The organism is Inquilinus limosus DSM 16000 (genome assembly GCF_000423185.1).
Taxonomy (GTDB): domain Bacteria; phylum Pseudomonadota; class Alphaproteobacteria; order DSM-16000; family Inquilinaceae; genus Inquilinus; species Inquilinus limosus.
Genome location: NZ_AUHM01000001.1, coordinates 1 through 109283 on the forward strand (window position 1 = coordinate 1; position 109283 = coordinate 109283).

The 109283-nt window shown below is 71.4% G+C and carries 118 protein-coding genes and 2 riboswitches (1 of these 120 running past the window's edge); of the genes, 50 read left to right on the plus strand and 68 right to left on the minus strand.

The window, feature by feature from the left end; translation table 11 throughout:
- The first annotated feature begins 174 nt into the window (after positions 1-174).
- Together G537_RS45330 and ubiA are read left to right on the plus strand one after the other, a co-directional pair.
- Positions 175-309, plus strand: coding sequence for a hypothetical protein (locus tag G537_RS45330; RefSeq protein WP_281171416.1), 135 nt, complete (start codon positions 175-177; stop codon positions 307-309).
- A gap of 65 nt (positions 310-374) precedes the next feature.
- Positions 375-1298: a 4-hydroxybenzoate octaprenyltransferase gene (gene ubiA, locus G537_RS0100010; RefSeq protein ID WP_026868365.1), complete on the plus strand. Its 924-nt coding sequence runs from the start codon at positions 375-377 to the stop codon at positions 1296-1298.
- Here the strand turns inward: ubiA and G537_RS0100015 are convergent.
- Entirely contained in the window at positions 1295-1636 is a 342-nt protein-coding gene (locus G537_RS0100015; RefSeq protein WP_026868366.1) for a DUF488 domain-containing protein, read from the minus strand. The genes ubiA and G537_RS0100015 overlap by 4 nt on opposite strands.
- Positions 1633-1812, minus strand: a complete 180-nt coding sequence (locus tag G537_RS0100020; RefSeq protein WP_026868367.1) for a hypothetical protein — start codon at positions 1810-1812, stop codon at positions 1633-1635. The genes G537_RS0100015 and G537_RS0100020 overlap by 4 nt, the downstream gene beginning before the upstream one ends.
- A gap of 125 nt (positions 1813-1937) precedes the next feature.
- On the opposite strand from G537_RS0100020, the gene G537_RS0100025 reads away from it, so the two are divergent.
- Positions 1938-2588, plus strand: a complete 651-nt coding sequence (locus G537_RS0100025; RefSeq protein WP_026868368.1) for a class I SAM-dependent methyltransferase — start codon at positions 1938-1940, stop codon at positions 2586-2588.
- A 20-nt stretch (positions 2589-2608) separates the two neighbouring features.
- On the opposite strand, the gene G537_RS41755 is transcribed toward G537_RS0100025, so the two are convergent.
- The 6 genes from G537_RS41755 to G537_RS0100055 all read right to left on the minus strand — a co-directional run bounded on the left by G537_RS41755 (position 2609) and on the right by G537_RS0100055 (position 8983).
- Complete coding sequence (locus G537_RS41755; RefSeq protein WP_026868369.1) at positions 2609-3799, minus strand: L,D-transpeptidase family protein; 1191 nt, start codon at positions 3797-3799, stop codon at positions 2609-2611.
- A 200-nt stretch (positions 3800-3999) separates the two neighbouring features.
- The gene (gene groL / locus G537_RS0100035) at positions 4000-5646 is read right to left on the minus strand and encodes a chaperonin GroEL (protein WP_026868370.1); all 1647 of its coding nucleotides are present in this window, start codon (positions 5644-5646) and stop codon (positions 4000-4002) included.
- Between the two features lie 44 nt (positions 5647-5690).
- Complete coding sequence (gene groES, locus G537_RS0100040) at positions 5691-6002, minus strand: co-chaperone GroES (protein ID WP_026868371.1); 312 nt, start codon at positions 6000-6002, stop codon at positions 5691-5693.
- A gap of 134 nt (positions 6003-6136) precedes the next feature.
- Positions 6137-7417 (minus strand): TRAP transporter large permease, encoded by a 1281-nt coding sequence (locus G537_RS0100045; protein ID WP_026868372.1) that lies wholly within the window; start codon positions 7415-7417, stop codon positions 6137-6139.
- On the minus strand, positions 7417-7941 hold the full coding sequence (locus tag G537_RS0100050) for a TRAP transporter small permease (protein ID WP_026868373.1): 525 nt from the start codon (positions 7939-7941) through the stop codon (positions 7417-7419). Before G537_RS0100050 ends, G537_RS0100045 begins: the two co-directional genes overlap by 1 nt.
- 67 nt (positions 7942-8008) lie before the next feature.
- Positions 8009-8983, minus strand: a complete 975-nt coding sequence (locus G537_RS0100055) for a TRAP transporter substrate-binding protein (RefSeq protein ID WP_026868374.1) — start codon at positions 8981-8983, stop codon at positions 8009-8011.
- 113 nt (positions 8984-9096) lie between these two features.
- Here G537_RS0100055 and G537_RS0100060 point away from each other — a divergent pair, with 113 nt between their 5' ends.
- The 5 genes from G537_RS0100060 (at position 9097) to G537_RS0100080 (ending at position 13170) form a co-directional block, all read left to right on the plus strand.
- Entirely contained in the window at positions 9097-9777 is a 681-nt protein-coding gene (locus tag G537_RS0100060; RefSeq protein ID WP_026868375.1) for a GntR family transcriptional regulator, read from the plus strand.
- Positions 9778-9922: 145 nt separating this feature from the next.
- Positions 9923-10186: an usg protein gene (locus G537_RS0100065; protein ID WP_026868376.1), complete on the plus strand. Its 264-nt coding sequence runs from the start codon at positions 9923-9925 to the stop codon at positions 10184-10186.
- 338 nt (positions 10187-10524) lie between these two features.
- Complete coding sequence (locus G537_RS0100070) at positions 10525-11703, plus strand: pyridoxal phosphate-dependent aminotransferase (RefSeq protein WP_245578821.1); 1179 nt, start codon at positions 10525-10527, stop codon at positions 11701-11703.
- Between the two features lie 13 nt (positions 11704-11716).
- Complete coding sequence (locus G537_RS0100075) at positions 11717-12475, plus strand: GNAT family N-acetyltransferase (RefSeq protein WP_026868378.1); 759 nt, start codon at positions 11717-11719, stop codon at positions 12473-12475.
- A 68-nt stretch (positions 12476-12543) separates the two neighbouring features.
- A complete protein-coding gene (locus G537_RS0100080) occupies positions 12544-13170 on the plus strand; it encodes a LysE family translocator (RefSeq protein ID WP_026868379.1) in 627 nt (208 codons plus the stop codon).
- Here the strand turns inward: G537_RS0100080 and G537_RS0100085 are convergent.
- Positions 13167-14270 carry an asparaginase gene (locus G537_RS0100085; RefSeq protein WP_245578825.1) on the minus strand — a complete coding sequence of 368 codons (1104 nt, stop codon included), beginning with the start codon at positions 14268-14270 and terminating at the stop codon, positions 13167-13169. The genes G537_RS0100080 and G537_RS0100085 overlap by 4 nt on opposite strands.
- A gap of 59 nt (positions 14271-14329) precedes the next feature.
- On the opposite strand from G537_RS0100085, the gene G537_RS35645 reads away from it, so the two are divergent.
- Positions 14330-14857: an RNA methyltransferase gene (locus tag G537_RS35645; protein ID WP_034850293.1), complete on the plus strand. Its 528-nt coding sequence runs from the start codon at positions 14330-14332 to the stop codon at positions 14855-14857.
- A gap of 9 nt (positions 14858-14866) precedes the next feature.
- Here the strand turns inward: G537_RS35645 and G537_RS0100095 are convergent, their stop codons facing one another.
- The 4 genes from G537_RS0100095 to G537_RS0100110 all read right to left on the minus strand — a co-directional run bounded on the left by G537_RS0100095 (position 14867) and on the right by G537_RS0100110 (position 16841).
- Positions 14867-15271 (minus strand): nuclear transport factor 2 family protein, encoded by a 405-nt coding sequence (locus tag G537_RS0100095; RefSeq protein WP_211230250.1) that lies wholly within the window; start codon positions 15269-15271, stop codon positions 14867-14869.
- 149 nt (positions 15272-15420) lie between these two features.
- Positions 15421-15777, minus strand: coding sequence for a response regulator (locus G537_RS0100100; RefSeq protein WP_026868382.1), 357 nt, complete (start codon positions 15775-15777; stop codon positions 15421-15423).
- A gap of 78 nt (positions 15778-15855) precedes the next feature.
- Positions 15856-16350 carry a hypothetical protein gene (locus G537_RS0100105; protein WP_026868383.1) on the minus strand — a complete coding sequence of 165 codons (495 nt, stop codon included), beginning with the start codon at positions 16348-16350 and terminating at the stop codon, positions 15856-15858.
- Positions 16347-16841, minus strand: coding sequence for a hypothetical protein (locus G537_RS0100110; protein WP_026868384.1), 495 nt, complete (start codon positions 16839-16841; stop codon positions 16347-16349). The genes G537_RS0100105 and G537_RS0100110 overlap by 4 nt, the downstream gene beginning before the upstream one ends.
- 145 nt (positions 16842-16986) lie before the next feature.
- On the opposite strand from G537_RS0100110, the gene G537_RS0100115 reads away from it, so the two are divergent.
- A complete protein-coding gene (locus G537_RS0100115; RefSeq protein ID WP_026868385.1) occupies positions 16987-17667 on the plus strand; it encodes a DUF1223 domain-containing protein in 681 nt (226 codons plus the stop codon).
- Between the two features lie 6 nt (positions 17668-17673).
- Here the strand turns inward: G537_RS0100115 and G537_RS0100120 are convergent, their stop codons facing one another.
- The 6 genes from G537_RS0100120 to G537_RS0100145 form a co-directional block, all read right to left on the minus strand.
- Positions 17674-18366, minus strand: a complete 693-nt coding sequence (locus G537_RS0100120; protein ID WP_026868386.1) for an NrsF family protein — start codon at positions 18364-18366, stop codon at positions 17674-17676.
- The gene (locus G537_RS35650) at positions 18363-18992 is read right to left on the minus strand and encodes a sigma-70 family RNA polymerase sigma factor (protein ID WP_081688493.1); all 630 of its coding nucleotides are present in this window, start codon (positions 18990-18992) and stop codon (positions 18363-18365) included. The genes G537_RS0100120 and G537_RS35650 overlap by 4 nt, the downstream gene beginning before the upstream one ends.
- Positions 18993-19047: 55 nt before the next feature.
- Positions 19048-20001, minus strand: coding sequence for an acetyltransferase domain-containing protein (locus G537_RS35655; protein ID WP_051247564.1), 954 nt, complete (start codon positions 19999-20001; stop codon positions 19048-19050).
- Between the two features lie 9 nt (positions 20002-20010).
- Entirely contained in the window at positions 20011-20688 is a 678-nt protein-coding gene (locus G537_RS35660) for an FkbM family methyltransferase (RefSeq protein WP_051247565.1), read from the minus strand.
- A 16-nt stretch (positions 20689-20704) separates the two neighbouring features.
- A complete protein-coding gene (locus tag G537_RS0100140) occupies positions 20705-21547 on the minus strand; it encodes a branched-chain amino acid aminotransferase (RefSeq protein ID WP_026868387.1) in 843 nt (280 codons plus the stop codon).
- A 128-nt stretch (positions 21548-21675) separates the two neighbouring features.
- Positions 21676-22305 carry a S24 family peptidase gene (locus tag G537_RS0100145; RefSeq protein WP_026868388.1) on the minus strand — a complete coding sequence of 210 codons (630 nt, stop codon included), beginning with the start codon at positions 22303-22305 and terminating at the stop codon, positions 21676-21678.
- Between the two features lie 362 nt (positions 22306-22667).
- Between G537_RS0100145 and G537_RS0100150 the strand changes: the two genes are divergently transcribed.
- From G537_RS0100150 to choX, 3 genes are all read left to right on the plus strand, one after another.
- Positions 22668-23810 (plus strand): D-alanyl-D-alanine carboxypeptidase family protein, encoded by a 1143-nt coding sequence (locus G537_RS0100150; RefSeq protein ID WP_026868389.1) that lies wholly within the window; start codon positions 22668-22670, stop codon positions 23808-23810.
- Positions 23811-23970: 160 nt separating this feature from the next.
- The gene (locus tag G537_RS0100155) at positions 23971-24462 is read left to right on the plus strand and encodes a thioesterase family protein (RefSeq protein WP_051247567.1); all 492 of its coding nucleotides are present in this window, start codon (positions 23971-23973) and stop codon (positions 24460-24462) included.
- A gap of 39 nt (positions 24463-24501) precedes the next feature.
- The gene (gene choX, locus G537_RS0100160) at positions 24502-25446 is read left to right on the plus strand and encodes a choline ABC transporter substrate-binding protein (protein WP_034850294.1); all 945 of its coding nucleotides are present in this window, start codon (positions 24502-24504) and stop codon (positions 25444-25446) included.
- Here choX and G537_RS0100165 read toward each other — a convergent pair.
- The 3 genes from G537_RS0100165 to G537_RS0100175 form a co-directional block, all read right to left on the minus strand.
- Positions 25443-26522 carry an NAD(P)H-dependent flavin oxidoreductase gene (locus tag G537_RS0100165; RefSeq protein WP_026868392.1) on the minus strand — a complete coding sequence of 360 codons (1080 nt, stop codon included), beginning with the start codon at positions 26520-26522 and terminating at the stop codon, positions 25443-25445. The genes choX and G537_RS0100165 overlap by 4 nt on opposite strands.
- On the minus strand, positions 26501-27715 hold the full coding sequence (locus G537_RS35665) for a YbfB/YjiJ family MFS transporter (RefSeq protein WP_064742048.1): 1215 nt from the start codon (positions 27713-27715) through the stop codon (positions 26501-26503). The genes G537_RS0100165 and G537_RS35665 overlap by 22 nt, the downstream gene beginning before the upstream one ends.
- 74 nt (positions 27716-27789) lie before the next feature.
- On the minus strand, positions 27790-28686 hold the full coding sequence (locus tag G537_RS0100175; protein WP_026868393.1) for a LysR family transcriptional regulator: 897 nt from the start codon (positions 28684-28686) through the stop codon (positions 27790-27792).
- Positions 28687-28921: 235 nt separating this feature from the next.
- Here G537_RS0100175 and G537_RS0100180 point away from each other — a divergent pair, with 235 nt between their 5' ends.
- From G537_RS0100180 to G537_RS0100190, 3 genes are all read left to right on the plus strand, one after another.
- Positions 28922-29611 carry a response regulator transcription factor gene (locus tag G537_RS0100180; RefSeq protein ID WP_026868394.1) on the plus strand — a complete coding sequence of 230 codons (690 nt, stop codon included), beginning with the start codon at positions 28922-28924 and terminating at the stop codon, positions 29609-29611.
- Positions 29598-31106 (plus strand): sensor histidine kinase, encoded by a 1509-nt coding sequence (locus G537_RS35670; RefSeq protein ID WP_051247568.1) that lies wholly within the window; start codon positions 29598-29600, stop codon positions 31104-31106. The genes G537_RS0100180 and G537_RS35670 overlap by 14 nt, the downstream gene beginning before the upstream one ends.
- Before the next feature lie 88 nt (positions 31107-31194).
- A complete protein-coding gene (locus G537_RS0100190) occupies positions 31195-33192 on the plus strand; it encodes an MHYT domain-containing protein (protein WP_026868395.1) in 1998 nt (665 codons plus the stop codon).
- On the opposite strand, the gene G537_RS0100195 is transcribed toward G537_RS0100190, so the two are convergent.
- Entirely contained in the window at positions 33176-33379 is a 204-nt protein-coding gene (locus G537_RS0100195) for a hypothetical protein (protein ID WP_155888434.1), read from the minus strand. The two genes, G537_RS0100190 and G537_RS0100195, sit on opposite strands and share 17 nt — an antisense overlap.
- Before the next feature lie 318 nt (positions 33380-33697).
- On the opposite strand from G537_RS0100195, the gene G537_RS0100200 reads away from it, so the two are divergent.
- The 3 genes from G537_RS0100200 to G537_RS0100210 all read left to right on the plus strand — a co-directional run bounded on the left by G537_RS0100200 (position 33698) and on the right by G537_RS0100210 (position 36440).
- On the plus strand, positions 33698-34054 hold the full coding sequence (locus G537_RS0100200; protein WP_034850295.1) for a DUF952 domain-containing protein: 357 nt from the start codon (positions 33698-33700) through the stop codon (positions 34052-34054).
- Positions 34051-35118, plus strand: a complete 1068-nt coding sequence (locus tag G537_RS0100205) for a quinone-dependent dihydroorotate dehydrogenase (protein WP_026868398.1) — start codon at positions 34051-34053, stop codon at positions 35116-35118. The genes G537_RS0100200 and G537_RS0100205 overlap by 4 nt, the downstream gene beginning before the upstream one ends.
- 134 nt (positions 35119-35252) lie before the next feature.
- Positions 35253-36440 carry a M20 metallopeptidase family protein gene (locus G537_RS0100210; RefSeq protein WP_026868399.1) on the plus strand — a complete coding sequence of 396 codons (1188 nt, stop codon included), beginning with the start codon at positions 35253-35255 and terminating at the stop codon, positions 36438-36440.
- Between the two features lie 249 nt (positions 36441-36689).
- Here G537_RS0100210 and G537_RS0100215 read toward each other — a convergent pair whose 3' ends face one another.
- Positions 36690-37544 (minus strand): nuclear transport factor 2 family protein, encoded by an 855-nt coding sequence (locus tag G537_RS0100215; RefSeq protein WP_211230251.1) that lies wholly within the window; start codon positions 37542-37544, stop codon positions 36690-36692.
- 102 nt (positions 37545-37646) lie between these two features.
- Here G537_RS0100215 and G537_RS0100220 point away from each other — a divergent pair, with 102 nt between their 5' ends.
- From G537_RS0100220 to G537_RS35680, 4 genes are all read left to right on the plus strand, one after another.
- Positions 37647-38237 (plus strand): TetR/AcrR family transcriptional regulator, encoded by a 591-nt coding sequence (locus G537_RS0100220; protein WP_026868401.1) that lies wholly within the window; start codon positions 37647-37649, stop codon positions 38235-38237.
- 106 nt (positions 38238-38343) lie between these two features.
- The gene (locus G537_RS35675; protein WP_051247570.1) at positions 38344-40224 is read left to right on the plus strand and encodes a potassium/proton antiporter; all 1881 of its coding nucleotides are present in this window, start codon (positions 38344-38346) and stop codon (positions 40222-40224) included.
- Positions 40225-40294: 70 nt separating this feature from the next.
- A complete protein-coding gene (locus G537_RS0100230) occupies positions 40295-41332 on the plus strand; it encodes a histone deacetylase family protein (RefSeq protein WP_026868402.1) in 1038 nt (345 codons plus the stop codon).
- An 86-nt stretch (positions 41333-41418) separates the two neighbouring features.
- Positions 41419-41958: a metallophosphoesterase family protein gene (locus G537_RS35680; protein ID WP_034850296.1), complete on the plus strand. Its 540-nt coding sequence runs from the start codon at positions 41419-41421 to the stop codon at positions 41956-41958.
- On the opposite strand, the gene G537_RS43360 is transcribed toward G537_RS35680, so the two are convergent.
- On the minus strand, positions 41959-42105 hold the full coding sequence (locus tag G537_RS43360; RefSeq protein ID WP_155888435.1) for a hypothetical protein: 147 nt from the start codon (positions 42103-42105) through the stop codon (positions 41959-41961). It abuts the gene before it with no gap.
- 85 nt (positions 42106-42190) lie between these two features.
- Positions 42191-43015, minus strand: a complete 825-nt coding sequence (locus tag G537_RS35685; protein ID WP_034850408.1) for a helix-turn-helix domain-containing protein — start codon at positions 43013-43015, stop codon at positions 42191-42193.
- A gap of 111 nt (positions 43016-43126) precedes the next feature.
- Here G537_RS35685 and G537_RS0100250 point away from each other — a divergent pair, with 111 nt between their 5' ends.
- Positions 43127-43495 carry a nuclear transport factor 2 family protein gene (locus tag G537_RS0100250; protein ID WP_026868403.1) on the plus strand — a complete coding sequence of 123 codons (369 nt, stop codon included), beginning with the start codon at positions 43127-43129 and terminating at the stop codon, positions 43493-43495.
- Between the two features lie 38 nt (positions 43496-43533).
- Here the strand turns inward: G537_RS0100250 and cml are convergent, their stop codons facing one another.
- Positions 43534-44718 carry a CmlA/FloR family chloramphenicol efflux MFS transporter gene (cml, locus tag G537_RS0100255; protein WP_026868404.1) on the minus strand — a complete coding sequence of 395 codons (1185 nt, stop codon included), beginning with the start codon at positions 44716-44718 and terminating at the stop codon, positions 43534-43536.
- A gap of 248 nt (positions 44719-44966) precedes the next feature.
- On the opposite strand from cml, the gene G537_RS0100260 reads away from it, so the two are divergent.
- On the plus strand, positions 44967-45266 hold the full coding sequence (locus G537_RS0100260) for an HlyU family transcriptional regulator (protein ID WP_026868405.1): 300 nt from the start codon (positions 44967-44969) through the stop codon (positions 45264-45266).
- Positions 45267-45361: 95 nt separating this feature from the next.
- Positions 45362-45718 carry a putative quinol monooxygenase gene (locus G537_RS35690; RefSeq protein WP_051247571.1) on the plus strand — a complete coding sequence of 119 codons (357 nt, stop codon included), beginning with the start codon at positions 45362-45364 and terminating at the stop codon, positions 45716-45718.
- Here the strand turns inward: G537_RS35690 and G537_RS0100270 are convergent, their stop codons facing one another.
- The 8 genes from G537_RS0100270 to G537_RS0100305 all read right to left on the minus strand — a co-directional run bounded on the left by G537_RS0100270 (position 45719) and on the right by G537_RS0100305 (position 52599).
- Positions 45719-46897: a BaiN/RdsA family NAD(P)/FAD-dependent oxidoreductase gene (locus tag G537_RS0100270; protein WP_026868406.1), complete on the minus strand. Its 1179-nt coding sequence runs from the start codon at positions 46895-46897 to the stop codon at positions 45719-45721.
- Positions 46898-46930: 33 nt separating this feature from the next.
- On the minus strand, positions 46931-47404 hold the full coding sequence (ybaK, locus tag G537_RS0100275) for a Cys-tRNA(Pro) deacylase (RefSeq protein WP_026868407.1): 474 nt from the start codon (positions 47402-47404) through the stop codon (positions 46931-46933).
- A 29-nt stretch (positions 47405-47433) separates the two neighbouring features.
- The gene (locus G537_RS0100280) at positions 47434-47817 is read right to left on the minus strand and encodes a DUF6481 family protein (protein ID WP_026868408.1); all 384 of its coding nucleotides are present in this window, start codon (positions 47815-47817) and stop codon (positions 47434-47436) included.
- A gap of 135 nt (positions 47818-47952) precedes the next feature.
- Positions 47953-49800, minus strand: coding sequence for a DNA mismatch repair endonuclease MutL (gene mutL / locus G537_RS0100285; RefSeq protein ID WP_026868409.1), 1848 nt, complete (start codon positions 49798-49800; stop codon positions 47953-47955).
- A gap of 64 nt (positions 49801-49864) precedes the next feature.
- Positions 49865-50572, minus strand: coding sequence for an anti-sigma factor (locus G537_RS0100290; RefSeq protein WP_026868410.1), 708 nt, complete (start codon positions 50570-50572; stop codon positions 49865-49867).
- Positions 50569-51129 carry a sigma-70 family RNA polymerase sigma factor gene (locus G537_RS0100295; protein ID WP_026868411.1) on the minus strand — a complete coding sequence of 187 codons (561 nt, stop codon included), beginning with the start codon at positions 51127-51129 and terminating at the stop codon, positions 50569-50571. Before G537_RS0100295 ends, G537_RS0100290 begins: the two co-directional genes overlap by 4 nt.
- An 80-nt stretch (positions 51130-51209) precedes the next feature.
- The gene (locus G537_RS0100300; RefSeq protein ID WP_034850299.1) at positions 51210-51782 is read right to left on the minus strand and encodes a fasciclin domain-containing protein; all 573 of its coding nucleotides are present in this window, start codon (positions 51780-51782) and stop codon (positions 51210-51212) included.
- 106 nt (positions 51783-51888) lie between these two features.
- The gene (locus G537_RS0100305) at positions 51889-52599 is read right to left on the minus strand and encodes an SDR family NAD(P)-dependent oxidoreductase (RefSeq protein WP_026868413.1); all 711 of its coding nucleotides are present in this window, start codon (positions 52597-52599) and stop codon (positions 51889-51891) included.
- 429 nt (positions 52600-53028) lie between these two features.
- Between G537_RS0100305 and G537_RS41760 the strand changes: the two genes are divergently transcribed.
- Positions 53029-54474 carry a peptidoglycan-binding protein gene (locus G537_RS41760; protein WP_051247573.1) on the plus strand — a complete coding sequence of 482 codons (1446 nt, stop codon included), beginning with the start codon at positions 53029-53031 and terminating at the stop codon, positions 54472-54474.
- 57 nt (positions 54475-54531) lie between these two features.
- On the opposite strand, the gene G537_RS35700 is transcribed toward G537_RS41760, so the two are convergent.
- The 11 genes from G537_RS35700 to G537_RS0100365 form a co-directional block, all read right to left on the minus strand.
- The gene (locus G537_RS35700) at positions 54532-56043 is read right to left on the minus strand and encodes a bifunctional metallophosphatase/5'-nucleotidase (protein ID WP_051247575.1); all 1512 of its coding nucleotides are present in this window, start codon (positions 56041-56043) and stop codon (positions 54532-54534) included.
- A 112-nt stretch (positions 56044-56155) separates the two neighbouring features.
- Positions 56156-56968: an MBL fold metallo-hydrolase gene (locus G537_RS0100320; RefSeq protein WP_026868414.1), complete on the minus strand. Its 813-nt coding sequence runs from the start codon at positions 56966-56968 to the stop codon at positions 56156-56158.
- Positions 56969-56999: 31 nt separating this feature from the next.
- The gene (locus tag G537_RS43365; RefSeq protein ID WP_155888436.1) at positions 57000-57161 is read right to left on the minus strand and encodes a hypothetical protein; all 162 of its coding nucleotides are present in this window, start codon (positions 57159-57161) and stop codon (positions 57000-57002) included.
- Positions 57162-57206: 45 nt separating this feature from the next.
- Entirely contained in the window at positions 57207-57998 is a 792-nt protein-coding gene (gene tam / locus G537_RS0100330) for a trans-aconitate 2-methyltransferase (RefSeq protein WP_026868415.1), read from the minus strand.
- A 116-nt stretch (positions 57999-58114) separates the two neighbouring features.
- Entirely contained in the window at positions 58115-59755 is a 1641-nt protein-coding gene (gene pgi / locus G537_RS0100335; RefSeq protein ID WP_026868416.1) for a glucose-6-phosphate isomerase, read from the minus strand.
- Between the two features lie 79 nt (positions 59756-59834).
- On the minus strand, positions 59835-60473 hold the full coding sequence (locus G537_RS0100340) for a DUF3035 domain-containing protein (protein ID WP_155888437.1): 639 nt from the start codon (positions 60471-60473) through the stop codon (positions 59835-59837).
- Positions 60470-61006, minus strand: a complete 537-nt coding sequence (lspA, locus tag G537_RS0100345; protein WP_026868418.1) for a signal peptidase II — start codon at positions 61004-61006, stop codon at positions 60470-60472. The genes G537_RS0100340 and lspA overlap by 4 nt, the downstream gene beginning before the upstream one ends.
- Before the next feature lie 2 nt (positions 61007-61008).
- Positions 61009-63894 carry an isoleucine--tRNA ligase gene (gene ileS, locus G537_RS0100350; protein WP_051247577.1) on the minus strand — a complete coding sequence of 962 codons (2886 nt, stop codon included), beginning with the start codon at positions 63892-63894 and terminating at the stop codon, positions 61009-61011.
- A gap of 226 nt (positions 63895-64120) precedes the next feature.
- Positions 64121-65059 (minus strand): bifunctional riboflavin kinase/FAD synthetase, encoded by a 939-nt coding sequence (locus G537_RS0100355; protein ID WP_026868420.1) that lies wholly within the window; start codon positions 65057-65059, stop codon positions 64121-64123.
- 111 nt (positions 65060-65170) lie between these two features.
- Complete coding sequence (locus G537_RS41765; protein WP_051247579.1) at positions 65171-65806, minus strand: hypothetical protein; 636 nt, start codon at positions 65804-65806, stop codon at positions 65171-65173.
- A complete protein-coding gene (locus G537_RS0100365; RefSeq protein ID WP_026868421.1) occupies positions 65803-66357 on the minus strand; it encodes a hypothetical protein in 555 nt (184 codons plus the stop codon). Before G537_RS0100365 ends, G537_RS41765 begins: the two co-directional genes overlap by 4 nt.
- Before the next feature lie 227 nt (positions 66358-66584).
- Here G537_RS0100365 and G537_RS44190 point away from each other — a divergent pair, with 227 nt between their 5' ends.
- From G537_RS44190 to hisC, 3 genes are all read left to right on the plus strand, one after another.
- Positions 66585-67670: an MGH1-like glycoside hydrolase domain-containing protein gene (locus tag G537_RS44190; RefSeq protein WP_162146069.1), complete on the plus strand. Its 1086-nt coding sequence runs from the start codon at positions 66585-66587 to the stop codon at positions 67668-67670.
- A 26-nt stretch (positions 67671-67696) separates the two neighbouring features.
- Positions 67697-68731: a LacI family DNA-binding transcriptional regulator gene (locus tag G537_RS44195; RefSeq protein ID WP_034850301.1), complete on the plus strand. Its 1035-nt coding sequence runs from the start codon at positions 67697-67699 to the stop codon at positions 68729-68731.
- A gap of 97 nt (positions 68732-68828) precedes the next feature.
- Positions 68829-69887, plus strand: coding sequence for a histidinol-phosphate transaminase (gene hisC, locus G537_RS0100380; RefSeq protein WP_026868424.1), 1059 nt, complete (start codon positions 68829-68831; stop codon positions 69885-69887).
- A 25-nt stretch (positions 69888-69912) separates the two neighbouring features.
- On the opposite strand, the gene folK is transcribed toward hisC, so the two are convergent.
- Positions 69913-70407, minus strand: a complete 495-nt coding sequence (gene folK, locus G537_RS0100385; RefSeq protein ID WP_026868425.1) for a 2-amino-4-hydroxy-6-hydroxymethyldihydropteridine diphosphokinase — start codon at positions 70405-70407, stop codon at positions 69913-69915.
- A 164-nt stretch (positions 70408-70571) separates the two neighbouring features.
- Here folK and G537_RS0100390 point away from each other — a divergent pair, with 164 nt between their 5' ends.
- The 4 genes from G537_RS0100390 (at position 70572) to G537_RS0100400 (ending at position 73520) form a co-directional block, all read left to right on the plus strand.
- Complete coding sequence (locus G537_RS0100390; RefSeq protein ID WP_026868426.1) at positions 70572-71429, plus strand: bifunctional 5,10-methylenetetrahydrofolate dehydrogenase/5,10-methenyltetrahydrofolate cyclohydrolase; 858 nt, start codon at positions 70572-70574, stop codon at positions 71427-71429.
- A complete protein-coding gene (locus G537_RS35710) occupies positions 71426-72064 on the plus strand; it encodes a cyclodeaminase/cyclohydrolase family protein (protein ID WP_051247581.1) in 639 nt (212 codons plus the stop codon). The genes G537_RS0100390 and G537_RS35710 overlap by 4 nt, the downstream gene beginning before the upstream one ends.
- 87 nt (positions 72065-72151) lie before the next feature.
- Complete coding sequence (locus tag G537_RS43375; RefSeq protein ID WP_155888439.1) at positions 72152-72460, plus strand: hypothetical protein; 309 nt, start codon at positions 72152-72154, stop codon at positions 72458-72460.
- 31 nt (positions 72461-72491) lie between these two features.
- Entirely contained in the window at positions 72492-73520 is a 1029-nt protein-coding gene (locus G537_RS0100400) for an OmpA family protein (protein ID WP_245578828.1), read from the plus strand.
- Positions 73521-73739: 219 nt separating this feature from the next.
- On the opposite strand, the gene cysQ is transcribed toward G537_RS0100400, so the two are convergent.
- From cysQ to G537_RS35715, 3 genes are read right to left on the minus strand one after another with little or no spacing between them, the layout of a single operon-like run.
- Entirely contained in the window at positions 73740-74516 is a 777-nt protein-coding gene (gene cysQ, locus G537_RS0100405) for a 3'(2'),5'-bisphosphate nucleotidase CysQ (protein WP_026868428.1), read from the minus strand.
- Positions 74516-75889: an aminotransferase gene (locus G537_RS0100410; RefSeq protein WP_026868429.1), complete on the minus strand. Its 1374-nt coding sequence runs from the start codon at positions 75887-75889 to the stop codon at positions 74516-74518. The genes cysQ and G537_RS0100410 overlap by 1 nt, the downstream gene beginning before the upstream one ends.
- Positions 75886-76719 carry an AraC family transcriptional regulator gene (locus G537_RS35715; RefSeq protein ID WP_051247583.1) on the minus strand — a complete coding sequence of 278 codons (834 nt, stop codon included), beginning with the start codon at positions 76717-76719 and terminating at the stop codon, positions 75886-75888. Before G537_RS35715 ends, G537_RS0100410 begins: the two co-directional genes overlap by 4 nt.
- A 112-nt stretch (positions 76720-76831) precedes the next feature.
- On the opposite strand from G537_RS35715, the gene G537_RS41770 reads away from it, so the two are divergent.
- Positions 76832-77563 carry a class I SAM-dependent methyltransferase gene (locus tag G537_RS41770; protein WP_051247585.1) on the plus strand — a complete coding sequence of 244 codons (732 nt, stop codon included), beginning with the start codon at positions 76832-76834 and terminating at the stop codon, positions 77561-77563.
- On the opposite strand, the gene G537_RS0100425 is transcribed toward G537_RS41770, so the two are convergent.
- A complete protein-coding gene (locus G537_RS0100425; protein WP_162146070.1) occupies positions 77560-78702 on the minus strand; it encodes an acyltransferase family protein in 1143 nt (380 codons plus the stop codon). The two genes, G537_RS41770 and G537_RS0100425, sit on opposite strands and share 4 nt — an antisense overlap.
- Positions 78703-78911: 209 nt before the next feature.
- The gene (locus tag G537_RS0100430; protein ID WP_245578831.1) at positions 78912-79766 is read right to left on the minus strand and encodes a MurR/RpiR family transcriptional regulator; all 855 of its coding nucleotides are present in this window, start codon (positions 79764-79766) and stop codon (positions 78912-78914) included.
- 183 nt (positions 79767-79949) lie between these two features.
- Here G537_RS0100430 and G537_RS0100435 point away from each other — a divergent pair, with 183 nt between their 5' ends.
- The 4 genes from G537_RS0100435 to G537_RS0100450 all read left to right on the plus strand — a co-directional run bounded on the left by G537_RS0100435 (position 79950) and on the right by G537_RS0100450 (position 84269).
- The gene (locus G537_RS0100435) at positions 79950-80843 is read left to right on the plus strand and encodes a glucosamine kinase nucleotide-binding domain-containing protein (RefSeq protein ID WP_026868432.1); all 894 of its coding nucleotides are present in this window, start codon (positions 79950-79952) and stop codon (positions 80841-80843) included.
- Positions 80840-81940: an N-acetylglucosamine-6-phosphate deacetylase gene (gene nagA, locus G537_RS0100440; RefSeq protein ID WP_026868433.1), complete on the plus strand. Its 1101-nt coding sequence runs from the start codon at positions 80840-80842 to the stop codon at positions 81938-81940. Before G537_RS0100435 ends, nagA begins: the two co-directional genes overlap by 4 nt.
- Positions 81921-82943, plus strand: coding sequence for an SIS domain-containing protein (locus G537_RS0100445; protein WP_026868434.1), 1023 nt, complete (start codon positions 81921-81923; stop codon positions 82941-82943). The genes nagA and G537_RS0100445 overlap by 20 nt, the downstream gene beginning before the upstream one ends.
- 213 nt (positions 82944-83156) lie before the next feature.
- Positions 83157-84269, plus strand: a complete 1113-nt coding sequence (locus G537_RS0100450; protein WP_155888440.1) for a branched-chain amino acid ABC transporter substrate-binding protein — start codon at positions 83157-83159, stop codon at positions 84267-84269.
- 52 nt (positions 84270-84321) lie between these two features.
- Here the strand turns inward: G537_RS0100450 and G537_RS0100455 are convergent, their stop codons facing one another.
- Entirely contained in the window at positions 84322-84810 is a 489-nt protein-coding gene (locus G537_RS0100455; protein ID WP_026868436.1) for a DUF3280 domain-containing protein, read from the minus strand.
- Between the two features lie 112 nt (positions 84811-84922).
- Between G537_RS0100455 and G537_RS0100460 the strand changes: the two genes are divergently transcribed.
- Positions 84923-85972 carry a serine hydrolase domain-containing protein gene (locus tag G537_RS0100460; RefSeq protein ID WP_026868437.1) on the plus strand — a complete coding sequence of 350 codons (1050 nt, stop codon included), beginning with the start codon at positions 84923-84925 and terminating at the stop codon, positions 85970-85972.
- Between the two features lie 66 nt (positions 85973-86038).
- On the opposite strand, the gene rplS is transcribed toward G537_RS0100460, so the two are convergent.
- The 7 genes from rplS to G537_RS0100495 all read right to left on the minus strand — a co-directional run bounded on the left by rplS (position 86039) and on the right by G537_RS0100495 (position 90805).
- Positions 86039-86419: a 50S ribosomal protein L19 gene (gene rplS, locus G537_RS0100465; RefSeq protein WP_026868438.1), complete on the minus strand. Its 381-nt coding sequence runs from the start codon at positions 86417-86419 to the stop codon at positions 86039-86041.
- Positions 86416-87228: a tRNA (guanosine(37)-N1)-methyltransferase TrmD gene (gene trmD / locus G537_RS0100470; RefSeq protein ID WP_034850304.1), complete on the minus strand. Its 813-nt coding sequence runs from the start codon at positions 87226-87228 to the stop codon at positions 86416-86418. The genes rplS and trmD overlap by 4 nt, the downstream gene beginning before the upstream one ends.
- Before the next feature lies 1 nt (position 87229).
- Positions 87230-87790: a ribosome maturation factor RimM gene (gene rimM, locus G537_RS0100475; RefSeq protein WP_026868440.1), complete on the minus strand. Its 561-nt coding sequence runs from the start codon at positions 87788-87790 to the stop codon at positions 87230-87232.
- 57 nt (positions 87791-87847) lie between these two features.
- A complete protein-coding gene (gene rpsP, locus G537_RS0100480) occupies positions 87848-88216 on the minus strand; it encodes a 30S ribosomal protein S16 (RefSeq protein WP_026868441.1) in 369 nt (122 codons plus the stop codon).
- Positions 88217-88257: 41 nt separating this feature from the next.
- Positions 88258-88653 (minus strand): VOC family protein, encoded by a 396-nt coding sequence (locus G537_RS0100485; RefSeq protein WP_245578834.1) that lies wholly within the window; start codon positions 88651-88653, stop codon positions 88258-88260.
- 14 nt (positions 88654-88667) lie between these two features.
- Positions 88668-90065, minus strand: coding sequence for a signal recognition particle protein (gene ffh, locus G537_RS0100490; protein WP_026868443.1), 1398 nt, complete (start codon positions 90063-90065; stop codon positions 88668-88670).
- 158 nt (positions 90066-90223) lie between these two features.
- A complete protein-coding gene (locus tag G537_RS0100495) occupies positions 90224-90805 on the minus strand; it encodes a GNAT family N-acetyltransferase (RefSeq protein WP_155888441.1) in 582 nt (193 codons plus the stop codon).
- 100 nt (positions 90806-90905) lie between these two features.
- A riboswitch (cobalamin riboswitch) is annotated at positions 90906-91099 on the minus strand.
- Between the two features lie 97 nt (positions 91100-91196).
- On the opposite strand from G537_RS0100495, the gene dapF reads away from it, so the two are divergent.
- The gene (gene dapF, locus G537_RS42740; RefSeq protein WP_081688498.1) at positions 91197-92036 is read left to right on the plus strand and encodes a diaminopimelate epimerase; all 840 of its coding nucleotides are present in this window, start codon (positions 91197-91199) and stop codon (positions 92034-92036) included.
- A gap of 1210 nt (positions 92037-93246) precedes the next feature.
- Here the strand turns inward: dapF and G537_RS0100510 are convergent.
- The 4 genes from G537_RS0100510 to thiO form a co-directional block, all read right to left on the minus strand.
- A complete protein-coding gene (locus G537_RS0100510) occupies positions 93247-93873 on the minus strand; it encodes a thiamine phosphate synthase (protein WP_026868447.1) in 627 nt (208 codons plus the stop codon).
- Positions 93870-94640, minus strand: a complete 771-nt coding sequence (gene thiG, locus G537_RS0100515) for a thiazole synthase (protein WP_026868448.1) — start codon at positions 94638-94640, stop codon at positions 93870-93872. Before thiG ends, G537_RS0100510 begins: the two co-directional genes overlap by 4 nt.
- Before the next feature lie 13 nt (positions 94641-94653).
- Positions 94654-94860: a sulfur carrier protein ThiS gene (gene thiS / locus G537_RS0100520; protein ID WP_026868449.1), complete on the minus strand. Its 207-nt coding sequence runs from the start codon at positions 94858-94860 to the stop codon at positions 94654-94656.
- Positions 94857-96059, minus strand: coding sequence for a glycine oxidase ThiO (thiO, locus tag G537_RS0100525; protein WP_081688500.1), 1203 nt, complete (start codon positions 96057-96059; stop codon positions 94857-94859). Before thiO ends, thiS begins: the two co-directional genes overlap by 4 nt.
- Positions 96050-96148: riboswitch (TPP riboswitch) on the minus strand. (Overlaps the previous gene by 10 nt.)
- A gap of 155 nt (positions 96149-96303) precedes the next feature.
- On the opposite strand from thiO, the gene G537_RS35725 reads away from it, so the two are divergent.
- The 9 genes from G537_RS35725 (at position 96304) to yddG (ending at position 106939) form a co-directional block, all read left to right on the plus strand.
- Positions 96304-96729 carry a GNAT family N-acetyltransferase gene (locus tag G537_RS35725; RefSeq protein ID WP_051247588.1) on the plus strand — a complete coding sequence of 142 codons (426 nt, stop codon included), beginning with the start codon at positions 96304-96306 and terminating at the stop codon, positions 96727-96729.
- Positions 96730-96840: 111 nt separating this feature from the next.
- On the plus strand, positions 96841-97788 hold the full coding sequence (ftsY, locus tag G537_RS0100535) for a signal recognition particle-docking protein FtsY (protein WP_026868451.1): 948 nt from the start codon (positions 96841-96843) through the stop codon (positions 97786-97788).
- Positions 97785-99254 carry an AMP nucleosidase gene (locus G537_RS0100540; RefSeq protein ID WP_026868452.1) on the plus strand — a complete coding sequence of 490 codons (1470 nt, stop codon included), beginning with the start codon at positions 97785-97787 and terminating at the stop codon, positions 99252-99254. The genes ftsY and G537_RS0100540 overlap by 4 nt, the downstream gene beginning before the upstream one ends.
- A gap of 14 nt (positions 99255-99268) precedes the next feature.
- Positions 99269-101113, plus strand: coding sequence for an NUDIX hydrolase (locus G537_RS44855; RefSeq protein ID WP_026868453.1), 1845 nt, complete (start codon positions 99269-99271; stop codon positions 101111-101113).
- Positions 101110-101841, plus strand: coding sequence for an SDR family oxidoreductase (locus tag G537_RS0100550; RefSeq protein WP_026868454.1), 732 nt, complete (start codon positions 101110-101112; stop codon positions 101839-101841). The genes G537_RS44855 and G537_RS0100550 overlap by 4 nt, the downstream gene beginning before the upstream one ends.
- Positions 101842-101928: 87 nt before the next feature.
- On the plus strand, positions 101929-104151 hold the full coding sequence (locus G537_RS0100555; RefSeq protein WP_026868455.1) for a tetratricopeptide repeat protein: 2223 nt from the start codon (positions 101929-101931) through the stop codon (positions 104149-104151).
- A gap of 2 nt (positions 104152-104153) precedes the next feature.
- A complete protein-coding gene (locus G537_RS0100560) occupies positions 104154-104876 on the plus strand; it encodes a DUF3142 domain-containing protein (RefSeq protein ID WP_026868456.1) in 723 nt (240 codons plus the stop codon).
- A gap of 82 nt (positions 104877-104958) precedes the next feature.
- Positions 104959-106020, plus strand: a complete 1062-nt coding sequence (locus tag G537_RS0100565) for an ElyC/SanA/YdcF family protein (RefSeq protein ID WP_026868457.1) — start codon at positions 104959-104961, stop codon at positions 106018-106020.
- A gap of 22 nt (positions 106021-106042) precedes the next feature.
- On the plus strand, positions 106043-106939 hold the full coding sequence (yddG, locus tag G537_RS0100570; protein WP_026868458.1) for an aromatic amino acid exporter YddG: 897 nt from the start codon (positions 106043-106045) through the stop codon (positions 106937-106939).
- On the opposite strand, the gene G537_RS35730 is transcribed toward yddG, so the two are convergent.
- The 4 genes from G537_RS35730 to gloB form a co-directional block, all read right to left on the minus strand.
- Positions 106936-107841, minus strand: a complete 906-nt coding sequence (locus tag G537_RS35730; protein ID WP_051247590.1) for a DMT family transporter — start codon at positions 107839-107841, stop codon at positions 106936-106938. The genes yddG and G537_RS35730 overlap by 4 nt on opposite strands.
- 90 nt (positions 107842-107931) lie before the next feature.
- Positions 107932-108366 carry a cupin domain-containing protein gene (locus G537_RS0100580; protein WP_081688501.1) on the minus strand — a complete coding sequence of 145 codons (435 nt, stop codon included), beginning with the start codon at positions 108364-108366 and terminating at the stop codon, positions 107932-107934.
- Entirely contained in the window at positions 108363-108962 is a 600-nt protein-coding gene (locus tag G537_RS0100585) for a glutathione S-transferase (protein ID WP_026868460.1), read from the minus strand. Before G537_RS0100585 ends, G537_RS0100580 begins: the two co-directional genes overlap by 4 nt.
- 24 nt (positions 108963-108986) lie before the next feature.
- Positions 108987-109283: the final stretch of a hydroxyacylglutathione hydrolase gene (gene gloB / locus G537_RS0100590; RefSeq protein ID WP_026868461.1), read on the minus strand. The gene runs 474 nt beyond the window's last position; only the last 297 of its 771 coding nucleotides appear in the window; its start codon lies beyond the right edge, outside the window; its stop codon occupies positions 108987-108989.

Sequence of the window (109283 nt, forward strand, 5' to 3'; positions counted from 1 at the left end):
GAGGCCGCCGGACCCAGCTCACCCTCGGGCGGCAATCCCTAGGGCTGTGTACGGTCTCGGCGGCCCAGGCTGGGGATCCGGATCCCCAGCCTGGGCTCAGCTTCTCACAAACCTCATCAGACAAGGCTGTTCGACATCGGCCTCGCCGTCGCGCAAGGCTACACCTACCATCTGGTGTATCCGGATCGCAGCAGCCGGGACCAGCGCATCGTCGCCTTCCGCAACTGGATCCTCGAGGAGGCGAGCCTGCCGTTCCCGCCGTCTGTGCCGGATCGAGGGCTGCTGTTCCACGGCCGCGGGGTCGAGTAGTCTCTCGAGGCCGTTCCATTCTGCAGAAGTGACGCCGACCGCTCGGTCGGCCCGAGTTCCCCACCATGACTGACACCGCCTCCGACATCCGGGCCGAGAGCTGGCTGATCCGCTGGGCGCCGCCCGGCGTGCGGCCCTATCTGACCCTCGCCCGGCTGGACCGGCCGATCGGCACCTGGCTGCTGCTCTATCCCTGCTGGTGGGGGCTGGCGATGCCCCCCCGGCCGGCGGGGTTTGGCTGGATCGACCTGTGGTACGGGGTGCTGTTCGGCGTCGGTGCCTTGGTGATGCGCGGCGCCGGCTGCACGGTGAACGACATCCTGGACCGCGACTTCGACGCCCGGGTGGCGCGCACGCGGACCCGCCCGATTCCGAGCGGCGCGGTCAGCCCGACCCAGGCGGTGCTGTTCCTGATCGCCCAGCTGCTGCTGGGCTTCCTGGTCCTGATCCAGTTCAACAGCACGACGGTCGGGCTCGGCATCGCCTCCCTGGTGCTGGTCTTCACCTATCCGCTGATGAAGCGGATCACCTGGTGGCCGCAGGCCTTCCTCGGCCTCGCCTTCAACTGGGGCGCGCTGGTCGGCTGGACCGCAGTGGCCGGCGAGTTGGCCCTGCCGTCGCTGCTCCTCTACGCCGCCGGCATCTGCTGGACCCTGGGCTACGACACCATCTACGCGCTGCAGGACATCGAGGACGACGCCCGCATCGGCATCAAGTCGACGGCGCGGCTGTTCGGCGGCGCCACGCGGCGCTGGGTGGCCGGCTTCTACGCCCTGACCGTGCTCGGGATCGGCGCCGCCGGCCTGTCGGCCGGGCTGGAGCCCCTGCCCTTCCTGCTGCTTCTGGCCGCCGGGGCGGCGCAGCTGGCCTGGCAGGTGGCGATGCTGGCCGCCGACCGGCCGGCCGATTGCCTCGTCAAGTTCAAGTCGAACCGCTGGTTCGGCCTGCTGGTATTGGCCGGGCTTCTGGCCGGCCGTGCCCTGGCCTAGCCGCCGAGATATTTGGCGAGCGCGACGGCGTTGTTCTGCCGCTCGTCGCGGCTGGCATAGAGCAGCGTCACCCAGCCGTCCTTGCTCTTCTGCCGCAGGAAGGCCACCGCGTTCGGATGGGTGTCCAGCTCGGCATAGTAGCGCCGGCAGAATTCCGGCCACTTCTCCGGCTCCTGATGCACCCAGTGGCGCAGCTCGTCGCTCGGCGCCACGGTCTTGAGCCAGAGGTCGAGCGCCGCCTGCTCCTTGGTCAGGCCGCGCGGCCACAGCCGGTCGACCAGGACGCGGAAGCCGTCGCCCTCCTCGGGCGGGTCGTAGACGCGCTTGACCCGGATCATGACCCGGCCTCGTCGCCCTTCCGGGCCTTCGGCGCGGGCTTCGCCTTCGGCCTCGGGTCCAGCCCGGCATAGGCCGGATCGATCTCGTGCAGGTAACAGGGCGGGGAGCTACACTCCCCGATCTCCGCTTCGGCCGGACCGTCCTTGGGCCGGGCCTGGGCATGGCGGCTCGCCATCTCGTGGTTTCCTCGTCTGCAGCGGCGGTCTGCGCCGACGCCGTGTTCCCGAGTCTCACGCATTCCGGCGCCCGACATCAAGACTCCATGGCTCATCGCCGCCCTGCAGGATAGGAAAGACGGCCATGGACGATATCGACGCCTTCATCCGCGCCAACACGGCGCCGACCCGACCGCCGCTGCTGCCCGAGCTGGTGCTGCATCTCGCCACCGAGGTGACGCCGCTGTGGCAGGCGACGGAGGAGACGCTGCGCCGCACCGGGCTGCCGCCACCCTACTGGGCCTTCGCCTGGGTCGGCGGCCAGGCGGTGGCGCGATATCTGCTGGACCACCCCGCGAGCGTGGCCGGGAAGCGGGTGTTCGACTTCGCCTCCGGCTCCGGCATCGTCGCCCTGGCCGCGGCGCGGGCCGGCGCCGCGGCGGTGACGGCGGCGGAGATCGACCCGATCGCGCTGGCGGCGATCCGGCTGAACGCGGCCGCCAATGGTTGTGCCGTCGCGGTCGACGGCGGCGACCGGATCGGCGATCCGCTGGACGGTATCGACATCGTCTGCGCCGGCGACGTCTGCTACGAGAAGCCGATGTCGGACCGGGTCATGCCCTGGCTCCGCACCCTGGCCGGCGCGGGCAGGACCGTGCTGCTGAGCGACCCCGGCCGCGCCTACCGGCCGCAGGACGGGCTGGCGGAGGTCGCCCGGCACCAGGTGCCGACCAGCGTCGAGATCGAGGATCGCGCGGTCCGCGAGGCCGTGGTCTGGCGCGTGCTGCCGGGGTAAGCCCCCGGGGCGGCGCCGGCTCAGTTGGTGGTCGGCGCCGCCGGTGTCGTTGTGCCCGGTGCCGCCGGGCTGGTCGCCGGAGGCGGCGTGACGGCCGGAGCTGCAGGCTCGGTCGCGGCCGGAGCCGGCGCCGCCGGAGCTGCCGGCTCGGTCACCGCAGGGGCCGCCGGAGCCGCAGGCGCTTCCACGGGTTCGGCCGGGGTCGCCGGCGTCTCGGCCGGTGCGGCCGGAGTCTCTGGCGCGGTGGGAGCGGTCGTGGCCGGGGCGGCGGGCTGGGTCGGAGTTCCGGTTGCGGGAGCCGTGCCGGCCCCGGCCGGAGCAGGCGTCGCCGGCGCGCCGGTCTCGCCCGGCGCGGTCTGGCCGGGCGCCGTCTGGGCCGGGGTCTCGGCCGCCGGCTGCGCCGCCCTCTTCGCCGCCGCCTGGCGGCGTGCCGCGGCACGGGCCAAATACGCCTGCCGCGCCTCGTCCTTGTTGGCGTAGACGTCCGGGTAGTTCACCGGCTGGCCGAACTCGTCCGGGAAGCGGGTGAAATAACCGATGAAGACCGGAATCTCCTCCGGCAGGCGCTCGGTGTACATGCGGCCGGTGCGGATCTTCCGGTCGATCTCGTCGACGCTGACGCCATCGGCCCAGGCCGCCAGCTCCCGGACCTGCTGGACCCGGACGCAGCCATGGCTCAGCGCCCGCTTCTCGCGGCCGAAATAGTTCTTCTGCGGCGTGTCGTGCAGATAGATGGACTGGTCGTTGTCGAGCTCGAGCTTCAGCCGGCCGAGCGGGCTGCGCGGCCCCGACGGGATGTAGACGCTGGCCTCGTTGCGGACGATCGACGGCGTCGGGGTCCAGTCCGGGTTGTACTTGATCGCGTACATGTTCGACATCAGCTCGGGCGTCGAGGTCGCCGGAGCCCCGACCACGACCTTGCTGCGGAGCACGGGCGCGCCGTCCTGAAAGGCGATCAGCTCATAGGACGGGATGTTGACCAGGATGAACTTGCCGCGCGCCGGGATCGCGACATTGACGCCGGCGTCACGCATCGCCTGGACGAAGGGGGACAAGGGCGGCGGCGCGGGCTGCTCCGGCGCCGGCAGGCTGGCGGTCTGCTGCGTCCCGGCCGGCACGCAGGCGGCGAGCGCCAGGATCGAGGCGACCGCCAGGGCGGCACGGGCGATCGGCCCGCGGTGGTTGGGCGCGCTCTTGGAACAGGCGGTCATCACGAATTCCCCTTCCGTCTCGGACGGCCGGGCAGTCGAACCCGGGGCCGTTGCATTCATTTAGTTGCCGGTACTCGGCCCGGCAATCGAAAGACTGCATAGGCCCCACGAGTTCTTGCATCGCCGGTCGATATGGCAAAAAAGGGGCGCTCCGAAGAGCGCCCCTCCACAATTCGACTTCAGGGTATCCGATCCGGGGATCAGAAGTCCATGTCGCCCATGCCGCCCATGCCGCCCGGGCCGGGGGCCGGGGCCGCGGCCTTCTTCTCGACATGCTCGGCGACCATCGCCTCGGTGGTGATCAGCAGGCTGGCCACCGACGCGGCGTTCTGGAGAGCCGCACGAACGACCTTGGTCGGATCGATGACGCCGGCCTTGATCAGGTCGCCGTACTCACCGGTCTGGGCGTTGTAGCCCCAGTTCTTGTCGTTCTTGTCCTGCAGCTTGCCGACCACGATCGAGGCGTCGCCGCCCGCGTTGGTGACGATCTGCCGGACCGGCGCCTGCAGGGCGCGGCGGATGATGTCGATGCCGACGCGCTCGTCGTCGTTGTCCGGCTTGACCTTGTCCAGCGCCTTCGAGGCGTACAGGAGGGCGGTGCCGCCGCCCGGGACCACGCCTTCCTCGACCGCGGCGCGGGTCGCGTGCATCGCGTCGTCAACGCGATCCTTGCGCTCCTTCACCTCGACCTCGGTGGCGCCGCCGACGCGGATCACCGCGACGCCGCCCGCCAGCTTGGCCAGACGCTCCTGCAGCTTCTCGCGGTCGTAGTCCGAGGTGGTCTCCTCGATCTGCGCCCGGATCTGGTTGCAGCGGCCCTCGATCTCCTTCTTGGCGCCGGCGCCGTCGACGATCGTGGTCTCCTCCTTGGCGATCACGACCTTCTTGGCACGGCCCAGCATGTCGAGCGTGACGCTCTCGAGCTTGATGCCGAGATCCTCGGAGATGACCTGGCCGCCGGTCAGGATGGCCATGTCCTCGAGCATCGCCTTGCGGCGGTCGCCGAAGCCCGGGGCCTTGACCGCCGCGACCTTCAGGCCGCCGCGCAGCTTGTTGACCACGAGAGTGGCCAGGGCCTCGCCCTCGACGTCCTCGGCGATGATCAGCAGCGGCTTGCCCGACTGCACCACCGCCTCGAGGACCGGCAGCATGGCCTGCAGGTTCGACAGCTTCTTCTCATGCAGGAGGATGTACGGGCTCTCGAGCTCCGCGATCATCTTCTCCGCATTGGTGATGAAGTACGGCGACAGGTAGCCGCGGTCGAACTGCATGCCCTCGACCACGTCGAGCTCGGTCTCGAGGCTCTTCGCCTCCTCGACCGTGATCACGCCCTCGTTGCCGACCTTCTCCATGGCCTTGGCGATCATCTCGCCGACATCGCGCTCGCCATTGGCGGAGATGGTGCCGACCTGGGCGACCTCGGCGTTGGTCTTGATGACCTTCGACCGGGTCTTGAGGTCCGCGACGACGACCTCGACGGCCTTGTCGATGCCGCGCTTCAGGTCCATCGGGTTCAGGCCCGCGGCGACGGCCTTGACGCCCTCGCGCACGATCGACTGGGCCAGGACGGTCGCGGTGGTGGTGCCGTCACCGGCCAGGTCGTTGGTCTTCGACGCGACCTCGCGCACCATCTGCGCGCCCATGTTCTCGAACTTGTCGGAAAGCTCGATCTCCTTGGCGACGGTGACGCCGTCCTTGGTGATCCGCGGCGCGCCGAACGACTTGTCGATCACGACGTTGCGGCCCTTCGGGCCCAGGGTGACCTTGACCGCGTCGGCCAGGATGTCGACGCCGCGCAGCATGCGCGAACGGGCGTCGAGCGAGAACTTCACGTCCTTCGCTGCCATCTCTCTATTCCTCTATCTTTCGGGATTCCGGTACGGGCGGGCGATCAGGCGGCCTTGGCCGACTTCTTCGCGGTGATGATGCCGAGGATGTCGCTCTCCTTCATGATCAGGAGATCCTGGCCGTCGAGCTTCACCTCGGTGCCCGACCACTTGCCGAACAGGATCCGGTCGCCGGCCTTGACGTCCAGCGGCTGCAGCTTGCCGGCCTCGTCGCGGACGCCCGCGCCGACGGCGATCACCTCGCCCTCCTGGGGCTTCTCCTTGGCGGTGTCCGGGATGATGATCCCGCCCGCGGTCTTCTCGTTCTGCTCGATACGGCGCACCAGCACACGGTCGTGCAGGGGACGGAATTGCATCGCTCGCTCTCCCACTTTCGTTTAGAGATCTGCGTTCAGGACCTGCCCCGGCCGTCGTTAGCACTCTCGGCCGGTGAGTGCTACGCATTTAAGGGGACGGCGGAAACGGGTCAAGGCCCGCGCGAAGATTCTCTTCAGCGGAAGAGGGCCGGCAGCCAGAGCGACAGCGCCGGGATGTAGGTCACGGCCAGAAGCACCACGACGGAAGCGCCGAAGAACGGCCAGATCGTGCGCATCGCCTCGCGGATCGTTATCCGGCCCACGGCACAGCTGACGAACAGCACCGAGCCGACCGGCGGCGTGTTCAGGCCGATGCCGGCGTTGAGGATCAGGATCACGCCGAAATGGACAGGGTCGATGCCGAAGGCCTTGACCACGGGCAACAGCACGGGGGTGCAGATGATGATCATCGGCGCCATGTCCATGAAGGTGCCGAGGATCAGAAGCGCGATGTTGATCAGCAGCAGCACGGCGATCGGATCGCTGGAGATCGCGTTGATCGCCGCGACCGTCGCGGTCTGCACCTGCAGCAGCGCCATCAGCCAGCCGAAGGCGCCGGCCGTGCCGATCACCAGCAGCACCATCGCCGTGGTGCGCACCGCCCCCTGCACCGCCTCGACGAAACCTTTCCAGTCGAGCTCGCGGTAGACCAGCAGCGCCACCAGGAAGGCGTAGATCACCGCGATGCAGGAGCTTTCGGTCGCGGTGAAGATGCCGGACCGAACGCCGCCGAAGATGATGCCGATCAGCAGGATTCCCGGCAGCGCCAGGACGAGATAGCAGCCGACGGCGCGCAGGCCGGGAAACGGGTCGGCCGGATAACCGCGACGGCGGGCGACGATATAGGCCGTCACCATCAGGGCGGCGGCCAGCAGCATGCCCGGGACGATCCCGGCGGTGAACAGGTCGGCGATCGAGACGTTGCCGCCCGCCGCGATCGAATAGAGAATCATGTTGTGCGACGGCGGGATCATCAGGGCGATGATCGCTGAGTTGGCGGTGACGTTGACCGCGTAGTCCCTGGCATAGCCGCGTGCCGCCATCTGCGGGATCATCAGCCCGCCGATCGCCGAGGCGTCGGCCACCGCCGAACCGGAGATGCCGCCGAACAGGGTCGAGGCCACCACATTGACCTGGCCCAGCCCACCGCGCATATGGCCGACCAGGCTGGCGGCGAAGCGGATCAGCCGCGCCGCGATGCCGCCCCGGATCATCAGGTCGCCGGCGAAGATGAAGAACGGGATCGCCATCATGGCGAAGGCGTTCATGCCGGAGTTGATCTGCTGGAACACCACCACCGGCGGCAGGCCCATATAGACCACCGTCGCCAGGGAGGAGATGCCGAGACAGAAGGCGATCGGCATGCCGATCAGCATCAGCAGCGTGAAGCTGCCGAACAGGATCCACAGCTCCATCACGCCAGCTCCCGCACGCCCTCGACCGCAGCCTCGTGCTCGAGGCCGGCCACCTGCTCGACCAGCCGTTCCGCCGCGAACAGCGCGATCAGGGCGCCGCCGACGACGAGCGGGATGAAGTCGAAGCCACCCGGCAGGTCGAGGACCGGGATCGTCGCGGTCCAGGTGCCGATCGCGAGCTGCACCGAATACCAGACCATGGCGCCGCCGAAGCCGAGGATCAGCAGCAGGTTCACCACCTCCAGCACCCGGGCGAGGGCCGGCGGCAGCGTGTGCTGCAGCAGGTCGAGGCCGAGATGGAAGCTCTCGCGCACGCCGACCGCGGCGCCGAGCAGGATGAACCAGCCCATCAGCTGCAGCGTCAGCGGCTCGGCCCAGCTCGGCGTGTCGTTCAGCACGTAGCGGGCGAAGACCTGCCACCCGACGGTGACGGTCATCGCCAGCATGCCGATGCCGGCCAGCCACAGGGCGCCGGTGGACAGGACGCCGAGAATCCGGCGCATCAGTGTCAGGGCCGATGCCATTCCGGCCGATCTCCCATCGCACGAAAGCCGGCCCCACGCGGGGCGGGGCCGGCCGGGTGACGTTGCTTCACTGGACCGCGCGGATGCGCTCCACCAGCGACTTCAGGCTCTCATTGGTGACGAACTTGTCGTAGACCGGCCCCATCGCGGCGCTGAACGAGGCCTTGTCGACGGTGATGACCTCGGCGCCGCCGGCCCGCACCTTCTCCTCCGACTGCTTCTCGCGCGCGGTCCACAGCTCGCGCATCTTGGCCACCGATTCCTTCGCCGCCTGGCGCAGCAGCGCCTGGTCGTCGGGCGACAGCCGGTCCCAGGAGATCTTGGAGATCACCAGCACCTCGGGCGTCAGCGAGTGCTCGGTCAGGGTGTAGTGCTTCGCCACCTCGAAATGGCGCGAGGATTCGTAGGACGGCCAGTTGTTCTCCGCCCCGTCGACGACGCCGGTCTCCAGCGACGAATAAACCTCGCCGAAGGGCATCGGCGTCGGGTTGGCGCCGAAGGCCTGCATCATCGCGATCCACAGGTCGGATTGCTGGACCCGGATCTTCAGCCCCTTCATGTCGTCGATCGAGCGGATCGCCTTCTTCGTCGTGTAGAACGAACGCGCGCCGGAATCGTAGAAGGCGAGGCCGATCAGCCCGTGCGGCTCGAACGCCTTCAGGATCTCGTCGCCGATCGGCCCGTCCACCACCTTGTGCATGTGGTCGACCGAACGGAACAGGAAGGGCAGGCCCAGCACCTGCGTCTCCGGCACCAGGTTGTTGAACGGCGCCGTGTTCACCCGGTTCATGTCGATCACACCGAAGCGGGTCTGCTCGATCGTGTCCTTCTCGGCGCCGAGCTGGGCGTTGTTGAAGACCTGGATCTTGATCCGGCCGCCGGTCCGCTGCTCCATCAGCTCGCCGATGTATTTCACCGCCTCCACCGTCGGATAGCCGTCCGGATGGATGTCGGCCGAGCGCAGCGTCACGCTCTGCGCCGAGGCCGGGAGGGCCGCCAGCGACAGCGCCGCCCCCAGGACCAATGCCGCGATGGATTTCACGAACGCCTCCCTCCCTCATGCGCCTGGTATGATCAGGCCGCGGTCTAGTATGGTAAGTACGAGCCTAGTATGGTACCTGGATTGACGCAATATCCCTCGTGGGCTCCCGTCGCATGGCACCGCTCGATCTTCTCGACCAGACCACCAGCATCGCCCGGCTGATCGAGCTCGAGATCCGCAAGGCCATCGTCACCTTGGCGTTGAAGCCGGGCGCGCCGCTGTCGGAGCAGGAGATCGCCATCCGCTACGGCGTGTCGCGCCAGCCCGTGCGTGAAGCCTTCATCGCGCTCGCCCGGTCCGGGCTGGTCGAGGTGCTGCCGCGGCGCGGCACCTTCGTGGTCAAGATCTCGATCGAGCGCATGCTGGAGGCGCGCTTCATCCGGGAATCGCTGGAGAGCGCGGTGGTGCGGCGGGCCTGCGAACGCTTCGACGCCCGCGTGCGGACCCGCATCGACTTCCATCTCGAGGCACAGGAGGCCGCGGCCGCCGCCGGCGAGCATTACGAGTTCCAGCGCGCCGACGAGGCCTTCCACGCGGCGATCGCCGAGGGGGCCGGCTGCCCGTCGGCCTGGACCGTGATCGAGGATCTGAAGGCGCATATGGACCGCGTCTGTCATCTGACGCTGCCTTCGGCCTCGTCCCTGCCGATGCTGATCGCCCAGCACCGCGCCATCCTGGCGGCGATCGACGGACGCGACGCCGACGGCGCCGAGGCGGCGCTGCGCGCCCATCTATCGGAGATCCTGCGCGCCCTGCCCGCGGTGCAGCGGGAACACCGCGACTTGTTTGCATGAGGCGCCGGTTTGGCAGCAGTCCTGCCCGACTGCTGCTAACACATTGATTTTCCTACATATACCCTTGCCCGCGTCGGAAATCCACATCACATTTCCTTCATAGACCGGATGCTCAAGCCGGCCATGCAGAAGGGATGGCGAAGGAATGACCGATCTGGAACGTCAGCTGCAGGGCTACCGCCTGACCACGGCGGAGATCCTCTATCACATGCCCGACCATCCCGGGCTGCTGCAGAGCTTCGTCTGGCAGAAGCTCGACCTGGCCCCGCGCTTTCCCGAGCTGCACCGATTCCTGGACTTCTGGACCCGCAACATCGACGGCAAGCTGCATTCGGTGCGGGTCGCCTCCACCGCCCTGGTGAAGCCCGGCGAGCTGCGGCTCTGCTCCGCCGAGTTCCGGCTGCATTGAGATCGGGATGAGATGGCAGGCTGGCGGCGGGGCTCCCGGCCCCGCCGCCACCCGCAACCCGGAGGGGGATCCGGTTGCGGGAACCTGCACCATGCGCCTCTGGCGGGGAGGGGGTCCGCCATGGCGACAAGCCCCGCCGTGATCGACGATCGCTATCCGATCGCAGAGGGAGCCGACGGTGCCCGCATCCCTAACAACGGGCGTCCCGATCGGTTCCGAGAAACCCTCCCCCCTCCTCTCTCCCGCTTGCGCCGCGCGCCGCCCATGCGCCGGGCGCGGATGACGCCCGCCGCCCCGTCTTGCTAACCTCTGCCCCCGGGCAGAGGGAGAGGTTCAGCGTGGACGGACATATCGCGACGGGTCTTCTGGGCGGCATTCGACCCGATATCGCGCGGCTGCCGGAGAGCGGCATCGTCGAGGTGGTCAATGCCGGCCGCGGCAAGCCGGACCTGATCCCGCTGTGGGTCGGCGAAGGCGATCAGCCGACCCCGGCCTTCATCGCCGAGGCGGCGAACCGGGCCCTGGCCGAGGGCCAGACCTTCTACACCTGGCAGCGCGGCATCCCGCCGCTGCGCGAGGCGCTGGCGGGCTATGTCGGCCGGATCGCCGGGACCTCGGTGTCGCCGAGCCGGATCTACGTCACCGTCGGCGGCATGCAGGCGATCATGATGACCATGCAGGCGCTGGTCGCGCCGGGCGACGAGGTCATCATGCCCGCCCCGGTCTGGCCGAACATCTTCAGCGCCGTCGAGATCGCCGGCGGCCGCACGGTACCGGTGCCGATCGGGGTCGAGAACGGCCGCTGGCGGCTGGACCTGGACCGGCTGTTCGCCGCCTGCGGGCCGCGCACCCGCGCCCTGTTCCTGAACAGCCCGGGCAACCCGACCGGCTGGACGCTGACCGCGGAGGAGCAGAGGGCGATCCTCGACTTCTGCCGTGCCCGCGGCATCTGGATCGTCGCCGACGAGGTCTATGCCCGCTTCGTCTACGACCGGCCTGTGGCGTCGTCCTTCCTGTCGATCGCCGCGCCGGAGGACCGGCTGGTGGTGGTCAACACCTTCTCCAAGAACTGGGCGATGACCGGCTGGCGCATCGGCTGGGTGGTGGCGTCGGAGGAACTGGGGCAGGTCTACGAGAACCTGCAGCAGTTCAACACCTCCGGCGTGCCGACCTTCCTGCAATACGGCGCGGTCGCCGCGATCGAGCAGGGCGAGCCCTTCATCCAGAGCCAGGTGGAGCGCTGCCGGACCGCGCGCGACCTGGTGATCGGCCGGCTGTCGGAGTCGCCGCGGGTGCGGCTGACCCGGCCGGACGGCGCCTTCTACCTTTTCTTCCGGGTCGAGGGCGAGCCGGACAGCCGCGCCCTGGCGCTGCGCCTGCTGCACGAGGCCAATGTCGGCCTCGCCCCAGGCTCGGCCTTCGGGCCCGGTGGCGAAGGCCATCTGCGGCTGTGCTTCGCCGGCTCGGTCGAGCGGCTGCAGACGGCGATGGACCGGCTGCTGCCTGCGCTGTCGTGACCGGGAGAGGGGCGTGAACCGGGCGCTTCTGGAGCGCCTGGTCCCCAACACCCTCGCGGCCGCCACCGAGGGCCGGCAACGCATCGATGTCGGCCCCTTTGCGCTGTTCGTCTCCGGCGCCAGCGACGACCCGATCCAGAGCTTCGCCGTGCCGGTCGTCCCGGCCCCGGACTGGCGCCCGGCGGTGGCCGGGCTGCATCGCGCCTTCGACGCCGCCGGCCGCCGCTTCCGCATCGAGTTCTTCCGCGAGCTGCATCCCGCCCTGTCCCCGACCCTCTACGCCATGGGCTATCAGCGCGAGATGGAGGCGCCGCTGATGGCCCTGCACCGCGACGCCTGGCGGCCCGCCCCGGACGGCCCGGCCCGGCTGCTGACGGCGGAGGACGAGGCGGCGATCGACGGGCTGATGCTGGTCCAGCGCGAGGCCTTCAACCAGCCGCTGGACGATGCCGGTGAGGCGGACTTCCGCATCCGGCTGCGCCGGGGGCTGGCCTGCGGCAGCCGGCAGGCCGCCCTCGCCCGGATCGACGGGGTCCCGGCCGCCAGCGGTCTGCTGCTGATCGGCGGCGACACGGCCGAGCTGGCGGCGGTCGGCACCCGGCCGGCCTTCCGCCGCCGCGGCCTGGCCGAGGCGGTGTGCCGCCGCCTGCTCGCCGCCTATTTCGCCGGGGGAGAGCTGGCCTGGCTGTCCGCCGCCGCCGGGGCGGAGCCGCTCTACGCCAAGCTGGGCTTCCGCCCGGTCGGCACGCAGCTCAACTTCGGCGCGGCATAGGCCGCCTCCCGCTGGACAAATCCCCAAAGCCGTGGATTGCTGGCCGGGCCTCCGAAGGAGCCTTCGCCATGTCGCTCGACCTGTGGTTCGCCTTCCTGCTCGCCGCCGGAATCGTCCTGATCATCCCCGGACCCACCGTCACCCTGGTGCTGTCCTACGCGCTCGGCCGCGGCCGGGCCCATGCCTGGTGGATCGTGGCGGGCGTCGCGCTCGGCGACTTCACGGCGATGACCCTGTCGATGCTGGGGCTGGGCGCCCTGCTGGCCGCCTCGGCCACCGCCTTCACCGTGCTGAAATGGATCGGCGCCGCCTATCTGGTCTATCTCGGCGTCAAGCTGTGGCGCGCCGCGCCCGAGGCCGACGGGCTGCCGGCGGCTGAGACCGGACGCTCGCCCCGCGCCATGCTGCTGCACGCCTTCGCGGTGACGGCGCTGAACCCGAAGAGCATCGTCTTCTTCGTCGCCTTCCTGCCGCAGTTCGTGCATCCGGAGATGCCGCTGCTGCCGCAGATGGCGGTGCTGGAAGGAACCTTCGTCACCCTCGCCGCGCTGAACGCCGCCGCCTACGCCTGGGTCGGCGCCAGGCTGCGCGACACCATCGGCCGGCCCTCGGTGCTGCGCCTGATCAACCGCGCCGGCGCCGGCGTGCTGGTCGCCGCCGGCTTCGCCACAGCCGCCTGGAACCGGGCGAATTAGCTCTCGCCACCCAACTCTGCGGCGCTGCGCACCGTGCCGACGGTCACGCCGCGCCGGGTCTTGATCTCCGGCGCCAGCCAGCGGCCGGTGATCGCCGGATCGGCGTCGTCCAGCACCCCGATCCGCTTCAGGATCGCGGCCATGACGACATTCGCCGCCCGCTCCGCCCCGTCCTCGATCTTGAGGGCGACGCCGAGGCCGTATTCCGGCAGCGCGGCGCAGAACACGCCTTCCGCCCCCATCTTGGTCATCACCCGGCCGCGGCAGGCCTGCATGATCTCGGTGTCGAAGCGGCCGGTGCCGGCCACCAGGAAGGGCTGCGCCGCCCAGGCCTTGCGGATCCGCAGCACCGCGTCGCGCCGCTTTTCCGGCAGGTCATCGGGATCGGCGATCCGGGCCATGGCGAAGGCCAGGCCCTCCAGCGGAATGGCGATGGTCGGGATCGAGCAGCCATCCGCCGCCCAGGGCGCCGAGCCGAGGCCGCAGCCGGTCATCTGCTCGAGCACGCCGAGGATCCGCTGCTGCACCGGATGCTCGTAGCGGACATAGCCCTTGGTCTTCTCGCCGAGATGGACCGCGGTGGTGAGGAAGCCGGTGTGCTTGCCGGAGCAGTTGTTGTGCAGGGCCGAGGGACGCTCGTGCTTGCAGACGAGCGCATGGGCCGAGCCCTCGTGGAACGGCAGATGGGTGCCGCATTCGAGATCGGCCTCGGACAGGCCGATCTTCGCCAGCCAGGCGGCGACCCGCTCGACATGGCCGGGCTCGCCGCTGTGCGAGGCGCAGGCCAGCGCCAGCTCCTCGTCGCCCAGACCGAAGGCGTCGGCGGCGCCGGTTTCGACCAGCGGGATCGCCTGCAGCGCCTTGATCGCCGAGCGGGCATAGACCGGCCGGCCGATGTCGCCCCAATGGCCGTGCACCCCGCCCGCGCGGTCGACGATCAGGGCGATGCCGCGGTGCCGGCTCTCCACCACCGCACCGCGGGTGACCTCGACCAGGATCGGCGCGCCGCCCTCGGCGAGGTCGGCGGTTCCGGCGGCGGGGCTGTGCTCGTGGTCGTGCGCGTGGGTCATCGTCGTCTCGGCATGGTCGAGGGAGCGCACCTTGCCCTCCCGCCCCGCGCGGGGCAAGGTCGCAGCCGAACGACTGGGACGGGAACCGGATGAAAGGCTATTTCGCGATCGGCTGCGAAGGCATCAGCAAGCCGATGAATGTCGGCGCCCTGCTGCGCACCGGCCACGCCTTCGGCGCGGCCTTCTGCTTCACCGTGGCGCCGGTGGCCGAAACCGTGGATTTCGGCTGGAGCGACACCTCGGATGCCGCCGGCACCGTGCCGCTCTACACCTATCCCGACGTCGCCTCGATGACCCTGCCCCAGGGCTGCTCGCTGGTCGGGATCGAGCTGATGGCCGACTCGATCGCACTGCCCAGCTTCCGCCACCCGCGCCGGGCCGTCTATGTGCTCGGGTCGGAGCGCGGCGGCCTGTCACGCGAGATGATCGCGCGCTGCGACCACATCGTGCAGATCCCGACCCGCTTCTCGCTGAACCTCTCGCTGGCCGGCGCGCTGGTGATGTACGACCGGCTGATCTCGCTCGGCCGCTTCGCGCCGCGGCCGCTCATGCCCGGCGGCCCGACCGAGGCGCTGCCGCCGCATGTCCATGGCGGCCCGAAGGTGGGAGAGGACTGAACCCGGATCTCAGGCGTCGCGGGCGAGCAACGCCGCGAGCGCGCCGGTGTCGTGGTAGAACGGTGTCCCCTCGATCAGGAGATCGTCCCGGAACCGCAGGACCTCGGCGAAGGGCTGGCTGACGGCGATGCCGCTGCGCCGTGCCGTCAGGTGCAGCGTGCAGGTCATGAAGACGGTGTCGCCGGTGCGGACGGCCTCCAGCCGATCCACGCCGATATCGCTCCACACCTCCCGCATCCTGCGGAACAGGGCCCCGATTCCCGCGAGCCCTCGCCAGTCCCCGGCATAAGGCAGCGACGCCGGCTCGTGCACCACGACATCCGGATGGAACGCGGCGGCGAGCGCATCGGGATTCTCCGACCTCGCGCTCAGGAACGCCAATTCCACCTCGAACATGCGGCCCAGGAGCCGCATGGCGGAATGCCGGTCATCGGATTGAAGGGCCATCCATCCCCCCGTGGCTGGTGCGAACGGCCGCGGAGCGCGGCTTCGATCGTCAGCCTAGGATCCGGATCGCCGGTCGCCTGCCCGTTTCTTGCTCCGGCTCCGCCGTTGTGGCCGGCTCACGCGCCCGACGCCAGCATCGACCGCACGGTCGCGGCCAGGGCGTCTGCGGCATAAGGTTTGCGCAGGGTGGGCAGATCCTGCGGCACCCCGTCCTCGGCGCCGTAGCCGGTGGTGAACAGCACCTTGAGCGACGGGCGCTCGCGCCGCACCTGGGCCGCCAGCTCGGCCCCGGTCATGCCCGGCAGGCCGACATCGGTGATCATCAGGTCGAACTCGCTGCCGTCGAGCAGGCGCAGCGCCTCGGGCCCGTCCGCCGCCTCGGCGACGTCGAAGCCGCCATCGGTCAGGGCCTCCACGGCGAGGAGACGCACCAGCACGTCGTCCTCGACCAGCAACACACGTCCGCCGGGCATCGGGTCCACTGTTCACTTCTTCTGATCGCTGACCGATTCATGGCGGCAAACCGGACCGGGGGCAACCCTCCAGGCGCGTCAGTGGATCGTCGCCCCGGCGGGGACCGCATGGACGGCGGCCTCCGGCGGCACCTGGCCGGCGACCGGCGGCAGCACGATGCCGCCGTCCCGCAGCGCCTCCGCCAGGACGGCGAAGGGCCGGTCGCACAGCCGGGCGGCGGCCGGCGTCAGGATGGCGCGGGCCAGGAACGGCGCCCAAAGGGTTTCACCCTGCTGGTGCAGCGCCACGATGTCGAGCAGCAGCCGCTCATCCTCGGTCACCTGCCGGCAGCGCGGGCAGTTCACCCGGATGGTGCGCCCGGCGCCGTTGCCGATGAAGCCCATCAGGTCGTCCACCGCCTCGGCCGCCGCCGGCGCGCCCTCGTTGCGGAAGGCGGTGCGGAGATTGGCGATCACCGGGATGCCGTGGCGATGGCCGGCGACCCAGGCGCGGATCGCCCACAGCACCAGCGTCTCGGCCCGCGTCAGCGGCGGTGCGCCGGCATCGTCGCAGTCATGCGCCTCGTCGCTCATGGCAGCGCCGCCCGCACCAGGCCGAAGGCCCCCTGATTGGCCGGCACCCGCAACGGCCGCGGCGGCGCCGGCCGCTGCAGCATCACCCCCGCCTCCGCCAGCATCCCGCCGAGCTCGGCGCACAGGCCGGAGGCGGCGCGGCAGGCGGCCGGCGACAGCATGCCGCGCAGCATCAGCGCGCCCGCCACGCCCGACTGGCCGATCGCGACCAGATCGAGGATCCGGCGCTCGTCCTCGGTGACGGTGAAGGCGCAGGGCACCCCGATCTGCACCCGCCGCTCGGCGCCGAAGCCGATGATGCGGGTCAGGAGACCGATCCGCTCCGCCGCCGCCTCGGCGCCGACCTTGCGGAAGGCCAGCAGCACCGGATGGTCGGTCGGCGCCCCGGTCTTCAGCCCGACGACGCTGAGCCGCAGCGCCCACAGCACCAGCTGCTCGGCAAAGGGCAGGGCGCGGCGGTCGCCCGGCTCGGTGATCTGGTCCTCGTCCATTCTCGGCTCCCCGTGTGAACGGCCGGTCTATTTGAGAACGATTATCAGTCGCGAATCAAGTCCCCGTTTGTTTCCGACGATGTCCACCGGTAACCCCGGGCTCGGGCGGAACGAACCGAAGGCAGGCTTCTGCCCAGGGACTCGCATGATCCGATCGCTCCTCGCCGGCCTGCTCGCCGTCTCGGCCCTCCCCCTGTCCCTCGCTACGGCGGCCGAGCGGGCGGTGGTGGTGGAGCTGTTCACCTCCCAGGGCTGCTCCTCCTGCCCGCCGGCCGACGCCCTGCTGGCGACGCTGGCGGACCGGCCGGAGGTGCTGGCGCTGGCCTTCCATGTCGACTACTGGAACCGGCTGGGCTGGGCGGACCCGTTCTCGAGCCCCTGGGCCACGGCGCGGCAGAACGCCTATGCGGCGCTGTGGGGATCGGGCCAGGTCTACACGCCGCAGGCGGTGGTCGACGGCGGCCGCGACGTCGTCGGGTCCGACCGGGATGCGATGGAGGCGGCGATCGCCGCGGCGCGGTCCGACCCGTCGGTGCCGGTCGCGCTGACCGCGACGGAGACGGCGCTGCAGGTGATGGTGGACGCAGCGGCGCCGTCGGACGCGGCGCTGTGGCTGGTCGGCTTCGACGACCGGCACGAGACGCCGGTGCGGCGAGGCGAGAATGCAGGTCGGATGCTGGTCAACCGCAACGTCGTGCGCAGCCTGACCCGGCTGGAGGGCTGGACGCCCGGCGGCACCATCGACGCGGCGCGGCCGGCCGGCGAGCGGGCGGCGGTGCTGCTGCAGGCCGCCGACGGCCGGATCCTGGGGGCGGCCCGGCTGTAGGACCGCTCAGCCGGCCGTGGCCTGACCCGAGGAACGCGGCGCGATCAGATCGAACAGCCGACGGCTGAACAGCTTGGCCATCCCGACCAGCAGCGCGATCGAGCCGCCGTGCCAGATCAGGATCATGAGGGTGGTGTCGAGCGGATGGAACAGCGACACGCCGCAGGACACGAGGGCCGACGCGGCCAGCATGCCGGTGACGATGGTGGCGGTCGACCGCACCGGCGCGGCGTGGCGCAGCATCAGCACCAGGAGCGCCCAGAGCGGCAGGCCCATCATCAGGATGTTCATGAAGCAGCGGTAGCTGGTGCCGAGCACGAAGCCGTCGGGGCCGAGGCGGACCCAGTCGGTCAGGCAGCCATAGCCCATCGAGGCCAGCCACAGCGCCAGCCCCGGGACGGGCAGCAGGGCCCAGCGCCGCGATCGGTCGGGCAGGCTGACGTGGAAGGCGGCGATGGCGGCGAGGATGCCGGTCAGCATCGCGCCGGCCCATTCGAGCTGATAGGAGGTCTCTCCCAACTCCTCCATCCGCTCGTGCCGCACCCCCTTCAGGGCGACCACGGCGGCGATCACGGCGGCGGCGATCAGCAGCCACAGCAGCGCGCGCAGCATCGGCGGCCGCAGGGGCCGGACCGGCCGGGCCTCGGCGGCGAGCTGCGCGATCAGGTCTTCGGTGCGAGTCCGGCCCGTCTCCGTCATTTCGGTCCCAACGCCCCCTTCAGCGCCTTCAGCGCGCGATGCATCGCGACCTTCAGTGCCGGCACCGACGCGCCGCTGGCGGCCGATGCCTCCTTCAGCGACATGTCCTTCAGCTTCAGCAGCTCCACCGCCCGGCGTTGGCCCGGCGGCAGCTCCGCGATCGCGCGCCGCAGCGCGATCGAATCGGCCTCCATCCCCGTCTCATTCGTTTCGGGGGCGGCAAAGGTTTCCGTGAACGGGTCGATCGCGGTCTCGCGGCCGGTGGTGCGGATCTGGATGCGCACCCGGTCGACGATCCGCCGCCGGGCGATCGCCACCAGCCAGGGCTGGAACGGCCGCGCCGGATCATAGGTCTGGCGGATGCTGTGCAGGGTCAGCAGCACGTCCTGCACCGCGTCCTCGGCATCGGCCGGACGGTGCAGGGAGCGGCGGGCCAGCGCCCTGAGATAGGGGGTGATCTCGGTCAGCAGCCGGTGATAGGCGGCCCGGTCGCCCGCCTGGGCCGCGACCATCAGCGCCGACCAGCCGGCATCGGGCGCCACGCCGGACGGGCCGTGCTCGTCGGGCGGGCTCATGGCGGCAATGGGCGGTGCGGTCCGGACATCGGCGCCGAGACTAGCCGGCATTTCCCGCACTGCCTATGGCCTGCGTCGCCTTGTTCCTGCCGAGCTGCGCGCCGCGCTAGCGGCTGCAGGAGGCGGCCAGGGCGTCGAGGCGATCCCGAAGCTCCGGCGCCGCGTCCGGCCGCAGCGCCGGCCACAGATCGCGCGCCTGGATTTCGTCGACCATGCAGCCGCAGTAGGCATGGCACGATTCGGGACCGCGGCCCCGCCGCTCGCACTGCACCTGGCAGTCGATCAGGAGCGGCGCCGGATCCGGCGGCGGCGACAGCATCGCCTGCGGGTCGCGGCCGAGCGCGATGCCGACCAGCAGCAGGAAGCCGATCAGCATCGGCTGATGGACCAGATAGACGGCCAGGCTGTGCCGCCCGGCCCAGCGCAGCGGCCGGCCGGCCACGCCGCCGTCGACGGTGCCGGCGGGGGCGCCGGCGTGCAGCCACCACCGGGCCAGGGCGATGCCGAGCAGCACCGGCCCGAACCAGGGGAACAGCGGCTCGTAGTCGTTGCTGCGCGGCGGCTCGGTTCCGAGCCCGGTCCACAGCAGCACGGGGTGGCCGAACAGGGGCGAGCGCCAGAGGATCGGCAGCGCGATCACTGCGAGGCCGAGGGCGAGGCTCGCGGCCGGCGGCAGCCGCAGGAACGGCAGGCCGAGGATGCTGGCGACGGCGATGCAGTGCAGGATGCCGAAGAAGATGAACTGGTCGGGAATGACGACCCAGGTCACCGCTGTGACCGCGGCGGCGCCGGCCACCACCTTGCCCAGCCGGATCGCCCAGCGCCGCCAGTCGCGGCCCTGCACGTCCCACAGCACCAAGCCGGCGCCGACCAGGGCCAGGAAGCTGCCGGCGATCAGGTAGCGCGCGGCGATCCAGCCGGGTCCGCCCTGCAGGTCCCAGTCGACGAAGCGGAAGAATCTCAGGTCCCACGACAGGTGGTAGAGGCCCATCGTCAGCAGCGCCAGGCCGCGGAGCAGGTCGATGACCGGCAGACGGCCGGAACGCGATGGAGCCAGCATGCCGTTCCGCTAGCCCGGCCGCACGAACACCCCGTCCATCCCGATCAGCCGGGCGGTGCGGCGGTTGAAGTAGCCGGGGATGAACAGCGCCGGGACGAAGCCCAGCTCGGCCATGTGCCGGATGCTGTCGAGATAGGACGGCTCGCCGTCATAGACCGGCACGACCGCGAGCTCCATCTGCACCGCGGCGATGCGCGGCAGCACGGCGCGCGCCCCGTCCAGCACCCGGCGCTCGGTGCCCTGGGTGTCGATCTTCAGCAGCACACGGTCGTCCGGCCGCGCATGGCGGGGGAAGATCCGCTCCAGCCGAGCCTGCGACGCCACCTCGGTGCCGACATAGGCCGAGCCGTCGAGCAGCTCCGCCATCTCGGCGGTGAAGTCGAGCACCGAGCTCATGTCGCTCTCGCCCGAGACCTGCAGGGTCACCGGCGCGTCGCTGTCGCCCAGCGCCATGCGCGACTCGACCACCCAGTCTGGATCGCCCGCGGCCGCCGCGGTCAGCGCCGCATGGGCGGCGGACAGCGGCTCGACCGAGACGATCCGCCCGGCATAGCCGCCGCGCCGCAGCCGCTGCGCGTATTGGCCGACATTGGCGCCGACGTCGAACACCAGGGTGATGCCCTGGTGCTCGAGCACCCGGATCAGGTTGCGCGTGTCCTTGGAGACGGGCTCGGGCGACGGGGCCATCGGCGCTCGCTCCGGATCAAGAATGGGCCCAGTCCCAGTATAGCTTCCGCGCCTTGGTGTAGAACGGCCCGGGCTGGAGGTGCCGGTCCTCGAGCCGGGTGCAGGGCAGCACCTTGGCAAAGTTGCCGGTCTGGAAGATCTCGTCGGCCTCCGCCAGCTCCTCCGGCCGGATCGCGCGTTCGATCACCTCGACCCCGTCGTGGCGCAGCAGCTCGATCACCCGGCGGCGGGTGATGCCGGCGAGGAAGGTGCCGTTCGCCGCCGGGGTGTGCACCGCGCCGTCCTTGGCCATGAAGATGTTGGCGGTGGCGAATTCGGCGACGTTGCCGATCGGGTCCAGCATCACCGCGTTGGTGAAGCCGCGCTGCTTGGCCTGGCGCATGGCGAAGCCGGACTGGGGGTACAGGCAGGCGGCCTTGGCCCGGGTCGGCGCCATCTCCGGCGACGGCCGGCGCAGCCCCTGGGCGAAGCAGGCGCTGTCGTCGCCCGGCTGCGGCAGCGGCGAATCGTAGATCGACAGGCAGAAGCGGGTCGCCGCCGGGTCGGGCTCGATCCAGCCGTCCTCGGCCCAGAACATCGGCCGGATGTAGACCGCGGCGTCGGCCGGGAAGCGGCGCAGCCCCTCGCGGGCCAGCGCCTCGATCTCCTCGGCCGCCAGCGTCGGCTCCATCCCCATGGCGCGGGCCGAGGCGACGGCGCGGGCGCAGTGGCGATCGAGATCCGGCGCCACGCCCTCGAAGCCGCGGGCGCCATCGAAGATGATCGAGGACATCCAGGCGGCGTGCGTCAGCGGCCCCATGATCGGCGGGTTGCCTTCCCGCCAGGAGCCGTCGAGGAAGGTCAGCGCATATCTCGCCATGTCGTCCGTCCGATCCCGCAATGCGTGCCGGCGGAGCATAGGCGAGCGGCCGGGCCCGCGCCAACATCGGGCGCGGGCAACCGTGAGCAGCCCTGCGTCGGACGCAAGCCTGGCCGACCGTCTGGCCGCTACTGGCTGGCCCAGACGATCCGGGCCTTCCAGGCCACGTCCGACAGCTTCAGCGACTGCGGCGCCGCGTCGCCCACCAGCGGCTTCAGATCGATCCGGTTGGCGCTGATGCGCACCAGCTCGCCGATCAGGAGCTCGCCGCCGACCGTCTTCGCCACCACCCTGTCGCCACGCCGCAGCCCGGCCGCCGGCGAAACGACGACGACGTCGCCGTCCCGGTAGATCGGCGCCAGGTCATTGCCGGCGATCTCCAGCGCATAGGCGTTGGGATCGGAGAGGTTGGGAAAGTCGACCTCGTCCCAGCCCTTGCCGGTCGGGTGACCGGCATTGTCGAACAGGCCCTCGGCCGTGGCCTGGGCGCGGCCGATGACGGGGATGCGGCGGGCCGGCAGGCCCGACCCGTCGTCGATCAGGCGCACGAAGGCGGCCATCGAGCTGCCGGTCGCATCCAGGATCTTCGAGATGCTTTCCGTCGACGGCCAGCGCAGCTTGCCGTCGCTCGACTGGCGCTTGCTGGGGTTGAAGGTCGTCGGGTCGAGCCCGGCGCGGCGCGCAAGGCCCGAGGGCGACAATCCGTTGAGCCTGGCGAGACGATCGATCGCCGCCCAGATGTCGGCGTGCTTCAGCATGGGAATCGTGACTCCCGGGGGCGCGACATCGCGATTAGGAACTTACTCATTTATAAAACTTACCTAAAAATAGATACGATTGTCTTCCCAAAACCTTCTTCTGCCCCATATCGCGTTCCGCCTTTTTGACAGACGTGGCCCCCACCACAGCGCACAGTCTACAATTCGCGCGACCTTTCCGCTATGACCCGAAAGGGATAGGAATCGAGTAAGGGATTAGGTTCAGGTCTCCCGATCCGCGTCCGGCGCAGCAGGATGTTCCTGTCATGCCGCCCTGCGCGCTTCGCCGCGGGCTGGTTGCGACAGGCTTGGGTTGGCAGCGGCGTCAGTTGACGCTATCCCTGCGGTCGATGCTCCGTCCCATGACCAAGATCGCGATGCCGGCCCCCCTCTTCCGCGCCATCCTCCTCCTCGCCAGCCTCGCCGCCCTGCCCGCCGGCGCGGCCACCGTCGACACCATCGCCAGGCAGGCGATCCTGATCGACACCACCACCGACACGGTGCTGATGGAGAAGGCGGCGGACGAGCGCATGCCGACATCGTCGATGAGCAAGATGATGACGGCCTATCTGGTCTATGACGCGCTGGCCGAGGGGCGGATCACGCTCGACACCAAGTTCCCGGTCAGCAAGAAGGCCTGGCAGATGGGCGGGTCGAAGATGTTCGTCCAGGTCGGGGACAGCATCCGGGTCGAGGATCTGCTGCGCGGCCTGCTGATCCAGTCCGGCAACGACGCCGCCGTCGTGCTGGCCGAAGGGCTGGCCGGGTCGGAATCGGCCTTTGCCGACCGCATGAACGAAATGGCGAAGACGCTGGGCATGAACAACAGCCACTTCGTCACCGCCAGCGGCTGGCCCGATCCCGAGCACTACTCGACCGCGCGCGACCTCGCGATCCTGGCCGAGCGCATGATCAAGGACTTCCCGCAATACTACCGCTACGACAGCGAACGGGAGTTCACCTGGAACAAGATCAAGCAGGGCAACCGCAACCCGCTGCTGTACCGCGACATGGGCGTGGACGGGATCAAGACCGGCCACACCGAGGCCGGGGGATACGGCCTGACCGCCTCGGGCGTCCGCGACAACCGCCGGCTGGTCCTGGTGGTCAACGGGCTGCCGAGCATGCAGTCCCGCGCCGACGAGGGCGCCCGCCTGCTGGAATGGGGCTGGAACCAGTTCCGCCTGTACCCGCTGTTCAAGGCCGGCGCCACGGTCGACGAGGCGACGGTCTGGCTTGGCGCCCAGGACAAGGTGCCGGTCACGGTGGCCGCGGATCTGGCCATGACCATGCAGCCCGCCGATTTCGACAAGATGACGGTGACCGCCCGGTTCCAGGAGCCGATCGAGGCGCCGGTCACGAAGGGCCAGGTGGTGGGCGAGCTTCAGGTCGCCCCGCCGGACGGGCCGGTGCGCAAGGTGCCGCTGATCGCCGCCCAGGACGTGCCAGAGGCCTCGATCTTCGCGGCGCTCGGCATGAAGCTCGGCCTGCTGCTGGGGCTCTGAGCCGCCCATTCCGCACGGCCCGGGACGCCGCCCCGGCCGGCGGCGCTTTCGATCAGGCCGGCGACGCCTTCGGTCAAGAAGGCTTGCCGCCGCCGCGTAGCATCGCCTGCATCCGAGCCCGTCCCTGAGAGACGGGCCGAAGGCGAGGACGAACCGGCGGATGCCAGCGACCGCGGCCAACCCGACATCCCCGCCCGACCGGACGATCGCGGCGCCGCTGAGGCTGCACCGCGAGGCGGTGCGGGCGGAGTGGACCGACTACAACGGCCATCTGAACGACGGCTACTACGCCGTCATCTTCAGCCACGCCACCGACGCCTTCCTGGACTTCGCCGGCATCGACGCCGCCTACCGGGCGCGCAGCCGGCGCACGGTCTTCACCGGCGAGATGACGATCCGCTACCGGCGCGAGGCGCATGCCGGCGACGAGGTGGCGGTCGAGACCCGGCTGACCGCGCTGGACGCCAAGCGCTTCACCCTGCGCCACGTCATGCGCCACGCCGCGGCCGGGACGGTGCTGGCCGAATGCGAGGTGCTGAACCTGTCGATCGACGCGACCGGGCCGAAGGTCGCGCCGTTCGAGGCCGCGATCCACGGCCGCCTGAACGCGATCAGCGCCGCCCACGAGGCCGCAGAGGACGAGAAGGGCTGACCACGGCCCCGGTTCCCACGAGACAGACAGGAGGCAGAAATGAACGCGAGACGTTTCCTTTTGGCCGCGGTGGCGGCTGCGGCGCTGGCCCCGGCCGGCACGGCCCTGGCCGACGACGCGGCCTGCAAGACGGTGGTGATGTCCGATCCCGGCTGGACCGACATCACCTCGACCACGGCGCTGGCCGGCACGGTGCTGACCGGCCTGGGCTACGAGCCCAGGGTCGATATGCTGTCGGTCGCGGTTACCTTCGAGGCGCTCAAGAACAACCAGGTGAACCTGTTCCTCGGCAACTGGATGCCGTCGCAGACGGAGATGGTCGAGCCCTATCTGAAGCAGGGAGTCGAGCTGGTCGGCACCAACCTGGCCGACGCCAAGGTGACGCTGGCGGTGAACCGCGAGGCCTATGAGGCCGGGGTCAGGGACTTCGCCGACCTGCAGAAATTCGCCGACAAGTTCGGCAAGTCGATCTATTCGATCGAGCCCGGCTCGTCCGCCAACAAGAACCTGTCGGCCATCATCGAGAAGAACGAGTTCGGCCTGGGTGACTGGAAGCTGGTCGAGGCCAGCGAGCAGGCGATGCTGGCCCAGGTCGACCGGGCCATCCGCCGCGGCGAATGGGTGGTGTTCCTGGGCTGGGCGCCGCATCCGATGAACGTCAAGTACAAGATTGACTATCTGAGCGGCGGCGACGCCTATTTCGGCCCGAACTACGGCGGCGCCACGGTGCGCACCCTGGCCAACCAGAAGTTCCTGTCCGCCTGCCCGAACCTGCAGCGCCTGGCCAGGCAGCTGGTGTTCGACCTGAACACCGAGAACCAGATGATGCTGATGATCCTGGACGGCGGCCTGGACCAGAACGCCGCCGCCCGGAAATGGCTGAGCGAGAACCCCGAGCTGCTGACCAAATGGCTCGACGGCGTCACCACCATCGACGGCAAGCCGGGGCTGGAGGCGGTGAAGGCGTCGCTGAAGAGCAGCTAGACCTTCAGCCGCGCGATCGCCGCCTCGGTCTCCGCCGCCAGCCGCGCGACCAGCCCGGCCGCCGGCTGGCGCCGGGCCAGACGCAGCCCCTGCCCGGCCCAGAGCGACAGGAATTCCGCCCGCCCGGCCTTGCCGGCGGCGCCGCGCAAAGGCCGGGTCAGGGCGTTCTGCAGCGGGAAGGGCAGCGCCGACGAGGGCTCGCCCGGCGGCTCGACCGCGGTCATGACGCGGTTGACGATGCCGCGGGCCGGCCGGCCGCTGAAGGCCCGGGTCAGTCGCGTCTCGTGCTCGCGCGCCGCCAGGATCGCCGCCTTGTAGGCGTCGGACACGCCGGCCTCGTCGCAGGTCAGGAAGGCGGTGCCCATCTGCACCGCCTGGGCGCCGAGCGCCAGGGCCGCGGCGACGCCGCGCCCGTCCATGATGCCGCCGGAGGCGACCACCGGCAGGGCCACGGCATCGGCGATCTGCGGCACCAGCGCCATGGTGCCGATCATCGCGTCCGGGACATCGACCGCGAAGCTGCCGCGGTGGCCGCCGGCCTCGCTGCCCTGAGCCACGACGGCGTCGGCGCCCGCCCGGGCCCAGGCGACCGCCTCCTCGACCGTGGTCGCGGTGCCGAACAGCGCCAAGCCGCGCGCCTTGATCGCATCCAGCGCCGCCGCCGGCGGCAGGCCAAAGGTGAAGCTGATCACCGCGGCGCCGCTGTCGAGCGCGGCCGCGAGCTGGCCGTCGAAATCGGGGCCCTGCGGCAGCGGAAAGGACGGCACGGGCAGGCCGAGCTCGGCATAGAAGGGCGCCACCCGCGCCACCGCCCGGTCGGCGTCGGCCGGCAGATCGGGCACCGGGGTCGGGCTGAACAGGTTGATGCCGAACGGCTGCGACGTCCGTTCCCGCACCGCCCGCGCCGTCTCCAGGATCTGCTCCGGGGTCAGGTAGGCGGCGCCGATCGAGCCCAGGCCGCCGGATTCGGACACGGCGGCGACCAGAGCCGGCGTGTCGCCGCCGCCGGCCATCGGCGCCTGCAGGATCGGGTGGCGGAGGCCGAAACGCTGCATCAGCGGGGTGACGACGGGCATGGTCGGATCCTCGTGCGGAAGTCGGCGTCAGAGTGCGTCCGGCGGAACGGGCGGTCGAGCGCGATGTCGATGACGAAGGCCAGGAGCAGCGCCGCGGCGCCGAGCGCGAACAGCAGGGCATGGCCGGAGCCGCCGGCGAACAGGGCGGAGCAGCCGTAGGCCGCGGCCGCCTGGCCGATGGCGAAGCCGGCGGTGGCCCGGCGCCAGGCGGCGTCCCGCGCGGCCGGATCGGCGACCAGCGCCTGGACCTGTCCGAGCACCAGCGGCACGATGCCGGGCACGAAGGCGCCGACGATCAGGCTGGAGGCGGCCAGCGCCACGGTTCCATTCGCTATCGCCGGCAGCCCGACGGCCGCCGCCTGGACCAGGAAGGCGAGGCGCAGCGCGATCCGGAAGCCGACCCGGTCGGCCAACCGGCCGAGCAGCACCGGCCCGGCCACCGCGCCGAGGCCGAACAGCACCCAGTCGACGGCGCCGGCCGCCAGGCCGCGGTGGAGGCCGCGCACCACGAAATCGACCAGGAAGACCATGTGCGGCACCAGCCCGACGGCGTTCAGCGCGTATTCCACGGTCAAGCCGGCCAGCGCCACGGCGGGCGGGCGGACGGATGCCGGAGCCGCCGCAGCGGCTGGCACGGCCTCGGGCCAGCCGCCCCAGCCCAGCGCCGTCAGCGCCAGGGCCAGGACGCCGAGGCCGGCCCAGGTGGCCTCGAGCCCGGCCTGCAGCAGCAGCGGCACCAGCGTGCCGGAAGCGGCGATGCCGAGCCCGACGCCGGCGAAGATCAGCCCGCCGGCGCGGCCGCGATGCGCCGGCTCGATCCCAGGCAGCACCGCCGGCGCGGCCAGCACCATGATCGCCCCGCCGGCGAGGCCGGCGGCGAAGCGCCAGGCCAGCAGCCAGAGCGGCGACAACGGCACGGCGCAGGCCAGGAAGGCGATGGCGGCGAGCAGCATCATGCCGCGCAGCGGCGGCACCGGCCCCGCCGGCGCGGCCAGCCGCCGGGCGCACAGCGCCCCGGCGAGGTAGCCGACGAGATTGGCGGCGCCGAGCTGCGCGGCCGCGCCCGGCGTCAGCCAGCCGGCGGCGACGAGCGGCGGGATCAGCGGCGTATAGGCGAAACGCGCCAGGCCGATGCCGACCAGGCTCGCGCACAGCGCGGACAGGACCGGGCGGGGAAGGATGGCGGACGACATGCCGCCAAGATAGGGAGGCCGATCCTTCTTGAATAATAGTTGCTTCTGATCGCCGCCATCACTGTACCAGATGCCTACTCCGCCGCCCGGGCCGCGCCGGCGCCGCGGAACAGGCCGAGGAAGGCGGCCAGGGCGCTGGTTGCCGGTGCGTCGCGGTGGCGGATGAACAGCGTCTCGACCCGCGCCTCGGCCGGCGGCAGGCTGTGCACGGCCACCCGTCCGCCCGCCCAGACCGGGCCGATCAGGGCGCGCGGCAGCAGGGTGACGCCGAGCCCGGCGGCGACGCAGCCGAAGATCGCCTCGAGCGTGCCGAATTCGAGCCGGCGCAGGCCGACCGCCCCGCGCCGCGCCAGCACCTCCTCCAGCCGCTGGCGGTAGGAGCAGCCGGCCCGCAGCACCACGATGCGCAGGCCGCCGGATGCGGCGCCTTCGGCCAGGATCCGGTCGAGCCCGCCCGCGTCGGGCGCGGTCAGCAGCACCAGTTCCTCCTCGAACACGACCTCGGCCGCGAGATCGGGATGATGCACCGGGCCGCAGACGAAGGCGCCGTCGAGCCGCCGCGCCAGCACCTCGGCCGCCAGCTCGGCGGTGGTGCCGGTGCGCAGCACCAGGTCGACCGCCGGATGGGCCGCGGCATAGGCGGCCAGGGCGGGCGACAGCCGCAGCGCCGCGGTGGTCTCGAGCGCGCCGAGAGTCAGGGTCCCGCCGGGCGTGCCGTCGTCGCGCGCCGCCCGCGCCGCATCCTCCAGCAGCTGCCGCACCCGACCGGCATAGGGCAGGAGGCGCCGCCCGGCCGCGGTCAGCGCGACGCCGCGGCTGTGCCGCTCGAACAGAGCCTGGCCCAGCTCCTCCTCCAGCGCCCGGATCCGGGCGGTGACGTTGGACTGGACGGTGTGCAGCTCGGCCGCCGCCCGGCCGATGCCGCCGGTGCGGGCCACCGCCTCGAACACCCTGAGATCCCTGTCGTTCACGATGCGCCCCGCACGTTCGGGTCCGGGAGGACGGCGCGATTGTATCGGAGGATGCCGCCCACATGGACTCGGCATTACCAAAAGGTAAGTACGCCGCAGTGGCGCTTCCCCCTACTCTCCGGCCGGGTCAAACGCCCGCGGCACCGTCTCGGCGTGCGACGGTCCGGCGGGAGCGGTTGCAAGCCCTCTCGGTCCGTCCTGCCAGCGATCCGCTGTCCGAGAGCCTGACGCGCCCATGCAGATCCTTCTGATCGAAGACGATATCGAGACGGCACAGCACATCATCGCCTCCCTGCGGGACGCCGACCACACGGTCGATCATTGCGTCACCGGGGCCGACGGGCTGGCCCGCGCCGCGGCCGCCCGTTCGGGTTGCGCCCCCCGCCTCCTGATCGTCGACCGGATGCTGCCGGACATCGACGGCATCACCCTCGCCAGCCGACTGCGCCAGGACGGCAACACGGTGCCGATCCTGTTCCTGACCACGCTGGGCGGCGTCAGCGACCGGGTCGAGGGGCTGAACGCCGGCGGCGACGACTATCTGGTCAAGCCCTTCGCCGTGGCGGAGCTGCTGGCCCGGATCGACGCCCTGGCCCGGCGCGCCGGCGCCGCCGCGGTCGAGACCGCACTGCGCGTCGCCGATCTCGAGATCGACCTGCTGAAGCGCACCGCCACCCGGGCCGGCCAGTCGATCGACCTGCAGCCGCGCGAGTTCAAGCTGCTGGAATATCTGATGCGGCATTCCGGCCAGATCGTCACCCGCACCATGCTGCTGGAGCATGTGTGGGAGTTCCATTTCGAGCCGCAGACGACGGTGGTGGAAACCCATATCAGCCGGCTGCGCAGCAAGATCGACCGCGGCTTCGAAGCCCCCCTGCTCGACACCGTCCGCGGCGTGGGATACTGCCTCCGTGATCCTGGGTAGACTGGTCCGCACCGCGACGTTCCGGCTGGCGGCGGGCTTCGCCGCGCTGTTCAGCGTCTCGATCATCGCGGTGTCCAGCATCGTCTACGTGGCGATGACGCGGTATTCCGACCAGCAGATCGACCTGTCGATCAGCGCCGAGATGAAGACGGTCCGGGATTCGGTGATCGGCGCCTCGCCGCCCGAGATCGTCAAGGCGATCAACGACCGCATCACCGACATCGACCCCGACTATTTCTACTTCGCGCTGGAGGACGCCGACGGCGGCGTGCTGGCCGGCAATCTGCGGCCGGTGCCGGCGGTGACCGGCTGGGCCGACATCCCGCTGGAGACGACCGACGGCGACGGCAACCCCGAGCGGCACACGATCCGCGGCCTGGGCGTCGACCTGACGCCGGAGCTGCACCTGTTCATCGGCCGCGACACCCACGACCTGGACGAGCTGCAGGAGGGCATCACCCGCTTCTTCCTGGCCGGTGCGGCGGCGACGGTGCTGCTGGCGCTGGCCGGCGGGCTGGTGCTGAGCGCCCGGTTCCTGCGCCGGGTGGAGGCGGTGAACACCGCTGCCCGCCATATCATGGACGGCCATCTCGACGAGCGGGTGCCGAGCCGCGGCAAGGCCGACGAGTTCGACCGCCTGGCCGACAACCTGAACGCCATGCTGGACCGCATCCAGCAGCTGATGCAGGGGCTGCACCAGGTCTCCAGCGACATCGCGCACGACCTGCGCACGCCGCTGTCGCATATGCGCCAGCGGCTGGAGGCGGCACGGCTGAAGGCCGCCTCGGCCGCCGACTACGACGCTGCGGTGGAGCGGGCCGTGGCCGACATCGACGGCATCCTCGCCATCTTCGCGGCGCTGCTGCGCATCGCCCAGATCGAGTCCGGGGCGCGGCGCGAGGGCTTCGCCCCGGTCGACCTCTCGGGGATATTCGAGACCATCATCGACACCTACGGTCCGGTGGCCGACGATTCCGGGCACCGGCTGACCGGCACCGTGGCCCCCGGCCTGCGGGTGCGCGGCGACCGACAGCTGCTGACCCAGATGCTGGCCAATCTGGTGGAGAACGCGATCCGCCACACCCCGCCCGGGACCGGGATCGCGGTGTCCCTGGCGCCGGGGCCGGACGGCCCGGTCGGGCAGGTGCGCGACACCGGCCCCGGCATCCCCGAGGCGGCGCGGGAGAAGGTGTTCCAGCGCTTCTTCCGGCTCGACGCCAGCCGGATGACCCCGGGCAGCGGGCTGGGCCTCAGCCTGGTCGCGGCGGTGGCGCAGCTGCACGAGATCCGGCTGACCCTGTCGGACAACCGCCCCGGCTTGGCGGTGGCGCTTGATTTCGGCGAGGCGGCCAGGCCCGCCACGGCCGTGCGCGGCGCCGCGGCCCGCGGCGAAACCCGGCACCGGCGCGTGCCTGGCCCGGCGCCGAAAGGTCGTGGGGGCCGTCCGGCTTCCGGGCATGCGGTGTCGCTGGGCTTCGGGCGCCGCCGGCCATAGCCACGCCGCCGCGCCGGGGATATGCTTCCGGCATAACATGCTGCACGGCCGGGCTTTTCCGGCAGCGGCCGCCCCGACCGGAACGGCGATGGATTTCACCGGCCATAGTCTGTCCCATTCCCTGATGCCCGGCCATGATCCCTGGCTGGCGGCTCTGGCCGTCCTGGTCGCGGTGCTCGCCTCCTACGTCGCTTTCGACCTCGGCAAGCGCATCCGCGCCGCCCGGGGCGCGGCGCGCCTGCCGTGGCTGGCCGGCGGCGCGGTGGCGATGGGCGGCGGCATCTGGTCGATGCACTTCATCGCCATGCTGGCCCTGCACCTGCCGGCCGGCTTCGCCTACGACCTGCGGCTGACCCTGCTGTCGCTGCTGATCGCCGCGCTGGCGACCGGCGCCGGCTTCGCCGTGGCCACGCTCGGCAAAGCGGCGCCGCTGCCGCTGCTGGCGGGCGGCCTGTGCCTGGGCCTGGGCATCGCCGGCATGCATTACGTCGGCATGGCCGCGATCGTGCCCCCCGGCCGCATCGCCTACCACCCGGCCATCCTGGCCCTGTCGGTGGCGATCGCCCTGGTCACTGCCACCGCCGCACTGCACCTGGCCCTGTCCGATATCGGGCGCGGCCGGCGGGTGCTGGCCGCATTGGTCATGGGGGCCGCGATCTCCGGCATGCACTTCACCGGCATGGCCGCGGCGCAGTTCGTGCCCGACCCGGCCGCCGCGACCGGGGCCGGCGCCGCCGGCACGCCGGTGCCGCCGGGCATCCTGGCCGGGCTGATCGCCGCCGCGGATATCGTCGTCTTCGCCCTGGCCCTGATCGCCGCCCGGCTGGACCGCCGGATCGCGGAGCTGCAGACGCACCGCCGGCTCGCCGTGCTGGACGAACGCCACGCCGCCACCCTGAACGCCCTGCCGATGCCGCTGGCGCTGATCGACGAGCACGGCGTCATCCTGACCGCGAACCCGCCCTGGCAATGGCCAGGGGAGCGCGATCGCTTCGTCGGCGGCGGCTCGCGCCCCGGCGAGGACTATTTCGCGCTGTGCGCCGTCGCCGGGCCGGCGGGCGCCGAGGTGCGGGTGCATCTCGCCGGCGTGGTCCAGGGCATCCGGCCGGCGGCGCCGGTCGAATACGCGATCGGCGCCGGGGCGGGCGGCCGCACCATCCGCCTGCTGGCCGCGCCGATCGCCGAGGGCCGCGCGGTCGGCGCCGTGGTGGCGCATCTCGACATCACCGCCGAAAGGCTGGCCGAGCAGCGCATACGCGAGGCGATGCGGACGGTCGAGGCGGCGGACACCGCCAAGACCACCTTCCTGGCCCATATGAGCCACGAGCTGCGCACGCCGCTGAACGCCATCCTCGGCTTTTCCGAGCTGATCCGCGACGCCCATCTCGGGCCGCTGCCGGAGCGCTATCGCGGCTATGCCGAGGACATCCACCGTTCGGGCCAGCATCTGCTGGCCCTGGTCAACGACGTGCTCGACCTGTCGCGGGTCGAGTCCGGCCGGCTGGAGCTGCAGCCCGAGCCGGTCGACCTCGGCAGCGACATCCAGGATGCCGTCAGCCTGGTGGCGCAGCGGGCCGAGGCCCACGACATCACCATCGAGCAGCGCGTGGCGCGCGACCTGCCGCTGCTGAACGCCGACCCGCTGCGGCTGCGCCAGATTCTGATCAACCTGCTGACCAACGCGGTGAAGTTCACGCCCGATGGCGGCCGCGTCACCATCGATGCCGTGGCGGTGGCGCGGTCGGTCCGCATCACCGTCGCCGATACCGGCATCGGCATGACCGAGCAGGAGATCGCCCTGGCGCTGGAGCCGTTCCGCCAGGCGCGCCGCCTGTCACGGCGGCCGCGCGAAGGATCGGGCCTCGGCCTGCCGCTGGCCAAGGCGCTGGTCGAGAGCCATGGCGGGATGCTGATGATCGACAGCGAGCCCGGCGTCGGCACCCGCGTCACCGTGCTGCTGCCGGCCGCCGGCGAGGCCGCGGCCAGCCCCGCGCTCCCGGGCGGCTATGAGAGAGCCAGCGGCGGCGGGGCCGTGATCGAGCCGCCGCCGCTCAGCATCGGCCGGCCGGTCAGTCGGCGGCGTTGACCATCGCCTGGAAGACGCGCCAGGCGACCTCGACCGTGACACCGCCCGCCCGCGCGCCCGCCGCCAGCATGCCGGCCGTCGGCTTGGTCGGGACCGTGGTGATGCCGGGGTCGCCCATCGCCGTCACCATGTCGAGGGCATAGGTCATCGGGGTCTTCAGCTCGACCACAGTCAGATTATCCGTCATCGCAATGTCGCCCATTTTGGGCATCTCCCCACTGGTTTAATGCCCACCTTCGGTGCAAGGGCCGTGCCAAGAGGCTGAACCACAGTGGACGGATCAGCCGGACGGATGAGGCCTCAGTCATAAGGCTGATTCTGATACTATGTTCCAATATTTAGTTAGATTACAGAATAAAAATACGTCATGGCATTTTGAACCTGACTGCGCACTCGCAATTTGCAACGTGCGGCGGCATACGATTCGCATTCTGCAACGCTCACGATCCGCCGATCGGGTCCCGCGATTGACGGGCGGAGGCCGCTTCCCTAGGGTTCGCCCGCCATGACCATCTACAAGATCTGCAGCGCGGCGGAATGGGCGGCGGCCGAGGCCGCGGGCGCCTATCGCGGCTCCGCCGTCGACCATCAGGACGGCTTCATCCATTTCTCGACGGCCGAGCAGGCCGAGGAGACCGCGGCCCGGCACTTCGCCGGCCAGGACGGGCTGGTGCTGGTTGCGGTCGATCCGGCGGCGCTGGGCGACGCGCTGCGCTGGGAACCGTCGCGCGGCGGCGCCCTGTTCCCGCATCTCTATGGCGAATTGCCGCTGAGCGCGGTGCAGGGCGTGGCGCCGCTGCCGCTGGTCGAAGGCCGCCACGCCTTTCCACCGCATCTGTTCCCGTCCGTCGCCGCGTCGTGAGCCGGCTCTTCGCCCTCGCGGCGCCGCTGCTGAAGGCGCTGCCGCCCGAGACGGCGCACCGGGCCACCATCACCGCGCTGAAGCTGGGGCTCGGGCCGGTCATGTCCGAGCCCGACGACCCGGTCCTGGCGGTGACGCTGTGGGGCCGCCGCTTCGCCAACCCGATCGGCCTCGCCGCCGGCTTCGACAAGGATGCCGAGGTGGTCGACCCGATGCTGCGGCTCGGCCTCGGCTTCGTCGAGATCGGCAGCGTCACGCCGCGGGCCCAGCCCGGCAATCCGCGGCCGCGGGCCTTCCGGCTGCCGGATCAGCAGGCGCTGATCAACCGCTACGGCTTCAACAACCGCGGCCACGCCGCCGCCGCGGCCCGGCTGGAGGCGCGGCGGCTGACCGGCGCCGCGGCACCGGGGCTGCTGGGGGTGAATGTCGGCCGCAACAAGGACAGCCGCGACCCGGAGGCCGACTATGCCGCCGGCATCCGCGCCTTCGCCCGGCTGGCCGACTATCTGGTCGTCAACATCTCCTCGCCCAACACGCCCGGGCTGCGGGCGATGCAGAGCCGCGAGCCGCTGCAGCGCCTGCTGGCCGCCGTCACCGCGGCCCGGACCGACGGCACGGCGCGGCCGCCGATCCTGGTCAAGATCGCCCCCGACCTGACGACCGAGGACCTGGAGGACGTCGCCGAGGTGGCGCTGGCCGCCGGCATCGACGGGCTGATCGTGTCCAACACCACCATCGCCCGGCCGGCCGGGCTGCCGCCGGACCTGGCCGGCGAGCCGGGGGGACTGAGCGGCAGGCCGCTGATGCAGCCTTCGACCGCGGTGCTGCGGCGGATGGCGAAGCTGGTCGCCGGCCGGCTGCCGCTGGTCGGGGTCGGCGGCGTGGCCAGCGGCGCCGACGCCTACGCCAAGATCCGCGCCGGCGCCAGCCTGGTCCAGCTCTACACCGCCCTGGCCTATCGCGGCCCGGCCCTGGTCGGCGAGATCAAGCGCGACCTGGCCGACCGGCTGCGCGCCGACGGCTTCCGCTCGGTCGCCGAGGCGGTCGGCGCCGATCTGCGCTGACCGCTGCGGCAATGGCTGCGGGTGGACGCCGCCCCGCCAGGATGCGATGACTGGATTGTCGGCCCGATTCGGTCTGGCGTCCTATGCCGGCCTCGGCCCAACATTCTCCTTTTGGCTTCGAGGAGCTTTCGGCCATGGACCTGCGCGGCATCAACGATATCGGCGCCACCATCGACGCGGCGGTCGAGGCCATCGCCCCCGGACTGATCGAGGTGCGGCGCGACATCCATGCGCATCCGGAGATCGGCTTCGAGGTCCAGCGCACCGCCGGGGTGGTGGCGGCGGAGCTGGACAAGCTGGACATCCCCTACCGCACCGGGATCGGCCGCACCGGCATCGTCGCCGAGATCGAGGGCGGCGCCCCCGGCCCCTGCCTCCTGATCCGCGCCGACATGGACGCGCTGCCGATCCAGGAGATGACCGGCCTGCCCTTCGCCAGCACCGTGCCGGGCGCGATGCATGCCTGCGGCCACGACATCCACACGGCGACGCTGATCGGTGTCGGCGCCGTGCTGCAGCAGCTGGCGCCGAGGCTGCGCGGCCGCATCCGGCTGGTGTTCCAGCCGGCCGAGGAGACGCCGGAGAGCGGCGCCGCCGCGATGATCCTGGACGGCGCCGCGGATGGCGCCGACATGGCGCTGGCCTTCCACAACAGCCCGACCATGCCGGTCGGCCGCTTCGGCTACATCCACGGCGCCAGCACCGCCTCGGCCGACACCTTCGACATCACCGTGCGCGGCCGGTCCGGCCATGCGGCGCGGCCGCAGGACGCGGCGGATCCGATCGTCGCGGCGGCCTATCTGGTGACGCAGCTGCAGACCGTGGTCTCGAGGTCCATCGACCCGGCCCAGGGCGCGGTGGTGACGGTCGGCAGCATCGCCGGCGGCGCCACCCACAACATCATCCCCGACACCTGCACCCTGCGCGGCACGGTGCGGGCCCGGTCGCCCGAGGCGCGGACGGTGGCCGAGACGACCATCCGCCGCATCGTGCAGGGGATCGAGCTGACCCAGGGCGTGACCTGCGAGCTGGACTACCAGCTGGGCGTGCCGCCGCTGATGAACGATCCCCGTATGCTGGAAGCCTCGGTCGCCGCGGTCCGGGCGCAGTTCGGCGAGGTGGTGGACGAGACCGCGCCCGGCTTCGGCGCCGAGGACTTCGCCTTCTTCTCCGAACGCGTGCCGTCCTTCCACCTGCGGGTCGGCGCCGGCCAGCCCGGCCGCAACGACCATCTGCACAATTCCGACTACCAGCCGGACGAGCGCTGCATCGCCCTCGGCGCCGCCGCCCTGGTACGCAGCGCGGTCGAGCTCCTGTCCTGATTGCATTTGGCTTAGAAAGCTGTTCGTCATCCCGTGCGCGCTGCGGTGCGGAGTACCTCGGCGCAGACACGGGATCTCAGGGCTCATGGCCGGCATATTGACCCGTCATGGCGAGCCCCGCCCCGGAGTCCGATTTGGGGGGGTGGCCATCCAGGGCCGCTCGCATCGGCTCCTGGATGGCCACGTCGGCTTCGCCTCCTCGCCATGACGGGGAAGGGACTGAAGAGTCGATCTTAAAGCCCGCTGGTATCAGGCGGCGGCCTCGGCCACCGCGAAGCTGTCCTCGAGCAGCCGGAAGCGGGCGATCAGCCCGTCCCGCACGGTGATGTCGATGGTGAAGTCGCTGCGCATGATCCGCCCGGTGCGCTTCGCCCGCGATTCCAGCTCGCCCGCCGCGAAGGCGCGGTCGCCCTCGGCCACGATCGTGTCGATGTCGAAGCGGATCGGCTCGATCCCTTCCCACAGGGCGCGGACAAAGTCGGCGACGCCGGCGCGTCCGGTGCGGCGCCCGATCCAGGGCACGCGGTCGACCGCGCCGGGGATGTCCCAGTCGGCATCCTCGGTGAACAGCGAGGCCACCGCCTCCGGCGCCGCGTCCGACCGCATCGCCGCGAGATAGCGTTCGAGGGCGGCCCGGGCGCCGCCGCCGGCCGCCGCCTCGCCGCGCAGGATGCGGATGCGGTCGCGGTCGGCGCTGGTGAAGTCGGGGTCGACATAGATGTGGACGCTGCGGATCAGCGTGCCTTCGAAGTCGAACACGTCGCAGAAGCGGCCCTGCGACACCACGCCGTCCGGCCAGCGAAGGCCGCCGCGGGTGACGCCGCGCTCGGTGCCTTCGACCACGATGGTGTCGCCGGCGACGATCTTGCGCAGCCCGGGAATGTCGTGTTCCAGGCTCTCCAGCTCGGCCGCCAGCCGGGCGCCGAACTCGGCCACCGCCGCCTTGCCTCGGGCCAGGCCGAATTTCGGGAAGAACAGCTCCACATCCTCGGTGAACAGGTCGAGGAAGGCCGGGTCGCGGGTGTCCGCCCCGCGGAAATAGGCATCGATCACCTTCAGCCGGGCGTCCGTCAGCGCCGGATCGGGCATGGGGCCGGTCGTCATCGCGGACCTCCAAATTCCATAATTTCGACTACAGAAATGCTGTCGGCTTGCGCGACGGAGGTCAAGGGAATTATGTAAGATCAACTACAGAAAGGAGCACGGATGGCGACGCGAGGCCGGCCGCGCAGCTTCGACCGCAACACGGCGCTGCGGCGGGCGATCGAAGTGTTCTGGGCCAAGGGGTACGAGGGGGCGCAGCTGGTCGACCTGACCGCGGCGATGGGCATCAACCCGCCCAGCTTCTACGCCGCCTTCGGCTCGAAGGAGGCGCTGTTCCGCGAGGCGCTCGACCTCTATCTCGCCACCGACGGCGCCGCCAGCATGCAGGCGCTGGAGGCCGGCGCGACCGCCCGCGAATCGATCCTCGGCATGCTGACGGCGAGCGCCGAGATCGCCCTCGCCTCGCCCGGGGCCCGCGGCTGCATGCTGATCCTCGGCCTTGTCAACGGCCTGCCGGAGAACGAAGGGCTGCGCCATCACCTTGCAGCCCTGCGGAGCGAGACCACGGACCGGATCCGGCGGCGACTGCAGCGCGGCGTCGCGGAGGGCGACCTGCCGCCGGGCACCGACGTCGACGGCCTCGCCACCTTCTTCGGCACGGTGATGCAGGGGCTGTCGCTGCAGGCCCGCGACGGCGCGTCCCGCGGGGCGCTGACGGCGGCGGCGACGGCCGCCATGAAGGCCTTGGACTGAGCGGAAACCTCGCCATCGGGCCCGATTTCCGTCACCTTTCTCAGGTGGATTGCAGAGGCGAGTCGCACGGCGCGGCCGCGCCCCCGGAAAGTGAGGAAGAGAACCGATGATCGAGGCGATGAACCTCGCCATTCTCGTCGCGGCGGGACTCATTGCGCTCAGCGTCTTCACCAGCCTGATCTCCTTCCGGGTCGGCGCCCCCCTGCTGCTGGTGTTCCTCGCGGTCGGCCTCGGCGCCGGCGAGGACGGCATCGGCAAGATCCATTTCGACGATGCGCCCGCGGCCTATTTCATCGGCAGCGTCGCCCTGGCGCTGATCCTGTTCGACAGCGGCTTCGAGACGCGGCTGCAGAGCTTCCGCGCCGCCGCCGCCCCGGCCCTGACCCTGGCCACGGCCGGGGTGCTGCTGACCACCGGGCTGGTCGCCGTCGCCGCCCGGCTGGCCTTCGGCTTCGGCTGGTACGAATCGCTGCTGACCGGCGCCATCGTCAGCTCGACCGACGCCGCCGCCGTATTCTTCCTGCTGCGGGTCGGCGGCATCACCCTGCGCGACCGCGTGCGCTCCACCCTCGAAATCGAATCCGGCAGCAACGACCCGATCGCGATCTTCCTGACCCTGGCCCTGGTCGAGGCCGCGCGGCTCGGCACCGGGGCGGAGACGCTGACCTGGTCGCTGGTCACGACCTTCGCGCTGGAAGCCAGCATCGGCATCGTCCTCGGCCTCGCCGGCGGCCTGCTGATCGTGCGCGTGATCAACCGGGTCAGCCTCGACCCGGGCCTCTATCCTGTGATCGCGCTCAGCCTCGCCCTCCTGATCTTCGCCGCCACCGGCATGCTGCACGGGTCGGGCTTCATCGCCGTCTATGTCGCCGGCATGGTCGCCGGCAACGCCGCGCTGCGCGCCGCCGCCCTGATCCGCCGGTTCCAGAGCGGCATGACCTGGCTGGCGCAGATCGGCATGTTCCTGACCCTCGGTCTCCTGGCCACGCCGTCGCAGTTCCCGGCGGTGTTCCTGCCGGCGCTGGCCGTGGCCCTGGCCCTGACCTTCCTGGCCCGCCCGATCGCGGTCTGGCTGTGCCTTCTGCCCTACGGCTTCTCGCGCAACGAGACCACCTTCGTCGCCTGGGTGGGCCTGCGCGGCGCGGTGTCGATCCTGCTGGCCATCCTGCCGCTGATCGCGCAGCTGCCGGACGGGCGGGCGATCTTCAACGGCGTGTTCGTGGTGGTGATCGTCTCGCTGCTGCTGCAGGGCTGGACCATCCGGCCGCTGGCCAAGTGGCTGGGCCTGATCGTGCCGCCCCGGATCGGCCCGGTGGACCGCGTCGAGCTGGAGCTGCCCGGCCGCGCCAACCACGAGCTGGTGGTCTACCGCATCGCCGCGCAGAGCCCGGTGGCGCGCGGCGAGCGCATCCCGCGCTGGGCCCGGCCGGCCCTGATCGTGCGCGACGGCCAGTCGGTCGACATCCACCATGCCGGGCGGCTGCAGACCGGCGACCAGGTCTACATCTTCACCCCGCCGCAGCAGGTGCGCCTCCTGGACCGGCTGTTCGCCACCCCGGCCCGCCTGGCCGAGGACGACCGCGACTTCTTCGGCGATTTCACCCTGCACGCCGACGCGCCGCTGGCCGAGGTGGCGGAGAGCTACGGCTTCGCCCTGCCCGATCCGGCCGAGACCCGCACCGTCGGCGCCTTCCTGCAGGACGGCTTCGGCGGCCGCGTCGAGGTCGGCGACCGGCTGCCGGTCGGCGGGGTCGAGCTGATCGTCCGCGCCGTCGACGACGAGAACGAGGTGACCGAGGTCGGTCTGGCGCTGGAGCCGAGCCGCGGCGCCCAGCCGAAGCTGCCGGTGTTCCAGAACCTGTCGGAGATCGCCGCCTGGGTCCGCGGCCGGCTGCGCGAGCGCCGCGCCCGGCAGGCGCCGCCGTCCGCCCCGGCCCCCGAGCCGCCCCCGCCGGACGAGACGGCACCGGCCGCCCGGCCGGAATAGCGCGTCGCCGGTTCCGGCCTCGCAATCGATCCGCTACTGTCGCCGGCGACAGGGACCGAGCGGGGACGCGATGCTGACGATCTATTCCGAGGACCACCGGCTGCAGCACGGCAAGGTGGAGCTGACCGGCGGCCATTTCATCCCGGTGGTGGAGAAGCCGGAACGGGCCGAGACCATCCTGGCGCGGATCAAGGCCGCGGGGCTGGGCGAGGTGCGCGCGCCGGAGCGCTTCGGCACCGACCCGATCGCCCGGGTGCACGACCGCGGCTTCATCCGTTTCCTGGAGACCGCCTGGGACGAATGGAAGGCCGAGCACGGCGAGATCGACGCGCTGCCGACCAACTGGGCGGTGCGCAACATGCGCCAGGTGGTGCCGGGCTCGATCGACGGCAAGCTCGGCTACTACGCCAGCGACTGCGGCACCCCGATCACCGCCGGCACCTGGCGCGCGGCGCTGAGCTCGGTCGACGTCGCGCTGACCGGCGCGAAGCTGGTGGCGGCCGAGCGCAGACCGGTCTTCTCGCTGTGCCGGCCACCCGGGCACCACGCCTCGACCGACGTCTATTGCGGCTACTGCTTCTTCAACAACGCCGCCGTGGCGGCGCAATGGTTCCGCGACAACGGCGCCGGCCGCGTCGCGATCCTCGACATCGACTACCACCACGGCAACGGCACGCAGGAGATCTTCTGGCGCCGCGACGACGTGCTGTTCGTGTCGCTGCACGCCGACCCGAATGTCGAATACCCCTACTATCTCGGCTATGCCGAGGAGACCGGCGAAGGCGCCGGCGAGGGCTTCAACCTGAACCTGCCGATGCCCTTCGGCACCACCTGGGACCGCTACCGCGAGGCGCTGGACGCCGCGCTGGCGCGGATCCGCGACTACGGGCCGGACGCGGTGGTGCTGTCCTTCGGCGCCGACACCTTCCAGGAAGACCCGATCTCGCGCTTCAAGCTGACCAGCGACGATTTCAGCCGCATGGGCGAGATCCTGGGCCGCGGCCTGGGCGTGCCGACCCTGACGGTGATGGAGGGCGGCTACGCCGTCGACGCGCTGGGCGTGAACGTCGTCAACCTGCTTCAGGCGCTGGAAGGGGCTGCGGGCTGAGCCCGTCCCGACCCGGACGTCCCGAAGGATGTCCGGGTCCGCCCGCACCCGGCGGGAAAGGTGAGCAGGACAGCGGGCACTCCCTCATGACCGTCTTCTTCACCAGCGACACCCATTTCGGCGATCCGCGGGTGCTGCGGATCGACCGGCGGCCCTTCCCCAGCGTCGCCGCCCATGACGAGGCGCTGGCGGCGCTGTGGAACGAGACGGTGGGGCCGGAGGACGAGGTCTGGCATCTCGGCGATTTCGCGCTCGGCCCGCCGCCGGACGCGGTGGCGGCGCTGCTGGACCGCCTCAACGGCCGCAAGCATCTGATCAGCGGCAACAATGACGGGCCGGGCACGCTGGCGGCGCCGGGCTGGGACTCGGTGCAGGCCTATGCCGAGCTGAAGATCGAAGGGCGGCACCTGATCCTGTGCCACTACCCGTTCCGCACCTGGAACCAGATCGGCCGCGGGTCGCTGAACCTGCACGGCCATTCGCACGGCCGGCTGACGCCGGCGACGCGGCAATACGATGTCGGGGTGGACGTGCAGGGGCTGAGGCCGGCGACGCTGGATCAGATCATCGCGCGCAAGCGCCGGCGGAGGCCGTTCGCGGCGGGGAAGGAACCGGGAGGGCTGTGATCAGAGCTCCGGGTCGGGCAGCGGACGCCGGCACCGCTGCGGGGTGCGCGTCGCCCGGCGCAGCGCGGCGTGCAGCTCGCGCTCATGCCCGTCGTCGTCGCCCATTGCGGCCGCCAGCAGCCGCATCCAGTTCAGCACCCTTCGCATCGGCAGGCTCCCCTTCCAAGGAAGTCTCCCGCCCATGTGACGACGTTGGCGGAATTATGTCAAATACAAGCGGAAGACAATTTTGTTACGAAATGTTGCGGACGGCCGGTGAGGCCGTGCGGCGCAGGGCTTCCGCGGTGGCGGCGTCGGCCGGGAAGAAGGCTTCCACCGCCAGCTCCGACAGGGTGACGTCGACCGGCGTGCCGAACACGGTGGTGGTCGAGAGGAAGGAGAGGATCCCCGACTCCGTCGCCAGCCGCAGCGGCACGACGATGTCGGGATGCGCCTCCTCCGGCGGGGCCAGCGCCGCGACTCCGCGCGCCGGGGCCGGATAGGCCTGCAGCTCGGCCAGCAGCTCGACCAGAACCGGATCGGCGGTGACCTCGACCTGCCGGCGCAGCCGCTCCAGCAGATGGCTGCGCCATTCCGGCAGGTTGGCGATCCGCGGCGCCAGCCCGTCCGGATGCAGGCTGAGCCGCAGCACGTTGACCGGCGGCTGCAGCAGCGCGGCCGCGGCCCCCGCCATCAGCGGCGCCACCGCGGCGTTGGCGGCGACGAGGTGCCAGTGCCGGTCGACCGCCAGCGCCGGGTTCGGCGCATGCGCCTCGATCACCCGCTCCACCGCCCGCCGGGCCAGGGCCAGGGCCGGGTCGTCCAGCGGCCGCACCGGATAGGCCGGGGCGAAGCCGGCCGCGACCAGAAGGGTGTTGCGCTCGCGCAGCGGCACGTCCAGCCGCTCGGCCAGGTGCAGCACCATCTCGCGGCTCGGCCGCGCCCGCCCGGTCTCGATGAAGGAGAGATGGCGGGTGGAGATGTCGGCCTCGCAGGCGAGGTCGAGCTGGCTGAGGCGGCGGCGCCGGCGCCAGTCGCGCAGATGGTCGCCGAAGCTGGGGGCTGTGCTGCGGTTCATGCGCCGACGATAGCCGGCCGCCGGCGGCGCATCCATGACCTGGCAGGTAATCGCTTTCGCGACCGGGGCCGGACAGGATCGGGCCATCGCAACCACCGCTGGAGAGCGAAGATGAGCAACGCCACCGAGCTGGTCGACCGCTATATCGCCATCTGGAACGAGACCGATGCCGGGCGCCGGCGCGCCCTGATCGACGCGACCTGGACCGAGGATGCGGCCTATGTCGACCCGATGATGCGGGGCGACGGCCGCGACGCGATCGACGCCATGATCGCGGCGGTGCAGGAGCGCTTCCCCGGCCACCGCTTCCGCCGCATCGGCCCGGTCGACGAGCACAACGGCCGCATCCGCTTCCGCTGGGAGCTGGGGCCGGAGGGCGCGCCGGCGCTGGTCGCCGGCACCGATTTCGGCGAGATCGCCGGCGGCCTCTTGTCCGGCATCACCGGCTTCATCGATCACGCCCCGGCGGTGGCGGCGTGAGGAAAAGGGGCGGATCCGGCGGGATCCGCCCCGTCGCTTCACTCGGCCGGCAGCCGCAGGGCCAGGCCGATCACGACCAGCGCCGACACGGCGCAGAACGCCGCCAGCGGCCAGGCCGTGCCGGCCGGCAGCGCCAGCACCGCGAGCGTGCCGGCAGCGCCGACGATCAGCCCCTCCAGACAGGCATAGAGCGCGGTGGCGGTGCCGGCGACATGGCCGAAGCCCTGCAGCGCGCCGTTGGCGGTGACGGCGCAGGCGACCGCGATCCCGGCCGAGATCACCCAGACCGGCACCAGGAAGGCCCAGAGCGACGGGCCCGTCACGAGCTGTCCCAGCGCCAGCAGCCCGGCCCCGCCCAGCAGCAGCGCCATGCCGCGGATCAGGCAGCCGCGCCGTCCCCAGCGCGCGGTGAAGCGGCCGGCGAAGCGCGCGGTCGCGATCATCACCAGGGCGGCGGTGCCGAAGGCCAAGCTGAAGCCGAGCGGGGCGAGGCCGAGCCCGCCGATCAGCACCGCGGGCGCGGTCGAGAAATAGACGAAGAACGCGCCCATCGCCGCGCTGAAGCCGAGGGTGTAGGTCCAGAACGGTCCGCTGCCGAGGATCGCCCCGACATGGCGCAGCCGCACCCCGTCGCCATCCTCCGGCCGCGTCTCCGGCCAGCGCCGCAGCGCCTGCAGCCCGGCCGCGGCGCCGAGCCCGGCCAGAAGCCAGAAGATGCCGCGCCAGCCGAAGCCGTGGTCGACCCCGGCGCCGAGCAGCGGCCCGAAGGCCGGCACGAAGGCGAGCATCGAGCCGAGCAGGCTGTAGATCACCGCGCCCTCGCGCCGGGCGGCGTAGACGTCGCGCACCGTGGCGAAGGTGGCGACCAGCATGGCCGCGGCGCCGGCCGCCTGCAGCAGGCGCAGCGCCAGGAACGGCGCGGCCGAGGACGCCAGCGCCAGCCCGGCCGAGGCCAGGGTGAACAGCAGCGCGCCGCCCAGCAGCACCGGCCGCCGGCCGACGCGGTCGGACAGCGGCCCGAACAGCAGCTGGCCGCAGCCGAGCAGCAGCAGATAAAGGCTGAGGGTCAGCTGGATCAACGCCGGCGTCGCCGCCAGGGCCGCCGGCATCAGCGGCACCACCGGCAGGTAGATGTCCATGCCGAGCGAAGCCAGCAGGTCGAAGGGAGACAGCAGCAGCAGGGTCGCTGCCAAAGAATAGGGCCATGGCCTGGGTGCAGGCATGGGAAGACCTCCGCAGAAAGGGAAATTCGGCGGCGGTCCACATCAGGATCGGAAGGCCGTGATCGGGAGCGCCGCAACAACCGGATGGCTGCTGCGGCTCAGCGGGTTGCGGTGGAATCGGTCCTCATCGCGGGTCTCCGGACTGCGGCGGAGTGGCTGTAGCATGCACCTCACCGCGGTGAAAGCGTGATCCGCGGCGCGATCCGGGCTAGGCTGCGCCTCCCCTTTCCTGCGCAACGGGCGGCACGATGGTCTCCTTCCTGAAATCCCTGTTCGGCGGCGGCAAGCGCGAGGAGGCGGCCCCCGGCGAGGCCCCGGCCGGGCCGGCGGTCGAGTACAAGGGCTTCCGCATCCGCCCCGCCCCCTTCGCCGCCGGCGGCCAGTACCAGACCGCGGGCGTGATCGAGAAGGACTTCCCGGACGGCACCAAGACCCATCGCTTCATCCGCGCCGACAAGCACGCCAGCAAGGACGACGCCACCGCCTTCTCGGTGACCAAGGCGCAGCAGATCATCGACGAGCAGGGCGACCGGGTGTTCGGGGCGTAAGGCATCCGCCCTTTCGTTACCTGCGAGGTCATTGGATCCGGACCGGCCCTCGGCAATCCTCGGCGCATCCCCAGCGATTCCGAGGAACCGCCGAGATGCTGGTCTCCACAACAACGCGCCCGGGCGACACCACCGTCGCCATCATCGTCACCCTGCACGTCAAGCCGGGCCGCGAGGCCGAGTTCCTGGCGCTGCTGACGCCGGTGCTGGACGCCATGCGGCACGAGCCGAGCTTCATCAACGCCGTGCTGCACCGGTCGCCGGACGACCCGACGCTGTTCATGCTGTACGAGACCTGGGCCGATCGCGACGAGCTGGTGCAGGTGCAGATCCCCCGCGACTACCGCCAGGCCTATATCGCGGCGCTGCCCGATGTCCTGCGGCAGGAGCGCGGCGTCACCGTCTGGCACCCGATGCGCGGCGATTTCGCGATGGCCACGCCGGCCCCGTGATCAGACGGCCTGTCCGGCACACCAGCCCGACGACCACGCCCATTGGAAGTTGTAGCCGCCGAGCCAGCCGGTGACGTCCACCACCTCGCCGATGAAGTACAGGCCCGGCATCGCCTTCGCCTCCATGGTCCGCGAATCGAGCCCAGCGGTGTCGACCCCGCCCAGCGTCACCTCGGCGGTGCGGTAGCCCTCGGATCCGGCGGGCTCGACCCGCCAGCCGTTCACCGCCTCCGCCACCCGGCGCAGCACCTTGTCGGACAGGTCGGCGAGGTTGCCGACAGCACCCGCCGCCTCCGCGATCGTCTGCGCCAGCCGCTTCGGCAGCGCCTCGGCCAGGACGGTGTGCAGGGCCCGGCGGCCGTTGTCGGCGCGGGCGGCGCGCAGCCAGCCGAACACGTCGGTGCCGGGCAGCATCGCCACCTCGATTTCCTGCCCCTCGCGCCAATAGGAGGAGATCTGCAGGATCGACGGGCCGCTGATTCCGCGATGGGTGAACAGCATCGCCTCTCGGAACCGGGTGCGGCCGCAGCCGACCTCGGCATCGACGGCGACGCCGGCCAGCGGCTTCAGCCGCTCCAGCAGCGCCGGCTCGAAGGTCAGCGGCACCAGGGCCGGCCGGGTTTCAATGACCTTCAGGCCGAAGCGGGCGGCGAGATCGTAGCCGAAGCCGGTGGCGCCCATCTTCGGGATCGACCGGCCGCCGGTGGCGACCACCAGGGAGCGGCAACGCACGGGGCCCGACGCCAATCCCAGGACGAAGCCGTCGGCATCCCGCCCGACCGATTCGACCCGGCTGGACAGGCGCAGCGTGGCGCCGGCCCGGCCCATCTCGGCCAGCAGCATGTCGATGATCTGGCGGGACGAGCCATCGCAGAACAGCTGGCCCAGCGTCTTCTCGTGCCAGGCGATCCCGTGCCGCCCGACCAGAGCGATGAAGTCGTGCTGGGTGTAGCGGCGCAGCGCCGAGATGCAGAAATGCGGGTTGGCGGAGAGGAAGTTCGCCGGCGCCGCGTGCAGATTGGTGAAGTTGCAGCGGCCGCCGCCGGAGATGCGGATCTTCTCGCCCGGCGCCGCGGCGTGATCGAGGACGAGCACCGACCGGCCGCGCTTGCCCGCTTCGGCCGCGCACATCATCCCGGCCGCACCGGCGCCGATCACCACCACGTCGAAGAACCGCACCCCGCCCCCGTTCCGGCCGTCGCCCGCCCCTGATCAGGCGACGAGCGGCGCCACCTTGGCCTGCAGCGCCGCCTGCAGGTCCTGCGGCTTCAGCCGGATCTGCAGCCCGCGCTGGCCGCCATTGACGAAGATCTCGGCCTCCGCCATCGCCGATTCCTCGATCGCGGTCGGCACCGCCCGCTTCTGGCCGAGCGGGCTGATGCCGCCGACATGGTAGCCGGTGACGCGCTCGGCATCGGCCGGCCGCATCATCTGCGCCGACTTCGCGCCGAAGGCGGCGGCCAGCTTCTTCATGCCGACCTCGCGGTCCGACGGCACGACGACGCAGACCGGCTTGCCGTCAGCCTCCGCCATCAGCGTCTTCAGCACGACGCGCGGCGGCACGCCCATGGCCTCCGCCGCCTGCAGCCCGATTCGGTCGGCGCCCGGATCGTAGTCGTAGGCCGCCACGGCGAAGCTCACGCCCGCCCGCTGCAGCGCCTGGGTGGCGCGGGTGGTCTTCGACATGCCGGTCTCCCCCGCCCGCGCCTCTCCGGTCAGCGCTTGACGCGCGCCTTGCGGGCTGCGTAGCGGGCGTCGCGCTCGGCCTTCTGCTCGGCCAGGAGAGCCACCATCCGCTCCGCCTCCTCGCGCCGGGCTCGGGCCTCGGCCTCGGCCGCCTCGGCCTTGCGCCGCGCCTCTTCCTGCGCCCGCGCCTCGGCCTCGGCCCGCAGCCGCGCCTCCTCGGCCTCCCGCGCCGCACGGCGCTCCGCCTCGCGCTTCTCGCGCGCCTCGAGAATGGCCTGCCGCTCCTGCCGCTGCTTGATCAGCTCCGGATTGTCCGGCGCGGTCTTCGCCCGGAACTTCTCCAGAGCGGCCTTCTTCGCCGCCGCGGCGCTGCTCAACCGATCTCCGAACCCCTTTTCCCTGTAGCCGCTCATTACCGCTGTCTCGTTGACGCAATCCCCGCCGGGGCCGGCCGCCGCCGGCCCTCCGGATGCCCTAGATAGGCCGGGCCGCGCCCGGTTCCAACTGCGGAAGCGTCATGCCCCGCCCCGCCGGGGCGCAGGTCACGGTCATCGCCGCTGGAACAGCTTCTCGATATCGGCCAGCTTCAGCTCGACATAGGTCGGCCGGCCGTGGTTGCACTGGCCGGCATTGGGCGTGGCCTCCATGCTGCGCAGCAGGGCATCCATCTCCGTCGCATTGAGACGGCGGCCGGCGCGGACGCTGCCGTGGCAGGCCATGGTGGCGCAGACATGGGCCAGGCGTTCGGTCAGCGGCCGGGCGTCGTCCCATTCCGCCAGAGCGTCGGCCAGGTCCTGCACCAGCCCGGGCACGTCGGCCTGGCCCAGGAGAGACGGCACCCCGCGCACCACCACGGCGCCGGGGCCGAAGGGCTCGAGCTCCAGCCCCAGCCCGGCCAACTCCTCCTGCCGGGCGGAGAGCCGATCCACAGACGCCTCGTTCAGCTCCACCACCTCGGGCAGCAGCAGGCCCTGGCTCTTCACCGTGCCGGACAGAAGCTCGGCCTTCATCCGCTCGTAGACGATGCGCTCATGCGCCGCGTGCTGGTCGACGATGACGAGGCCGTCGCCGGTCTGGGCGACGATGTATGTCGCGTGGATCTGGGCCCGGGCGGCGCCGAGCGGATGCTCCGGCGTCGGCTCGGCCACCGCCGCCTCGGCGCGCGCCGAGGGTCGGGCCAGGTCGGCCGCGATCGGCGCCTGCCAGGCGGCGGCCGCCTCGGCCAGGCCCGCGGCCGGCCGTGACGGCCCGCGGGTCTGAAACCAGGAGGGCGAGGCGAAGGAGCCGGACCGGGAGAGCGGGGCCGGCATCGGCGCCGGTCCTTCCTGCGCCGTGAAGGCGGCCAGGGTGTCGGCGCCGACGCTGGTCGAGGCGCGGTGGCCGGCGGCGGCGATGGCGTGGCGCAGGGCGCTGACGATCAGGCCGCGCACCAGCGCCGGGTCACGGAACCGCACCTCGGCCTTGGTCGGATGGACGTTGACGTCGACCTCCTCCGGCGGCAGCTCGAGATAGAGCGCCAGCACCGGGTGCCGGTCGCGCGGCAGCACATCGGCATAGGCGCCGCGGATGGCGCCGAGCAGCAGCCGGTCGCGCACCGGGCGGCCGTTGACGAACAGGTACTGCGCCTGGGCGGTGGCGCGGTTCAGCGTCGGCAGCGCCGCATGGCCGGACAGGCGCACCGATTCGCGCTGCGCCTCGATCGGCAGCGCGTTCTCGGCGAAATCGCCGCCCAGCACGGCGCCGACGCGGGCGAGGCGGGCGTCGAACAGCTCGCCCTGCGCCGCCTCCAACCGCAGGATGGTGCGGTTGGCGTCCGCCACGGTGAAGCTGAGGGTCGGGTGCGCCATGGCCAGGCGTTCGACCACATCGACCGCGGCCTGGGTCTCGGCCCGCTCGCCCTTCAGGAACTTCAGCCGCGCCGGGGTGGCGTAGAACAGGTCGCGCACCTCGACCCTTGTGCCCTGGTTCAGCGCCGCCGGGGCCGGCGCCGCCACCGCCCCGCCCTCGACCGACAGGCTCCAGCCCTCGGCGGCGGCACGCGGCCGGCTGGCGATGGAGAGGCGCGACACGGCGCCGATCGAGGGCAGCGCCTCGCCGCGGAACCCCAGGGTCGAGATCCGCACCAGATCATCATCCGGCAGCTTCGAGGTGGCGTGGCGCTCGATCGCCAGCAGCAGCTCCTCCGGCGTCATGCCGGCGCCGTCGTCGACCACGGCGATCAGGCTGCGGCCGCCGTCGCGCAGCGACACGTCGATGCGGCGGGCGCCGGCGTCGATCGCGTTCTCCACCAGCTCCTTCACCGCCGCGGCCGGGCGCTCGATCACCTCGCCGGCGGCGATCTGGTTGACCAACGTCGGCGGCAGGCGGCGGATGGTGCGGAGGGACTCGATCGTCATGCCGCCCATCCTAGGACCGGACGGCGCGGGAGGGAATCGCCCGAGATCAGGACGGCCCCCCCTGTCACGACGGATCGTCGATCAGCGCGCCGGAATAGACGACCGGCCCGGTGGGGGCGCCGGTGGGCGAACCGCCGGCCGGTTCGACGCTGACCGCCAGCGTGCCGCCGGCCAGGGCGGAGCCGCGCAGCGCCTCGGGAATGGCCAGGCGCTGCCGGTCGGTGGCGTCGATCAGGCCGAGCGACCGCGGCGGCGCGCCGGCCCCGACGAACCACAGCTCGAGGCTGCGATCGGCCGGCACCTCCGCCCGCACCGGGCGTACCTGGACGACGCCGGCGCGGGTGTCGACCCGGACGATCAGCGCCGGCAGATCGCCGCCGCGATTCACCACCGCGACATAGCTGTCCGGGCGCAGGGGGATGTCGCCGCGGGTCACGATGAAGGCCGCCAGCGCGGCGGCCAGAGCACCGGTCGCCAGGGCCGAGGCGCGCCACACGGCGCGCGAGCGGCGCAGGCGGCTGATCACGGATGGCTCCGCGGTCGCGGGCGGCGCTTCGGGACCGATCGTCCGCTCCAGCGCGGCCCAGACATGGGGGCCGGGCGCGACCGGCGGCACCTGCGCCGCCAGCCCCTCCAGGCGCCGTTCCCAGGCCGCGACCGCGGCCCGGAGCGCCGGGTCGGCTGCCAGCGCCCGCTCGAACACGGCCCGCTCCTCGGACGGCAGCGTCCCGAGGACGTATTCGGCGATCCGGGCCTCCTCTTCCTCGGTCACGGTCCGGCTCCGTCCAGGCATTGCCGCAGGGCGGCCAGCCCGCGGTGCAGCCAGGTCTTGATCGTGTTCACCGGCCGGTCGAAGCGGGCCGCCAGCTCCTCGCGGGAATAGCCTTCGTAATAGGCGAGCAGCACGCAGCGCCGGTGGCTCTCGTCGAGCAGGCCGAGGCAGCGGCCGAGCTGGCGCATGGCCGCGAGGCTGCTGCTGTCGGCGCGGGGATCGGCGACCCCTTCCAGCCAGTCGCGGCCATCCTCGTCGGGCTCCACCAGCACCTCGCGGCGCTGCCGGGCCACGTCGATGGCCCGGTGGCGCGCGATCGTCACCATCCAGCCGAGCGGCGATCCGGAGCCGGGCGAGAAGGACGCGGCGCCGCGCCAGATCCGGAGATAGGAATCCTGCAGCACCTCCTCCGCCACGGCCCGGTTGCGGAGGATGCGGAGAATGATGCCGAACAGGAGCGGCGAGGTCCGGTCATAGACCGCCTTGAACGCGCGCCGGTCCCCGCGGCCGGTCGCCTGCAGCATCCGGATCAGCTCCTCGTCGTCCTGCGGCGGCATCTTTCCCCGCATCAAGGATGCCGGGACTCTAGCAGGAGAGTCCCGGCAGGCCGTCGTGGAATCGACCAGCCCTTCGGCGGTCACATCGGCATCAGCACGGTGTCGACGACATGGATCACGCCGTTCGACTGCAGCACGTCGGGGATCGTCACCCAGGCGGTGGCGCCTTTGGCGTCGACCACCTCGAGCCGATTGTGCTTCCACTCGACGGTCAGGCTTTCGCCCTCGACCGTCTTCAGCATGGCCTTGCCCTTGCCTTCCTTCACCGCCTGCGTCAGGTCGGCCGCGGTCAGCCGCCCGGGCACGACGTGATAGGTCAGGATCCCGGTCAGCATCGCCTTGTTCTCGGGCTTCACCAGCGTTTCGACCGTGCCCTTGGGCAGCTTGCCGAAGGCGGCGTTGGTCGGGGCGAAGACGGTGAAGGGGCCGGCGCCGTTCAGGGTGTCGACCAGCCCCGCCGCCTTGACGGCCGCGACCAGGGTGGTGTGGTCCTTCGAGTTGACCGCGTTCTCGACGATGGTCTTGCTCGGGTACATCGCCGCCCCGCCAACCATCACGGTGGTTTCCGCGAAGGCCGGGCCGGTCAGGGCACCGGCCACGACAAGAGCGAGGCAGGCGCCGAACACGGTGGAGAGGTATTGATCGGCACGCATTTCGGGTTCTCCCATCCTGGTTTGTCGCCGACATCTCGGGACGGGAGGGCCTTACGGATCGTCCGCCGGGAAAGTTTCAGGACCGGGGCGGAAAATGCATTTCGGCTTACCAGGGGAAGGTGCCGATCTCCGGCTCGCCATAGAACACCGGCCGGTCCGGGCGGATGCGGTCGACCCAGCCGGCGAGGCGTGCCGCCGCTTCCGGCGCCTCGAGATCGGCGTCGGCGCTGGCCATCTTCGTGCGGATCCGGCCGGGGTGGACGGCGTAGACGGCGAGGCCACGCGGCCCGAATTCGCGGGCGAGGCAGGCGGTCAGCATGTTCTGCGCCGCCTTCGAGATCCGGGTGGCGTAGGCGATGCCGAGATGGTCGAAATCGCCGGCCGAGACCCGGCCGATCGAGCCGAGCCGGCTGCTGACATTGACGATGGTCGGCCGCTCCGCCGCCAGCAGCGCATCGATCGCCGCCTGGCTGATCCTGAGCGCCGCCAGGCAATGGACGTCGAGCGCCTGCTGCACGTCCTCGATCCGGATGCTCGCCAGCTGCGGCCCGCGGCCGGACATGCCGGCGTTGTTGTAGAGGATGTCGACCGCCGGCGCCCGTTCCGCCAGCACCTGGCGCAGCCGGTCGGCACAGGCCTGGTCGGTGACGTCGCCGCGGACCAGGATTCCGTCCGCTCCGGCCGCGGCCGCGAAGTCGGCCGCCGCCGCGTCGCTGCGGACCACGCCGATCACGGTGTCGCCCCGCGCCGCGTACCACCGCGTCAGCTCCAGCCCCAGCCCGGCCCCCGCGCCGGTGATCACGATCCTGCGAGCCATGCCGCCCTTCCCTTATATCCGACGTACCGGGGCAGGATGCGGCGAAGCGGCCGGAGGGGCAAGCCGGCCGGCATCTACCGCGGCCTGTTCCCCTGTAAGATTGTAGCGCCGTCGCCTCCCGGTCCTCGGCATCGAAGTACCGGGAAAAAGCGGTAGCGCCTTCACCTGCCGACAGGCTTCCACCGTCGGAAGACCGGTTCGGAGGGGAGGGCCATCGCCGGAAGTGTATATAGGCCGAAACCGGCCACGGCATTTAGGATTTCACCCCGGGAGCTCGCAGGGCCGGAGCGTCCCCCGCTGATCGGCCTCGCAGCTCCCTCACATGGGGCCGGGCAGGCGTCATCAACGGCAAGAGAAAGCGGCCTGTCCGGTCCCATGCCCAATCCCGCCCCAGCGCGGGCAGACCTCGAAACGGGGGGAGGAGGTCGGATGACATTTCTGGCCGGTCAGGGGATCCCGCTCGAGCGTGAGCCGAGCACTGCCCGCAGCGCCGCCGCCCGCCACGTGGCCGGGGCGCTGGTCGTTGCCGCCAGCTGCTTCGCTGCGGCGGGGTTGGCAAGCGGCCGGGGCGAGGCCGCACCGGTGGCCGCCGCCGACGAAGCCCCGCAGACCTCCGCCGCTGCAACCCATCCCGTCGCTCTGGCCGACGATCCAGCGGCCAATGCGCCGCTGCCGGACAACGCCTCTGCCGAACTGCGCAGCTTGGCGCGCCAGGCCGTCGCCGGCCGGGCCTTTGCCGAGCACGACCTCGGCACGTATTTCGCGCTCGGCATCGAAGTGCCGCAGAACCTCGAGCGCGCTGCCTACTGGTATCGCCGCGCCGCCGATCGGGGCGTCGCCAACGCCGCCTACAATCTCGGCGTGCTGCTGGAACGCGGCCTCGGCGTGGCGCGCGATCCGGAAGCGGCGGTGGCCCGCTTCCGCAACGCGGCGGAGGCCGGACACACCGGCGCGCTGAATGCTCTGGGGCTTGCCTATCTCAAGGGCTCCGGCGTGGCGCGCGACCCGCAGGAGGCGTTGCATTGGTTCCGCCGGGCCAGCGTCGGCGGCAATCCGCGCGGCGCCTACAATCTGGGCCGGCTCTACGAGAGCAGTGAGATCGGGCCGCCCGATCCCCGCCTCGCCGCCGCTTGGTATCGGATCGCGGCCGAGGCGGGCTACGACCAGGCCGGAGAGGCGCTGGCGAGGCTGCTGGCGGCTCCGTACAGCGGCACCTGGACCGTGGCCCGCACCGGGTTCGTCAATCTGGCGGAGGCCGACCTTCTCACCCCGGTCTGGACCACCACGGCCGCCGCCGGCCCGGACCGGATCCTCGACAAGCTGGCGGCGCAGATGGCGTCGGCCGAACCGGCCGGCCTGGCCGAAACGGCCATGGCGTCCGCACCGGTCCCCCTCGCGCTGCCGCGCGTGGTTGCGCTGGAGCCGCCCTTCACCGTCCGCGAGATCGAGGAGATCCAGCGGCTGCTGGCGCGGCTGAACTTCGATCCGGGTCCGGCCGACGGCCGGATCGGACCCAGGACCCGGGCCGCCATCGCCGCCTTCCAGCGGAGCCTGGATCTGCCGGTGACGCGGCGGCCCTCGGCGACGTTGCTGGAAGCGCTTCATACCGCCGTGCGGGCAGTGCCGGCCGAGGCTGCGGTGATGTCGGCCCCTGTACCGGAGCCGCGGCTGACCGCCGCCCGGATCAAGGAGATCCAGCGGCAGCTGAGGAGGCTGGGGTTCAATCCGGGCCCGATCGACGGGCTGATCGGACCCAGGACCCGGGCCGCCATCGCCGCCTTCGAGCGGAACCATGATCTGCCGGTCACGCGGCGGGCCTCGGCGGCCCTGCTGGAGACGCTGCGGACGACGCCCTGGCCGCCGGCCTGGGCTTGACCGGACACGGCCGCCGACGACCCGCAGCATAGGGGCCGCCGCGATTCCGGGGGCCGGTCAGGGCGACAGCCTGACCCGGCCCTCCACCCTGGGCGCGATCCGGCCCCGCGCCGCGATGTAGTCGATGACCTGGTTGGCGATGATCTGGGCGTCGGATTCGGTGATGACCGGCTTCGCCTCGGCCAGCATCGCATACTGGTCGCCGCCGCGGGCCAGGAAGTCCGGGATAGCCAGGGTGTAGGTGCGGTCGGGGTCCAGCGGCGCGCCGCCGACGGTGACGCTGCGCACCCGTTCGCCAACCGGCCGGTCGAGATCGGCCTCGATCGCCATGCCGGAGACCTGCGGGAAGCGTCCGCCGACCTCGCGCACCTGGCTGACGCCGTTCTCCAGCGCCCGGCGCAGCACCGCGCCGGTGACCTCGAGCTTCACCGTCCGGTTGCCGAAGGGCAGCTCCGACTGGATGTCCTTGCGGGTCAGCACGGTGCCGGCCGGATACTCGCGGTCGGCACGGATGCCGCCGCCGTTGAACAGGGCGACGTCGGCGCCGACGGCGGCGCGCATCGCATCGGCCACCAGGTTGCCGATCGCCGTCTCCTGGGTGCGGACGCTGGCGCGGCGGCTGTCCAGCGGCGTCTCGGTCACGCCGATCTCGACCAGGAGGGCCTTGTCCAGCTCTCGCCCATAGGCGGCGACCGCCTCGGCGATCGCGGGATCGGGCGTGACTGTGGCGGTGTCGATCACCCGGAAGGCGGGCCACCAGTCGATGTCGGTCTCGCCCTTCTCGACCGTCTTGGTGATCGTCGCCTCGGTGACGACGACGAAATTGGCCTCGGTCTGCGATTCGACCAGCGCGCCCTTGCCGTCGAAATAGGTCAGCAGGTGCTCGTCGTGCCCGGACAGGACCAGGTCCGCGAAGCCGCCGCGCAGCAGGCCCATATCGACCGAGAGCGGCGTGTGCACCATAGCGACGATGAAGTCGGCACCCTTGCCGCGCAGCTCCGCCGCCTTGCGCCGGGCGGTGTCGATCGACCCCTCGAAGGTGATCTCGCCCGGGCTCGACCCGATCGGCGTGTCCTCCGTGGTCAGGCCGTAGAAGCCGATCCGGATCCCGTCCACGTCGATGATCTTGTCGTCGATCGTGTGGGCCGGGGCGCGGCCGTCCGGCTCGCGGATGTTGGAGGAGACGACGTCGAAGCGCGCCTCGGCCAGCCGGTCGCGGAAGACCTGCGGCCCGAGGTCGAAGTCGTGGTTCCCGGGCACGAAGAGGTCGACCGGGATGCGGTTCAGCAGGTCGATGATGTGGCGGCCCTTGTCGATGCCGGAGAGCAGCGAGGGCGACAGCGTGTCGCCGGTGTGGACGAAGATGGTCCGGCCCGGCCGCGCCCGCTCCGCCGCCACCGCGCCGGCGAGGCGGGCGAATCCGCCGCGGCCGTCGCGCTCCTCCATCCGGTCGATGTCGTTGGTGTGGACGAAGCGGACCGTGACGGTCTGGCCCAGGGCCGGCACGGCCAGGATCGCGATGCCGAGTGCCGCCGCAACGGCCGGCGCGATGGCCTTCCAAGAACGCATTCTGCTCCCCCTCCCGGATGCGGGCCCGCGGGACACGCCGCGGCAAGGCCCGGGCGGACCGTTTGCCACGGCGCGATGACAGGATGATGACACGGGACGGGAGAGCGGAGTCTCAGCCGCCCTGGATGGCGCGGATGTAGCGTTCGGCCGAGCGCTGCACGGCGCCATGCGCGTCTTGCGGGACCTGCCGTCCGACGAAGGCGCCGTACAGCCGGTCGAAGGCATAGGGCGCCACCGCATCGGCGACGCGCCGCACCGCCCCGGCGGGCAGCGGGATCAGATTCGGGTAGCTGTACATGAAGGAGACCCAGCGCCGATCCGGCAGCCCCTGGATGGTGTCGCCGCTGAGCAGCACGCCGCGGCCATCGGCCCCTGCCGCCCAGTGCAGCACCGCGGCGCCGGCGAAATGGCCGCCGCAGCGGATCAGGGTGAGGCCGTCGGCCAATGCCAGATGCTCGCCCGACCAGAAGGACAGCGACGGGTCGGGGCGCTGCACCCATTGGCGGTCGTCGGCATGGAGGTGCACCGGGCAGCCGAAGACATGCGCCCACTCGACCATCGTCGTGTAGTAGTGCGGGTGCGAGATGGCGATGGCGCGCAGGCCGCCCATCGCCCGGATCGCCGCCACTGTGGCGTCGTCGATCAGCGCCACGCAGTCCCACATCACCGCGCCGCCCCCGGGCAGCCGGATCAGGAAGGCCCGCTCGCCGATCGCGAAGTCCGGCTCGACCAGGATCTGGTCCAGCCCGGCTTCGACCGGCGTGATGCGGTTGCGGTGGTCGCGCCGCAGCTCCTCCAGCGTCAGCCAGGCCTGCCCGGTTTCGGGAACGAACTGCCGTTCGTCCTCGCAGATCGGGCAGGCGGCCGGCGGGACCGGGCTGTCGGGATACTGGGTACCGCAGGTGCGGCAGAGATGGAGAGCCATGCCGCGATCCTGTCACGGGATCGCGGATGCCTCAATGACGGCCGCTGCTCCCTGCGCCGAGGGAACTCCGGCCGGCATTCGGCGAGTAGGGCTTGACCTCGATGCCCTCGCAGGCGGCGAGCAGGAGGAGAACGCTGAGCAGCGACCCGATCGCGGCGAGTTGGGTGATCGACATGGCGGGCTCCGTCGTCATGGCCGGTTCCTGCCATGTGGTGTCCCGGTGCGGCGCGCGGAAGACCTAGCGCGGCCGGCGGGCGACGAAGAACAGCCGCGGAAAGGCCAGCAGCAGCCGCCCATCCGCCTTCGGCCGATAGGCCTCGGCGATGCGGCGCGTGTAGTCGGCCAGGAAGCCGGCGCGCTGATCCTCGGTCAGCGGGTCGATGAAGGGCCGGAGGCCGGTGCCGCGCACCCAGTCGACGATCGCCTCCGGCGACGCCATCGGGTGCTGGTAGGCGGTGCGCCAGACGTCGGTCTCGGCCGCGACCGGCGCCAGCAGGTCGTAATAGGCGTCGAGCGGCAGGATCCTGGTGCGCACCAGCGCGGCCTCGCCGATCGTCGCGGCCCAGGGCCCCTCGCCCGCCACCGCCCGCATCAGCCGGTGCGTCGGCTCCTCCCGGTTGTCGGGCATCTGCACCGCCAGCACGCCGCCGGGCGCCAGCAAGCCGAACAGCCGCGGCACCAGGGTCTCGTGCCCCGGCACCCATTGCAGCGTGGCGTTGGCGTAGATCAAGTCCGGCGCCTGCGGCGGCTGCCATGCGGCGACGTCGTGCCGCTCGAAGCGGCACTGCGGCAGACGGCTGCGGGCGTCGGCCAGCATCGCCTCGGAACTGTCGATGCCGGTCACCTCCGCCCCCGGGAAGCGCTCAACCAGCAGCTCGGTCGAATTGCCCGGGCCGCAGCCCAGGTCGTAGATCACGAGCGGACGGCCGGCGACCGGCGGATCGAGCTCGACCCGGGCCAGCAGGTCGCGGGCCGGGCGGGTGCGCTCGTCCTCGTAGCGGCGGTAGAGGGCTGGGTTCCAGTCGGCCATGGTTGTCCTCGGCTCGCGGGCGGATTTGCCCCTAGTGATGAGCCTCGGCCGTCATCATGTCCAATAGTGTGTTTCCGGCCGATCCATATGCGCCCGATATGGATCGGCCGGTCCGGTCACGACCAGTCGCGGATCGCGGCGAGCAGGCCGAGGGTCGAGCTGTCGTGCGCGCCCGGCGCCTTCTCGCCGAGCAGCTCGGGCAGGATCGCCTTGGCCAGCTGCTTGCCCAGCTCCACCCCCCACTGGTCGAAGGAGTAGATGTTCCAGATGATGCCCTGGACGAAGATCTTGTGCTCGTAGAGCGCGACCAGCAGGCCGAGCGTGTAGGGGTCGACGGTCCGCACCAGGATGGTGTTGGACGGGTGGTTGCCCTCGAACACCTTGTACGGCACCAGTGCTTCCAGCTCCGCCCCCGACAGGCCGGACTTCGCCAGCTCCGCCCGCACCTGCTCCGGCGTCTTGCCGACCATCAGCGCCTCGGTCTGGGCCAGCACGTTGGACAGCAGGATCGGGTGGTGGTCGTCGACCGGGTTGTGGCTCTCGACCGGGGCGATGAAGTCGCAGGGGATCAGCTTCGTTCCCTGGTGGATCAGTTGATAGAAGGAGTGCTGGCCGTTGGTGCCGGGCTCGCCGAAGAGCACCGGCCCGGTCTGGTAGTCGACACGGTTCCCCTGGCGGTCGACCGATTTGCCGTTCGATTCCATGTCGGCCTGCTGCAGATAGGCCGGCAGCCGGTGCAGATACTGGTCGTAGGGCAGCACGGCATGGGTCTGCGCGTCCCAGAAATTGCCGTACCAGACGCCGAGCACGCCCATCACCGCCGGCAGGTTCTGCTCCAAGGGTGCCGAGCGGAAATGCGCGTCCATGGCGCGGCCGCCGGCCAGGAAGCGCTCGAAGGCGTCGGCGCCGATGCCGATCATCACCGGCAGGCCGATCGCCGACCACACCGAATAGCGGCCGCCGACCCAGTCCCAGAAGCCGAACATGTTGGCGGTGTCGATGCCGAACTTCGACACCTCAGCCGCATTGGTCGACAGGGCCGCGAAATGCTTGGCGATCGCCGCCTCCGGCGCGCCGGAATGCAGGAACCAGCGCCGGGCGGTGTGGGCGTTGGTCAGCGTCTCCTGCGTCGTGAAGGTCTTCGATGCGATCAGGAACAGGCAGGTCTCGGGGTCGATCCGCTTCAGCGTCTCGGCGATGTGGGTGCCGTCGACATTGGAGACGAAGTGCAGCTTGATGCGCGGGTGCTGGAAGGGGCGCAGAGCCTCGGACACCATCACCGGGCCGAGGTCGGAGCCGCCGATGCCGATGTTGATCACGTCGGTGATCGGCTTGCCGGTATAGCCGGTCCAGCTGCCGTCGCGCACCGCGTCGGAGAATTCGCGCATGTGCTTCAGCACCGCCGCCACCTCGGGCAGCACGTTCTGCCCGTCGACCTCGACCGAGCCGGACAGGTCGGCCCGGAGTGCGGTGTGCAGCACGGCGCGGCGCTCGGTGCCGTTGATCGGCTCGCCGGCGAACATGCGATCGCGCCACTCCTCGACGCCCTGCTGCCGGGCGAGGGCGAAGAGGAGGCGCATCGTCTCCTCCGTCACCCGGTTCTTGGAGTGGTCCAGCAGCATGTCGCCGAGCCGCAGCGAGAAGCGGTCGAAGCGCTGCGGGTCGGCGGCGAAGAGGTCGCGCATATGCACGCCTTCCATCGCCTTGCGGTGACCGGCGAGAGCGGTCCAGGCGGGCGAGCGGGTCAGATCGGACATGGGCGGGCGCCTCCGGTCAGGGGAGCGTGTCGGATCAAAAAAGACGGGCCGGCATATGCCGGCCCGTTGAACTCAGCCCTCAGAAGCTCGGGACGAGGCCCTCGAGCGGAGCCTTGCGCCGGCGGATGATGATCGGCGTGTCGCCGGTGGTCAGCGGCTTGCCTTCCTCCGCGTTGGTGTTGAGGCGCGCCGATTCCTTGTACGGGTCGACCACGGTGCCGGGCAGCGGCTTCGAGTTCCAGAACATCAGCCGGTCGACGAGGCCGTCCTCGCTCTCCGCCCGTTGCGCCGTCTCCGTGTCGACGGTGGTGCGGATGCCCGGCTCGGCCTGCCCGGCCTTGGCCAGGATGGAGGCGGCGCCCGGGCCGGCCGCGGCCGAGGCGTCGCTGCGCGTCACCTGCTGGCCCTGGCCGAACAGGATCGCCTCGGCCTGCTCGCGCGGCTGGGTCTCCTGCGGCCGCGGCGCGCCCGGCGTCGGCGGCGGCAGCTCGTCGAACGAGGTCGGCATGGCCAGGGGCGCGCGGGGCATCACCGCGAATTCGTCCGGCACCGACCGGTCATAGCCGATCATCTCCTGCACCGTCCGGTTGCTGCCCTCGCAGCCGGCGACGGCCAGGGTGGCGACGACCAGGCCGGCCAGCGTGACCAGCCGGCCCATCCGCGCCCGGTCGGGCCGGGAAAGGCTGGTGGATTGGAGAAAACGAGACTGCCCGCTCACGATCGATCCCTCTGCTGCGCCGTCACCGGGTGCGGCCGGCGGCCGAAAAGACTGTCGGCAATCAGCAGCATCACCCCGATGCTGATCGCGCTGTCAGCCACGTTGAACACCCAGAAGGAATACTCCCCGGCGTGAAAATGCAAGAAATCGGCGACCGCGCCGAAGCGCAGCCGGTCGATGACGTTGCCGATCGCCCCGCCGATGATCAGCCCGACGCCGAGGGCGACGAGGCCGCGGTCGTTGCGCGCCAGCCAGACCAGGAGGCCGGCGACGACGGCGACCGCGACCGCCGACAGGCCCCAGCGCACGAGCGGCGTATCGCCGGCGAGGAGACCGAAGCTTATCCCATAATTCCAGACCATGGCGAAATCGAGGAAGCCGGTGATCCGGACCGGCGGCGCCCAGCTCTGGGTGGTGATCGGCTCCGCCAGCCCGAACAGGACCTTCAGCACCCACCATTTGCTGAGCTGGTCGGCGATCAGGATCAGCACGGCGATGATCACGCCGCGCCGGAACAGCCTCGGTTCGGTCATGCTCAGGCCCCGCCCCCCGAAGCGTCGACGGCATCGGCGCAGCGGCGGCACAGATCCGGATGGGCCGCGACCGAGCCGACCTCCGGCAGGACCTTCCAGCAGCGCTCGCAGCGATGCCCCTCGGCCGAAGCGACGGTGACGCCCACCCCCGGCACGTCGGCCAGGGTGAAGGCTCCGTCCGGGACCGCGCCGGTCTCGACCGTCAGGCCGGAGGTGATGCAGATCTCGGCGAAGTCGAGGGTGCGCAGCAGCTCGGCCTCCGCGTCCCCCGCATGCACCACGGGATGGGCCTGCAGCGACGAGCCGATGCGCTTGGCCGCGCGCTCCAGCTCCAGTGCGCCGGTGACCACCCGGCGCAGATCGCGCAGCCGGGCCCAGCGCGACGCCAGATCGTCGTCGCGCCACGCCTCCGGCACCTCCGGGAAGGTGCGGAGATGGACGCTGACCTCCGGCCCGTCGCCGTGCCGGGCCAGCCACGCCTCCTCCGCCGTGAAGCAGAGGATCGGCGCCAGCCAGGCGGTCAGGCAATCGAACAGCGTGTCGAGCACGGTGCGGACGGCGCGGCGGCGCGGATCGTCCGGCCGGTCGCAGTACAGCGAGTCCTTGCGGATGTCGAAGTAGAAGGCCGACAGGTCGACGGCGCAGAAATTGTGCAGCGCCGTTCCCATGGCGTGGAAATCGTAGTCCTCGACCGCCCGGCGGATCGTGCCGTCCAGCTCCCACAGCCGGTGCAGCACCCAGCGCTCCAGCTCCGGCAGCTCGGCGGCGGGCAGGCGCTCGCTCTCCTGGAAGCCGTCGAGGGCGCCCAGCAGGTAGCGCAGCGTGTTGCGCAGCCGGCGATAGGCATCGGCCTGGTACTTCAGGATCTCCGGGCCGATCCGCATGTCCTCGGAATAGTCGGTGCCGACCACCCAGAGGCGCAGGATGTCCGCGCCCGACTGATCGACCACCGTCTGCGGCGCGACCACATTGCCGAGCGACTTCGACATCTTCCGGCCCTGCTCGTCGAGCGTGAAGCCGTGGGTCAGCACCGCGTCGTACGGTGCCCGGCCGCGCGTGCCGCAGCTCTCCAGCAGCGAGGAGTGGAACCAGCCGCGATGCTGGTCCGACCCCTCGAGATACAGGTCGGCCGGCCATTTCAGCTCCGGCCGCTGCTCCAGCACGAAGGCGTGGGTCGAGCCGGATTCGAACCAGACGTCGACGATGTCGAAGATCTGCTCGTAATCCTCCGCCTTGAAGGTCTCGCCGAGGAAGAACTGGGCGTCGTGCTTGTACCAGGCGTCCGAGCCCTCGATCTCGAAGGCCGCGGCGATGCGCTGGCAGACCGCGGGATCGCGCAGCGGCTCGCCGGTCTTCCTGTCGACGAAGATCGCGATCGGCACGCCCCAGGCGCGCTGGCGGCTGATCACCCAGTCCGGCCGGCTCTCGATCATCGAGGACAGGCGGTTGTAGCCCTGCGGCGGCACGAAGCGGGTCTGCTGCAGCGCCGCCAGCGCCTTGTCGCGCAGCCCGTTCGTCTCCATCGAGATGAACCATTGCGGCGTGGCGCGGAAGATCAGCGGCGCCTTGGACCGCCAGCTGTGCGGGTAGGAGTGGCGGATCTGCCCTTTGGCCAGCAGGCCGCCCGCGGCCTCGACCGCCGCCGTCACCACCTTGTTGGCGTCGCCCTTCTTGCCGTCCGGCCGGTAGATCACATGGCCGGCGAAGAGCGGCACGCTGACGTGGTAGCGGCCGTCCTCGGTCACCGTCTCGGTCGCGGCGATGCCGTGGGCGCGGCCGAGCTCGAAGTCGTCGGCGCCGTGGCTGGGCGCGGTGTGGACGAGGCCGGTGCCGGCATCGACCGTGACATGGCCGCCGGGCAGGAACGGCACCTCGAAATCATAGCCCTGCCCCGCCAGCGGGTGGCGGGCGACGGTGCCGGCGAGCTCGGAGCCGGGGAACTTGTCGATGCAGGTCCAGGCGGTGACGGCGAGATCCTTCGCCACCGTCTCCGCCAGCGCCGTGGCCAGCACCAGCGTCTCGCCCGGCTTGGCCAAGCTGCCCTCGGCCACGGCGTCGACCTTGTAGACGCCGTATTCGAAGTCCGGGCCATAGGCCATGGCGCGGTTGGCCGGCAGGGTCCAGGGTGTGGTCGTCCAGGCCACCGCCGCGGCGCCTTCGAGCGACGGCCGCGACGCCCTGGTCACCGGAAAGCGCACCCAGACCATGTCGGAGGTCAGGTCCTGGTACTCGACCTCGGCCTCGGCCAGGGCGGTCTTCTCCACCACCGACCACAGCACCGGCTTCAGCCCGCGGTAGAGCCCGCCATTGAGCAGGAACTTGTGGATCTCGCGGACGATCTGCGCCTCGGCCGCGTCGGTCATGGTGAGGTAGGGATCGGCCCAGTCGCCCATCACGCCGAGGCGCTGGAACTGCTCGGACTGCACCCCGACCCAGTGCCGGGCGAAGGCACGGCACTCCTCGCGGAACTGCAGCACCGGCACCGCGTCCTTGTCCTGGCCGGCGCGGCGGTACTTCTCCTCGATCTTCCACTCGATCGGCAGGCCGTGGCAGTCCCAGCCCGGGACGTAGACCGAATCCCGGCCCAGCATCTGCCGCGTGCGGACGACGATGTCCTTCAGGATCTTGTTGACCGCATGGCCGATGTGGATGTCGCCATTGGCGTAGGGCGGGCCGTCGTGCAGGACGAACTTATCGCGGCCCTTGGAGGCGTTGCGGATCCGGCCGAGCAGGTCGATCGCCGTCCACCGGGCCAGCAGCTCCGGCTCCTTCTGCGGCAGGCCGCCGCGCATCGGGAAATCCGTCTTCGGCAGGAAGACGGTGGATCGGTAGTCGGAGGCGGCCGGGGCGGCGGCGGCGCCCGGTGTCTCGGCAGGCTTGGCGGTCATGACATGAAGGCTCGTGGATCCACGCGGGGTCAATACCCGCTTTGACGCTCGGATGCCAGCCGGACGACCCGATCGGGCCGGTGGGACGGCAGATGTGAGGGGTGCGCGCGGCGCGGTGACCCGACCCCCGTCAGAGGGCCGGGCGGATAATTCGGAACAGGGCAGCCGTCTTGCGCATAAATATTATCGTAGCTTATGGGCGCTCCGGGTCAAGGCGCGCGGCGACTTACCGCGCCAGCGCCCGCCGGGCGGCCTCGCAGTCGCGGTCGATCTGGGCGACCAGCGCCTCGAGGGAGTCGAACTTCTCCTCGCCGCGCAGCCGTTCCACCAGCTGCACCCGCAGATGGCGGTGGTAGAGGTCGCCCGAGAAGTCGAAGAGATAGGCTTCGAGCAGCGGCGTCTCGGTCCGCCACATCGGCCGGATGCCGAGGCTGGCGACGCCGTCGCGCCAGACCAGCGGCCCGCCCTCGTCCACCGCGCAACGTACGGCATAGATGCCGTAGGCCGGGCGCAGGGACTCGCCGAGCTCGACATTGGCGGTCGGGTAGCCCAGCTCGCGGCCGCGCTTGTCACCGTGCTCGACCCGGCCTTCGATCTCCCAGGGCCGGCCCAGGATCTCGGCGGCGCCACGCATGTCGCCGGCTGCCAGCATCTCACGCGTCCGGCTGGAGGAGTAGAGGCCGCCGGTCTCGTCCGAAGCCTGGGTGACGATGGTGACGCCGAAGCCGAGCCGCCGCCCATGGGCGGCCAGAGTTTCCGGCGTGCCGGCGCGGCGATGGCCGAAGCAGAAGTCGTAGCCGACCACGACATGGCGGGCGCCCAGCGCCCCGACCAGCACGGTCTCGATAAAATCCTCGGCCGAGCGGGCGGCGAAAGCCCAGTCGAAATGCAGCACCACGTGCAGGTCGACGCCCAGCGCCTCCAGGAGCCGGGCCTTGATCCGGAACGGGGTCAGGCGGAAGGGCGGGTCCTGCGGCCGGAACAGGCTGCGCGGGTGCGGCTCGAAGCTGAGCACGCAGACCGGGACGCCGAGCCGCCGCGCCTCGGCCCTGGCGGCCGCGACCACGGTCTGGTGGCCGCGATGCACGCCGTCGAAATTGCCGATGGCGACCACCGCGCCGCGCGCCGATGCCGGCAGGTTCTCGTAGTGGCGGAAGATCTGCATGGGCCTCATCTCGGCCCGGCCGGTCCTGCCGGGCCCGCTGGATATAGCGAGGACCGGGGCCTCCGGCCAGGGGCAGGGCGGAAGGCGCGGCGGTGCGCCACCGGCCGGCGGCTACGACCGCGTCGCCCCGGGGCGACGCCGGGCCGGCGCCAGCCAGGCGGTCGGTGCCAGGCGGCGCTGCACCACATAGATCGGCCCGGCCGGCATGTTGTCGGTGACCACCAGATGCAGCGTCACCGTGCCGCCGGGCGGGATCGTGCCGTTCTCGAACAGGAGGCCGTCATGCGGCTCGTCGATCACCCGGCCGCTGGCGAAGCCCTCCGCCCAGATCGATCGCGCCACCAGCGGCCCCTGGGCGAAGGACAGGCCGTCGTCATAGGTGCTGCCCTCGCCGCGGCGCCTCTCCAGCTGCACCGGGAAATCGCGCCAGGCCTGGCCGGTGTCGTTGCGCACGATCTTGGTCAGGGCGAAGCCGGTCAGATGCGCCGTGGCGATGCGGTTGCCGAAGGCGGCGGTCAGCCCGGTGATGGTCAGCGCCGCCTCGCCGCTGCCGGTGATCCGCTCGACCACCACGAAAGGATCGTCGAGCCGCCCACTCCCGGTCGCGGATTCGAGCACGAAGCCACCTTCGGCATCGCTGAACACCAGCCCCGCGGCCGAGATCTCGCCCGCCCGTGCCGGCGTGCCCGGAAGCCAGAGGCACAGCAGCAGACCGGAGATCGCCGCACATCGCGCGACGCCGGTCATGGCCGGGTCCGGACGGCAGCGACCCGCCGCGGCGGGGGCAATGCCGCGGTCGGCTGGATCCGTCGCTGCACGACATAGAAGGGTGCCGCCGGGGTGTTGTCGGTGACCACGACCCGCAGGACCACCGTGCCGCCGGGCGCCACCGTGCCGTCATGGAACAGCACCATGTCGCGCGGCTCGTCATACATCTGGGCCGAGGCGAAGAGGTCGGCCCGGATGCCGCGCACCCCTTCAGGCGCCTGGGCGAAGGACAGGCCGTCGCCATAGGGGCTCTGATCGCCGCGCCGCTCCTGCAGCTCGACCGGAAAGTCGCGCCAGGTCTCCCCGGTGTCGTTGCGCACCACCTTGACCAGGGCGAAGCCGACCAGATGCGCGGTGCCGACCCGGTTGCCGAAGGCCGGCGTCAGTCCGGTCACGGTCAGCGCGGCCTCGCCCTTGCCGGTGATCCGCTCGACCACCACGAAGGGATCGTCGAGCCGCCCGCTCCCGGTCGCGGATTCGAGCACGAAACCGCCCTCTGCGTCGCTGAAGGTGATCCCCGCGACCGTCATCTCTGCCGCGTGGGCGGCCACCCCCCATGCCGCCAGGACGATGACGGGGGCGCATGACGCCAAGCGCCTCATACCGGTCAGTGTGGCTGTCCCCCGCGTCGCGGTAAAGCCGGGATCGCGGGCCCGGCCGGACCGTTGCGATTCCGTTATGGATAAATTTTCATAAACATTTATACAAACGCGACCATTCGGTTGCCGGCCCGCCGCCCTCGACCCCGCGAGTGTTCATGACCACCGATCTGACCGAGGCCGCGATCGCCGTTCTCCGCGCCAATGACCGCGGCGGGTACACCGTGCCGACCGGTTCCGGCCCCGCCCAGACGCAAGGGAACTGGGACTCCTGCCTGGCCGCGCTCGGCCTCGCCCGGTTCGACGAGGAGCGTGCCTGGACCGAGATCGAGACCCTGCTGGCCGGACAGCGGCCGGACGGCATGGTGCCGCATGTTCTGATCCATGACGACGATCCGGACGGCGCGGCCGGGCCGGATGGTCCCGGCATCACCCGGCCGCCGCTGGCCGCCACCACCGCCCGCCACCTGTTCGAATGCTTCGGGGTGCAGCGGTCGCGCCCCCGGCTGCGCGTGCTGGCGCCGAAGCTGCTGGCCTGGCACCGCTGGTTCGCGGCGGCGCGGGATCCCGACGGGACCGGCCTCGCGGCGGTCGTCGATCCCGAGGAGAGCGGCATGGGCGGCGGCCCCGCCTGGGACAGTGCCGCAGCCCCGCTCCGCGTCACCGATATCGGCGCCAACGCCATCCTGCAGCGCGCCAACCGCGACCTGCGCTTCCTCCTCGACATGATCGACGACCGCGCCGGCACGGCCGAGGTCGACCGGATGATCGGCCGGACCCGCGCCGCGCTGGAGCGCTGCTGGGACCGGACCGAGAGCTTCTATCATTCGCGCGACGCCCGCACCGGGCGGGTCCTGCGCAAGCCCGGCATCGGCGGGCTGCTGCCGCTCTATGCCGACCCGACCCTGGCGGAGCACCGCCCGGCGATGCTGGCCCGGCTGGAACGCTGGCTGGACGACGTCGAGATCGCGGTGCCGAGCTTCGAGCCCGGCCGGCCCGAATTCGACCCCCGCCGGCCCTGGCGGGGGCCGGTCTGCCCGGCGACCAACTGGATGCTGCACGACGGCCTGCGGCGGGCCGGCCGGCAGGCTCTGGCCGCGCGCATCCGCCGCGACAGCATGGCGGTTGTCGCCCGCAGCGGCTTCCGCGAGTATTTCGACCCGACCACCGGCGAAGGACTCGGCGGCAGCGGCGCCTCCGCGACCGCGGCCGTGGTGCTGCTGTTCGCCGGGATCGAGGATTGACCGGGGATCGCGGACGGGACGGGCGAATGGCGGATCGCAAACGGGTGGGCATCGTCGAACTCGCCCGATCGCTCGGACTGTCGACCTACACCGTCTCCCGCGCCCTCAACGGCCATGGCGACGTCGCCGACGAGACCCGCAAGCGGGTGCTGGCGGCGGCGCGGGAGATCGGCTACACGCCGAACGCGCTGGGCCGCACCCTGCGCCGCGGCCGGGCCGACACCGTCGGCTTCCTGCTGACGCCATCGCCCGGCGCCTTGGTCGACAGCTATTTCCTGCCGCTCCTGACCGGCATCGACGCGGTGTTGTCGCCGGCGGGCTATGCCGTGCTGGTCGCCGGCGCCGCGCCGGACGAGCAGGAGTTCGAGACGCTGCGCCGGCTGGTCGAGGGCCGGCGGGTCGACGCCGTGATCCTGACCCGGGTGCGGGTCGACGACCCGCGCGCCGCCTATCTGCGCCGGCAGGACTTCCCCTTCGCCATGCTCGGCCGCGACGGCGACCGGCCGCAGACGCCGTTCGTCGACGCCGACCACCGGGCCAGCGGCCGGGCCGCGACCGCCTGGCTGGCCGCCCGCGGCCACCGCCGCATCGCCCTGATCAACACGCCGGAGCAGGTCAACGCCAGCCGGCAGCGCCTCGCCGGCTGGCAGGAGGCGCTCGCGGCTGCCGGCCTGGCCGCCGATCCGGCCTGGCACCGCTGCGGCGACTACACCGCCCGCAGCGGCGGGCAGCAGGCCGAAGCGCTGCTGGGTCTGTCGCCCAGGCCGACCGCGATCCTGTGCGGCAATGACGAGATGGCGTTCGGCGCGGCCGAGGCGGTGCGCGCCGCCGGTCTGTCCGTGGCCCATGACGTTTCGATCATCGGCTGCGACGACATCCCGATCGCGGCGCTGGCGAATCCGCCCCTGACCACCTTCCGCACCTCGCTGCGCCCGTTCGGCGAGCACCTGGCCGAGCAGGTGCTGGCGCTGCTGCGCGGCGAGACGCCGCCGTCGCATCTGGTGGTGCCGGAACTGGTCGAGCGCGGCTCGGCCGGGCCGGCGCCGGCGGAGCCGGGCTGAGCGTCGCGAGAATGCCGGAGCCTCCGCCGCAGGATCCGGTTGCGGTCCGCCCGGTTGCGCCGGGATAGTGGCGGCCTCACCTCACCTGGACATTGCCATGAGCCGGTTCTGGAGCCCGATCGTACACAGGCTGACCCCTTACGTCCCGGGGGAGCAGCCCGCCCGGCACGATCTGGTCAAGCTCAACACCAACGAGAACCCCTACGGTCCGTCGCCGCGCGCGCTCGCGGCGATCTCGGAGGCGACGACGGACGCGCTGCGGCTCTATCCTGATCCGACCGCCTTGCGGCTGCGGACGGCGATTGCCGAACACCACGGCATCGGCCCGGATCAGGTGTTCGCCGGCAACGGCTCCGACGAGGTCCTGGCCCACACGTTCCAGGCCCTGCTGAAGCACGACGCCCCGCTGCTCTTCCCCGACGTCACCTACAGCTTCTACCCGACCTACTGCCGTCTCTACGGCGTCGAGTTTCGCGAGGTTCCGCTCGATGACGCCCTCCGGATCCGCGTGGCCGACTATCGCCGGCCCTGCGGCGCGATCATCCTGCCGAATCCGAATGCGCCGACCGGCATCGCCCTGCCGCGCGACGAGATCGAAGCCCTGGTGGCCGACCATCCGGACCAGGTCGTCGCGATCGACGAGGCCTATGTGGATTTCGGCGGGCAGAGCGCCGTGCCGCTGGTGGACCGATATCCCAACCTGCTGGTGATCCGGACCTTCTCCAAATCGCATGGCCTCGCCGGGCTCCGCGTCGGCTTCGCCATCGGCCAGCGGCCGCTGATCGAGGCGCTGGAGCGGGTCCGGGACAGCTTCAACTCCTATCCCCTCGATCGCCTCGCCATCGCCGGCGCGGTCGCCGCCTGGGACGACCGGGCATGGTTCGAGACGCAGCGCGACCGGATCGTCGCCAGCCGGGAGCGGCTGGCGGCATCGCTGCGCGACCTCGGCTTCGACGTGCTGCCTTCGGCCGCGAACTTCCTGTTCGCCCGCCATCCGGCGCGATCGGGCGCCGAACTTGCGGCGGCGCTCCGGGACAGGGCGATCCTGGTGCGCCATTTCCCGAAGCCGCGCATCCGCGATCATCTCCGCATCAGCATCGGCACGGACACCGAATGCGACCGGCTGCTCGCAGCCCTCCGGGACCTGGTCGCCTGAGCCGAACCCCGCTGGCCGGACGCTCCTAGTCCAGCCGCAGGTCGTCGCGCCGGACCACGCCGGAAAGCGGCCCGAGCGCCTGCAGCAGTTCCCCCACGCTGCGGCCGTCGACCGGATGCCGCCAGCCGGCCGCGACATCGGCCGCCGGCGCCAGGACGAAGCCGCGCTCCGCCATCCGCGGATGCGGCACCACCAGCTCCGGCCGGTCGACGACGCGGTCGCCATAGAGCAGCAGGTCGATATCGATCAGCCGCGGCCCGTTGGGGCGGCTGGGGACCCGGCCGATCTCCGCCTCCGCCGCCTTCAGCCGCGCCAGCAGCGCCTCGGGCCCGAGGCCGGTGCGGGCGGCGACGCACATGTTGAGGAAGGCGGGCTGGTCGGTGTCGTACATCGGCGCCGTCTCGTAGACGGCCGAGAGCGCCTCGACCGCGACGGTGCGGCGCAGCCAGGCGATCGCCCGGTGCAGATTGGCCACGCGGTCGCCGAGATTGGTTCCGAGCGCGAACAGGACGGGGACCATCGCTTGCTCCAGGGCCGATCCCGCGCTTCGCCGCGAATCGGCCGATCGGTGTCGCGGCCCCAGTGGCGAGGGGCGGCGGCGTTATGGCCTTGTCCGGTGGAAATGTCGAGCCGGGCCTCACCTTGATGGTGTATGCCGGGCCGGACGCTGAACGGGACCTCGCCATGGCCGAAGCCACCGCCCTGCTGGGAAAGCCGATCGCCGAGCGGATCCGGTCGCGGATCCTGGCGGACCGGCCGCCCGATCTTCGCCCCTGCCTGGCCGTGGTGGTGGCCAGCGACGACGCCGCGGTCGCCCGCTACGCCGCCGCCAAGCAGCGCACCGCCGACGCGCTGGGCCTGGGCTTCCGGGTCGAGACGGTCGACCCCGCCGGCGGCCAGGCCGCGCTCGACGCCCGCGTCGCCGCGCTGTCGGCCGACCCGGAGGTGCACGGCATCCTGCTGGAGCTGCCGCTGGCCGCCGGGCTGGATGTCGAGACCGCCATCCGGCAGCTCGACCCGCTGAAGGATGTCGACGGGCTGACGCCGCACAATCTCGGCCTGATCGCCGCCGGGCGCGAGGCCGACGCGCTGCTGCCCGCCACCCCGGACGCCTGCATCCGCCTGGCGGAGACCGTGGCGGATCTGAAGGGTACCCGGGCCGTGGTGGTCGGCCGCGGCCGCGCCGTGGGCCGGGCGCTGGCGCCGATGCTGGTCAACCGCGACGCCACGGTGACGGTCTGCCACAGCCGCACCCGCGACCTGGCCGCCGCCGTCGCCGCCGCCGACATCGTCTTCGTCGCCGCCGGCCGGCCGGGCCTGGTCACCGGGGCGATGGTCCGGTCGGGTCAGGTGGTGATCGATGCGGGCATCTCGGTGATCGACGGCCGGGTGGTCGGCGATGTCGACGCCGGCAGCGTCCGCCCGGTCGCCGCGGCGCTGACGCCGGTGCCGGGCGGCGTCGGACCGCTAACCGCGACCCTGATCTTCGCCAATCTGCTGCGGGCTGTGGAGCTGCAGCGCCGCCTCGGGAGACTGCGATGAGCATCGAGACCGAAGACAGCCTGTGGCGCTGGCCGCTCGCCACCTTCCGCGACACGCTGGCCAGCGATTCGCCGACGCCGGGCGGCGGCTCCGCCGCCATGGTATCGGCGACGTTCGGCCTCGGCCTCGTGTTGATGGCGCTGCGCGTCACCGCCAACAAGGCGGCCGACCGAACCTTCCTCGACACCCTGATTCTGTCGGGCGAGCGGCTGATGGCCGAGCTGTCGGCCCATGCCGACGCCGATGTCGCCGTGTTCGACGCCTATATGGCGGCGCTGAAGCTGCCGAAGGCGACCGAGGGGGAGAAGGCGGCGCGGCGCAGGGCCCTGCAGGAGGCGACGATCGCCGCCACCGAGATCCCGCTGAACGCGGCCCAGACCACGCTCGAGGCGATCGACCTCGCCAACCAGGCTGCCACGCTGGCGGCGCCCCAGATCGTCAGCGATGTCGGCGCCGGCGCCGCGACGCTGTGCGGCGCGGTGGAGGCGGTGCTCTATGCCGTCGACGTCAATCTGCGCGGTCTCGACGATGCCGCCCGCCGCCAGGTCTATGCCGACAGCCGCGACCGACTGCTCGCGGCGGCGGAGCAGCGCGCCGGCGGCGTCGCGCGACTGGTGCGGGACCGGCTGCGCTGAGGGAGGGTGATTCTCCGGATTCGGGCGGCCTCGCCTGCCGCCGTCGGATCCGCGCGAATCCAGAGGGGCGTCCGGTGCGGAGCCGGAATGATGATCCGACCGCAGATCTCTGGCCTAATTATCTGGATCTACTGCGAAATCTTCGAGTTTGGGAAATCCCTGGCGAAAGCAGGCGCTGTCACGGCTTTGTTGCATTCGCGCCGCCCCTCGCAGCCCAACGCTTTTCCGTTTCCAAAATCCGAACAATCGGTTAACCCGGTTGCGAATGGCCGCGCAAGCTGGTGGTGCATCGCTGCAACACTGCGCGAAATTCGCAACAGCGCGCGGTCCATTTCAATTGCGGTCTACGCCCGACCATCGTACATCCAAAGGGAGCGGTCTGGTCGCAGCCCTTGAAGGAAGCGGGGGACGAGACCTCGGTTGAACCGTGATCAGCGAGGTATTGGATATGAAGAAGAACTTGATGTACGCCGTCGGTGCGGCCGCCCTGCTCGTTGCAGCTCCGGCGATGGCGCAGCAGTATCAGGCCACCGGTCTCTATGTCGGCGCCGGCGCCGGCGTGAACATCCGTCAGAATGACGAATGGAGGCTCAAGGGCGCGGACCTCGACGGCAAGTCCGAATACGACATCGGCCCGGCCGGCAACATCTACCTCGGTTACGACTGGGGCTCGTTCCGTGCGGACGCTGAAGTCAGCCTGCGCACCAACGATGTCAAGGAAGCCAAGCTCGAGGGCGAGACCTTCGCCAAGAACGGTCACTTCCGCACCATCGGCATCATGGCCAATGGCTACTACGACTTCGATTTCGGCTCGCCCTTCGTGCCGTATGTCGGTGCCGGCGTCGGTGTCGCCCTGCTCGATTCCGAGCTGAAGGCTGGCGGCAACAAGTTCAACGACTTCAACACCCAGTTCGCCTATCAGGGCATCGCGGGTGTGTCGTACAACTTCTCGCCGAACCTGGCCGCGAACCTCGAGTACCGCTACTTCGGCAACACCGAGCCGACCTTCAGCGACCAGGGCGTCAAGCTGAAGTACGACAGCAGCAACAACCACACCATCCTGCTCGGTGTGCGCTACACCTTCGCGCCGGCTCCGGCCGTCGTCGAGGAGCCGGTTGTCGTCCAGGGCCGCAGCTACCTGGTGTTCTTCGACTTCGACAGCTCGCGTCTGACCCCGGAAGCCCGCCAGATCGTGGCCTCGGCCGCGGCTGACGCCCTCCAGGGCAAGACCACCCGCATCGACGTCACCGGCCACACCGACCGTTCGGGTTCGGACCGGTACAACCAGGCCCTGTCGGTGCGTCGCGCCGAGGCGGTCCGTCGCGAGCTGGTCGCCGACGGCGTCGCCGACAGCCTGATCGTCACCCGCGGCGTCGGCGAGTCCGATCCGCTGGTCCCGACCGCCGACGGCGTCCGCGAGCCGCAGAACCGTCGCGTCGAGATCGTCATCAACTAAGACGGTCTTTCAAAGATCCCATCGGGAGAGGGGGGCGTCCTTCGGGGCGCCCCTTTCTTTTTGAGGGTTTGAGGAGAGACGCAGCCGGCCCGCCGTGGGCTCAAGCGTCCTTCGCCATCCCCGCGAAAGCGGGGATCTCGCGACAGTCCGACCGGATGAAGATCCCACCTTCGCGGGATTGGCGGACCAAAGAGAGATCTGCCGGGGAGAGGGCGAAGATCAGCCGGCCGCGCCCCCATGCGCGACGAAGCCCGCATTGAGGAAGCCGGGCTTGGCGTAGGCGAGCGGACGGCCGGTCGGGTCGTCGATGCCGCCTCCGGCGGCCCGCAGCACCGCGTCCGCGGCCGCAGTGTCCCATTCCATCGTCGGGCCGAAACGGAGATAGAGATCCGCCTCCCCGGCCGCGATCAGCGCGATCTTCAGCGAGCTGCCGAGGATCCGGCGCTCGGCGATGCGGCGGCCGCGCAAAGCCTCGTCCAGCCGGGCATCGTCGCCGTGCGACCGGCTGGTCAGCACCACCAGCCCGTCCTCCGGCGGCCGACGCGCGGCGATGCGCTGCGGCGCTCCGTCGCCCCGCTGCTGCCAGGCTTCTCCACCGGCCGCCCAGAAGCGGCGGTCGAAGGCCGGAGCCTCGACCACGCCGAGCACCGGCACGCCGCCCGCCACCAGGGCGATGTTGACGGTGAACTCGCCGTTGCGGCGCAGGAATTCCTTGGTGCCGTCGAGCGGATCGACCAGCCAGAACCGCTCCGCCGCCGCCGGGATGCCGTGCGCGGCGCAATGCTCCTCCGCCACCACCGGCACCTCCGGCGCCAGGGCGCGCAGGCCGGGCAGGATCAGCGCTTCGGCCGCGTGATCCGCGGCGGTGACCGGGCTGCCGTCCTCCTTGCGGAGCATGGCGCCGTCGAAACTATTGTAGATCTCCAGCACCACCCGACCGGCGCGGCGCGCCAGATCGACCACCGCCTCGACCGGGGGCAGGCTCTCCGGCCCCATCACGCGGCCTCCCGCAGCGCCGACCAGGTGTCCTCCAGCGCCAGGCCGAAGCGGCGCAGCATCTCGGCGACGCCGGCCTCGTCGATGATCATCGGCGGGCAGAAGGCGATGGCGTCGCCCGGCATCGCCCGGGTCAGCAGCCCGTACGCCTGGGCCCGGCGGACCAGTTCGGCGCCGACGCCCTTGGCCTTGTCGAAATTGGTCCGGCCGGCCTTGTCCGCCACCAGCTCGGCCGCCGCGATCAGACCGAGGCCGCGCACCTCGCCGACCAGCGGATGGTCGGCGTAGCGGCGCAGCCCTTCCTGCAACGCGGCGCCGACCCGCCGCACCCGGCCGACGATGTCGGCCTCGCGATAGATCTTCAGCGTCTCCAGCGCCACCGCCGCGGCGACCGGATGGCCGCCATAGGTGTTGCCGTGGCCGAACAGGCCGTGCTTGTCGCTGCCGGCCACCAGCGCCTCGTAGACCGGGCCGGACACCAGCGTCGCCGCGATCGGCAGGAAGCCAGCCGAGAGCTGCTTGGCCACGGTCATGATGTCCGGCCGGATGCCGAAGGTGTCGCAGCCGAACCAGCTGCCGGTGCGGCCGAAGCCGCAGATCACCTCGTCGGCGATGAACAGCACGTCGTGCCGGCGCAGCACCGCCTGCACCTTCTCGAAATAGGTGCGCGGCGGCACGATCACGCCGCCCGCGCCCATCACCGGCTCGGCGATGAAGGCGGCCACCGTCTCCGGCCCCTCGGCCCGGATCACGGCATCCAGCTGCTCGGCCAGGCGGGTGGCGTAATCCTCCTCGCTCTCGCCCGGCCCGGCGCCGTGATAGTGGTGCGGGGTGTCGACATGCACCACCCGGCCGACCGGCAGATCGAAGCCGTCCTGCGCGTAGGCCAAGCCGGTCAGGCTGCCCGACATCACCGTGACGCCGTGATAGGCCTTGCGGCGGGCGATGATCTTCTTCTTCTCCGGCCGCCCCAACGCGTTGTTGACGTACCAGGCGATCTTGACCGCGAGGTCGTTGGCCTCGGAGCCGGAATTGACGAACAGCGCCCGCTCCAGCGGCTCCGGCGCGATCGCCATCAGCGCCTCGGCAAGGTCGACCAGCACGTCCGGCACCTTGCCGCCGAAGGCGTGATAGAAGGGCAGCTGCCGCATCTGCCGCGTCGCCGCCTCGACCAGCCGCTCCTGATCGAAGCCGAGCCCGGCGCACCAGAGGCCGGCCAGCCCTTCGATGTATTCGCGCCCCTCCTCGTCATAGACGTGGATGCCCTTGCCGCGGCTGATCACCAGCGGCCCGGTCTCGCGATGAACGCTGAGATTGGTGTAGGGATGCAGCAGATAGGCGACGTCCCGCGCGGCGGTGGAGTTGGGGATCACGAGCGGCGTCCTCCGGCTGGTCGTTGGCGTCCGCCATGGTTACCGGAAGGCGGCGGTGCCGTCCCGGGCGTTTCGCGCATGGCTGGCCCGGAGCCGGGGGCCGCGAAGCGGAAATAGCGCTTCGGCGTCGTGCCGGTGGCTTCCCGGAAGTCCCGGATGAAGTTGCTCGCCGACCCGAAGCCCAGATCGTGCGCCACCGCCGTGACCGACCCGCCCTCGGCGAGCCTGATCAGGGCGGTCCGCAGCCGGACCTGCCGCCGATAGGCGGTGAAGCTCATCCGCGCCTCCCGCTGGAACGCCCGCGCCAGCGACCGCGTCGTCGTTCCCAGCCGCACGGCCCATTCGGCCAGCATCCCGGCCTGCCCCGGATCGTCCGCGAAGGCCGCCTCGATCGCCTTCAAGCCCGGGGACGTCATCGGCGGAATGAACAGCCCGGGCGCCGGCAGCAATGTCAGCTCGTCGGCGAGGACCAGGCAGAGGCGATGCCGGGCGCGGCCCTGCGGGCGCCCGGCTTCCAGGGCCAGGATCACCTCGCGCAGCAGCGGGCTGACCGCGACGATGCCGCAGCGGTCCGGCAGCCGGCGCAGCAGGGCGCCGCGGCAATAGGCGCTCAGCATCTCGAAGCCGGCGGAGGTCTCGACCCGATGCTCCTCGCCGGCCGGCAGCCAGCAGCCCCGGAGCGGCGGGACGACCCATTGCCCCCGGCGCGTGTGCAGCACCATGACTCCCCGGCCCGGATAGATCAGTTGGGCAAGCGGATGGTGGTGCCATGTCCCGGAGAAGCCGGCCGGGAAGCGCGCATGTTCGACATCGATCCAGCCCTCCGTCACGGCCTCTCCTTCGACAGCCCCGTGTCCGATCGGGAATATACCGTGTCAGCCGTAGCGGTATCGGACGCTCGGCCGGAACGATAGCCTCGGTCGAACGAATGATGGAGGCCGCATGACGCCGACCATGATGACGCCGCGGACCGAGCCCGACGAAACGCCACGCCCGCGCGGAGACCACAGGCAGGATCTCCTGGCCGCGGTGCGCGGCGTCCGACCGTCTTCCGTCCTGGATGTCGGCTGCGGCGACGGCACCTTCCTGCAGGCCGTGATCGCCGACGGCCTGGTCCGCGGCATCGGCCTCGAACCGGAGGAGACCGCCGCCGACCAGGCGCGGGCGCGCGGATTGGAGATCCACCCCGGCCGGGCCGAGGCCCTGCCCTTCGCGGATGACAGCTTCGATGTCGTGACCCTGGAGTATGTCGCCCATCACGTCGAGAACCTGCCCAGGAGCCTGCGGGAGGCGGTCCGGGTGGCCCGGCGCGCCGTCTTCATCCTCGACGGCTGGTACGACGAGGAGCTGCCCTCGCAGCGGGTGATGCGCGATCTCGACGACTGGCGAAAACGGATCGATCGCCGGCTCGGCCTCGTCCACAATCCCTGCCCCAGGCCCCGCGACCTGACCGACCCGCTGCTCGCCTCCGGTCCGCTCGAGATCGACTATGCCTGCCGTCTGGAGCTGTGTCCGAGGTCGCTGGCGCAGTTGGAGTCGGAGTCGTGGCGGCACCTGGAAGCCGTCGCCCCGGCGCCCGATCTGGCCACGGAGCTGGACCGGATCCTCGATCAGGGCCGGCTGCACGGCTGCACCGAGGCCGGAGCCCTGCTGCTGGCCGCGCGGTTTCCCTAGGGTGCGCTGCCGCCCGGCAACACGGCCATGCCGGCCGGAGGCGACGTGCGCAGCGGGACCGGCAATCGCAGCGCCTTGGCTGTCCGGCGGATGACGGCCGCAGCCCACGAGACCCGGCGCAACGCCGGCAGCTCCACCAGGGTCCAGGACAGGAAGGCCACCGGCAGGGTGATCAGCACCATCAGCGGAAACAGTTGCGGCCACAGCAGCCCGGGCCACAGGCTGATCAGGATCTGGCCGATCGGCCAGTGCCAGATATAGGCGGCGTAGGACAGCTCACCGACCCGGCCGTAGCCGAGAATCCAGCCCTTCGGGACCAGGGCGAGCCACAGGGCAGCCGCGCCGCAGGCCAGGATCGAGGCCAGCTCCGCCCACAACGTGCCCCGCACCAGCACCGTCAGCCCGCCGAGCAGGACCACCAGCCAAAGGGACAGCGGAATCCAGCGGCGATAGTGGTAGAGGGCAACGCCGATCGTGAAGCTGATGCCGAAACCGGCCACGGCGTCGACCGGTATGATCAAGCGGAGATCGGTGCCGAAGGTGACGCCGAAATACACCGCAGTGATGGCGGCCAGCGTCAGCGGCAGCCACCGGGGCGACAGCCATCCGGCCACCGACACCAGCGCCAGCGCGACATAGCAGAGGATTTCGTAGAGCAGCGTCCACAGCGACGGGTTGATCGCGGTCGCCCACGGCACGGTCTCGAACATGCCCGGCAGGTCGGGCACGAACAGCCCGCTCGACGCCTTCGGCAGGAAGAGCCATGTGTCCAGCCTGCTGAAATAGTCCGGGACGGACAGGCTGGTCATCAAGGGGCCGATCAGGAAGACCATGACGGCGGAGAACAGCAGCAGCGGCGGCGCGATCCGCATCACCCGGGCCGCGGCATAGGCACAGAGCGAGGCCCGCTTGTCCAGGCTCATCGCCACCATGATGCCGCTGAAGAGGAAGAACAGCCGCAGCGCGTTCTTGCCCATCAGCACAAGAGCGTTCCGGAATTCCGGATCGTGCTCCAGATAATACGACTCCATGCCGCTGATTTCGATCGAGTGGGCGAAGACGATGAACAGCGCACCGATCATGCGGCACAGGTGGAAGTTGTTCCGCCGTGCCTCCATCGCCTGCTGCAGTGTCCGCAAACGGGCCTCCATCGCCACCGGCCGCCGCCTTGCGCCGGCGGCCGGTACCGCGCGTCGACACGTCTTCCGGCAGGCGACACTGCACCGCGCCACAGCCGTACGCGTCGACATACCCGGCTGCTCGATCGAGCATCCGGCAGGATGCGAATGCCGATCAAGGCGGCCACACGGCGAAGACGCTACCCCGAAGGATGGAAGGAGCGACCGGATCAGCCCTCCTGCGCCTCATGCCGGCGGCCGAGGGCGACGGCCAGGGTCAGGGCCAGGCAGGGGGTGGCCGAGAGCGAACGGAAGGCGTCGATCTCGCCCTCATGCACCACGAAGCAGGCATCGGCGATCGGATAGACGGGGCTGAGGTCGCTGTCGGTGATGGCGACGATCGGCACGCCGGCGGCCCGGGCCCGGCGCGCCACCTCCTGCACATCCGGGGCGTAGCTGCGGAAGGTGACGACGAACAGCGCGTCGCCCGGGCGGATCGCCCGGGCCTGCTCCGCCAGCATGCCGCCGAAATTGTCGAGCAGATGCACCGGCCGGTCGAGCTGGGCCAGCAGGTAGGAGAGATAGACCGCGATCGGGAAGGACCGGCGCTGGGCCGCCAGATGGATGCAGTCGGCCTGCGCCAGGATGTCGACCGCGCGGGCGAAGACCGCCGGGTCGACATCGCCGCGCAGCCGCTCCAGCGCGCCGACCGAGATGTCGATGAAGGCGTTGAGCGGGCCGGATGGCGTGTCGGCGCCGCCGAAGCGGGCGTCGAGCGTGCGGATGCGCGCCTCGTAGCTCGGCATCCGTTCCACCAGCTGGGCCCGGAACAGGCGCTGCATCTCGGAGAAGCCGTCGAAGCCGAGCGCCTGGGCGAAGCGGACCAGGGCCGAAGGCTGCACCTCGGCCTTGGCGGCGATCACCGCCACCGTCTCCAGCGCGATCACGTCGGGATGGGCCAGGGCGAATTCGGCGATGGTCTTGAGCCGCTTGCTGAGGGCCGGGTAGCGGACCGCGATGGCGCCGCGCAGCGCCTCGAAGCTGTCCGGCGCCGGCTCGACCGTTCCCATGTCCGTCCCCGCCATGCCCATTCGTTCCAAATGTTCCAACTCTTGGAACAATAATCCCAGGTCGGACTGCGAGGAAACGCCATTCATGTGGCCCGGCCGGCATTCGGGTGGTATAGACCAGCCAGCGCGATACGCTGGCGGCTGACGCGGCCGGCCCGGCTTGCTAGCGTCCAGCGCGCCGACACATCAGGACCAGGCATGGCGATCCGCATCCATATCGGCGTCGACGGCGGCGCGACCGGCACCAGGCTTCGCGCCGTCGATCCGGACGGCCGCGTGCTCGGCGAGGGCACGGCCGGCCCGTCCAGCCTGACGCTCGGCGTCGACCCTGCCTGGGCGCAGATCCGGATCGCGCTCGATGCCGCCGGGATCGCCGGGACGGACTATGCCGACGCCGTGCTCGCCTGCGGCCTGGCCGGCACGGGCAACCCCGCCAAACGGGCCGAGTTCCGCGCCAAGGCGCCCGGCTTCGCCCGCCTCCGCCTGTGCTCCGACGCCCATGCCACGACGCTGGGCGCCCATGGCGGCCGGCCCGGCGCCGCAATCGCGCTGGGCACCGGCACGGTCGGCAGCGCGATCTTCGCCGACGGCACCACGCGCCAGGTCGGCGGCTGGGGCTTCCCGGTCGGCGACGAGGGCAGCGGCGCCTGGCTGGGCCTGAGGGCGTTGGGCGAGGCGCTGCAGCTGCTGGACGGCCGCGAGGTCGACCCGCCCGGCGGCTCCGCCCTGCACCGGGCCATGTTCGAGGCCTGCGGCGCCACGGCGGCGGAGCTGCTGTCCTGGACCTATCAGGCGCCGTCGACCAAATACGCCACCCTGGCACCGGTCGTGGTGCGGCTGGCGGAGCAGGGCGACCCGGCCGCGATGCGGCTGATGCGGGAGGCCGGGCGAGAGGTCGACCGGCTGGCCCGCGCCCTGGATCCCGACGGCGCCCTGCCCTTCTGTGCCGGCGGCAGCCTGGCGGCGCCGCTGCGCCCCTATATGGACCCCGCCATCACCGCCCGGCTGCGCCCGCCGCTGGGCGATGCCCGCGACGGCGCCGTGCTGCTGGCGCGGTTCCTGGCCCCCGGCGAAGCCTGGAGCGATCAATGACCAAGACCCTGGAAGGCCGCATCCTGACGCCTGGGGGCTGGATCTCCGGCCGCATCGGCTTCGACACCCATATCCGCGGCATCGAGCCGGTCGCCGGCCTGGCCGGCCCGATGATCGTCCCCGGCTTCATCGACCTGCACTGCCATGGCGGCGGCGGCGCCGATGCGATGGAGGGCGAATTGTCGATCCGCACCCTGGCCCGCACCCATGCCCGGCACGGCACCACCTCGCTTCTGGCCACCACCATGACCTCGCCGGTCGAGGAGATCGAGACGGCGCTGGACGGCGCCGGCCGGGTGATCGCCGGCCGCCGGCCGGGCGAGGCGCGGGTGCTGGGCGTGCATCTGGAAGGCCCCTTCATCAGCCCGGACCGGCTGGGCGCCCAGCCGCCCTACGCCATCCCGGCCGATCTCGACCGGATGGCGGATTTCTGCGACCGCGCCGACATCCGGGTCGTCACCTGGGCGCCGGAGGCCGACCCCGACGGCAGCCTGCAGGCTTTCCTGGCGGCGCGCGGCATCCGGGTGCAGCTCGGCCACTCCTCATGCGACTACGAGACGGCGGCGGAAGCGTTCTCCCGCGGGGTCGACGGCGTGACCCACATGTTCAACGCCATGACGGCGCTGCATCACCGCGCGCCCGGCATCGTCGGCGCTGCCCTGGCCCATGCCGACCATGCCGAGCTGATCCCCGACCTGCTGCATGTCCATCCCGGCGCCATCCGGGCGGCGCTGCGGGCGATCCCGTCGCTCTACGCCGTCACCGACGCCACCGCTGCGTCGGGCATGCCGGACGGCGACTACCGGCTGGGCCGGCACACGGTGCGGAAATGCGGCAACGGCGTGCGGCTGGACGACGGCACCCTGGCCGGCAGCTGCCTGACCATGGACCGGGCCTTCGCCAATCTCGTCGCCATCGGCCTCGCGCCCGAGGAGGCGTCGCGCCGCACCTCGACCCTGGCCGCCGACTATCTCGGCCTGGCCGATCGCGGCCGCCTGACGCCCGGAGCCTGGGCCGACATCGTCGTTCTCGACGCCGACCTGCGGGTCACCGGCGTCCATGTCGAAGGAGAGTCGATTGACCTCGATCATGCTTGAGGAGGCGCTGGAGGCGCCGGCCCGCATCGCCGACCTGCTGGCCGCCGACGCGGATCTCACTCGCGACCTGGCGGCCCGGCTGCGGGCCGAACGGCCGCGCTTCGCCGTCACCATCGCCCGCGGCAGCTCCGACCACGCCGCCACCTATGCCGCCTATCTCATCGGCAGCCGGCTCGGCGTCGTCACCGCCTCGCTGCCGCCCTCGCTGGAGACGCTGGGCCACAGCGATCTCGACCTGAAGGGCAGCCTAGCGATCGCCATATCCCAGTCCGGCCGCAGCCCGGACCTGGTGACGCCGGTCCGCCGCGCCCGCGAGCGCGGGGCGCTGACCGTCGCCATCCTGAACTCGACCGACAGCCCGGCCGCGCGGGCGGCGGAGGTGGTGCTGGACCAGCATGCCGGGCGCGAGCGCGCCGTGGCCGCCACCAAATCCTATATCGCCAGCCTGGTCGCCGCCGCCCGGCTGGTCGCCGAATGGGCCGAGGATGCCGAGCTGAAATCGGCGCTGCAGCGGCTGCCGGAGGCGCTGGCGGATGCCGTGCGCCGCGACTGGTCGCCGGCCATCGAGGCGCTGGCCGAGGCCGATCGGATGATGGTCGCCGGGCGCGGCCTGAACCTGGCGATCGCGCAGGAGAGCGCGCTGAAGTTCAAGGAGACCTGCATCCTGCAGGCCGAGGCGATGAGCGCGGCCGAGATCATGCACGGGCCCAAGGCGCTGGTCGAGGCGGGCTACCCGGTGCTGGCCTACGCCCCGAACGACGGCGGGCGCGAGAGCGTGCTGAAGATGGCGGCGGAGTTCCGCGGCCTGGGGGCCAATGTCCTGCTGGCCGGCGCGCCGGGGGTCGAGGGCGCGTCGCTGCCGCTGCCGCCGCCGCTGCATCCGGCGCTGGACCCGATTCTGGCGATCGGCGCCTTCTATCCCTTCGTCGCCGCCCTGTCGGAGGCGCGCGGCCTGTCGCCGGACGCCCCGCGCAACCTGAGCAAGGTGACCGAGACGGTCTGACCCGATTCGGCTCAAATCCGATCGATCGGTCGCGAACGGCCCGGGCCGGGATATTTTCCTGACGGAACGGCGCGCCCGGCCGATCGAAACGAAGCCCGGGTGGGCCGAAACGCCCGTTCTGCAACAAACGAATTCACGCCGGGCCCGCAATCGCTTTACCCTCTGCCCAAAGTGCGGGCATCCGGCCCGCCTGAACGAAAAGGGGAGATTCGCATGAGCAGATTCCGCAGCGGGACGCTGGCCTCGGCCCTGGCCATGGCCGTCGTCTTCGGCGGATCGGCCGCCTGGGCCGACGTCACCATCGGGGCCGCCTTCGTGCTGAGCGGCGGCAACGCCCCCTATGGCCTGCAGGAGCGGCGCGGCGTGGAGGCGGCGGTGGAGGCGATCAACGCCGCCGGCGGGGTCAATGGCGAGAAGATCGTGGTCGAGTTCGGCGACGATGCCGGCGACCCGCGCCAGGCCGTGCAGGTCGCCAACGATATGGTCAACAAGAAGGTGGCCGTCGTCATCGGCCACACCCTGTCGGGCGCCACCGTGGCCGCGGCCCCGGTCTATGACGAGGAAGGGATCATCATGATCACCCCCTCGGCCACCGCAGTCGACCTGACCGAGAAGGGCTACAAGACCGTGTTCCGCACGGTCGTCCGCGACGACCAGCAGGGCAAGGTCGCCGGCGCCTACATCGCCGAGAAGTTCAAGGACAAGAAGATCGCCTTCGTCCAGGATTCGACCACCTACGGCAAGGGCCTGGCCGACGCCACCAAGGCGGTGGTCAACGCCGCCGGGGTGAAGGAAACGGCCTATGAGACGATCACGCCGGGCGAGCTCGACTATTCCGCGACGATCTCGAAGCTGAAGGCCCAGAACATCGACGTCGTCTATTACGGCGGCCTGTACAACGAGGCCGGCCTCTTGCTGCGCCAGATGCGCGACCAGGGTCTGCAGGCGCAGTTCATCTCCGGCGACGGCCTGTACGCCCAGGACTTCTGGTCGATCGTCGGCCCGGCCGGCGAGGGCGTGCTGCTGACCATCGACAACCCGCCCGAGACCAACCCGGCGGCCAAGGACGTGGTCGCGGCGCTGAAGGCCAAGAACATCGATCCGGCCGGCTACACCCTCTACGCCTATGCCGCGGTCCAGGTCTGGGCCGAGGCGGCGAAGAAGGCCGGCTCGACCGACCCGGAGAAGGTGGCGGCCGCGCTGCACGACGGCAGCGACTACAAGACCGTGATCGGCGACATCGCCTATGACGAGAAGGGCGACCGCACCAAGTCCGGCTACGCCCTGTACAAGCGCGTCGGCACGGGCTTCGAGCCGGTGAAGTAAGCCTGCGGATCGATGGATCCGGACAGGGGCCGGTCCAGCGCCGGCCCCTTTTTCATGGTGCCTGCCGCAGCAGGCGCTCGTCGATCAGGAAGTCGACGCCGCGCAGCCACGCCGCGTCGGTGTCGCCGCGGATCTGGCCCTGGACATGGGCGACGTATTGGCCGGTGCGCAGGTCGGCGACCCAGATGTCCATGGTCGAGACCAGGGTCGAGACCTTGTGGACCGAGGACAGCACCGCCAGCTCCGCCCCGCTCTCCCGGGCGACGTCCAGCCAGCAGCCGCCGCAGCTGTAGCGGGGCGCCGTCGCCGCGACTTTCGCCGCCAGCGGCGTCAGGTCGACCGACCGGTAGCGGCCGGACTGCTCCAGCTTGCGGGCCAGCCGTTGGGTGGCCAGGGCGATCCGCTCATCGTGGCCGGGCGACGCGGGCTCGCCGCTGGTGTCGGCCAGCTCGAACGGGAACACCGCCGTCGGCACCGGCGCCTGCGCCGCCGCGGGGCCGGCGGTCAGAACCAGGATCGGGATCAGCCAACGCCACGGCATTGCCGCCCTCCATCGCTGCGGGTCCGTCGAGCCTAGGCCCGGATGTCGGCGTCCGGAACGCGACTTTCGGACGAGGCCTTGCGCTTCGCTGCGTCGGGCCCACATTCGCGGGATGCGACGGCTCCTGCCCTTGATCGCGTCCGGCCTGTTGCTGGCGGCACCGATTCCCGCCCAGGCCACTCCCTCGTCCGCGGTCGTCACAGCGCCGGAGCGCCGGCTGGACCCGGCCCGGCTGGAGGCCGTGCTGCAGCAGGCGGCGGCGTTGCCGCGGCTGCGGGCCCTGATCATCGCCCGCGACGGGATTCCGGTGATCGAACGCGCCTTCCGCGGCCCCGGGCTGGACCGGCCGGTGAACATCAAGTCGGCGTCGAAATCGATTCTGTCGGCGCTGGTCGGCATCGCCATCGAGCGCCGGGTCTTCGCCGGCCTCGACCAGCCGGTCGCCCCGATCCTGGCCGACGACCTCCCGGCGGACCCGGACCCGCTGCTGGCCCAGGTCACCATCGACCACCTGCTGTCGATGCGGGCCGGGCTGGACCGCACCTCCGGCCCGAATTACGGACGCTGGACCAGCAGCCCGGACTGGGTGCGCTACATTCTGGCACAGCCCTTCGTCGACCGGCCCGGCGGGCGGATGCTGTATTCGACCGGCAGCAGCCATCTGCTGTCCGCGGCCCTGACCCGGGCCGCCGGCCGCAGCACGCTGGCCCTGATGCGCGACTGGCTGGGCCGGCCGCTGGGAATAACAGTCCCCGAATGGCCGCGCGACCCGCAGGGCATCTATTTCGGCGGCAACGACATGGTGCTGTCGCCGCGGGCGCTGCTGCGCTTCGGCGAGCTGTACCGCCGGGGCGGCGTCATCGACGGCCGGCGGGTGCTGCCGGAGGGCTGGGTCGAAGCCTCCTGGACACCCCGCACGCAGTCGCCCTTCACCGGACACGCCTATGGCTATGGCTGGTTCATCACGGCGGCGCGCGGCCATCCGGTCTATTACGCCTGGGGCTTCGGCGGCCAGATGCTCTATGTCGTGCCCGATCTCGGTCTGACCGTGGTCATGACCTCGGACCCGACGGCGCGATCCCGCGACGGCTACCTCGAGCAGCTGCACGGGCTCCTGGCCGACGGCATCGTCGCAGCGGCGGAAGGACAGCCGGCCGGCTGATGCCGCCGGTGCAAACGAAAAGGGCCGGCGCGTCGCGCCGGCCCTGCGATTCCGATACCCGAAGGATCAGGCCTGTTCCTGGGGCCGGGTGTCGCGGCGCTCGGTGATGCGGGCCGCCTTGCCGCGGCGGTCACGCAGGTAATACAGCTTGGCACGGCGGACGGCACCGCGACGCACCACCTCGATCGAATCGATGCGCGGGCTGTACAGCGGGAAGACGCGCTCGACGCCCTCGCCATAGCTGATCTTGCGCACGGTAAAGTGGCTGTTCAGGCCGGCGTTCTTGCGGCCGATGCAGACGCCCTCATAGGCCTGCACGCGCTCGCGCGTGCCCTCGACGACCTTGACGTTCACCTTGACGGTGTCGCCGGGCTGGAAATCCGGGATCTTGCGGTCGGCGGTCAGCTTCTCGACCTGTTCCTGCTCGATCGTCTGAATGATGTTCATGGCTCTCGTCCTTCTTGTTCCTTGGTGTCTTTCCGTCGGTCTCTGCCCGGGCGCTTTCGGACTTGGCCCCCGCCGCCTTCGGCCCTTTCGGGATGCGCGGCGAGGTATCTCTGCCAGAGGTCCGGGCGTCGCTCCCGGGTGATGCTTTCCGCCTGTTCCAGCCGCCAGCGCCGCACCTTCGCATGGTCGCCGGAGACCAGGATCTCCGGCACCGCGCGCGGCACGCCGTCGGCGCCCGTCCACAGGGCCGGCCGGGTGTAGTGCGGGTACTCCAGGAGACCCGCCCCGAACTCGGCCCCGAAACTCTCCTCCCCGGCGCTCTCCGCATTGCCCATGACGCCGGGAAGCAACCGCACCACGGCATCGATCAGGGCCAGCGCGGCGATCTCGCCGCCGGACAGGATGAAGTCGCCCAGGCTGACCTCCTCCGCCCCCTGGGCGTCGAGAAGCCGCTGGTCGACCCCTTCGTACCGGCCGCAGAGCAGGACGATCGCCTGTTCCGCCGCCAGTTCCCGCACCAGCGCCTGATCCAGCAGCCGGCCGCGGGGGCTCAGATAGATCAACCGCTCCCCCGGGCGCCGAACCGCCTGCACGGCGTCGTCGAGAACCTGGGGCAGCATGACCATGCCGGCGCCGCCCCCGAAGGGGGCGTCGTCGACCGAGCGGTGCTTATCGCGCGCAAAGCCGCGAATGTCCACCGATTCCAGCATCCAGTCGCCGCGCGCCAGCGCTTTTCCGGCCAGGGAATGGCCGAGCGGGCCCGGGAACATCTCCGGGAACAGCGTCAGGACGCGGGCGGTCCAGGCCATCTCAAGCCTCATCCCCCGCCCCGGGCTCCGCATCCTCGGGCGGCCGCTCCGCCGGCTCCAGCAGGCCGGCCGGCGGGTCGATGACGATGCGGCGGCCGGCGATGTCGACCACCGGCACCGCTTCCCGGGTGAAGGGCACCATCACCGCGCCCGCGCCCGGCCGGGCGATCTCCAGCATCTCGCCGGCGCCGAAATCGAACACCGCGCGCACCGTGCCGAATCTCGACCCGTCCGCCAGAACCGCCGGCAGGCCGATCAGGTCGGCATGGTAGAACTCGTCCTCCTCGGTCTCCGGCAGGGCGGTGCGGTCGACATAGAGCCTGAGGCCGCGCAGGGCGGCGGCGGCGTCCCGGTCGGCCACGCCGTCGATCCGCACGATCCACTGGTCCTTGGCCCAGGACAGCAGATCGAGCGTGAAGTGCCGCGTCCCGGCCTCGTCAGAGACCGGGCCATAGGCGGCCAGGTCCTCCGGGGCGGCGGTGAAGGGCTTGACCTTCACCAGGCCGCGGACGCCGTGCGCCCCGGTGATCTGGCCGACGCAGACCTTGGAGGATGAAGACATCGCGAAGAAACCGGCCGGCGCCCTTCACCCCATCCAGGGAAAGGGCACCCGTGCCGATCAGGCCTCGGCCGGAGCCTCGGCGGCCGCGGCGGCGGCCTCGGCCGCAGCCTTGGCGCGCTCCTGCGCCTTGGCCTTCGGGGCCGACTTCTTCGGGGTCTCGCGGTGGGCCGGCATCGGCGCCAGCTCGGCATGGCCGAGGAACTTGGCGACGCGCTCGGTCGGCTGGGCGCCGACCGACAGCCAATGCTTGATCCGGTCGGCCTTCAGCACGATCCGCTCCGGATGGTCCTTCTCCAGCATCGGGTTGTAGGTGCCGACCTTCTCGATGAAGCGGCCGTCGCGCGGGCTGCGCGTGTCGGCGATCACGATCGAGTAGAACGGGCGCTTCTTGGCGCCGCCGCGGGTCAGGCGGATCTTGACGGACATCTAGGTACTCTCCTCAGGGTCAACTTGCTGTTGGGGGAAACTCAGGCGGGGTCGTGACAGACGGCTTCGACGTGGTGCCCGTCCGGATCGATCACGAAAGCGCCGTAGTAGTTCGGGTGGTACTGCAGCCGCGGGCCGGGCGCGCCGTTGTCGGTGCCGCCGGCGGCCAGCGCCGCAGCGTAGAAGGCGTCCACCGCCGCCCGGTTCGGCGCGCCGAAGGCGATGTGCAGGCCGGGCATCGGCGCCAGCTTGCCGGCATCGGCCTTGCCGATCCAGAAATGGCCGGTCCGCGCCGGCATCGGCTCGCCATAGCCGGTGGCGTCGTCGAAATCGAGGATGCGGCCGTAGCCGAGGGGCTGCAGCGCCGCATCGTAGAAGGTGCGGCTGGCGGCCAGATCGGAGACGCCGATGGAGACGTGGTCGAGCATCATGGTCATGACGATCCCCTCCCTCACATCTTGAAGCCGGGCGGCAGCATGCCGGGCGGCAGCTTGGGCATGCCGCGCATCAGCCCGGCCTTCCCCAGCTTCTTCACCCGCTTCATCATGTCGGCCATCTGCTGATGCTGCTTCAGCAACTTGTTCACGTCCTGCACCGAGGTGCCGGAGCCGGCGGCGATCCGCACCTTGCGCTTGGCGTGGATGATCTTGGGGTTGCGGCGCTCCAGCGGCGTCATCGAGGAGATGATCGCCTCCTGCCGCTTGATCATCTTGTCGTCGAGGCCGGCGGTCTTCATCTGGTCCTTGATCTTGCCGACGCCGGGCAGCATGCCCATCAACCCCTGCAGACCGCCCATCTTGCGCATCTGGCGCAGCTGGGAGGCGAGGTCCTCGAGGTCGAACTCGCCCTTCTGGATCTTGGCCGCGAGCTTCTCGGCATCCTCCTTCTCGATCGTCTGCGCCGCGCGCTCGACCAGGCTGACGACGTCGCCCATGCCGAGGATGCGGTTGGCGATGCGGTCGGGATGGAACAGCTCCAGCGCGTCCATCTTCTCGCCCATGCCGATCAGCTTGATCGGCTGGCCGGTGACGGCGCGCATCGACAGGGCGGCGCCGCCGCGGCTGTCGCCGTCCACGCGGGTCAGGACGATACCGGTGACTCCGACCCGCTCATGGAAGGCGCGGGCGACGTTGACCGCGTCCTGGCCGGTCATGGCGTCGGCCACCAGCAGGGTCTCGGTCGGCTTCGTGGCGTCGCGGATCGCCACCACCTCGGCCATCAGCTCCTCGTCGATGGCGAGGCGGCCGGCGGTGTCGAGCATGACGACGTCGAAGCCCTCGAGCCGCCCGCGCTCCATGGCGCGGCGGGCGATGGCCAGCGGGTCCTGCCCCGGGATGATCGGCAGGGTGGTGACGCCGATCTGCTCGCCCAGGATCTTCAGCTGCTCCTGCGCCGCCGGGCGCCGCGTGTCCAGCGACGCCATCAGGACCTTCTTGTTGTCCCGCGTCTTCAGGCGCAGCGCGATCTTGCCGGTGGTGGTGGTCTTGCCCGAGCCCTGCAGGCCGACCATCAGCACCGGCACCGGCGGCACGGCGATCAGGTTGATCGGGGTCGGGCCGCCGATGTCCGGCGCCTCGCCGGGCTTGCCGCCCAGCATCTCGATCAGGCAGTCATGGACGATCTTGATGACCTGCTGGCCGGGGGTGACGGAGCGCAGCACCTCCTGCCCGACCGCCCGCTCGCGCGCCTTGTCGACGAATTCCTTGACCACCGGCAGGGCGACGTCGGCCTCGAGCAGCGCCACGCGGACCTCGCGCAGGGCGGCGCCGACATCGGCCTCCGTCAGCGCGCCGCGCTTGCGAAGCCGGTCGAAGATGTCGCCGAGACGGCCGCTCAGACCTTCGAACATGATCGCCCTTCGAATGCCGTGACCCCAAACGGAAAAGCGCCAGTGCGCGACACTCGCGGACTGGCGGCACCCCGTGGGGTCTCACTGCGGGCCCATCCCGCAGCGCCGGGTCTTTTAGGCGGACGCGGCCGCGGAGTCAATGCGGCCGGCCGGAATGGTCAGTCCTTCTCCCGGCGCAGCACCAGGATGAAGCCGTCCTCGCCCGGCAGGCCGCGGCCGGACTCGGATGGGACGGCGTCTTGATCGGAGGTCGGTGGCGGCTCGGTGCGGTTCAGGAACGCTTCCATGGAAGCGACCGGCCAGCGCCAGATCGTCTTGTCCTCCGGCGCGGCGCCGATGCCGGCATAGAGCCGGCGGGCATCGGCATTGTCCGACGCCATCTCCCAGCGCACCCGCATCGCCTGGGACACGCCGATATCGGCCAGCGCCCGCATCAGCTGCCGGCCGACGCCGCGGCCGCGCGCCCGTTCGCGGACATAGACGTCGTCGACCCGGATGAAGTCGCCCCCGGTCCAGATCGAATAGTCGATGGTGTAGGTGAGATAGCCGACGACGCCGCTGCCGTCCTCGGCGATCAGGCCGCGAAAGCGCGGCGGCACCTCGGCCAGCCCCTCGTCGAGATCGGCGCGCTGCGCCGTCATCGCCGCCGGCTGGCCGGTGAACGCCGCCAGCTCGCGCAGCATGTCGAGCAGCATCGGCACATCCGCGGCCACCAGAGGCCGCACGGTCAGATCGGACACCACAGCGTCTCCCACCTTCGGCAGGGATGATCGGGAGGGAGCCGGCCGGACAGGCCCCGCCTGCCGCCCGACGCGCCGCCCGGGGACACCCCGCCCCGTCACACGCACACGTCCGACGGCAGGTCTCCTGGCTCGCGGGTCGCCGCCGCGCGCCCCCTTCCCGGATATCCGGTGGCTTCGGGCGCGGGCTCGCCGCCTACAGTTGCGGGGGCAGCGCCGGCCTTGCCCCGAAAGGCGCACCGGCTTCCCTTTTCACCCCGGCCTTCCCGGGGCACCGTCGGCCGCCATGCTAGCCGCCGGGCCTCGCCCTGTCGATCACGCAGGGCTCCGCTCTCGCTTGGAGGGCCCGGTTAATGCCATATGAGAGCGGGAGAGACCTTGGGAGCAGGCGATGGACGGGCTTCCGTTCTGGAAGATGCACGGGCTGGGCAACGACTTCGTCGTGCTGGACGCGCGCGAGCGGCCGATCGCGATCCATCCCGACCAGGCACGCCGCATCGCCGACCGGCACCGCGGCGTCGGCTTCGACCAGCTGCTGGTGATCGAGCCGCCGCAGACCGGAGGCGCCGACGTGTTCATGCGCATCCTGAACGCCGACGGCACCGAATCGGGCGCCTGCGGCAACGGCACGCGCTGCGTCGCCGCCCTGGTCATGGCCGATACCGGCGAGGACAAGGCGGTGATCGAGACCCGCGGCGGCCTGCTGGAGTGCCGCGGCGCTCCCCAAGGCGGCGTCACCGTCGACATGGGCCCGGCCCGGCTGGGCTGGCGGGACATCCCGCTGGCGCATGAGGCCGACACGCTGCACCTGCCGGTGTCCTCCGGCGCGCTGTCGGACGGGGTCGGCGTGTCGATGGGCAATCCCCATGCGATCTTCTTCGTGCCGGATGCCGAGAAGGTGCAGATCGACGGCGTCGGCCCGGTGCTGGAGCACGACCCTCTGTTCCCCGAGCGCGCCAATATCGGCGTGGTCCAGGTGCTGGGCCGCGACCGGCTGCGCTACCGGGTGTGGGAGCGCGGCGTCGGCGTCACCCAGGCCTGCGGCAGCGGCGCTTGCGCCGCCGCCGTGGCGGCCGCCCGCCGCGGCCTGGCCGAGCGCACCGCCTGGGTGGATCTCGACGGCGGCACGCTGCTGATCGAGTGGCGCGAAAGCGACGGCCATGTGCTGATGACCGGCCCGGCCGAGACCAGCTTCGCCGGCATCCTGTCGCGCGGCCTGCTGGACGGCTGATCCTTCAGCGGGCGGCGAGACAGGCCCGGCCCCCCCCACCACAGGGTGTAGATCAGGCCGAGCAGCAGCAGGCGCAGCCAGTACACCAGGGCGAAGACCAGGCTGATCGCGCCGAACAGCACGGTGGCGGTCAGGTCGGCGAGCCGCCGGGACCAGCGGATCGTCGCCTTCACCGGGATCAGCGCGCCGCGCTTCAGCACCCTGAACACGGCCAGGGTGCGGTCGCCCATCACCGCCGACACCTCGTCCATGCGCCGCAGCTCCGGCACGTCGTCGACATAGCGCAGCAGCTCGACCGACTGCGCCGGGCCGACGCGGTCGGCGACCCGACCGGCGGCGCCGACGGCCTCGTCCAGCCCATCCAGGCGGTCGCGGCGGATCGCGGCGGCGAAAACCGCGCCGGGCCGCATGACCGTGTCCCGCCACCCGGCGTCCCGCACCTGCCGCCGCAGCGCCGGGAAGTCGACCACGTCAGCGACCATCCGGCCGAGGCGCTCGGCGAAGCGCGCCGACAGCCGGCCCGTCCGCCGGGCGACCTTGAAGACCGACACCGCGCCGCGCGGCAGGGCCGCTGCCCCGCCGGAGCCCCAGGTCGCGGCCGTCAGCGTCAGCCCGATGCCCGACAAGCCCAGCGCCAGCTCGTCTACCGGGTCGCCGCTGCCGAAATGCCAGAGTTCGCGGCCAATGTCGCGCAGGTCGCCGACGAAGGTCATGTCGGCGGCGAAGGCGCCGGCCAGGCCGGAGAGGCCGCGCCCCTCCCCGGTCACGGCGCCCGCCACCGCCTGCCGGGCGGCCCGGGCCGCGCTGCTCGCCGCCGAGGTCTCGTCCGCGTAGCGGGCACGCATTTCCGGCCTGACCGGATAACCCGTCATCTCGGCCACCTTCAGCCAGACCGCGGCGCCGTCGATGTCGTCCTCGGCGAAGGCCTCGGCGAGCTCGGCGTCGATCTGCTCCGGCGAGGTCCCGGCCCGGGTCCAGGCGGTCAGCGTGGCCTCGACCTCCTGTGCCTCCGGCGTGCGGGCGAGTTCGGACTGAACGAGGTCGATCAGCGGGCCGGCGGCGCGCAGGGCGAGGACCAGCCCGATCAGCCCCGGGACCGTGATCAGGACGAACTCCAGGACGCGCAGCGGCCGAAATCGCAGCTTCATGCAGGCAGGGTTCCCATCCGGCCCCGACCTATAGCACGCCGGGCGGCGCGCCCGACAGGCGGTCAGGCCGGGCCGGCGCCGAGCGCCGCGAGATAGTCGCGGATCGCAGCCGTGGGGTCGCCGGCCCGCATCACCCCGCCCATCACCGCAATTCCGGCGAAGCCGGAGGCCTTGAGATCCGGCACGAGGCCGGGTTCGACCCCGCCCAGCGCGACCACCCGGCCGGGGTGACGGCGGGCGATGGCACCGGCCTCTGCCACCGACAGGGTAGGCTCGTAGCCCGGCTTGCTCGCGGTCGGCGCCAGCGGGCCGAGGGTGACGTAGTCGGCCCCGGCCGCGAGGGCCGCATCGACCTCGTCCTCGACATGGCAGGACACCCCGATCAGGGCCGCGGGGCCGAGCCGCTGCCGCGCCGCGGCCGGATCGCCGCCGGCGGCCAGATGCAGCCCGTCGGCATCGGCCGCGGCGTCGAGGTCGGCATGGACGGTGACGACCGCCCCAATCGGCCGGGCCAGGGCGCGCAATCGGCGCAGCAGAGCGAAACGCTCCGCCGCCGGCAGATCCTTCTCGCGCAGGCTGACCCAGCGGCAGCCGGCAGCCAGCGCATCCGCCACCACCCCTGTCAGCGGCCGCGCCGCCTGGCGCCGATCCGTGATCAGCAGAAGCGGCGGCGACGGCAGGCGGGTCACGTCCCGATCAGGCCGAGCTGCGGGCTGGACGGGTCGGCCAGACGGCGCTTCGGGATCCGCCCGGCGAGCGACGCCAAGCGCCCGCCCTCGACCCCCGCGGCCATGGCCCGGGCCATGCGCACCGGGTCGCGCGCCTTGGCCACTGCGGTCGACAAAAGCACGGCGGAACAGCCGAGCTCCATCGCCAGCGCCGCGTCCGAGGCGGTGCCGATGCCGGCATCCAGCACCACCGGCACCTGGACCCGGCTGCAGATCATCTCGATCGCATGCGGGTTGGAGATGCCGAGGCCGGAGCCGATCGGCGAACCGAGCGGCATCACCGCGGCGCAGCCGGCATCGGCCAGACGCATGCAGGTGACGAGGTCGTCGTTGCAGTAGGGCAGCACGACGAAGCCGTCGCGCACCAGCTCCTCTGCCGCCTCGACCAGCTGCGCCACATCCGGATACTGGGTCTCGCGGTCGCCGATCAGCTCCAGCTTCAGCCAGTCGGTGCCCAGCGCCTCGCGCGCCAGCTGCGCCGTCAGGATCGCGTCCCGCTTGGTCATGCAGCCGGCGGTGTTGGGCAGGAGGCGCCAGCGGTCGCCGACTAGGTCGACCAGGCTCTCGGCATAGCCTTCCAGGCTGATCCGGCGGATCGAGGCGGTGACCACTTCGGCCCCCGAGGCCTCGATCGAATCCAGCATCACCTGACGGTTCGGATAGCCCGCAGTGCCGATGAACAAGCGCGAGCGCAGCGCTACGCCGGCGATGATGAAGGGATCCTGCATCTCCGTCTTCTCCTCAGCCGCCCTGAAACGGGCGGACGATCTCGACCCGGTCGCCTTCGGCCAGGCGCTGTTCCGGCCAACGGGCCCGCGGCAGCACGGCATCGTTGAGCGCCACGGCGGTGCCGCGCGCCGCCGGGTCGATGCCCTTGGCGACCAGCAGGTCCAGCACGCTGACCCCGACCGCCTGAGCGTCGGTCTCGCCGTTCACCAGGACGCTCATTGCGCGGCCTCCTGGATGCGGGTGAAGCGGTCGATGCGGAACGGCTCGGCCGCCGCCGGCAGCCTGCCGTCGAGGATGGTGCCGGCCACCGCCTCGACCGTCGCCGGCAGCAGGAGGATGCCGTTGCGGTGATGGCCGGTGGCGAAGACCAACCCGTCGATCGCGGAGGGGCCGAGGACCGGCGCGTCGTCGCGGCTGCCGGGGCGTAGCCCGGCCCAGCTCTCGATCACCGGCAGCTCCTCGATCCCCGGCAGGGCCCGCCAAGCGGCGTCGAGCAGCGACAGCATGCCGCCGGCGGTGACGGTGGTGTCGAAGCCGCGCTCCTCCACCGTGGCGCCGACGATCAGCCTTCCGTCGACCCGCGGCACCAGATAGGCCTTGCCGGCCCAGACCACGTGGCGCAGCAGCGGCGCCGCCGGGTCCATCTGCAGCGCCAGCATCTGGCCCTTCACCGGTCGCACCGGCGGCAGCACCTCGCGCGGGATGCCGGCGATGCCGCCCGACCAGGCGCCGGCGGCCAGCACCACGACATCGGCCGGCCGGGCCTCGCCGGCCACGACGACGCCGGAGGCCCGGCCGTGATCGACGGTGACGGCCTCGACCGCCGCATGGTCGTGCAGCCCGCCGCCGGCCCGTCGCAGCGCCTCGGCCAGGGCCGGCACCAGCCAGCGGTTGTCGACCTGGTGGTCGGCCGGGCTGTGGACGGCGGCGCCGAGGCCGGGCCGCAGCATCGGCTCGCGCCGCAGAAGCTCGGCGCCGGTCAGCCAGTTCAGCTCGACCCCGAGCTTCGCCTGATACTCGGCGGAAAAGCGCAGCTCCGCCGCGTCGTCGCGGGTCAAGGCCACGGCCAGCGTGCCCTCGTCGCGATAGCCGACCGGCAGGCCGGAGGCCGCCTCGACCTCCCGCGCGAAGCCGGGCCACAGCTCCTGGGCGCGGCGGCACAGGCCGAACAGAGCCTCCTCGCCCGGCTCCGCCTCGAGCCCGGCGGCGAGCATGCCGGCCGCGGCCCAGCTGGCCTCGCGCCCGACCGGCCCGCGATCGTAGACATCGACGGGGCAGCCGGCGCGGGCCAGGCGCCAGCCGATGGCGAGGCCGTTGACGCCGGCGCCGATGATCGCGACGCGCGGTCTCGCTCCACGCAGAGGTATGGGACCGCAGGACTGGTCCTGTGATGGGGACGGATTCGGAATGCCGGTCATCTCAGGCTCCCTCCGCTGGCATGATCCAGGTCAGGTTCGATGGGTATGATCTCAGCCCGCCATGACGACGGGCACCCCAGCCGATGCCGCCATTTCAGTCCCGGAGGCGGGCAGGTTGCAACCCTTTTTTGCGGGTCGGCCTTGGTTTTGCGGATCGATCGAAGCGGGAGGATCCGGTCTAGGATCAGGCCGCGCGGCGTCGGTCGGCGCTGTCCGGCATCGCGAGCGGAGGACCAGGAACAAGATGGACGTTAGGCACGCCACTGCGGCGGACGCCGCGGCGCTGGCGCATCTCATGGCGGAGCTCGGCTATCCGACCTCGCCGGAGGAAATGGCAGCGCGGATGGAGGCCGTTCGAGGCCGGGCGGACTACGCCACATTCGTCGCGGAGGAGGATGGCGTCGTTGCCGGGATGGTCGGCGTCACGGTCTCCCCGTCCCTGTACCGGAGCGACCTTCTCGGCGCGATCGTCGCCCTCGTCGTCTCGTCCGAGTTTCGCGGACGCGGGATCGCCGCCCTCCTGGTCGACCGCGGCGAGCAATGGCTTCGCCACCGCGGCGCCAAGCGCGCGACGGTCAACCCCAGCACCCATCGTCAGGACGCCCACCGCCTGTACGCGCGGCTCGGCTACGAACACACCGGGCTGCGCTTCTCGAAAGCGCTCGGCTGACACCCGCTTGAACGCGCAGAGGCGCCCCCCGCTTCCGGCGCCCCTGCCCCGCGCCCGGCCGACTTACGGAGGTCACACACGGCGTGTTAAGAAGCGCGCATGACAGACCCGATGACCGACAACGGCGCAGGGGCGCCGAAAAAGGGGTGGTTCACCCGACTGAAGGAGGGGCTGTCGCGCTCCTCCGCCAAGCTGACCGAAGGCATCACCAGCATCTTCACCAAGCGCAAGCTGGACGATGCGACGCTGGAGGAGCTGGAGGAGCTGCTGATCCAGGCCGATCTCGGCCCGGCCACCGCCGCCAAGCTGACCGCCGAGCTGGCGCGCACCCGCTTCGGCAAGGAGGTGTCGGGCGACGAGGTCCGCCGCGCCCTGGCCGACCATGTGGCGCAGATCCTGCGCCCGGTGGCCAAGCCGCTGACCCTGTCGCCGGACCGCAAGCCGCAGGTGGTGCTGGTGGTGGGCGTCAACGGCACCGGCAAGACCACGACCATCGGCAAGCTGGCCAAGCAGTGGCGCGAGGCCGGCAAGTCGGTGATGATCGCGGCCGGCGACACCTTCCGCGCCGCCGCGGTGCATCAGCTGCAGGTGTGGGGCGAACGCTCCGGCTGCCCGGTGGTCACCGCGCCTGCCGGCGCCGACGCCGCGGGCCTCGCCTTCGACGCACTGACCCGGGCCCGGGCCGAGGGCCGCGACGTGCTGCTGATCGACACCGCCGGCCGGCTGCAGAACAAGGACAATCTGATGGCCGAGCTGGCCAAGATCGTCCGCGTGCTGAAGAAGATCGACCCCGAGGCGCCGCACGACGTGCTGCTGGTGCTGGACGCCACCACCGGCCAGAACGCGCACAGCCAGGTCGAGGTGTTCCGCGACATGGTCTCGGTCACCGGCCTGATCCTGACCAAGCTGGACGGCAGCGCCCGCGGCGGCGTTCTGGTGGCGCTGGCCGAGCGCTTCGGCCTGCCGGTGCACGCGATCGGCGTCGGCGAGAGCATCGACGACCTGCGGCCCTTCGACGCCGAGCAGTTCGGCCGGTCGCTGATGGGAGTCGAGGCATGAGCAAGGTCGCTTCCCCCCAGCCCTACGCCCCCGAGCAGTTCCGGGACGCGGCCGAGGCGGTGGCCCGGCTGCACGCGATCTACGACGCCAACACCGGCGTGCTGCGCGACGCGTTCCGCGCCTATTCCCGCGGCGAGGAGCCGGCGGCGCGGGTTCGCGCCTGCTATCCCTACCTCTCGGTCAGGGTCGAGGATTTCAGCCGGGCCGACACCCGCCTGTCCTACGGCTTCGTCGACCGGCCGGGCAGCTTCGCCACCACCATCACCCGGCCGTCGCTGTTCCACCGCTACCTGACCGAGCAGATCGGACAGCTGATCCACAATCACCACGTGCCGGTCGAGGTCGGGGTCAGCGACACGCCGATCCCGATCCACTTCGCCTTCCCCGACGGCATGCACGTCGAGGGCGACCTGACCCGCGAGCGCATGCTGCACATGCGGGCCGTGTTCGACCTGCCGGACCTGGCGATGATGGACGACAGCATCGTCAACGGCACCGCCGTGATTCCGGTCGGCGAGCCGCACCCGCTGGCGCTGTTCACGGCGCCGCGAGCGGATTATTCGCTGTTCCGGCTGAAGCACTACACCGCCACCAGCTGCGAGCACTTCCAGAACTTCGTCCTGTTCACGAACTACCAGTTCTACATCGACGAGTTCATCCGCTACGCCTATGAGCTGATGCAGGGCGACGGCGGCGGCTACGACGCCTTCATCGAGCCCGGCGACCGCGTCACCCTGCCCGGCGGCCGCGCCCGCGGCACCCCGGCGGCGCGGCTGCCGCAGATGCCGGCCTACCACCTGACCCGGCCGGACCATTCCGGCATCACCATGGTCAACATCGGCGTCGGCCCGTCCAACGCCAAGACCATCACCGACCACATCGCGGTGCTGCGGCCGCATGCCTGGATCATGCTGGGCCACTGCGCCGGCCTCCGGAACACCCAGAAGCTGGGCGATTACGTCCTGGCCCATGGCTATGTCCGCGAGGACCATGTGCTGGACGCCGACCTGCCGGTCTGGGTGCCGGTGCCGGCGCTGGCCGAAATCCAGGTGGCGCTGGAGCGGGCGGTCGGCGAGATCACCGGTCTTTCCGGCTACGGCCTGAAGAGCGTGATGCGCACCGGCACGGTCGCCACCATCGACAACCGCAACTGGGAGCTGCGCGACTATCGCGAGCCGGTGCAGCGCTTCAGCCAGAGCCGCGCCATCGCGCTGGACATGGAGAGCGCCACCATCGCCGCCAACGGCTTCCGCTTCCGGGTGCCCTACGGCACGCTGCTCTGCGTCTCCGACAAACCGCTGCACGGCGAGCTGAAGCTGCCGGGCATGGCAAGCGCCTTCTACACACAGCAGGTCGGCCAGCACCTTCAGATCGGCATCCGGGCCATGGAGATGCTGCGCGGCCTGGGCCTGGAGCAGCTGCACAGCCGCAAGCTGCGGAGCTTCGCCGAAGTCGCGTTCCAGTAGGAGGCTCCGAGGCCATGCCGCAGGACAGCCGCCATACGCCCGCGATGGACCGGCCGAGGATCGGGGTCGGCGCCATCGTCTGGCGCGACGACCGGCTGCTGCTGATCCGGCGCGCCAAGCCGCCCCAGGCCGGGCAATGGAGCATCCCCGGCGGCAGCCAGGAACTGGGCGAGACCCTGTTCGAGGCGGCGCTGCGCGAGACCCGCGAGGAGGCCGGGGTCGAGGCGGAGGCGATCGGCATCGTCACCGCCGTCGATTCGATCCATCGCGACCCCGACGGCGGGGTCGAGTGGCACTACACCATCATCGATGTCGAGGCCGAGTGGCGGTTCGGCGAGCCGGTGGCCGGCGACGACGCCAGCGAGGCGCGGTGGGCGACGCTGGAGGAGGCCGATGCGCTGATCGAATGGCCGGAGCTGCGGCGGGTGCTGCATCTCTCGGCCCGGCAGCGGGCGCAGCGCCGGCGCGGCCCCGGGCCGGTGCGGCTGAAGCCGCGGCCCGACCTGATGCGGCTGATGCGCACGCCGCTGGGCCGGCTCGTGGCGCGGCCCTGGTTCGACGGCATGTCGCTGGCCCTGCTGCGCGGCTGGTTCCTGCCGGCGTCCCGCAGCCTGGCCGCCGCCATCGTCGCCGACGGCGACCTGCACCGTTTCTGCGCCGAGCTGCAGATCCCGCCCGACGCCCTGGGCAAGCGGCCGGTCTGGCTGGGCCGGACCCTGCGCGACGTCGCCCGCCTGGCCGAGCAGCACCGCCAGGCGGAGGCCGAATGGCAGCGCCTGCTGTTCTCCACCACCGCACCGCTGGCCGATGTGGTGGCGGCGGAGGAGGCGCGGCTCGACGCCGCCTCGGCCCTGACCACCAGCCGGCTGCGCTTCGCCCTGTTCGGCAACAACCGGAAGGTGCCGGCCTGCCGCTGGGCGATCCCGACCGAAGCCGAGCTCGAGGCCCGGCACGGCGACCGGCTGGCCGATCCCGAGAACGCCTACCGCCTGCCCGAGCTGCCGCCGGCCGTGACCGAGACGCGGCGGCTGCCGAGCGAGTTGGGCACCGACCACTGGCTGACCTTCCCGACGCCGGACCCGGCGGTGGGAAGCCCGTGCTGGGCCCGGGTGTTCACCCCGAGCGACGCGGTCGACCCGCCGACGGTGGTCCATCTGCACGGCATCTGCATGGAGCCGGACCATCTGCGCGGGCCCCTGAGCGAGATCGAATCCCTGGTCCGCCGCGGCCTGCGCGTGGTGCTGGTCGAGGCGCCCTGGCACGGCCGGCGCAAGCGCCCAGGCTATTACGCCGGCGAGCCGATGGTGGCGTCGACCCCGCTCGGCGCGCTCGACCACCTGTCGGCGGCGGTGCGCGAGGTCGGCATCCTGACCCGCTGGGCCCGGCAGACCAGCCGCGGCGCGGTGGGCTGGAGCGGCATCAGCTTCGGCGCCCTGACGGCGCAGCTGGCCGCCGCCCATTGCGGCGGCTGGCCGGCCGCCTGCCGGCCGGACGCGCTGCTGCTGTTCACCACCTCGGAGGGGATCGAGGAGATCGCCCTCGGCGGCTCCTTCGCCCGCGCCTTCGGCCTCGACCGCGCGCTGACGTCGGCGGGCTGGACCGAGGCGGCGCTGAGCCGTTGGCGCCCCCTGACCGATCCGGTGGAGCGGCCGCAGATGGACACCGGCAACGTCTTCATGGTGCTGGGCAGCAAGGACGACGTCACCCCCTTCGCCGGCGGCCAGGCGATCGCCCGACGCTGGGGCGTGCCCGAGGCGCAGGTCCATGTCCGGCCGCAGGGCCATTTCTCGGTGCCGGCCGGGCTGATGGTCGACGGCGCGCCGATCGCCGATTTCGCCGAAAGGCTGCTGTCGCTATGAGCCGAGGTCTCCTGATCGTCACCGGCGGCGGCCGCGGCATCGGCGCCGCCATCGCCCGCCGGGCGGCGCGGGACGGCTGGGCCGTCGCCGTCAACTACCGCGTCGATGCCGCCGCGGCCGGGGCGGTGGTGACGGAGATCGACGCCGCGGGCGGCCGGGCCATCGCAGTGCCGGCCGACGCGTCGCGCGAGGAGGAGATCCGGGCGCTGTTCGATGATGCCGAGGCTGCCTTCGGGCCGGTGCAGGGGCTGGTCAACAACGCCGGCATCACCGGCCGAAACGGCGTGCTGGCCGATCTCGAGGCCGAGACGCTGCGGCGGGTGGTCGACGTCAACCTGGTCGGGCCGATCCTGTGCGCGCGGGAGGCGGTGCGCCGCTTCCGCGCCGCCGGCACGAAAGGGGCGATCGTCAGCCTGTCCTCGATCGCGGCGCAGACCGGCAGCCCGGGCGAATATGTCCACTACGCCGCGACCAAGGGCGCGATCGAGAGCTTCACCATCGGTCTCGGCCGCGAGCTGGCGGCCGAGGGCATCCGCGTCAATGCCGTGTCGCCGGGCATGATCCGGACCGAGATCCACGCGCCGGGGCGGCTGGAGCGGGTGACGGCGCGGATCCCCGCCGGCCGGCCGGGAGAGCCGGAGGAGATCGCCGAGGCCGTCGCTTGGCTGCTCTCCGACGCCGCGCGCTACGCCACCGCCACCGTGCTGAAGGTGGCGGGCGGCGTCTGATCGTGCCTGTCGGCGGTGCCGGCAATCTGATACTGGACGATCGGACGGAGTTGATTCCCACGGTCGCGGCGTGGCGAGGGAGGAGCGATGATCCGGCGCGGTTTGCTTCCGTTGGTGCTGCTGCTGGGCGGCGCCGGCATCCAGCCGGCGCAGGCGAGCGGCGATTTCGGCTGCTCGGTGGTCTGGTCGCTGAAGCAGGACGGGCTCGACGGCTGCAACAATCTGCCCTTCCTCAGCCCGGCCAATGACAGCCGGGTCAATCTGCGCCTGCTGATGGCCGACCGGGGGCTGCAGCCGCTGCCGGACGGGCCGCCATCGCCATATGACCGCGAGATGGGCTACGGGCTGGTGCCGTTCCCGCTCGACCGGCTGCTCGGCCCCGAGGAGGAAGCGGTGCCGGCAGGGGCGCCCGGCGGCAGCGACGGCGACGCGGCCGTGGTCGAGACCCCGGCCGCCGCCGATCCGGATGCGGCGGCGCTGGCCGACCTGTCCCGGCAGATCGGCCTGCCGCCCGAGGCGGCGAAGCCGCCGGCCGCGGACAACACCAACCTGTTCGCCAGCGGCGAAGGCAGCCGCTGCGCCAGCAACGACGACGCCACCGCGCGGGCCTTCCTGCAGCAGCTGGTCGGCAGCACCGCGCTGTCCGACGGCGAGCGCCGGTCCCTGGCCCAGGCGCGCCTGGCCATGCTCGGCTCCTGCGGCGGCAACCATGGCCTCGTTCCCGCCGATGTGCAGTCGCCTCTGGGCCGGCAGTTCGCCGATTACCTGCGCGGGGCGGTCGCCTTCTACAACGGCGATTTCCCGCAGGCGTCGGAGGCCTTCAAGGCGCTGGAGGGCAGCGAGCAGCCCTGGCTGCAGGAGACGGCGCGCTACATGGCGGCGCGGACCCTCTTGAACCAGGCGCAGCAGAACGCCTTCGACGAGATGGGCTATCCGAAGCTGGAGAATGTCGATCGGACCGTGCTGGCGGAGTCCGAAAAGGCGTTCGAGGCCTATCTCCAGGCCTATCCGAACGGCCTCTACGCCGTCTCGGCCCAGGGGCTGCTGCGCCGGATCTACTGGCTGGGCGACGACCCGACCCGGCTGGCCGCCGCCTATGCCGGGCTGCTGGGCCAGTCTCCCGCCGAGCCCGACGCGCTCGACGCGCTGGTGCAGGAGACCGACAACAAGCTGCTGGTCTCGGGGCGCAGCGCCGATGTCACCGACCCGACGCTGCTGGCGGTGATGGACCTGATGGCGATGCGCGACAAGGGCGTCGACGTCGCCGGTGACGGCGGCCCGATCATCGGCCTGGACACGCTGGAGCAGCAGAAGCCGCGCTTCGCCGACCGGCCGGACCTGCACGCCTATCTGGTGGCCGCCTACCACTTCTATGTCGCGCAGTCGCCCGACGAGACCCTGAAGAGCCTGCCGGACACGGTGCCGGCCGGCCCCATGAGCACTCTCGAGTTCAGCCGCCAGACCCTGCGCGGCTTCGCGCTGGAGGCCAAGGGCGACTGGGCCGGGGCGCAGGCGCTGTGGCTGCAGTTGATCCCGCCGGCAACGCCGCTGCAGCGCGCCCAGCTGGAACTGGCGCTGGCCATGAACCACGAGCGCAGCGGCCATCTGGCGGCGGTGTTCGATGCCGGATCGCCGATCAAGAGTCCGGAGATCCGCCGGATCCTGCTGCGCAACCTGGCCGGGCCGGCGTTGCTGCGTCAGCAGGCCAAGGCGGTGGACGTGACGGAGGAGGAGCGCGACACCGCCCTGTTCACGCTGCTGTACAAGGACCTGATGCGCGGCCATTACCGCGACTTCGGCGCCGATCTGGCGCTGCTGCCCGATCCGCTGCCGGAGAAGCCGTCGGTGCCCTGGGACCAGTCTCTGTCCCTGTTCCGCTGGGACGGCGCCTCGGCCGAATCCGACTATGCCTGCCCATCGATCCGCGAGATCGCGGCGACGCTGCAGCGCGACGCCGACAGCCCGCAGGGGCTGAACTGCCTGGGCGAGTTCATCCTGCGCAACGGGCTGGACTCCTACGCCCTCGACAGCCAGCCGGGCGCGGAGCAGCTGGGCGGCACCGCGACCCAGTTCCCGGGCAAGGTCTATTCCCGCCTCGACGGCTACATGAAGGTGATGGCCGACGGCAAGGCCGGCCGCAACGATCGCGCCTATGCGCTGTACCGCGCCATCAACTGCTTCGCCCCCAGCCAGAACAATGGCTGCGGCCCGCAGGACATCCCGCAGGGCCAGCGCAAGCAGTGGTTCCAGACATTGAAGTCGCGCTACGCGAACACGGTCTGGGCGAAGACGCTGAAATACTACTGGTGACGATGCCGGCCTGGGCACGCCGGATCCTGACCGCGGCGCTGCTGCTGGCGACGCCGTTGCCGGCCGGCGCGGCCGTCGACGCCGCCGAGCACGACGCCTTCTGGCTGTGGGCCGGGGTGGCGCCGCCGCCGGTCCTGGCCCAGGCCCGGACCGTCTATGTCCTGCAGGGCCAGATCGACCCGCCGCGCCGGGGCGCCGCCGGCCCCGCCCGGATCATCGCCCAGGGCATCGCCGTGCCCCGGCTGCGCCAGGGCGAGGTCTGGCTGGCCTATCGCGCCCACACGCTGCGCTGGCCGCCCGAGATCCTGCCCGTCATCCTGGCCCAGGCCCGGCGCTGGAAGCAGGCCGGCAACCCGGTGGTCGGCATCCAGATCGACTTCGACGCCCGCACCCGCCATCTGCAGGAGTATGCGAGCTTCCTGCGCGGGCTGCGGGCGCAGCTGCCGCCGGAGTACCGGCTGAGCATCACCGGGCTGATGGACTGGGGCAGCAACGCCGATCCCGAGGCGATCAACCAGCTGCAGGGGGTGGTCGACGAGGTGGTGGTGCAGACCTATCAGGGCCGCCGCACCATCCCGAACTACCGCGCCTACCTGCCGCGGATCGCCCGGCTGACCCTGCCCTTCAGGATCGGCCTGGTGCAGCACGGCGAATGGGAAGCGCCGACCGCGCTGACCGAAAGCCCCTGGTTCCGCGGCTATGTGGTGTTCCTGCTGAAGCCGTAGCGGGGCGGGACCGCCGACAGAGGCCGCGGGCGATTCTCCGGGCCGCGAATCTAGCGTATGAACCGGCAGACGGAGGGGCGTCATGACACGGACACGAACCATCCACCGCATCGCCTGCGGCCTGGCCCTGCTGGGCGCCATGGCGGCGCCGGCCCTGGCCTATGACGACGCCACCGAGGCCCGGATCAGGACCCTGGTCGAGACCGGCATGCAATACTACTGGTCCGGCGGCGACGTGAAGAAGGCCGAGGCGGAGGTGTTCAAGGGCATCACCCTGCACGGCCGCTACGACGTGGTCGAGCAGGCTTTCGCCGAGGCCTCGTCCCTGGCGCCGGAGCGGCTGGACTTCCGCTACGCCGTCGCCTCCAGCCAGGTCATCCAGAAGAAGCTTCCGGAGGCCGAGGCGACGTACCAGGAGATCACCCGGCACGACCCGCGCGCCGTCGACGCCTATGCCTGGCTGGCGGCGCTGGCCCGGGTGCGCGGCGACGCCGACGCCGCAGCCCTGGCCGATATCGCGCTGGCCGGCCTCGACCGCGGCCTGGCCGACCGGTATCGGGCGCGCTTCGCCCGCACCGAGGCGATCCTGGCCGAGCCGCCGACAACAGCGATCCCGGCGCTGCCGGGCAAGCCGGTGATCCTGGTGCTGGGCTATGCCCTGGCCAAGGACGGCACCATGCAGCAGACGCTGCTGGACCGGCTGGGCGTGGCGCTGCGCGCGGCCCAGGCCAATCCCGCGGCCCGGCTGATCGTGACCGGCGGCCAGTCGCAGGCCGGGGTGACCGAGGCCGACCTGATGACCCGCTGGCTGGTCGACAAGGGCATCGACCGCGACCGCATCATCGCCGAGGACAAGGCCAAGGACACGGTCGGCAACGGGCTGAACGCAGCCTCGCTGATCCGGCGCCATGGCGGCGACGCGGTGATCCTGGTGACCAGCGCCAGCCATATGCGCCGGGCGCGGGTGGTGGTCGAGGAGGCGCTGGGCCAATACGGGCTGGATCTCGCCGTGGTGCCGGCGATCGCGCTGGACGCGCCGTCGCTGGAGGAGGCGGCGAAGGTCAGCCCGGATGAGCGCCTCGTCGTCTACCGCGACCTGATGCGAACCTCCGGGCTGTGGGCCTATCCGGGGCTTCAACAATAGGCTTTCACCCGCAGCGAACGCCATGCCCCCCGACCTCGCCGCCATCCGGCGCGCCACGCTGATCGGCGGTACCGCCGTGCTGATGTGGGCGACGCTCGCCCTGCTCGCGACCTGGTCGCGTGCCATACCGCCCTTCCAGCTGACCGGCATGGCCTTCGCCGTCGCCTTCCTGATCGGGCTCGGCTGGATGGCGCTGCAGGGCCGGTCGCCGCTGGCGGCCGCCCGGCAGCGGCCGGCGGTCTGGCTGCTCGGCGTCGGCGGGCTGTTCGGCTACCATCTCGTCTTCTTCATGGCGCTGCGCCTGGCGCCGCCGGTCGAGGCCAATCTGATCAACTACGCCTGGCCGCTGCTGATCGTGCTGTTCTCCGCCCTGCTGCCGGGAGAGCGGCTGCGCTGGTGGCACATCGCCGGGGCGGCGCTCGGCCTGCTCGGCGTCGTGGTGCTGATCGGAGGAAGAGGCGTCGTCTTCGATCCGCGCTTCGCCCTGGGCTACGGCGCCGCCATGCTGTCGGCGATGATCTGGGCCGGCTATTCGGTGCTGAGTCGGCGGATCGGCGCGGTGCCGACCGAGACCGTCGGCTGGTTCTGCGGCGGCACCGCCCTCCTGTCCCTGCTGTGCCACCTGGCGCTGGAGGAGACGGTGGCGCCCGACGCCGCCGGCTGGGCGGCGGTGGCGGGGCTGGGCCTGGGGCCGGTCGGCCTCGCCTTCTTCGTCTGGGACCACGGGGTCAAGCGCGGCGACATCCGCGCCCTCGGCGCCTTCGCCTATGCCGCGCCGCTGCTGTCGACCCTGCTGCTGATCGCCTTCGGCGAGGGCATGTTGACCCCGGCTGTCGGCGCCGCCTGCGCCCTGATCGTCGGCGGGGCGGTCCTGGCCGGGCGCGATCTCTGGGCCCGGCGAGGGGCGGCAGCCGCCTAGCCGAGATCGAGCACGACGCCGGAGCGGCGGCGGGTCTCGCGCCACAGGATGTAGAGACCGCTGCCGATGACGACGGCGGCGCCGGCCATGGTGACGGCATCGACCGTGTCGCCGAACAGCACCAGCCCGTACAGCACGCCCCAGATCATCTGGCTGTACTGGAACGGCGTCACCGCGCTGGGCGGCGCCCATTGCAGCGCCCGGATCAGCAGGATGTGCCCGGCGGCGCTGAGCACGCCGCCGGCGGCGAGGCCGAGCAGTGCCGCCGCGTCGGGCGTCACCCAGACGAAAGGCAGGACGGCGCCGCCGCCGCACACCATGGCCAGGAACAGGGTCGCGAGCTGGGCGGCATCGGTTTCGCGCCGGCCGATCCGGCGTGAGACGATCAGCGAGACCGAGAAGAAGACCGGCGACGCCAGCGCCGCGGCGTGGCCGGCGTCGAGCGCCGCCAGCCCCGGGCGCAGCATCACCAGGATGCCGGCGAAGCCGACCACCACCGCCGCCCAGCGGTGGCGCCCGACCGTCTCGCCCAGGAACGGGACCGACAAGGCGGTGACCAGGATCGGCGCGGCGAAGAGGAGGGCGTAGACATCGGCCATCGGCAGCCGGCCGAAGGCCCAGGCGGCCGAGATGGCGGCCGCTGTGATCAGGGCGCTGCGCAGCAGCGTCGGGCCGGGCAGGCGCGGCCGCAGCCGGTCCCAGCCGCCCGCCCGCACCGCATGCCCGGCGGCCACCGGCAGGGCGAACAGGCCGAAGAAGAAGAACAGCTCGAAAGCCGAGAGGCCGCGGCTGCCGATCAGCCATTTCGAGACGGCGTCGCCGGCCGAGAAGCAGGCGAAGCCGGCGACGGCGCAGGCGATGCCGACGCCGATCCGGTCGGCACCGATGGCGAGGCTGGTCATGGGGCGATCCGCAGGCCGAGGCGATGCCGGATTCTTAGCAGAGGCTGGGGATGAAAGCCTTTGCAATCAGTGGGACGTGGCCCCTGGGCTCTACCCCAGCTCCGGCCGCCAGCCCGGCGGCGCCAGGGTGAAGCCTTCGAAGCGAAAGGCCGGGGCCACGACGCAGCTGACCAGGGTCCAATCGCCGAGGCTGCGCGCCGCCTGCCACTGCCCCTCCGGCACCACCGCCTGGAAGCGGTCGCCGGCCAGGAGGTCGGGGCCGAGGCGCAGAACCTCGCCCGCCCGCCCGGTCTCGGCGATCGACAGCTCCAGCGGCGCGCCGGCCTGCCAGATCCAGATCTCCGGCGCGTCGACGGCGTGCCAGTGCGACACCTCGCCGGCCCGCAGCAGGAAATGGATCAGCGAGGCCCGGCCGCGGCCGCCCTCCGGCGGCGGATCGCGCCACAGCTCGACATAATGCCCGCCCTCGGGATGCGGCTTCATGCCGAGCTTCGCGATGATCGCGTCGGGCGTCATCGCGGTCATGCCGGCGCCGTCGCGGCGTAGGAGGGGCGCCGGGCGAAGCCCTCATGCCAGGCGGCGAGGCGCGGATGGTGGTCGCGCCAGCCCCAGTCGGCGAAGCGAAAATCGAGATAACCGAGAGCGCAGGCGGCGCCGATCGCGCCGACGGTCAGCGGGCCATCGAGCTCCGCCGCCTCGGCCTCCATCCGGTCCAGCGCGGCCAGCACCTTGGCCTTCTGCCGGTCGATCCAGGGCTGGTGCTGCCGCTCTGCCGGGCGCAGCGTCAGCTCGTAGCGGATCAGGAGCGCCGCGTCCTGCAGCCCGTCCGCCAGCGCCAGCCAGCGCAGCGCCCGCCAACGGCCAGGACCCGAGGCCGGGACCAGCTTCGGCCCGTCATGCAAGGTGTCAAGATACTCGCAGATCACCGGGCTGTCGTAGAGCGGGCCGAGTTCGGTCTCCAGCACCGGAATCTTGTTCAGCGGGTTGTGCGCCGATAGGCCGCTAGCCGGGTCCTCCGTATTGGTCGGCACCGCCTCGACCCGATCGTCGAGGTCCGTCTCGAGGAGCAGGATGCGAACCTTGCGGGCGAAGGGCGAGGTCGGGCTGTAGAGAAGCTTCATGATCGTCCCGGGTTGGAGAAGCTTTCAGAACCGGTCCTTGCGGTCGCGGATCTCGGCGAAGACGGCGACGGGATCCGCCCCGGCCATGCCGATCGCGGCCTGCAGCTCGGGCTTGTCGGCCCGCAGGAACGGGTTGGCCAGCTTCTCGCGGCCGAGCTGGGCCGGGATGGTCGGCGCGCCGCTCTCCCGCGCGTCGTCGACATCCTCGGCATAGGCCTGCAGCACCGGGTTGGCGCCGTCGACGGTCAGCGCGAAGCGGGCGTTCGACTGAGTGTATTCGTGGCCGCAATAAATCCGGGTGGTGTCCGGCAGCGCCCGCAG

Bases quoted from the DNA above. Each gene is read 5' to 3' on its own strand.
- ubiA (WP_026868365.1), top strand. From the start codon at position 375: ATGACTGACACCGCCTCCGACATCCGGGCCGAGAGCTGGCTGATCCGC.
- G537_RS0100015 (WP_026868366.1), bottom strand. From the start codon at position 1,636: ATGATCCGGGTCAAGCGCGTCTACGACCCGCCCGAGGAGGGCGACGGC.
- G537_RS0100020 (WP_026868367.1), bottom strand. From the start codon at position 1,812: ATGGCGAGCCGCCATGCCCAGGCCCGGCCCAAGGACGGTCCGGCCGAA.
- G537_RS0100025 (WP_026868368.1), top strand. From the start codon at position 1,938: ATGGACGATATCGACGCCTTCATCCGCGCCAACACGGCGCCGACCCGA.
- G537_RS41755 (WP_026868369.1), bottom strand. From the start codon at position 3,799: ATGACCGCCTGTTCCAAGAGCGCGCCCAACCACCGCGGGCCGATCGCC.
- groL (WP_026868370.1), bottom strand. From the start codon at position 5,646: ATGGCAGCGAAGGACGTGAAGTTCTCGCTCGACGCCCGTTCGCGCATG.
- groES (WP_026868371.1), bottom strand. From the start codon at position 6,002: ATGCAATTCCGTCCCCTGCACGACCGTGTGCTGGTGCGCCGTATCGAG.
- G537_RS0100045 (WP_026868372.1), bottom strand. From the start codon at position 7,417: ATGGAGCTGTGGATCCTGTTCGGCAGCTTCACGCTGCTGATGCTGATC.
- G537_RS0100050 (WP_026868373.1), bottom strand. From the start codon at position 7,941: ATGGCATCGGCCCTGACACTGATGCGCCGGATTCTCGGCGTCCTGTCC.
- G537_RS0100060 (WP_026868375.1), top strand. From the start codon at position 9,097: ATGGCACCGCTCGATCTTCTCGACCAGACCACCAGCATCGCCCGGCTG.
- G537_RS0100065 (WP_026868376.1), top strand. From the start codon at position 9,923: ATGACCGATCTGGAACGTCAGCTGCAGGGCTACCGCCTGACCACGGCG.
- G537_RS0100080 (WP_026868379.1), top strand. From the start codon at position 12,544: ATGTCGCTCGACCTGTGGTTCGCCTTCCTGCTCGCCGCCGGAATCGTC.
- G537_RS35645 (WP_034850293.1), top strand. From the start codon at position 14,330: ATGAAAGGCTATTTCGCGATCGGCTGCGAAGGCATCAGCAAGCCGATG.
- G537_RS0100095 (WP_211230250.1), bottom strand. From the start codon at position 15,271: ATGCGGCTCCTGGGCCGCATGTTCGAGGTGGAATTGGCGTTCCTGAGC.
- G537_RS0100100 (WP_026868382.1), bottom strand. From the start codon at position 15,777: ATGCCCGGCGGACGTGTGTTGCTGGTCGAGGACGACGTGCTGGTGCGT.
- G537_RS0100105 (WP_026868383.1), bottom strand. From the start codon at position 16,350: ATGAGCGACGAGGCGCATGACTGCGACGATGCCGGCGCACCGCCGCTG.
- G537_RS0100110 (WP_026868384.1), bottom strand. From the start codon at position 16,841: ATGGACGAGGACCAGATCACCGAGCCGGGCGACCGCCGCGCCCTGCCC.
- G537_RS0100115 (WP_026868385.1), top strand. From the start codon at position 16,987: ATGATCCGATCGCTCCTCGCCGGCCTGCTCGCCGTCTCGGCCCTCCCC.
- G537_RS0100120 (WP_026868386.1), bottom strand. From the start codon at position 18,366: ATGACGGAGACGGGCCGGACTCGCACCGAAGACCTGATCGCGCAGCTC.
- G537_RS35650 (WP_081688493.1), bottom strand. From the start codon at position 18,992: ATGCCGGCTAGTCTCGGCGCCGATGTCCGGACCGCACCGCCCATTGCC.
- G537_RS35655 (WP_051247564.1), bottom strand. From the start codon at position 20,001: ATGCTGGCTCCATCGCGTTCCGGCCGTCTGCCGGTCATCGACCTGCTC.
- G537_RS35660 (WP_051247565.1), bottom strand. From the start codon at position 20,688: ATGGCCCCGTCGCCCGAGCCCGTCTCCAAGGACACGCGCAACCTGATC.
- G537_RS0100140 (WP_026868387.1), bottom strand. From the start codon at position 21,547: ATGGCGAGATATGCGCTGACCTTCCTCGACGGCTCCTGGCGGGAAGGC.
- G537_RS0100145 (WP_026868388.1), bottom strand. From the start codon at position 22,305: ATGCTGAAGCACGCCGACATCTGGGCGGCGATCGATCGTCTCGCCAGG.
- G537_RS0100150 (WP_026868389.1), top strand. From the start codon at position 22,668: ATGACCAAGATCGCGATGCCGGCCCCCCTCTTCCGCGCCATCCTCCTC.
- G537_RS0100155 (WP_051247567.1), top strand. From the start codon at position 23,971: ATGCCAGCGACCGCGGCCAACCCGACATCCCCGCCCGACCGGACGATC.
- choX (WP_034850294.1), top strand. From the start codon at position 24,502: ATGAACGCGAGACGTTTCCTTTTGGCCGCGGTGGCGGCTGCGGCGCTG.
- G537_RS0100165 (WP_026868392.1), bottom strand. From the start codon at position 26,522: ATGCCCGTCGTCACCCCGCTGATGCAGCGTTTCGGCCTCCGCCACCCG.
- G537_RS35665 (WP_064742048.1), bottom strand. From the start codon at position 27,715: ATGTCGTCCGCCATCCTTCCCCGCCCGGTCCTGTCCGCGCTGTGCGCG.
- G537_RS0100180 (WP_026868394.1), top strand. From the start codon at position 28,922: ATGCAGATCCTTCTGATCGAAGACGATATCGAGACGGCACAGCACATC.
- G537_RS0100190 (WP_026868395.1), top strand. From the start codon at position 31,195: ATGGATTTCACCGGCCATAGTCTGTCCCATTCCCTGATGCCCGGCCAT.
- G537_RS0100195 (WP_155888434.1), bottom strand. From the start codon at position 33,379: ATGACGGATAATCTGACTGTGGTCGAGCTGAAGACCCCGATGACCTAT.
- G537_RS0100200 (WP_034850295.1), top strand. From the start codon at position 33,698: ATGACCATCTACAAGATCTGCAGCGCGGCGGAATGGGCGGCGGCCGAG.
- G537_RS0100210 (WP_026868399.1), top strand. From the start codon at position 35,253: ATGGACCTGCGCGGCATCAACGATATCGGCGCCACCATCGACGCGGCG.
- G537_RS0100215 (WP_211230251.1), bottom strand. From the start codon at position 37,544: ATGACGACCGGCCCCATGCCCGATCCGGCGCTGACGGACGCCCGGCTG.
- G537_RS0100220 (WP_026868401.1), top strand. From the start codon at position 37,647: ATGGCGACGCGAGGCCGGCCGCGCAGCTTCGACCGCAACACGGCGCTG.
- G537_RS35675 (WP_051247570.1), top strand. From the start codon at position 38,344: ATGATCGAGGCGATGAACCTCGCCATTCTCGTCGCGGCGGGACTCATT.
- G537_RS0100230 (WP_026868402.1), top strand. From the start codon at position 40,295: ATGCTGACGATCTATTCCGAGGACCACCGGCTGCAGCACGGCAAGGTG.
- G537_RS35680 (WP_034850296.1), top strand. From the start codon at position 41,419: ATGACCGTCTTCTTCACCAGCGACACCCATTTCGGCGATCCGCGGGTG.
- G537_RS43360 (WP_155888435.1), bottom strand. From the start codon at position 42,105: ATGCGAAGGGTGCTGAACTGGATGCGGCTGCTGGCGGCCGCAATGGGC.
- G537_RS35685 (WP_034850408.1), bottom strand. From the start codon at position 43,015: ATGAACCGCAGCACAGCCCCCAGCTTCGGCGACCATCTGCGCGACTGG.
- G537_RS0100250 (WP_026868403.1), top strand. From the start codon at position 43,127: ATGAGCAACGCCACCGAGCTGGTCGACCGCTATATCGCCATCTGGAAC.
- cml (WP_026868404.1), bottom strand. From the start codon at position 44,718: ATGCCTGCACCCAGGCCATGGCCCTATTCTTTGGCAGCGACCCTGCTG.
- G537_RS0100260 (WP_026868405.1), top strand. From the start codon at position 44,967: ATGGTCTCCTTCCTGAAATCCCTGTTCGGCGGCGGCAAGCGCGAGGAG.
- G537_RS35690 (WP_051247571.1), top strand. From the start codon at position 45,362: ATGCTGGTCTCCACAACAACGCGCCCGGGCGACACCACCGTCGCCATC.
- ybaK (WP_026868407.1), bottom strand. From the start codon at position 47,404: ATGTCGAAGACCACCCGCGCCACCCAGGCGCTGCAGCGGGCGGGCGTG.
- G537_RS0100280 (WP_026868408.1), bottom strand. From the start codon at position 47,817: ATGAGCGGCTACAGGGAAAAGGGGTTCGGAGATCGGTTGAGCAGCGCC.
- mutL (WP_026868409.1), bottom strand. From the start codon at position 49,800: ATGACGATCGAGTCCCTCCGCACCATCCGCCGCCTGCCGCCGACGTTG.
- G537_RS0100295 (WP_026868411.1), bottom strand. From the start codon at position 51,129: ATGCCGCCGCAGGACGACGAGGAGCTGATCCGGATGCTGCAGGCGACC.
- G537_RS0100300 (WP_034850299.1), bottom strand. From the start codon at position 51,782: ATGCGTGCCGATCAATACCTCTCCACCGTGTTCGGCGCCTGCCTCGCT.
- G537_RS0100305 (WP_026868413.1), bottom strand. From the start codon at position 52,599: ATGGCTCGCAGGATCGTGATCACCGGCGCGGGGGCCGGGCTGGGGCTG.
- G537_RS41760 (WP_051247573.1), top strand. From the start codon at position 53,029: ATGACATTTCTGGCCGGTCAGGGGATCCCGCTCGAGCGTGAGCCGAGC.
- G537_RS35700 (WP_051247575.1), bottom strand. From the start codon at position 56,043: ATGCGTTCTTGGAAGGCCATCGCGCCGGCCGTTGCGGCGGCACTCGGC.
- G537_RS0100320 (WP_026868414.1), bottom strand. From the start codon at position 56,968: ATGGCTCTCCATCTCTGCCGCACCTGCGGTACCCAGTATCCCGACAGC.
- G537_RS43365 (WP_155888436.1), bottom strand. From the start codon at position 57,161: ATGACGACGGAGCCCGCCATGTCGATCACCCAACTCGCCGCGATCGGG.
- tam (WP_026868415.1), bottom strand. From the start codon at position 57,998: ATGGCCGACTGGAACCCAGCCCTCTACCGCCGCTACGAGGACGAGCGC.
- pgi (WP_026868416.1), bottom strand. From the start codon at position 59,755: ATGTCCGATCTGACCCGCTCGCCCGCCTGGACCGCTCTCGCCGGTCAC.
- lspA (WP_026868418.1), bottom strand. From the start codon at position 61,006: ATGACCGAACCGAGGCTGTTCCGGCGCGGCGTGATCATCGCCGTGCTG.
- ileS (WP_051247577.1), bottom strand. From the start codon at position 63,894: ATGACCGCCAAGCCTGCCGAGACACCGGGCGCCGCCGCCGCCCCGGCC.
- G537_RS0100355 (WP_026868420.1), bottom strand. From the start codon at position 65,059: ATGCAGATCTTCCGCCACTACGAGAACCTGCCGGCATCGGCGCGCGGC.
- G537_RS41765 (WP_051247579.1), bottom strand. From the start codon at position 65,806: ATGACCGGCGTCGCGCGATGTGCGGCGATCTCCGGTCTGCTGCTGTGC.
- G537_RS0100365 (WP_026868421.1), bottom strand. From the start codon at position 66,357: ATGACGGTCGCGGGGATCACCTTCAGCGACGCAGAGGGCGGTTTCGTG.
- G537_RS44190 (WP_162146069.1), top strand. From the start codon at position 66,585: ATGACCACCGATCTGACCGAGGCCGCGATCGCCGTTCTCCGCGCCAAT.
- G537_RS44195 (WP_034850301.1), top strand. From the start codon at position 67,697: ATGGCGGATCGCAAACGGGTGGGCATCGTCGAACTCGCCCGATCGCTC.
- hisC (WP_026868424.1), top strand. From the start codon at position 68,829: ATGAGCCGGTTCTGGAGCCCGATCGTACACAGGCTGACCCCTTACGTC.
- folK (WP_026868425.1), bottom strand. From the start codon at position 70,407: ATGGTCCCCGTCCTGTTCGCGCTCGGAACCAATCTCGGCGACCGCGTG.
- G537_RS0100390 (WP_026868426.1), top strand. From the start codon at position 70,572: ATGGCCGAAGCCACCGCCCTGCTGGGAAAGCCGATCGCCGAGCGGATC.
- G537_RS35710 (WP_051247581.1), top strand. From the start codon at position 71,426: ATGAGCATCGAGACCGAAGACAGCCTGTGGCGCTGGCCGCTCGCCACC.
- G537_RS43375 (WP_155888439.1), top strand. From the start codon at position 72,152: ATGATGATCCGACCGCAGATCTCTGGCCTAATTATCTGGATCTACTGC.
- cysQ (WP_026868428.1), bottom strand. From the start codon at position 74,516: ATGGGGCCGGAGAGCCTGCCCCCGGTCGAGGCGGTGGTCGATCTGGCG.
- G537_RS41770 (WP_051247585.1), top strand. From the start codon at position 76,832: ATGACGCCGACCATGATGACGCCGCGGACCGAGCCCGACGAAACGCCA.
- G537_RS0100430 (WP_245578831.1), bottom strand. From the start codon at position 79,766: ATGGCGGGGACGGACATGGGAACGGTCGAGCCGGCGCCGGACAGCTTC.
- G537_RS0100435 (WP_026868432.1), top strand. From the start codon at position 79,950: ATGGCGATCCGCATCCATATCGGCGTCGACGGCGGCGCGACCGGCACC.
- nagA (WP_026868433.1), top strand. From the start codon at position 80,840: ATGACCAAGACCCTGGAAGGCCGCATCCTGACGCCTGGGGGCTGGATC.
- G537_RS0100450 (WP_155888440.1), top strand. From the start codon at position 83,157: ATGAGCAGATTCCGCAGCGGGACGCTGGCCTCGGCCCTGGCCATGGCC.
- G537_RS0100455 (WP_026868436.1), bottom strand. From the start codon at position 84,810: ATGCCGTGGCGTTGGCTGATCCCGATCCTGGTTCTGACCGCCGGCCCC.
- G537_RS0100460 (WP_026868437.1), top strand. From the start codon at position 84,923: ATGCGACGGCTCCTGCCCTTGATCGCGTCCGGCCTGTTGCTGGCGGCA.
- rplS (WP_026868438.1), bottom strand. From the start codon at position 86,419: ATGAACATCATTCAGACGATCGAGCAGGAACAGGTCGAGAAGCTGACC.
- trmD (WP_034850304.1), bottom strand. From the start codon at position 87,228: ATGGCCTGGACCGCCCGCGTCCTGACGCTGTTCCCGGAGATGTTCCCG.
- rimM (WP_026868440.1), bottom strand. From the start codon at position 87,790: ATGTCTTCATCCTCCAAGGTCTGCGTCGGCCAGATCACCGGGGCGCAC.
- rpsP (WP_026868441.1), bottom strand. From the start codon at position 88,216: ATGTCCGTCAAGATCCGCCTGACCCGCGGCGGCGCCAAGAAGCGCCCG.
- G537_RS0100485 (WP_245578834.1), bottom strand. From the start codon at position 88,653: ATGACCATGATGCTCGACCACGTCTCCATCGGCGTCTCCGATCTGGCC.
- ffh (WP_026868443.1), bottom strand. From the start codon at position 90,065: ATGTTCGAAGGTCTGAGCGGCCGTCTCGGCGACATCTTCGACCGGCTT.
- dapF (WP_081688498.1), top strand. From the start codon at position 91,197: ATGGACGGGCTTCCGTTCTGGAAGATGCACGGGCTGGGCAACGACTTC.
- thiG (WP_026868448.1), bottom strand. From the start codon at position 94,640: ATGCAGGATCCCTTCATCATCGCCGGCGTAGCGCTGCGCTCGCGCTTG.
- thiS (WP_026868449.1), bottom strand. From the start codon at position 94,860: ATGAGCGTCCTGGTGAACGGCGAGACCGACGCTCAGGCGGTCGGGGTC.
- thiO (WP_081688500.1), bottom strand. From the start codon at position 96,059: ATGACCGGCATTCCGAATCCGTCCCCATCACAGGACCAGTCCTGCGGT.
- G537_RS35725 (WP_051247588.1), top strand. From the start codon at position 96,304: ATGGACGTTAGGCACGCCACTGCGGCGGACGCCGCGGCGCTGGCGCAT.
- ftsY (WP_026868451.1), top strand. From the start codon at position 96,841: ATGACCGACAACGGCGCAGGGGCGCCGAAAAAGGGGTGGTTCACCCGA.
- G537_RS0100540 (WP_026868452.1), top strand. From the start codon at position 97,785: ATGAGCAAGGTCGCTTCCCCCCAGCCCTACGCCCCCGAGCAGTTCCGG.
- G537_RS44855 (WP_026868453.1), top strand. From the start codon at position 99,269: ATGCCGCAGGACAGCCGCCATACGCCCGCGATGGACCGGCCGAGGATC.
- G537_RS0100550 (WP_026868454.1), top strand. From the start codon at position 101,110: ATGAGCCGAGGTCTCCTGATCGTCACCGGCGGCGGCCGCGGCATCGGC.
- G537_RS0100555 (WP_026868455.1), top strand. From the start codon at position 101,929: ATGATCCGGCGCGGTTTGCTTCCGTTGGTGCTGCTGCTGGGCGGCGCC.
- G537_RS0100560 (WP_026868456.1), top strand. From the start codon at position 104,154: ATGCCGGCCTGGGCACGCCGGATCCTGACCGCGGCGCTGCTGCTGGCG.
- G537_RS0100565 (WP_026868457.1), top strand. From the start codon at position 104,959: ATGACACGGACACGAACCATCCACCGCATCGCCTGCGGCCTGGCCCTG.
- yddG (WP_026868458.1), top strand. From the start codon at position 106,043: ATGCCCCCCGACCTCGCCGCCATCCGGCGCGCCACGCTGATCGGCGGT.
- G537_RS35730 (WP_051247590.1), bottom strand. From the start codon at position 107,841: ATGACCAGCCTCGCCATCGGTGCCGACCGGATCGGCGTCGGCATCGCC.
- G537_RS0100580 (WP_081688501.1), bottom strand. From the start codon at position 108,366: ATGACCGCGATGACGCCCGACGCGATCATCGCGAAGCTCGGCATGAAG.
- G537_RS0100585 (WP_026868460.1), bottom strand. From the start codon at position 108,962: ATGAAGCTTCTCTACAGCCCGACCTCGCCCTTCGCCCGCAAGGTTCGC.